This is a genomic window from Nonomuraea maheshkhaliensis (genome assembly GCF_039529435.1).
GTDB lineage: Bacteria > Actinomycetota > Actinomycetes > Streptosporangiales > Streptosporangiaceae > Nonomuraea > Nonomuraea maheshkhaliensis.
Window position 1 is genome coordinate 1 of the sequence record NZ_BAAAMU010000008.1, and the last position, 111,557, is coordinate 111,557.

Annotated in this window: 112 protein-coding genes, 3 tRNA genes and 1 pseudogene (1 of these 116 running past the window's edge); 75 read left to right on the forward strand and 41 right to left on the reverse strand. The window is 70.8% G+C overall.

Features of this window, described 5'->3' with window-relative positions:
• Positions 1–833: pseudogene (locus ABFX54_RS07630) on the forward strand (serine/threonine protein kinase); the annotation flags it as partial.
• Between the two features lie 217 nt (positions 834–1,050).
• Here ABFX54_RS07630 and ABFX54_RS07635 read toward each other — a convergent pair.
• Positions 1,051–2,082 carry a M48 family metallopeptidase gene (locus ABFX54_RS07635; RefSeq protein WP_428834507.1) on the reverse strand — a complete coding sequence of 344 codons (1,032 nt, stop codon included), beginning with the start codon at positions 2,080–2,082 and terminating at the stop codon, positions 1,051–1,053.
• 87 nt (positions 2,083–2,169) lie between these two features.
• On the opposite strand from ABFX54_RS07635, the gene nadD reads away from it, so the two are divergent.
• The 4 genes from nadD to ABFX54_RS07655 all read left to right on the forward strand — a co-directional run bounded on the left by nadD (position 2,170) and on the right by ABFX54_RS07655 (position 4,204).
• Entirely contained in the window at positions 2,170–2,784 is a 615-nt protein-coding gene (gene nadD, locus ABFX54_RS07640; protein ID WP_346102639.1) for a nicotinate-nucleotide adenylyltransferase, read from the forward strand.
• Positions 2,785–2,878: 94 nt separating this feature from the next.
• A complete protein-coding gene (rsfS, locus tag ABFX54_RS07645; RefSeq protein WP_106250478.1) occupies positions 2,879–3,274 on the forward strand; it encodes a ribosome silencing factor in 396 nt (131 codons plus the stop codon).
• Between the two features lie 70 nt (positions 3,275–3,344).
• Positions 3,345–3,974, forward strand: coding sequence for a histidine phosphatase family protein (locus ABFX54_RS07650; RefSeq protein ID WP_346102641.1), 630 nt, complete (start codon positions 3,345–3,347; stop codon positions 3,972–3,974).
• Positions 3,975–4,131: 157 nt separating this feature from the next.
• Positions 4,132–4,204: transfer RNA gene (locus ABFX54_RS07655), tRNA-Ala, on the forward strand.
• 1,399 nt (positions 4,205–5,603) lie between these two features.
• Here the strand turns inward: ABFX54_RS07655 and ABFX54_RS07660 are convergent.
• Positions 5,604–5,936, reverse strand: coding sequence for a hypothetical protein (locus tag ABFX54_RS07660; RefSeq protein ID WP_346102643.1), 333 nt, complete (start codon positions 5,934–5,936; stop codon positions 5,604–5,606).
• Between the two features lie 355 nt (positions 5,937–6,291).
• Between ABFX54_RS07660 and ABFX54_RS56860 the strand changes: the two genes are divergently transcribed.
• Positions 6,292–6,657, forward strand: a complete 366-nt coding sequence (locus tag ABFX54_RS56860) for a transposase (protein WP_428834508.1) — start codon at positions 6,292–6,294, stop codon at positions 6,655–6,657.
• 195 nt (positions 6,658–6,852) lie between these two features.
• Positions 6,853–8,133 carry a flavin-dependent oxidoreductase gene (locus tag ABFX54_RS07670; RefSeq protein ID WP_346102645.1) on the forward strand — a complete coding sequence of 427 codons (1,281 nt, stop codon included), beginning with the start codon at positions 6,853–6,855 and terminating at the stop codon, positions 8,131–8,133.
• A 370-nt stretch (positions 8,134–8,503) separates the two neighbouring features.
• Here ABFX54_RS07670 and ABFX54_RS07675 read toward each other — a convergent pair whose 3' ends face one another.
• From ABFX54_RS07675 to ABFX54_RS07680, 3 genes are all read right to left on the reverse strand, one after another.
• Positions 8,504–8,872 (reverse strand): hypothetical protein, encoded by a 369-nt coding sequence (locus tag ABFX54_RS07675; protein ID WP_346102646.1) that lies wholly within the window; start codon positions 8,870–8,872, stop codon positions 8,504–8,506.
• Positions 8,873–8,890: 18 nt separating this feature from the next.
• Positions 8,891–9,340, reverse strand: a complete 450-nt coding sequence (locus ABFX54_RS56865; RefSeq protein WP_428834510.1) for a glycosyltransferase — start codon at positions 9,338–9,340, stop codon at positions 8,891–8,893.
• Positions 9,341–9,467: 127 nt separating this feature from the next.
• The gene (locus tag ABFX54_RS07680) at positions 9,468–9,821 is read right to left on the reverse strand and encodes an SPW repeat domain-containing protein (protein ID WP_346102648.1); all 354 of its coding nucleotides are present in this window, start codon (positions 9,819–9,821) and stop codon (positions 9,468–9,470) included.
• 449 nt (positions 9,822–10,270) lie between these two features.
• Here ABFX54_RS07680 and ABFX54_RS07685 point away from each other — a divergent pair, with 449 nt between their 5' ends.
• Genes ABFX54_RS07685 through ABFX54_RS07715 form a run of 7 tightly spaced genes read left to right on the forward strand, consistent with a single transcriptional unit; the run spans position 10,271 to position 17,299 of the window.
• Entirely contained in the window at positions 10,271–11,206 is a 936-nt protein-coding gene (locus ABFX54_RS07685) for a GNAT family N-acetyltransferase (protein ID WP_346102650.1), read from the forward strand.
• Positions 11,203–11,913 carry a PIG-L deacetylase family protein gene (locus tag ABFX54_RS07690; RefSeq protein ID WP_346102652.1) on the forward strand — a complete coding sequence of 237 codons (711 nt, stop codon included), beginning with the start codon at positions 11,203–11,205 and terminating at the stop codon, positions 11,911–11,913. Before ABFX54_RS07685 ends, ABFX54_RS07690 begins: the two co-directional genes overlap by 4 nt.
• Entirely contained in the window at positions 11,910–13,529 is a 1,620-nt protein-coding gene (locus tag ABFX54_RS07695; protein WP_346102654.1) for an ABC transporter substrate-binding protein, read from the forward strand. Before ABFX54_RS07690 ends, ABFX54_RS07695 begins: the two co-directional genes overlap by 4 nt.
• On the forward strand, positions 13,526–14,506 hold the full coding sequence (locus ABFX54_RS07700; RefSeq protein ID WP_346102656.1) for an ABC transporter permease: 981 nt from the start codon (positions 13,526–13,528) through the stop codon (positions 14,504–14,506). The genes ABFX54_RS07695 and ABFX54_RS07700 overlap by 4 nt, the downstream gene beginning before the upstream one ends.
• The gene (locus ABFX54_RS07705; RefSeq protein WP_346102658.1) at positions 14,503–15,333 is read left to right on the forward strand and encodes an ABC transporter permease; all 831 of its coding nucleotides are present in this window, start codon (positions 14,503–14,505) and stop codon (positions 15,331–15,333) included. The genes ABFX54_RS07700 and ABFX54_RS07705 overlap by 4 nt, the downstream gene beginning before the upstream one ends.
• A complete protein-coding gene (locus tag ABFX54_RS07710) occupies positions 15,330–16,313 on the forward strand; it encodes an ABC transporter ATP-binding protein (RefSeq protein ID WP_346102660.1) in 984 nt (327 codons plus the stop codon). Before ABFX54_RS07705 ends, ABFX54_RS07710 begins: the two co-directional genes overlap by 4 nt.
• Entirely contained in the window at positions 16,310–17,299 is a 990-nt protein-coding gene (locus ABFX54_RS07715) for an ABC transporter ATP-binding protein (protein WP_346102662.1), read from the forward strand. The genes ABFX54_RS07710 and ABFX54_RS07715 overlap by 4 nt, the downstream gene beginning before the upstream one ends.
• Before the next feature lie 56 nt (positions 17,300–17,355).
• On the opposite strand, the gene ABFX54_RS07720 is transcribed toward ABFX54_RS07715, so the two are convergent.
• Entirely contained in the window at positions 17,356–18,333 is a 978-nt protein-coding gene (locus ABFX54_RS07720) for a helix-turn-helix transcriptional regulator (RefSeq protein WP_346102663.1), read from the reverse strand.
• 45 nt (positions 18,334–18,378) lie between these two features.
• On the opposite strand from ABFX54_RS07720, the gene ABFX54_RS07725 reads away from it, so the two are divergent.
• A complete protein-coding gene (locus ABFX54_RS07725; protein ID WP_346102665.1) occupies positions 18,379–18,834 on the forward strand; it encodes a hypothetical protein in 456 nt (151 codons plus the stop codon).
• Here ABFX54_RS07725 and ABFX54_RS07730 read toward each other — a convergent pair.
• From ABFX54_RS07730 to ABFX54_RS07770, 9 genes are all read right to left on the reverse strand, one after another.
• Complete coding sequence (locus ABFX54_RS07730; protein ID WP_346102667.1) at positions 18,821–19,135, reverse strand: hypothetical protein; 315 nt, start codon at positions 19,133–19,135, stop codon at positions 18,821–18,823. The two genes, ABFX54_RS07725 and ABFX54_RS07730, sit on opposite strands and share 14 nt — an antisense overlap.
• Positions 19,136–19,223: 88 nt before the next feature.
• Positions 19,224–19,745, reverse strand: a complete 522-nt coding sequence (locus ABFX54_RS07735; protein ID WP_346102669.1) for a hypothetical protein — start codon at positions 19,743–19,745, stop codon at positions 19,224–19,226.
• 49 nt (positions 19,746–19,794) lie between these two features.
• Positions 19,795–21,591: a Na+/H+ antiporter NhaA gene (gene nhaA / locus ABFX54_RS07740; protein WP_346102671.1), complete on the reverse strand. Its 1,797-nt coding sequence runs from the start codon at positions 21,589–21,591 to the stop codon at positions 19,795–19,797.
• Positions 21,573–22,655, reverse strand: a complete 1,083-nt coding sequence (locus ABFX54_RS07745; protein ID WP_346102672.1) for a hypothetical protein — start codon at positions 22,653–22,655, stop codon at positions 21,573–21,575. The genes nhaA and ABFX54_RS07745 overlap by 19 nt, the downstream gene beginning before the upstream one ends.
• A 23-nt stretch (positions 22,656–22,678) precedes the next feature.
• Positions 22,679–23,362: a GAP family protein gene (locus ABFX54_RS07750; RefSeq protein WP_346102674.1), complete on the reverse strand. Its 684-nt coding sequence runs from the start codon at positions 23,360–23,362 to the stop codon at positions 22,679–22,681.
• A 116-nt stretch (positions 23,363–23,478) separates the two neighbouring features.
• A complete protein-coding gene (locus tag ABFX54_RS07755) occupies positions 23,479–24,849 on the reverse strand; it encodes a Dyp-type peroxidase (protein WP_346102676.1) in 1,371 nt (456 codons plus the stop codon).
• Between the two features lie 150 nt (positions 24,850–24,999).
• Positions 25,000–26,025, reverse strand: a complete 1,026-nt coding sequence (locus ABFX54_RS07760; protein ID WP_346102678.1) for a lytic polysaccharide monooxygenase auxiliary activity family 9 protein — start codon at positions 26,023–26,025, stop codon at positions 25,000–25,002.
• A 41-nt stretch (positions 26,026–26,066) separates the two neighbouring features.
• Positions 26,067–27,350 (reverse strand): sensor histidine kinase, encoded by a 1,284-nt coding sequence (locus ABFX54_RS07765; RefSeq protein ID WP_346102679.1) that lies wholly within the window; start codon positions 27,348–27,350, stop codon positions 26,067–26,069.
• 19 nt (positions 27,351–27,369) lie between these two features.
• Positions 27,370–28,047, reverse strand: coding sequence for a response regulator transcription factor (locus ABFX54_RS07770; protein ID WP_346102680.1), 678 nt, complete (start codon positions 28,045–28,047; stop codon positions 27,370–27,372).
• Between the two features lie 113 nt (positions 28,048–28,160).
• Between ABFX54_RS07770 and ABFX54_RS07775 the strand changes: the two genes are divergently transcribed.
• The 3 genes from ABFX54_RS07775 to ABFX54_RS07785 are packed head-to-tail and all read left to right on the forward strand — an operon-like array spanning position 28,161 to position 29,666.
• Positions 28,161–28,649 (forward strand): hypothetical protein, encoded by a 489-nt coding sequence (locus tag ABFX54_RS07775; RefSeq protein WP_346102682.1) that lies wholly within the window; start codon positions 28,161–28,163, stop codon positions 28,647–28,649.
• Positions 28,649–29,245, forward strand: a complete 597-nt coding sequence (locus tag ABFX54_RS07780) for a TetR/AcrR family transcriptional regulator (RefSeq protein WP_346102683.1) — start codon at positions 28,649–28,651, stop codon at positions 29,243–29,245. Before ABFX54_RS07775 ends, ABFX54_RS07780 begins: the two co-directional genes overlap by 1 nt.
• Before the next feature lie 40 nt (positions 29,246–29,285).
• Complete coding sequence (locus tag ABFX54_RS07785; RefSeq protein ID WP_346102685.1) at positions 29,286–29,666, forward strand: hypothetical protein; 381 nt, start codon at positions 29,286–29,288, stop codon at positions 29,664–29,666.
• On the opposite strand, the gene ABFX54_RS07790 is transcribed toward ABFX54_RS07785, so the two are convergent.
• Together ABFX54_RS07790 and ABFX54_RS07795 are read right to left on the reverse strand one after the other, a co-directional pair.
• Positions 29,642–30,136: a 2-thiouracil desulfurase family protein gene (locus tag ABFX54_RS07790; protein WP_346102687.1), complete on the reverse strand. Its 495-nt coding sequence runs from the start codon at positions 30,134–30,136 to the stop codon at positions 29,642–29,644. The genes ABFX54_RS07785 and ABFX54_RS07790 overlap by 25 nt on opposite strands.
• Positions 30,106–31,464, reverse strand: a complete 1,359-nt coding sequence (locus tag ABFX54_RS07795; protein ID WP_346102688.1) for a DHA2 family efflux MFS transporter permease subunit — start codon at positions 31,462–31,464, stop codon at positions 30,106–30,108. The genes ABFX54_RS07790 and ABFX54_RS07795 overlap by 31 nt, the downstream gene beginning before the upstream one ends.
• A 44-nt stretch (positions 31,465–31,508) precedes the next feature.
• Here ABFX54_RS07795 and ABFX54_RS07800 point away from each other — a divergent pair, with 44 nt between their 5' ends.
• From ABFX54_RS07800 to ABFX54_RS07835, 8 genes are all read left to right on the forward strand, one after another.
• Positions 31,509–32,210 carry a TetR/AcrR family transcriptional regulator C-terminal domain-containing protein gene (locus tag ABFX54_RS07800; RefSeq protein WP_346102690.1) on the forward strand — a complete coding sequence of 234 codons (702 nt, stop codon included), beginning with the start codon at positions 31,509–31,511 and terminating at the stop codon, positions 32,208–32,210.
• Between the two features lie 110 nt (positions 32,211–32,320).
• Positions 32,321–32,683, forward strand: a complete 363-nt coding sequence (locus tag ABFX54_RS07805; protein WP_346102692.1) for a hypothetical protein — start codon at positions 32,321–32,323, stop codon at positions 32,681–32,683.
• Positions 32,680–33,057 (forward strand): hypothetical protein, encoded by a 378-nt coding sequence (locus ABFX54_RS07810; RefSeq protein ID WP_346102694.1) that lies wholly within the window; start codon positions 32,680–32,682, stop codon positions 33,055–33,057. Before ABFX54_RS07805 ends, ABFX54_RS07810 begins: the two co-directional genes overlap by 4 nt.
• Positions 33,058–33,088: 31 nt before the next feature.
• Positions 33,089–33,727 carry an SRPBCC family protein gene (locus ABFX54_RS07815; RefSeq protein ID WP_346102695.1) on the forward strand — a complete coding sequence of 213 codons (639 nt, stop codon included), beginning with the start codon at positions 33,089–33,091 and terminating at the stop codon, positions 33,725–33,727.
• A 337-nt stretch (positions 33,728–34,064) separates the two neighbouring features.
• Complete coding sequence (locus ABFX54_RS07820) at positions 34,065–35,249, forward strand: CynX/NimT family MFS transporter (protein ID WP_346102697.1); 1,185 nt, start codon at positions 34,065–34,067, stop codon at positions 35,247–35,249.
• Positions 35,246–36,088, forward strand: a complete 843-nt coding sequence (locus ABFX54_RS07825) for an alanyl-tRNA editing protein (RefSeq protein WP_346102698.1) — start codon at positions 35,246–35,248, stop codon at positions 36,086–36,088. Before ABFX54_RS07820 ends, ABFX54_RS07825 begins: the two co-directional genes overlap by 4 nt.
• Before the next feature lie 85 nt (positions 36,089–36,173).
• The gene (locus ABFX54_RS07830) at positions 36,174–36,389 is read left to right on the forward strand and encodes a helix-turn-helix domain-containing protein (RefSeq protein ID WP_346102700.1); all 216 of its coding nucleotides are present in this window, start codon (positions 36,174–36,176) and stop codon (positions 36,387–36,389) included.
• A gap of 4 nt (positions 36,390–36,393) precedes the next feature.
• On the forward strand, positions 36,394–36,924 hold the full coding sequence (locus ABFX54_RS07835; protein ID WP_346102702.1) for a Clp protease N-terminal domain-containing protein: 531 nt from the start codon (positions 36,394–36,396) through the stop codon (positions 36,922–36,924).
• Between the two features lie 64 nt (positions 36,925–36,988).
• Here ABFX54_RS07835 and ABFX54_RS07840 read toward each other — a convergent pair whose 3' ends face one another.
• A complete protein-coding gene (locus ABFX54_RS07840; RefSeq protein WP_346102704.1) occupies positions 36,989–37,918 on the reverse strand; it encodes an RNA polymerase sigma-70 factor in 930 nt (309 codons plus the stop codon).
• Positions 37,919–37,993: 75 nt separating this feature from the next.
• Here ABFX54_RS07840 and ABFX54_RS07845 point away from each other — a divergent pair.
• Positions 37,994–38,066: transfer RNA gene (locus ABFX54_RS07845), tRNA-Ala, on the forward strand.
• A gap of 64 nt (positions 38,067–38,130) precedes the next feature.
• On the opposite strand, the gene ABFX54_RS07850 is transcribed toward ABFX54_RS07845, so the two are convergent.
• The gene (locus ABFX54_RS07850; RefSeq protein ID WP_346102705.1) at positions 38,131–38,526 is read right to left on the reverse strand and encodes a VOC family protein; all 396 of its coding nucleotides are present in this window, start codon (positions 38,524–38,526) and stop codon (positions 38,131–38,133) included.
• Positions 38,527–38,669: 143 nt separating this feature from the next.
• On the opposite strand from ABFX54_RS07850, the gene ABFX54_RS07855 reads away from it, so the two are divergent.
• Positions 38,670–39,758 carry a helix-turn-helix transcriptional regulator gene (locus ABFX54_RS07855; RefSeq protein ID WP_346102707.1) on the forward strand — a complete coding sequence of 363 codons (1,089 nt, stop codon included), beginning with the start codon at positions 38,670–38,672 and terminating at the stop codon, positions 39,756–39,758.
• Between the two features lie 50 nt (positions 39,759–39,808).
• Here ABFX54_RS07855 and ABFX54_RS07860 read toward each other — a convergent pair whose 3' ends face one another.
• Both ABFX54_RS07860 and ABFX54_RS07865 read right to left on the reverse strand, forming a co-directional pair.
• Positions 39,809–39,994 carry a DUF4236 domain-containing protein gene (locus ABFX54_RS07860; RefSeq protein WP_106250418.1) on the reverse strand — a complete coding sequence of 62 codons (186 nt, stop codon included), beginning with the start codon at positions 39,992–39,994 and terminating at the stop codon, positions 39,809–39,811.
• A gap of 70 nt (positions 39,995–40,064) precedes the next feature.
• A complete protein-coding gene (locus ABFX54_RS07865; protein WP_106250416.1) occupies positions 40,065–40,268 on the reverse strand; it encodes a DUF4236 domain-containing protein in 204 nt (67 codons plus the stop codon).
• A gap of 167 nt (positions 40,269–40,435) precedes the next feature.
• On the opposite strand from ABFX54_RS07865, the gene ABFX54_RS07870 reads away from it, so the two are divergent.
• Positions 40,436–41,182 (forward strand): metallophosphoesterase, encoded by a 747-nt coding sequence (locus tag ABFX54_RS07870; protein ID WP_346102710.1) that lies wholly within the window; start codon positions 40,436–40,438, stop codon positions 41,180–41,182.
• A gap of 105 nt (positions 41,183–41,287) precedes the next feature.
• Here ABFX54_RS07870 and ABFX54_RS07875 read toward each other — a convergent pair whose 3' ends face one another.
• Positions 41,288–43,237, reverse strand: a complete 1,950-nt coding sequence (locus ABFX54_RS07875) for an alpha-L-arabinofuranosidase C-terminal domain-containing protein (RefSeq protein WP_346102712.1) — start codon at positions 43,235–43,237, stop codon at positions 41,288–41,290.
• 228 nt (positions 43,238–43,465) lie between these two features.
• Here ABFX54_RS07875 and ABFX54_RS07880 point away from each other — a divergent pair, with 228 nt between their 5' ends.
• The 16 genes from ABFX54_RS07880 (at position 43,466) to ABFX54_RS07955 (ending at position 62,196) form a co-directional block, all read left to right on the forward strand.
• Positions 43,466–44,446: a LacI family DNA-binding transcriptional regulator gene (locus ABFX54_RS07880; protein ID WP_346102892.1), complete on the forward strand. Its 981-nt coding sequence runs from the start codon at positions 43,466–43,468 to the stop codon at positions 44,444–44,446.
• A gap of 77 nt (positions 44,447–44,523) precedes the next feature.
• Positions 44,524–45,507 (forward strand): ABC transporter substrate-binding protein, encoded by a 984-nt coding sequence (locus tag ABFX54_RS07885; protein ID WP_346102713.1) that lies wholly within the window; start codon positions 44,524–44,526, stop codon positions 45,505–45,507.
• Between the two features lie 79 nt (positions 45,508–45,586).
• Entirely contained in the window at positions 45,587–47,056 is a 1,470-nt protein-coding gene (locus ABFX54_RS07890; RefSeq protein ID WP_346102715.1) for a sugar ABC transporter ATP-binding protein, read from the forward strand.
• Positions 47,053–48,093 carry an ABC transporter permease gene (locus ABFX54_RS07895; RefSeq protein ID WP_346102717.1) on the forward strand — a complete coding sequence of 347 codons (1,041 nt, stop codon included), beginning with the start codon at positions 47,053–47,055 and terminating at the stop codon, positions 48,091–48,093. Before ABFX54_RS07890 ends, ABFX54_RS07895 begins: the two co-directional genes overlap by 4 nt.
• Positions 48,090–49,073 carry a galactofuranose ABC transporter, permease protein YjfF gene (gene yjfF / locus ABFX54_RS07900; RefSeq protein WP_346102719.1) on the forward strand — a complete coding sequence of 328 codons (984 nt, stop codon included), beginning with the start codon at positions 48,090–48,092 and terminating at the stop codon, positions 49,071–49,073. Before ABFX54_RS07895 ends, yjfF begins: the two co-directional genes overlap by 4 nt.
• Positions 49,074–49,268: 195 nt before the next feature.
• Entirely contained in the window at positions 49,269–50,378 is a 1,110-nt protein-coding gene (gene chvE / locus ABFX54_RS07905) for a multiple monosaccharide ABC transporter substrate-binding protein (protein ID WP_346102721.1), read from the forward strand.
• 57 nt (positions 50,379–50,435) lie between these two features.
• On the forward strand, positions 50,436–51,965 hold the full coding sequence (gene mmsA / locus ABFX54_RS07910; protein WP_346102723.1) for a multiple monosaccharide ABC transporter ATP-binding protein: 1,530 nt from the start codon (positions 50,436–50,438) through the stop codon (positions 51,963–51,965).
• 5 nt (positions 51,966–51,970) lie between these two features.
• The gene (gene mmsB / locus ABFX54_RS07915; protein ID WP_346102725.1) at positions 51,971–53,230 is read left to right on the forward strand and encodes a multiple monosaccharide ABC transporter permease; all 1,260 of its coding nucleotides are present in this window, start codon (positions 51,971–51,973) and stop codon (positions 53,228–53,230) included.
• A 51-nt stretch (positions 53,231–53,281) separates the two neighbouring features.
• Positions 53,282–54,298 (forward strand): LacI family DNA-binding transcriptional regulator, encoded by a 1,017-nt coding sequence (locus ABFX54_RS07920; RefSeq protein ID WP_428834509.1) that lies wholly within the window; start codon positions 53,282–53,284, stop codon positions 54,296–54,298.
• 51 nt (positions 54,299–54,349) lie between these two features.
• Complete coding sequence (gene araB, locus ABFX54_RS07925; RefSeq protein WP_346102896.1) at positions 54,350–55,969, forward strand: ribulokinase; 1,620 nt, start codon at positions 54,350–54,352, stop codon at positions 55,967–55,969.
• A gap of 2 nt (positions 55,970–55,971) precedes the next feature.
• Entirely contained in the window at positions 55,972–56,619 is a 648-nt protein-coding gene (locus tag ABFX54_RS07930) for an L-ribulose-5-phosphate 4-epimerase (RefSeq protein WP_346102898.1), read from the forward strand.
• Complete coding sequence (gene araA / locus ABFX54_RS07935; protein ID WP_346102727.1) at positions 56,616–58,082, forward strand: L-arabinose isomerase; 1,467 nt, start codon at positions 56,616–56,618, stop codon at positions 58,080–58,082. Before ABFX54_RS07930 ends, araA begins: the two co-directional genes overlap by 4 nt.
• Positions 58,083–58,142: 60 nt before the next feature.
• A complete protein-coding gene (locus tag ABFX54_RS07940) occupies positions 58,143–59,351 on the forward strand; it encodes an FAD-binding protein (protein WP_346102728.1) in 1,209 nt (402 codons plus the stop codon).
• Positions 59,352–59,442: 91 nt separating this feature from the next.
• On the forward strand, positions 59,443–60,225 hold the full coding sequence (locus ABFX54_RS07945) for an LLM class flavin-dependent oxidoreductase (protein ID WP_346102730.1): 783 nt from the start codon (positions 59,443–59,445) through the stop codon (positions 60,223–60,225).
• Positions 60,226–60,260: 35 nt separating this feature from the next.
• The gene (locus ABFX54_RS07950) at positions 60,261–60,653 is read left to right on the forward strand and encodes a DUF3224 domain-containing protein (protein ID WP_346102731.1); all 393 of its coding nucleotides are present in this window, start codon (positions 60,261–60,263) and stop codon (positions 60,651–60,653) included.
• Positions 60,654–60,684: 31 nt separating this feature from the next.
• Positions 60,685–62,196, forward strand: a complete 1,512-nt coding sequence (locus tag ABFX54_RS07955) for an FAD-binding oxidoreductase (protein WP_346102733.1) — start codon at positions 60,685–60,687, stop codon at positions 62,194–62,196.
• Here the strand turns inward: ABFX54_RS07955 and ABFX54_RS07960 are convergent.
• Both ABFX54_RS07960 and ABFX54_RS07965 read right to left on the reverse strand, forming a co-directional pair.
• Positions 62,163–62,945 (reverse strand): DUF2071 domain-containing protein, encoded by a 783-nt coding sequence (locus tag ABFX54_RS07960; RefSeq protein WP_346102735.1) that lies wholly within the window; start codon positions 62,943–62,945, stop codon positions 62,163–62,165. The genes ABFX54_RS07955 and ABFX54_RS07960 overlap by 34 nt on opposite strands.
• 5 nt (positions 62,946–62,950) lie before the next feature.
• On the reverse strand, positions 62,951–64,318 hold the full coding sequence (locus ABFX54_RS07965) for an MFS transporter (RefSeq protein ID WP_346102737.1): 1,368 nt from the start codon (positions 64,316–64,318) through the stop codon (positions 62,951–62,953).
• Between the two features lie 22 nt (positions 64,319–64,340).
• Between ABFX54_RS07965 and ABFX54_RS07970 the strand changes: the two genes are divergently transcribed.
• From ABFX54_RS07970 to ABFX54_RS07985, 4 genes are all read left to right on the forward strand, one after another.
• Positions 64,341–64,979 carry a TetR/AcrR family transcriptional regulator gene (locus ABFX54_RS07970; protein ID WP_346102739.1) on the forward strand — a complete coding sequence of 213 codons (639 nt, stop codon included), beginning with the start codon at positions 64,341–64,343 and terminating at the stop codon, positions 64,977–64,979.
• Between the two features lie 26 nt (positions 64,980–65,005).
• Complete coding sequence (locus ABFX54_RS07975; RefSeq protein WP_346102741.1) at positions 65,006–66,112, forward strand: 50S ribosomal protein L11 methyltransferase; 1,107 nt, start codon at positions 65,006–65,008, stop codon at positions 66,110–66,112.
• Between the two features lie 113 nt (positions 66,113–66,225).
• The gene (locus tag ABFX54_RS07980) at positions 66,226–67,245 is read left to right on the forward strand and encodes a type III polyketide synthase (protein ID WP_346102743.1); all 1,020 of its coding nucleotides are present in this window, start codon (positions 66,226–66,228) and stop codon (positions 67,243–67,245) included.
• Positions 67,242–67,772 carry an isoprenylcysteine carboxyl methyltransferase family protein gene (locus ABFX54_RS07985; protein WP_346102744.1) on the forward strand — a complete coding sequence of 177 codons (531 nt, stop codon included), beginning with the start codon at positions 67,242–67,244 and terminating at the stop codon, positions 67,770–67,772. Before ABFX54_RS07980 ends, ABFX54_RS07985 begins: the two co-directional genes overlap by 4 nt.
• Here the strand turns inward: ABFX54_RS07985 and ABFX54_RS07990 are convergent.
• The gene (locus tag ABFX54_RS07990; RefSeq protein WP_346102746.1) at positions 67,741–69,411 is read right to left on the reverse strand and encodes an asparagine synthase-related protein; all 1,671 of its coding nucleotides are present in this window, start codon (positions 69,409–69,411) and stop codon (positions 67,741–67,743) included. The two genes, ABFX54_RS07985 and ABFX54_RS07990, sit on opposite strands and share 32 nt — an antisense overlap.
• Before the next feature lie 223 nt (positions 69,412–69,634).
• On the opposite strand from ABFX54_RS07990, the gene ABFX54_RS07995 reads away from it, so the two are divergent.
• The 4 genes from ABFX54_RS07995 to ABFX54_RS08010 all read left to right on the forward strand — a co-directional run bounded on the left by ABFX54_RS07995 (position 69,635) and on the right by ABFX54_RS08010 (position 72,645).
• Positions 69,635–71,128 carry a vWA domain-containing protein gene (locus tag ABFX54_RS07995; RefSeq protein WP_346102748.1) on the forward strand — a complete coding sequence of 498 codons (1,494 nt, stop codon included), beginning with the start codon at positions 69,635–69,637 and terminating at the stop codon, positions 71,126–71,128.
• A 152-nt stretch (positions 71,129–71,280) separates the two neighbouring features.
• Positions 71,281–71,353: transfer RNA gene (locus tag ABFX54_RS08000), tRNA-Ala, on the forward strand.
• 112 nt (positions 71,354–71,465) lie between these two features.
• Positions 71,466–71,714 (forward strand): hypothetical protein, encoded by a 249-nt coding sequence (locus tag ABFX54_RS08005; RefSeq protein ID WP_346102750.1) that lies wholly within the window; start codon positions 71,466–71,468, stop codon positions 71,712–71,714.
• Positions 71,715–71,742: 28 nt separating this feature from the next.
• A complete protein-coding gene (locus tag ABFX54_RS08010; RefSeq protein ID WP_346102752.1) occupies positions 71,743–72,645 on the forward strand; it encodes a GNAT family N-acetyltransferase in 903 nt (300 codons plus the stop codon).
• A gap of 46 nt (positions 72,646–72,691) precedes the next feature.
• On the opposite strand, the gene ABFX54_RS08015 is transcribed toward ABFX54_RS08010, so the two are convergent.
• The 5 genes from ABFX54_RS08015 to ABFX54_RS08035 form a co-directional block, all read right to left on the reverse strand.
• Positions 72,692–73,549, reverse strand: coding sequence for a pyridoxamine 5'-phosphate oxidase family protein (locus ABFX54_RS08015; RefSeq protein WP_346102754.1), 858 nt, complete (start codon positions 73,547–73,549; stop codon positions 72,692–72,694).
• Complete coding sequence (locus ABFX54_RS08020; protein WP_346102756.1) at positions 73,549–73,992, reverse strand: VOC family protein; 444 nt, start codon at positions 73,990–73,992, stop codon at positions 73,549–73,551. The genes ABFX54_RS08015 and ABFX54_RS08020 overlap by 1 nt, the downstream gene beginning before the upstream one ends.
• Before the next feature lie 48 nt (positions 73,993–74,040).
• Positions 74,041–74,652 carry a CGNR zinc finger domain-containing protein gene (locus ABFX54_RS08025; RefSeq protein WP_346102758.1) on the reverse strand — a complete coding sequence of 204 codons (612 nt, stop codon included), beginning with the start codon at positions 74,650–74,652 and terminating at the stop codon, positions 74,041–74,043.
• Positions 74,653–74,723: 71 nt separating this feature from the next.
• Complete coding sequence (locus ABFX54_RS08030) at positions 74,724–75,545, reverse strand: SAM-dependent methyltransferase (RefSeq protein ID WP_346102759.1); 822 nt, start codon at positions 75,543–75,545, stop codon at positions 74,724–74,726.
• An 84-nt stretch (positions 75,546–75,629) separates the two neighbouring features.
• The gene (locus ABFX54_RS08035; RefSeq protein WP_346102761.1) at positions 75,630–76,580 is read right to left on the reverse strand and encodes a GlxA family transcriptional regulator; all 951 of its coding nucleotides are present in this window, start codon (positions 76,578–76,580) and stop codon (positions 75,630–75,632) included.
• A 71-nt stretch (positions 76,581–76,651) separates the two neighbouring features.
• On the opposite strand from ABFX54_RS08035, the gene ABFX54_RS08040 reads away from it, so the two are divergent.
• Together ABFX54_RS08040 and ABFX54_RS08045 are read left to right on the forward strand one after the other, a co-directional pair.
• Positions 76,652–77,914 (forward strand): MFS transporter, encoded by a 1,263-nt coding sequence (locus ABFX54_RS08040; protein WP_346102763.1) that lies wholly within the window; start codon positions 76,652–76,654, stop codon positions 77,912–77,914.
• Positions 77,911–78,630 (forward strand): peptidyl-tRNA hydrolase, encoded by a 720-nt coding sequence (locus ABFX54_RS08045; RefSeq protein WP_346102764.1) that lies wholly within the window; start codon positions 77,911–77,913, stop codon positions 78,628–78,630. Before ABFX54_RS08040 ends, ABFX54_RS08045 begins: the two co-directional genes overlap by 4 nt.
• Before the next feature lie 52 nt (positions 78,631–78,682).
• On the opposite strand, the gene ABFX54_RS08050 is transcribed toward ABFX54_RS08045, so the two are convergent.
• On the reverse strand, positions 78,683–79,669 hold the full coding sequence (locus ABFX54_RS08050) for a DUF3616 domain-containing protein (protein ID WP_346102766.1): 987 nt from the start codon (positions 79,667–79,669) through the stop codon (positions 78,683–78,685).
• Between the two features lie 167 nt (positions 79,670–79,836).
• On the opposite strand from ABFX54_RS08050, the gene ABFX54_RS08055 reads away from it, so the two are divergent.
• The 6 genes from ABFX54_RS08055 (at position 79,837) to ABFX54_RS08080 (ending at position 87,323) form a co-directional block, all read left to right on the forward strand.
• Positions 79,837–80,679, forward strand: coding sequence for a hypothetical protein (locus tag ABFX54_RS08055; protein WP_346102768.1), 843 nt, complete (start codon positions 79,837–79,839; stop codon positions 80,677–80,679).
• Between the two features lie 36 nt (positions 80,680–80,715).
• Positions 80,716–82,836: an ATP-dependent zinc metalloprotease FtsH gene (gene ftsH / locus ABFX54_RS08060; RefSeq protein ID WP_346102770.1), complete on the forward strand. Its 2,121-nt coding sequence runs from the start codon at positions 80,716–80,718 to the stop codon at positions 82,834–82,836.
• Between the two features lie 198 nt (positions 82,837–83,034).
• On the forward strand, positions 83,035–83,772 hold the full coding sequence (locus ABFX54_RS08065; RefSeq protein ID WP_346102772.1) for a DUF937 domain-containing protein: 738 nt from the start codon (positions 83,035–83,037) through the stop codon (positions 83,770–83,772).
• Positions 83,773–83,788: 16 nt separating this feature from the next.
• On the forward strand, positions 83,789–84,370 hold the full coding sequence (locus ABFX54_RS08070) for a Maf family protein (protein WP_346102774.1): 582 nt from the start codon (positions 83,789–83,791) through the stop codon (positions 84,368–84,370).
• A 10-nt stretch (positions 84,371–84,380) separates the two neighbouring features.
• Positions 84,381–85,127, forward strand: a complete 747-nt coding sequence (locus tag ABFX54_RS08075) for an EI24 domain-containing protein (protein ID WP_346102775.1) — start codon at positions 84,381–84,383, stop codon at positions 85,125–85,127.
• Between the two features lie 981 nt (positions 85,128–86,108).
• Entirely contained in the window at positions 86,109–87,323 is a 1,215-nt protein-coding gene (locus tag ABFX54_RS08080) for a DUF4192 domain-containing protein (RefSeq protein ID WP_346102777.1), read from the forward strand.
• Between the two features lie 135 nt (positions 87,324–87,458).
• On the opposite strand, the gene ABFX54_RS08085 is transcribed toward ABFX54_RS08080, so the two are convergent.
• Positions 87,459–87,803 carry a hypothetical protein gene (locus tag ABFX54_RS08085; protein WP_346102779.1) on the reverse strand — a complete coding sequence of 115 codons (345 nt, stop codon included), beginning with the start codon at positions 87,801–87,803 and terminating at the stop codon, positions 87,459–87,461.
• 133 nt (positions 87,804–87,936) lie between these two features.
• Between ABFX54_RS08085 and ABFX54_RS08090 the strand changes: the two genes are divergently transcribed.
• Together ABFX54_RS08090 and ABFX54_RS08095 are read left to right on the forward strand one after the other, a co-directional pair.
• On the forward strand, positions 87,937–88,530 hold the full coding sequence (locus ABFX54_RS08090) for a DUF1707 and DUF4870 domain-containing protein (RefSeq protein WP_346102780.1): 594 nt from the start codon (positions 87,937–87,939) through the stop codon (positions 88,528–88,530).
• Positions 88,531–89,094: 564 nt separating this feature from the next.
• The gene (locus ABFX54_RS08095; protein WP_346102782.1) at positions 89,095–90,039 is read left to right on the forward strand and encodes a C45 family autoproteolytic acyltransferase/hydrolase; all 945 of its coding nucleotides are present in this window, start codon (positions 89,095–89,097) and stop codon (positions 90,037–90,039) included.
• 95 nt (positions 90,040–90,134) lie between these two features.
• Here the strand turns inward: ABFX54_RS08095 and ABFX54_RS08100 are convergent, their stop codons facing one another.
• The 3 genes from ABFX54_RS08100 to ABFX54_RS08110 all read right to left on the reverse strand — a co-directional run bounded on the left by ABFX54_RS08100 (position 90,135) and on the right by ABFX54_RS08110 (position 91,094).
• Positions 90,135–90,368 (reverse strand): hypothetical protein, encoded by a 234-nt coding sequence (locus tag ABFX54_RS08100; protein WP_346102783.1) that lies wholly within the window; start codon positions 90,366–90,368, stop codon positions 90,135–90,137.
• 208 nt (positions 90,369–90,576) lie between these two features.
• Positions 90,577–90,825 carry a hypothetical protein gene (locus ABFX54_RS08105; RefSeq protein ID WP_346102785.1) on the reverse strand — a complete coding sequence of 83 codons (249 nt, stop codon included), beginning with the start codon at positions 90,823–90,825 and terminating at the stop codon, positions 90,577–90,579.
• 17 nt (positions 90,826–90,842) lie between these two features.
• Positions 90,843–91,094, reverse strand: a complete 252-nt coding sequence (locus tag ABFX54_RS08110; RefSeq protein WP_346102787.1) for a helix-turn-helix domain-containing protein — start codon at positions 91,092–91,094, stop codon at positions 90,843–90,845.
• Positions 91,095–91,972: 878 nt separating this feature from the next.
• Between ABFX54_RS08110 and ABFX54_RS08115 the strand changes: the two genes are divergently transcribed.
• The 4 genes from ABFX54_RS08115 (at position 91,973) to ABFX54_RS08130 (ending at position 96,386) form a co-directional block, all read left to right on the forward strand.
• Positions 91,973–92,818: an NAD(P)H-binding protein gene (locus ABFX54_RS08115; RefSeq protein WP_346102789.1), complete on the forward strand. Its 846-nt coding sequence runs from the start codon at positions 91,973–91,975 to the stop codon at positions 92,816–92,818.
• 398 nt (positions 92,819–93,216) lie between these two features.
• Positions 93,217–94,530: an MFS transporter gene (locus tag ABFX54_RS08120; protein WP_346102790.1), complete on the forward strand. Its 1,314-nt coding sequence runs from the start codon at positions 93,217–93,219 to the stop codon at positions 94,528–94,530.
• A gap of 94 nt (positions 94,531–94,624) precedes the next feature.
• A complete protein-coding gene (locus ABFX54_RS08125) occupies positions 94,625–95,215 on the forward strand; it encodes a TetR/AcrR family transcriptional regulator (RefSeq protein WP_346102792.1) in 591 nt (196 codons plus the stop codon).
• Between the two features lie 130 nt (positions 95,216–95,345).
• Positions 95,346–96,386, forward strand: coding sequence for an alpha/beta fold hydrolase (locus ABFX54_RS08130; protein ID WP_346102794.1), 1,041 nt, complete (start codon positions 95,346–95,348; stop codon positions 96,384–96,386).
• A gap of 109 nt (positions 96,387–96,495) precedes the next feature.
• On the opposite strand, the gene ABFX54_RS08135 is transcribed toward ABFX54_RS08130, so the two are convergent.
• The 3 genes from ABFX54_RS08135 to ABFX54_RS08145 form a co-directional block, all read right to left on the reverse strand.
• A complete protein-coding gene (locus ABFX54_RS08135) occupies positions 96,496–97,200 on the reverse strand; it encodes a septal ring lytic transglycosylase RlpA family protein (protein WP_346102795.1) in 705 nt (234 codons plus the stop codon).
• A gap of 319 nt (positions 97,201–97,519) precedes the next feature.
• Positions 97,520–99,046 carry an ATP-dependent DNA ligase gene (locus ABFX54_RS08140; RefSeq protein ID WP_346102797.1) on the reverse strand — a complete coding sequence of 509 codons (1,527 nt, stop codon included), beginning with the start codon at positions 99,044–99,046 and terminating at the stop codon, positions 97,520–97,522.
• Positions 99,047–99,303: 257 nt separating this feature from the next.
• Positions 99,304–99,678 (reverse strand): FKBP-type peptidyl-prolyl cis-trans isomerase, encoded by a 375-nt coding sequence (locus ABFX54_RS08145; protein WP_346102799.1) that lies wholly within the window; start codon positions 99,676–99,678, stop codon positions 99,304–99,306.
• 77 nt (positions 99,679–99,755) lie between these two features.
• Here ABFX54_RS08145 and ABFX54_RS08150 point away from each other — a divergent pair, with 77 nt between their 5' ends.
• Complete coding sequence (locus ABFX54_RS08150) at positions 99,756–100,511, forward strand: SDR family NAD(P)-dependent oxidoreductase (RefSeq protein WP_346102801.1); 756 nt, start codon at positions 99,756–99,758, stop codon at positions 100,509–100,511.
• Positions 100,512–100,571: 60 nt separating this feature from the next.
• On the opposite strand, the gene ABFX54_RS08155 is transcribed toward ABFX54_RS08150, so the two are convergent.
• Complete coding sequence (locus ABFX54_RS08155) at positions 100,572–102,011, reverse strand: GuaB1 family IMP dehydrogenase-related protein (RefSeq protein ID WP_346102803.1); 1,440 nt, start codon at positions 102,009–102,011, stop codon at positions 100,572–100,574.
• 98 nt (positions 102,012–102,109) lie between these two features.
• Between ABFX54_RS08155 and ABFX54_RS08160 the strand changes: the two genes are divergently transcribed.
• On the forward strand, positions 102,110–102,562 hold the full coding sequence (locus tag ABFX54_RS08160; RefSeq protein ID WP_346102805.1) for a GyrI-like domain-containing protein: 453 nt from the start codon (positions 102,110–102,112) through the stop codon (positions 102,560–102,562).
• A gap of 67 nt (positions 102,563–102,629) precedes the next feature.
• Here the strand turns inward: ABFX54_RS08160 and ABFX54_RS08165 are convergent, their stop codons facing one another.
• Positions 102,630–103,154, reverse strand: a complete 525-nt coding sequence (locus ABFX54_RS08165) for a TetR/AcrR family transcriptional regulator (protein WP_346102807.1) — start codon at positions 103,152–103,154, stop codon at positions 102,630–102,632.
• Between the two features lie 79 nt (positions 103,155–103,233).
• Between ABFX54_RS08165 and ABFX54_RS08170 the strand changes: the two genes are divergently transcribed.
• Positions 103,234–104,475, forward strand: a complete 1,242-nt coding sequence (locus ABFX54_RS08170) for an FAD-dependent monooxygenase (RefSeq protein ID WP_346102809.1) — start codon at positions 103,234–103,236, stop codon at positions 104,473–104,475.
• Here ABFX54_RS08170 and ABFX54_RS08175 read toward each other — a convergent pair.
• Positions 104,449–105,570 carry a CaiB/BaiF CoA transferase family protein gene (locus ABFX54_RS08175; RefSeq protein WP_346102811.1) on the reverse strand — a complete coding sequence of 374 codons (1,122 nt, stop codon included), beginning with the start codon at positions 105,568–105,570 and terminating at the stop codon, positions 104,449–104,451. The genes ABFX54_RS08170 and ABFX54_RS08175 overlap by 27 nt on opposite strands.
• A gap of 187 nt (positions 105,571–105,757) precedes the next feature.
• On the opposite strand from ABFX54_RS08175, the gene ABFX54_RS08180 reads away from it, so the two are divergent.
• From ABFX54_RS08180 to ABFX54_RS08200, 5 genes are all read left to right on the forward strand, one after another.
• The gene (locus tag ABFX54_RS08180; RefSeq protein WP_346102813.1) at positions 105,758–107,299 is read left to right on the forward strand and encodes a serine/threonine-protein kinase; all 1,542 of its coding nucleotides are present in this window, start codon (positions 105,758–105,760) and stop codon (positions 107,297–107,299) included.
• Positions 107,296–108,279: an NAD(P)-dependent oxidoreductase gene (locus ABFX54_RS08185; RefSeq protein WP_346102815.1), complete on the forward strand. Its 984-nt coding sequence runs from the start codon at positions 107,296–107,298 to the stop codon at positions 108,277–108,279. Before ABFX54_RS08180 ends, ABFX54_RS08185 begins: the two co-directional genes overlap by 4 nt.
• Positions 108,280–108,409: 130 nt before the next feature.
• Positions 108,410–109,759, forward strand: coding sequence for an FAD-binding oxidoreductase (locus tag ABFX54_RS08190; RefSeq protein WP_346102900.1), 1,350 nt, complete (start codon positions 108,410–108,412; stop codon positions 109,757–109,759).
• Positions 109,760–109,763: 4 nt separating this feature from the next.
• Positions 109,764–111,023, forward strand: a complete 1,260-nt coding sequence (locus tag ABFX54_RS08195; protein WP_346102817.1) for a class I SAM-dependent methyltransferase — start codon at positions 109,764–109,766, stop codon at positions 111,021–111,023.
• A 407-nt stretch (positions 111,024–111,430) separates the two neighbouring features.
• Positions 111,431–111,557 carry the beginning of a 3-keto-alpha-glucoside-1,2-lyase-like domain-containing protein gene (locus tag ABFX54_RS08200; protein ID WP_346102819.1) on the forward strand. The gene runs 3,227 nt beyond the window's last position, so 127 of the gene's 3,354 nt are visible here — the first part of the coding sequence; the start codon lies at positions 111,431–111,433; its stop codon lies beyond the right edge, outside the window.

Genomic DNA, 111,557 nt, shown 5'->3' on the forward strand with positions numbered 1-111,557 from the left:
CGGGCCGGGCCGGCGGCAGGGCCGCTCAGGAAGGCAGTGGGCGGACCGGTGGCCGGGCCGCGCCCGAAGGCACGGGGCGCGGCACCGGGAGCAGGAGCGCGTCCGACGGCAAGAGCTCGGTGCCGGCGCGCAGCCGGACCGAGGGCAAGGTGCCCGTGCCGCGTGGACGGGCGGGCGGTGAGGCGAAGAACACCGGCCCGAGGGCCAAGATGGTCGCCTCGCGCCAGCGCACGGCCGCGGCCGTCAGGAGCCGGGCGGCCGCCGTCAAGCCGCAGGACAGGCGCGGCACCGGGCTGCGCGCGCCGTCGGCGACGACCCTGCCCGCGGGCAACGGCGCGCTGCTGCTGCTCGCGGTGCTGGCCGTGCCGTGCGTGGTGGCCTCGGTCATCTGGCCGATCGCCTCCATCGCGATCACGACCGTGTTCGTGGTGCTGACCAGGACGTTGTGGATGGGGCACTGGATGGTCAGGAAGCGCGGCTCGCGGCGTACGCGGGTGACGCTGCGCGTGCTGTCCTTCCCCGTCGCGCTGACCGGGGCGGCGGCGACCGCCGTCGTGTGGCCGGGCGTGCCCGTCGCGGTGGCGGCGGGTGGAGCGCTCTGGGCCACCGGCGGCGGGCAGATCGACGCCGACTGGTGGCAGCAGGCCGCGCCCGTGACGGTGGCGGGTGTGGTGTTCGGGATGTTGTGCGGGGGTATCACCGGGCGCGAGATCGAACGGATCGGGCAGCGGCTGCCTGATCTGCGCAGGGAAGGGTTGCGGGCGCTGGCCGTGCTGGGTGGGTTCGTCGCCTTGTGCGCGGCAGCCGTACGCGCCATCGCGCTGCTGCTCTGACCTGTCGCACGCGCCGGTCGCGTCTTCGCTCTGACCTGCCGTCCGCGCTGGTCGTGCCTTGGCTCTGACCTGCCGTCCGCGCTGCGGTTCTGCGGAGGTTGCGGCGACGGGTTATCGCGCCCGCCGCTTCGGGCGGTGCAGGTTTTCCGCGGCCCGCCGCTGCGTGCGGCGGCCCGGCGCGGCGATCAAGCGGATCGGCCGCGCGGTGGCGATCCGGCTAGCCCTGGCCGCCGTCGCGGCGGGAGAAGCGGTTGAAGATGCGCTCGCCCGCGTTGACCGCGCCCTCGGCCACGTCGCGCAGGACGCCGATGAACGGATCCTGCGACTGGGACCAGGACGCGCGGTAGGACTCGGCCGCCGCCTTGATCTCGTCGGTGACCCGCGCGTTGGGGTCGTCCTCCCTGCGCGGGTAGTCGCCGCCGATGATCCGGTCGTACTCGCCGCTGCGCTGCCACTTGTCCAGCTCCGCCACGCGGACGACCGCGAACGGGTGGGTGGTGCCGAGCAGGTTGAGCACCTTGAGGAAGCCGTCGCGAAGGTCGCCCGCGGTGTCGTATTCCTGGTACTGCTCCAGGAACGCCTCGATGTTCATCTCGTGGGTGTAGTCGCCGCCGGCGAGCTTCATCAGCGCGCGCTTGGCCGCCTCGGGGTTCTGCCCCGTGAGCAGGCCACCGCGGTCGGAGGACAGCTCGGACTTGCGGTACCACTCCTCCAGGCCCGCGACGATCGCGCGCAGGCCGATGTAGCCGAGCGGGATCCAGGCGACGCGGGCGGCGAGGCGGGTGAGGATGTCGAGCATCGTCCGGTAGACCGCGTGCCCCGACAGGATGTGCGAGGTCTCGTGGCCGATGACGAAGCGCTGCTCCTCCTCGTTCATGAGGTTGAGCAGACCGGTGGTCACGACGATGAACGGGTCGTCGAAGCCGATGGCCTTGGCCTGGACCTGCGAGTCCTGCTGGACGTAGATCTCGGGGATCCGGTGCAGGTCGAGCGTGTAGGCGGCGTCGCGCCCCATGTCGTAGAGGGAGCGGAACTGGGTCTCGCTGACGCGCACCGCCGAGGCCAGGTACATCAGGCGCAGGCGGCGCTCGCTGACGAGACCGGACATCTGCTTGAGAACCGTATCGAACCCGCTCAACTTACGCAGAGCGACCAGGGCGGACCGGTCTGCGGGGTGTTCGTAGGCTCGGGACGAGATGCCGGGCAGTTGGACGCGGTTGCGGTCCGGGGTGGTCGTCATGCCCGGCATGCTACGTCCGCAACTGAAGTGATGCGCGGTCATCACGAAGGGGGGTCCCATCATGTTGTGATACAGCCCCCGCGTAAGGTCCGTTTCATGATGAACGCGCCTGGTGTGCAGGGGAAGCGGCGAGTAGGTGTGATGGGTGGGACTTTCGACCCCATCCACCACGGGCACCTCGTCGCCGCCAGCGAGGTGGCTCACCACTTTCAGCTCGACGAGGTCGTCTTCGTACCGACCGGACGGCCGTACCAGAAGTCCGGGCGTGAGGTGTCCGCCCCGGAGGACCGCTATCTGATGACGGTCATCGCGACCGCGTCGAACCCCCGCTTCTCCGTCAGCAGGGTGGACGTGGATCGGCCGGGACCGACGTTCACGATAGACACATTGCGCGACATCGCGGAAATCTACGGCCCCCAGGTCGACCTGTACTTCATCACCGGCGCCGACGCGCTCGGCGCGATCCTCGGCTGGCAGGAGGCCGACGAGCTCTTCGAGCTCGCCCATTTCGTCGGCTGCACGCGTCCCGGGCACACCCTGCACGACCCCGGCCTGCCGGAAGGCCGCGTGACGTTGCTGGAAATCCCCGCGCTGGCCATTTCCTCGTCAGAGTGTCGTCAGCGTGTCGCAAAGGGCGAGCCCATTTGGTATCTGGTGCCCGACGGAATCGTCCAGTACATCAACAAGCGCGGCCTCTATCAGGGGGCCTGAACAAGCCTGCCGTGGCGTAGGTGAGGGGTTTCGGGCTGGAAGGGTACCCTCAACATATGGGCATGCTGCCGACACAGGAGGACAGACCCGCATCGTGACCGCATCTGACAGATCCGTCCAGCTCGTGCGCATCGCCGCGGAAGCCGCGGCCGACAAGCTGGCCGATGACATCCTCGCGTACGACGTGAGCGAACAGCTCGTCATCACCGACGCCTTCCTGCTCTGCTCCGCCACCAACGACCGCCAGGTCCGCGCCATCGTCGACGAGATCGAGGAGCGGCTGCGCACCGAGGCCGACGCCAAGCCCGTCCGCCGTGAGGGCGAGCGCGAAGGGCGCTGGGTGCTGCTCGACTACATCGACATCGTCGTGCACGTCCAGCACGAGGAAGACCGTACCTTCTACGCGCTTGAGCGCCTGTGGAAGGACTGCCCGGCCATCGCGCTGCCGGAGAGCGTCCTTCAGGCCAACCTCCAGCGGGCGCGCGCGTGATCGAACCGACCATCACCGGACCCGGCAGTGACACTCATCCCGATTTCGAGCGTCCCGGCGAGGAATCTGCATGAGCAAGAGGATCGTGTGTCTGCGTCACGGGCAGACACTGTGGAACGTCGAGCAGCGATTCCAGGGTCACTCCGACATCCCCCTCGACGAAACCGGCGTCGCGCAGGCCGCGAGGGCGGCCTCGCTGCTCGCCTCGCTACGGCCCACCCTGATCGTCTCCTCCGACCTGCAGCGGGCCAACGACACCGCGCTGGCGCTGGGGCGCATCGCCGGGCTGGAGGTGGCCGTCGACAAGGACTTCCGCGAGCGCGGCGGAGGTCAGTGGGAGGGGCTCACGCGCGAGGAGATCGCCGCGCGCTGGCCCCACGAGTACGCGGCGTGGGAGGCGCCGGACGGCGAACCCGTCACCGACGTGGCCGGGAGGGTGGCCGGCGCGATGCGTCGCTGGGCTTCCCGGCTCGACGACGACGGGCTTCTGGTCGTGGCCTCACACGGGGCCGCGCTGCGGCTCGGGATCTGCGAACTGCTCGGGCTGCCCGAGGAGCTGTGGCCGGCGCTGGGCGGGCTCGGCAACTGCTCCTGGTCTGTGCTGCAGGAAGGGCGCAGAGGGTGGCGGTTGCTGGAGCACAACGCCGGCACCCTGCCGGAGCCGGTGCACAGCGACGACAAGCCCGAGGCCGAGGTGTGAGCGCGGTTCGTACGGCTCGGGGGCCGTACGGGCTTCCGCGCCGCTACGACCCTCGCTGTTGTGCCTCTGTGGCCTGAGGATGGGCGATTAGGTGAATCGGGGCGGATGGCTATATGCTCTCGGAGCGCCGCAACGGGTGGACTCGAAGCGGTGACCAGGGGCTATGGCGCAGTTGGTAGCGCGCCTCCATGGCATGGAGGAGGTCTGGGGTTCGAATCCCCATAGCTCCACCCGATCCAACCGCCTCTGCCTGGTGACGGGCAGAGGCGGTTTTGCGTTGTTCCTGGACGTGCGGGGCCTTGGGTGCGACCTGAGTCCTGGTCGTTGTCCACGTTCGGCGGAGCGCCTCGATCACGGCCTCGATCACGGCCCCGATCACGGCCTCGATCACGGCGCGGTGGCGGGTCGCTGTCGCTGAGCGTAAGGGCGGGGCGGTCAAGGTGACCGCTCGGCCGGTGCGAGGTGCCAGCGCCGCATTTCGCGCCTCCCGGGAGGGTGCCGTGCCTCGCGCTCGCCTGGACGGTGCCGTACTCCGTGCCCACCTGGACGGTGCCGTGCCTCGTGTCTGCATGGCCGCGATGCTTCGACACCGCGACCTGTGGCTGTTCGGCCTGGCTCACCGCCTGCAACCACCCCGGTCTCAATCCCTGTATCCATAAAACGCAACGGATCAGACATTCTCCGGATATTGGCGCCGGCAGCCCCACCACTAACCTCCCTCAGGGTGGGGCGGAGACGGGCGCAGAAAGCACGATGGCCTCGGCGCGGACGGTGCCGATTCATTGCCCTGCGCTTTTCTCCGTTGATTGGTTCCTGGTCGGTCGCGCCTGCTGAGAAATGTGGTGACGCAGGACCGGACTCGGTGCCGTGGGCTCAAGTCGCGCAGTTGCCGCAACGCGACGGGCGTTCTCACCCCATGGCAGGAAGTGTGCGCGGTTGAAACAAGAACGGGGTGTGCCATGACTATCAGGATTTGCAGGGTGAGGCCGGTGAAGGCGACCAGCCAGCCGACGGACGGCTGACCTCGGAGTGATTTCGGTGGGGCCGTCCGTCCTCCACCGGAAACACTCCGACCGTCGGGTCGAACTGAGCTTGCTGAACAAAGCTCGCGAACCTGGGCCGGCCGTAGGAGAACTCTCCTGTAAGAGAGCGTGCGGGAACGCGCCTCCGACAATCTTGTCGTCGTTTGCGATCCGAGCAGGCAGCGCGTGGTTTCGCGTACCGATCTTTGTTCGGCGAACGGCGTGCGTGGTGCTGGACGACTGCACCCGCTGCTCGGACTGTTGTCCCGCGACGACTGTCGGTGATATTCAGCGGCTGTCTCATGGCGTGGGGGCCACATGTTGCTGCTTGTGGATGGTTCCTTTCGGGGGTTGGCGGCGGGAGTGGTGGCGCATGGCTGGTGTTCGACGGGTCGTGGGGTTTCCGGTGGGTTTCGAAGGTGATGCGGGGAGTTGGCTGGCGGAGGGCTGACGGGCTTCTTGCCACCGTCACTTGCCGGTCAGAGGGTGAGGTGCCCGGGTCGGCAGGCTCGGCCCTTTCTGCGGCTGCGGGTGCTCGGGCGCGTCGTGGTTTCGGGTTTGGTGTGGGCGGGCTCAGGTGCCCGCCCTTTCGTTCTCCTGGTGGTGGTCAGGAGAAGACGACCGACCTGAGGAAGAGCCTGTCCGAGCCCCTGCCGCCGGGGCGGAGTGAGTAGTAGGGGCCGGAGCAGTCGGGGCCCATGAAGAGTGTGGCGGTGGAGTCGGTGTCGTTGCGGGGGGTGTGTGCGCTTTCGTCGGAGTAGCGGATTTCAGGGATGTCGATGCACGCGCCGCTCCTCGGGTGGTGCAGGTGGCCGGCGCCTGTGCCGTACGAGGCGGGGAAGCTGTAGGCGAACGTGCCTGTGGCCGCGACGGCCGGGAAGGACGGCGCCAGCGTCAGGGTCAGGACGGAGAGAGCGATGGTGGCGGTGCGAGCGATCATGTGGCTCGTCCCTTCCGTGGTGTGGAGGCTTTGGACGAGGCCACATCCTATGGCTACTGAGGGTAGTCGCAGCGCTACTGAGACTCGTGGTCAGCGGCCCTTTTCGTAGACGAGGAGGCCTCGTGACACGTGCAGGGGACCAGGATCAGTGACCGAACAATCTTGGTGTCAACATCGTGCTGAGCTGGGAGTGCACGTCGAGGGCATGAGTTTGACGTGAGTGGGAAAAATGTCGGTGCTGCGCGGCATGAGCCCGCGGTTGTCTGCCTACACGCCTGCGGCCGTGGACGCCGGCGGTTGCGCCGCACCGGGACATGTCGAGACCGGAAACCGGCATACCCGTCGGATCTGACCGATGCCGAATGGTCGGTACTGGAGCCGAAGGGCGAGCGGTGATGGCCGAGCTGGTCGCGCCGCGGCCTGCACGAGCGGCTGGCCGGGCGACCGCGCGGCTTGCTGCGACTCCTGGCCGGACGGGAGGAATGGCCGACGGCCAGGTGCATCGGCTCCCAGATGGTCCGGGCGTGCCGAGACCGTCGGCGCGGCGGCCTGCGGGTACGACGCGGGCAAGAAGCTCAAGGGACGGAAGCGGCATGTCGTGGTCGACACGCTCGGGCTGTCGTTGTGCGTGATGGTAACGCCGCGACGGTGCAAGACCGTGATGGCGCGCATCCGGTGCCGGCACTGCCGCGGGAACAGCCTCATGCCCACCAGCACTTGAGGCCTTGCGGCAGGCTCGTTGAGGGTGCCTTCGAACCTCGATCGGTCGATCTCAATCGGCAGCCCATGGACCTGGGCAAGGCGTGCCACATGGGGCGGGGCCTCCGCAAGCGGAGGTCGGTTCCATCAAGGGGTAGGTGAGGAATAGGGCAAGTGCTGTATGGTTCCCGGTTCTTCGGGGCAGATCGCGGATGTGATGGTGATGATTATCGGTGCGGGGATCGGCGGGCTCACCGCGGCGTTGAGCTTGCACGCCGCCGGCATCGACTGCACGGTGATAGAAGCGGTTGCCGAGCTGAAGCCGCTCGGGGTGGGGATCAACCTACAGCCGCATGCCGTACGCGAACTGGTGGAGCTCGGCCTGGGCGAGGAACTCGCGCAGACCGGGATCGCCACCAGCGCGCTGCGGTATGCCACCTGCCGAGGCGACATCGTCTTGACCGTGCCGCGCGGGCGTGCAGCGGGTTACCTCTGGCCGCAGGTGTCCATCCACCGCGGCCAGTTGCAGATGCTCCTGCTTGATGCGGTCGTCGACCGGCTGGGGCCGGACGCCGTGCGTACCGGCCTGTCCTTCGACGGTTTCGCGCCGGGCGCTTTGGAGCCAGGTGGCACGGGCCCGGTGGGCGTGCGGCTGCGCGAGAGCGCCACGGGCCGGCTGGTCAAGGACGGCGCAGACGTCGTGGTCGGTGCGGACGGGCTGCATTCGGCTGTTCGGGCCCTGCTGCATCCGCGCGAGGACGAGTTGCGCTGGAGCGGGATCACCATGTGGCGGGGCATCAGTGAAGGCGATCCCTTCTTCGACGGCGCCACGATGGTGGTTGCGGGCACGCAGCTCGGTGCCAAGATCGTTGCGTATCCGATCTGCCCGAACGCCAGGGCCCGCGGCAAGGCGCTGGTGAACTGGGTGGCCGAGGTGCGTACCGCCCCGGCGGGCACCCCGGCGACAGAGGCGGACTGGTGGCGTTCGGGACGCCTGGCCGACGTGCAGTCGCACTACACCGGCTGGGTACTGCCCTACCTGGACGTGCCGGAACTCATCGGCAAGACGGATCGGATCCTGGAGTACCCGATGGTGGACAAGGCGCCCCTGCAACGCTGGGGCACCGGCCACGTCACGCTGCTGGGCGACGCTGCGCACCCGATGTACCCGGTCGGCTCCAACGGCGGCTCCCAGGCGGTGCTGGACGCCCGATACCTCGCCCTGGCCCTGGCCACCGAACCGGAGCCGGCGGCAGCGCTGGCCAGGTACGAGCACGAGCGGCGCCGGCAGACCGACAGCCTCGTCACCTCTGGTCACCGCTTCGAAGTCGACGACCTGGTCCGGCTCGCCGAGCAACGTGCTCCTGGCGGCTTCACCGACATCACCGCGGTGCTCACAGCTCAGGAGCTGTCGCGCGCGGCCGACGCCCACCGGCGGGTTGCCGACATGGACGTTCAGGCGCTCAATGAACGTCCCTCCTGGACCGTCTCCCGCTGACGCCGACCACGCGCCTACCATGCTCGCCATGACCGAGACGGCCAGTGGCGTCAGAAGGGTCAGCCCTCAGCACGCGTGCCGGCCGCTCAGCCTTGGCAGGCCTGGAAGTGAACTGGCCGCCATCCTCGATGTTGAGAACGTCAACAGCTTCCGCGTCCAGCTGTCCCATGGCCCCACCAGGGCTACACAAACAAGATCGGACCGGCCCTCTACAGCCTCATGCCCACAGCACTTGAGCCTTTGTCGGCAGGCTCTTGGGCAGGTGAAGCTCGGCCACCTGACCGTCCAGGCTGATCTTGAGAGCTCTCATGGTTCTCCCGCTGTCGGCGTACTGGTCGGTGTGCAGAGGCAGGTACGACTCACTGCCCGCTTAGGAGCCGAGGCGTTCGAGCAGCTGAGCTTCGAGTTCGGCGAGTGACCGCCACTGATCGGCCTTGCGGCGCCAGTGGAGTAGGTCCGCGCTGAACAGGACGAACTTGTCGCAGTTGTGACAGTCGAGCTTCCAGGGGCAGGCGCCACCGTTGACGACCACCTGGTGGGTGCAGATGCCGCCCTCGACCGGGGTGCTGCGCTTGCACAGGTCGATCGCGTGGTGTCGCCACGGGGGTTCTGTACTCGCTCGGGAACAAGGCCAACGTCTTGCGTTCCTCGATGGCCGGAGCCAGTTCTCGGGCTTCTTGCGCGCCAGCGCGGCGCCCTCTGGGTCGATCTCTGCCGATGCCTGGATCACAGTACACATCAGGTGTGTGCTCCTTGATCAGGAGTTACACCCGTGACCGCACTGGGTGAGGGTCGTGCGTCTTAACGCCGAGCAGCAGCCCGAGCAGACCCTCGGGCTGCCCGCGAGTTGCTGGATCGGTCGGTGCCAGTGGAAGCCGAAGAGGTCTTCGGTGGGTCTGCCCCGCTCCCACGGGGTGCGGGCGAACCTCGTCCGCACATTGCCCGCCGCCACGTTGACGGACGGGTCGGTGAAGGCGGGCTTGATGCGCTCGATGCGGGCGGGGGCCAGGACGGTGTCGGCGTCGACGGCCAGGACCAGGTCCGTGTGGCAGTGGGGGAGCGCGTGGTGCTGCCGTGCGGATATGAGGATGCACTTCGGCAGCGGGGTGGGATGGGGCCGAATCGGGTTCTGTGGGTGATCGTGAAGGAATGACGACTGCGGGGCACCGCTGCGGGTGCGGTGAACGGAGGTCGGGGCGATTGGCAGCGTTGAGGAGCGACGGCTGTGGGGACGTGGCCGACGTCGGTGCGGGGGTGCGCGGTGGGAGGGTCGCTGCTTGCGTGGGGAAGGGTGAGGGCCGGGCCGTGAGTGTGGCCCGGCCCTCGAAGTGGGGTCAGTGTTGGACGGCCTGGCGGTGGGCTGCTCTGCTGGCGGGGAGGGCGGTCAGGCTGAGTACGACCGTGAGGACCCCGATGACCCAGGACGTCCACGACGCCCCCTGGCCCTGTGTGTACGTGATGGCCCACGGCGCGATGAACAGCAGCACGCCCCACAGGGCGTTGAGCCATTCCGTCGCCACGACGCCCGGGTTGGCCAGGGCGACGACGGACGTGAGCACGATGAGGGCACCCAGCACGATCAGTGAGAGGGCGGCGCCCGACGCGCCGGCGACCCAGATCGGGGAGAGTGCCGCGTAGAGGCCGGCGACCAGGGTGGCCCAGTCCTGCCAGCGTGACCATGCCTTCATGAGAACCTCCGCTTGGTGCAGGTGCGAGAGGCTGGCCTTTTGGTCAGTCGATGACGTGAAACTTCATGGGACGTGCGGTGATTCCCGGGCCTGCGGGGGTTCGGGCGACATGTTGATGTGAGATTCGTCACGCCATCGGCGTCGCGCCTCGGGCATCCGCCATGCACCGTTGGTGTCGCGCCTCCGGGGGTCGGTTACGCCATCGGCGTCGCGCCTCGGGCCTCCGTCGCGCGGTTGGTGTCGCGCTTCGGGCATCCGCCCCACACCGTTGGCGCCGCAGGGTTGCGTCGCGCGCCGGCAGGGGCAACTCTCCATAGATACCGCAGACGAAAACAATTTTCTAGATGTCCGACTTATCAGAAAATTTCTTCCGAAATCTTCTTGACCTGGGCGGTTGACAGTGGGAAAGCTGTGGCGGGAGTGCCGAAGGTGAAAGGACCACTCCCCTCATGGTCACCGTCCGCCCCTTCCAGTCCGGCGATGAGACCTCGCTGGTCGACGCCTGGAACCGCAGCATGCCCGCCGACCCCACGACGTCCGGCTGGTTCAGGGACTGCGTGTTGCTCGACCCCAACTTCGACCCCGAGGGCCTGCGCGTGGCCGTGGACGGGGACGACGTGGTGGGTTGCGCGTACGCCGTCCGCCGCCTGATCCCCTTAGCGCCGGGCACCGACCTGGAGCCCGACACCGGCTGGATCCCGTTCTTCTTCGTCGTCCCCGAGCGCCGCAGCGGCGGGCTGGGGCGGCGGCTGGTGGGTGAGGCGGTGGGGTTCCTGGAGCGCCTCGGCCGGACGAAGGTGGACTTCTCGTCGTACACCCCCAACTACGTGCTGCCGGGCGCGGACGCCGAGCTCTATCCGGACGGTCACCGGCTGCTGGAAGAGCTCGGGTTCAGGACGCTCTACTCGCCGGTCGCCATGGACCGCGCGCTCGTCGGCTACCGGACTCCGCCCGAGGTGCACGAGCTGCGGCGCGAGCGTGAGCGCGAGGGGTACGTCTTCCGCAGCCCCGCCGCCGGCGAGTTGCCCGAGCTGATCCGGTACGCGGCCGGCGTCTTCAACCCCGACTGGGGCGAGGCCATCCGGCAGCACCGCGATCCCGAACGCATCGTCATCGCGAAAAAAGATCACATAGTGGGCTTCGCCTTGTACGCGGCCTACCGCGGCATCCCCGAGCGCTTCGGCCCCTTCGGCGTCGACCCGGGCCAGCGCGGCACCGGCCTCGGCAAGATTCTGCTCCATCTCACCATGACCCGGATGCGCGCCGAAGGGCTGCATTCGTCCTGGTTCCTATGGACCGGCGCCACCAGCCCGGCCGGCCACCTCTACACCAAGGCGGGCTACGAGATCACCAGAAAGTTCCACGTGATGAGGCGATCCGCATGACACACGTTCTCGCCATCGGGGCCCACGCGGGCGACCTCGACCTGACGGCGGGCGCCGTGCTGGCCCAGCACGTCCTGCGCGGCGACCGGGCGACGCTGCTGCACCTGACGCTCGGCGAGCGCGGCCATCCGCGCATGAGCGTCGCCGACTACGCCAAGCAGAAGCGCGAGGAGGCCGAGACGTTCGCCGAGCGGATCGGCGCCGGCGTCAGGTTCCTCGACTACGAGGACGGCCTGCTGCCCGAGGACGACGAGACCAAGATGCGCGTCGGCGACCTCGTCAGGGAGCTGCGCCCCGACGTGATCCTGACGCACTGGAGCGCCTCCATCCACAAGGACCACGCCCGCACGCACCGGATCGTCGAGGACGCCCGCTTCTTCGGCGGGCTGAAGACCCTGGAGCGCGAGCATCCGGCCTACTGGGCGAGCGAGCTCTACTACGCCGACAACTGGGAGGACGCCGAGGGCTACGCGCCCGACGTGTTCGTCGATCTGAGCGAGGAGGCGTACGAGCTGTGGTCGCAGGCGATCACCGGCTACGCCTACGCCAGGGGCGAGACCTACGGCTTCCCGTACGTCGACTACTACCGCGCGCTGACGATCGTGCGCGGCGCGCCGGCCGGGTTCGGCCGCGCCCAGGCTTTCGCCGCCCCGAAGGGGTCGCGGCAAGTGCGGACGAAGTACTTCGGAAAGGGGGCCTCCGCATGAGACGCCACAAGGCGGGGCAGGTCGCGGCGGTGCTGGCCGCGCTCGTGCTGGCCGGATGTTCGAGCGGCGGTGGCGCGGCGAAGCCGCAGGCGGACGCGCCGCCGCTGGTGATCCACGCCGTGGACGCGGGCACGTTCCAGGAGGACTTCAACCCGTACCACCTCGAAGGCGTGAACTTCGGCACCAGCGGGATGATCCACGAGACCCTCATGTACTTCAACAAGCTGAAGCCGGGGGAGATCACGCCCTGGCTGGCGCTGGACCACAAGTGGTCGGACAAGGGCAAGTCGGTGACGTTCACGCTGCGGCAGAACGTGAAGTGGTCCGACGGGCAGCCGTTCACCGCCGACGACGTGGCCTTCACGTTCCAGATGCTGAAGAAGTATCCGCAGCTCAACAGGAACGCGCTGGAGATCGAGGACGCCGAGGCGCTGGCGCCCGACAAGGTGCGGGTGGACTTCGCCAACACCTCGTACGCCAAGCTGTTCAACATCGCCGGCAACTCGCCCATCGTGCCCAAGCACGTGTGGGAGAAGGAGAAGGACCCGTCCACCTTCACCAACCCCAAGCCGGTCGGCACGGGGCCGTACACGCTGTCGAAGTTCTCGGCCCAGCTGTACGAGCTGGTCAAGAACCCGTCCTACTGGCAGCCGGGCAAGCCGGAGGTGCCGGTGCTGCGCTTCCCCGCGTACACGGCCAACGCCCTTCAGACGGCGCTGCAGCAGGGTGAGGTGGACTGGGCGGGCGCGTTCGTGCCGGACATCCAGAAGATCTACGTGCAGGGCAAGCCGGAGCAGAACAAGTTCTTCTTCCCGCCCGAGGGCGTGGTGACGCTGCTGCCGAACCTGACCGACCCCGTGCTGGCCAAGCCCGAGGTGCGGGCCGCCATGAGCCTGGCCATCGACCGGGACAAGATCGTCCGGGTGGCCGAGCGGGGTTACACCAAGGTCGCGCACCCGACCGGCGTGCCGATGCCGGGCGGGGAAGCGTACATCCCACCCGAATACCGCGCGCTCTCCTACAAGGTGGACGTCGAGAAGGCCAAGGAGCTGCTCAAGGGCGTCGACCCGGCACAGCTGAAGTTCACCCTGCTGGTGCCCTCGCCGTTCACCGACTGGGTGAACGCCGCCCAGCTCATCCGCGAGGACCTGGCCAAGATCGGCATCACCGTCGAGACCAGGGGCGTGGCGTTCCAGGACTGGGTGTCCAAGGTCGGCAAGGGCAACTACGACCTGTCGATCAGGGCCACCGCGTCCGGGCCGACGCCGTACTTCCAGATGCGCTCGATGCTCTTCGGCGGGCTGGCCGAGCCCGTGGGTGAGGCCGCCACCGGCAACTACGAGCGGTGGAAGGACGCCGAGACCGACAAGCTGATCGACGCCTACGCCGCCACCGAGGACGAGGCCGAGCAGCAGAAGGCCACCCAGGGCCTGGGCAAGATCATGGTCGAGAAGATGCCCACGCTGCCGCTGTTCTACAGCCCGTCGTGGGCGCAGTACCGGACGAACAAGTACGTGGGCTGGCCGTCGGAGCAGGACCCGTACGCGATGCCGTCCCCCTACACCTCGCCCGACGCGGCAGTGGTGCTGCTGCACCTGAAGCCGGCCGGAAAGTGAGGTTCCTGGCCAGGCGGCTCGGGTTCTACCTCCTGACGGCCTGGGCCGCCATCACGCTCAACTTCCTGATCCCCCGGCTCATGCCGGGGGATCCGGTGGAGCTGCTGGTGGCCCGGATGAAGGGGAACGTCGACCCCGCCGCCATCGACGCGATGCGCAGGGCGTTCGGCATCAGCGACGCGAGCCTGTGGCAGCAGTACCTGGACTATCTGGGCAATCTCGCCCACGGCGAGCTGGGCCGCTCGATCACGTTCTTCCCTGCCGAGGTCTCCACGGTGATCGCCGACAGCCTGCCGTGGACGGTCGGGCTCGTCGGCGTGGCCACGCTGATCAGCTACCTGATCGGCACCGCCCTCGGTGTGATCATGGCGTGGAAGCGCGGCACCTGGCTGGACGGCGTGCTGCCGGCGGCCACGTTCATGCACGCGGTGCCGTACTTCTGGGTGGCGCTGGCGCTGGTGTTCGTCTTCGGGGTGACGTTGCAGTGGTTCCCGGTCAGCCGGGCGTACGGGCTGGACGTAATGCCGGGGCTGACCGGTGAGTTCGCGCAGAGCGTGCTCTACCACGCGGCACTGCCGGCGATCACGATCGTGGTGGCCTCGATGGCCGACCGGATCCTCGGCATGCGCAACGTCATGGTGACCACGCTCGGCGAGGACTACGTGGTGATGGCCGAGGCCAAGGGGCTGACCTCGCGCCGGGTCATGTGGGCCTACGCCGCCCGCAACGCGATCCTGCCGAACATCACCAGCTTCGCGCTCTCGCTCGGCTTCGTGGTGGGCGGCTCGGTGCTGACGGAGATCGTCTTCTCCTACCCGGGCATCGGGTCGATGCTGCTCAAGGGCGTGGAGAACGAGGACTTCCCGCTCATGCAGGGCATCTTCCTCGTCATCTCGCTGGCCGTGCTCGTCGCCAACTTCCTGGCCGACCTGGCGTACGTGGTGCTCGACCCCCGGACCAGGCAGGAGTCGGAATGAAGATCAAGCTCGGGGCCGGGATCCTCGTCTTCTTCGCGCTGATGGCCGTCTTCGGGCCGCTGCTCATCGGCGCCGATCCCGCCGCCACCAGCGAGGACGGGCTGCAGGGCCCGTCGGCGCAGCACTGGCTCGGCACCACGCAGACCGGCCAGGACATCCTCGTCCAGATCGTGTACGGCGCCCGCGTCTCGCTCGGCGTCGGCGTGCTGTCGGCGCTCATCGCCACCGTGCTGGCCGTCGCGGTCGGCCTGGTCGGCGGCTACGTCGGCGGCGCCGTGGACGAGGCGCTGTCGGTGCTGACCAACATCTTCCTCGTGCTGCCCGCCCTGCCGCTGATCATCGTGCTGGCCGGCTATCTGCCGCAGCGCGGCGTGGCCTCGGTCGCGGTGGTGATCGCGGTGACCGGCTGGGCCTGGGGCGCCCGGGTGCTGCGCGCCCAGACCCTCTCGGTACGGCGGCGCGACTTCGTCCAGGCCGCCAGGGCCAGCGGCGAGGGGCCGCTGCGGATCGTCTTCTACGAGATCCTTCCGGTCCTGCTGCCCGTCATCGCCACCAGCTTCCTGGCCACCGTGGTCGCGGCGATCCTGGCCGAGGCCGGGCTCTCGTTCCTCGGCCTGGCGGACCTGTCCACCGTGAGCTGGGGCAGCATGCTGTACTTCGCGCAGAACGGGCAGGCGCTGCTCATCGGGGCCTGGTGGTGGTTCATCCCGCCCGGCCTGTGCATCGCGCTCATCGGCACCGGCCTGGCCCTGGTGAACTTCGGCATCGACGAGATCGCCAACCCGCGGCTGCGGACGATCAAGGCCCCCAGGAAGGCACGCGCATGAACGTCCTGGAGATCCGCGACCTCGGCGTGGACTACCTGTCCGGCACCGGAGCCGTGCACGCGGTGTCGGGCGTCTCGCTCGACCTGCGGCGCGGCGAGATCCTGGGCCTGGCCGGCGAGAGCGGCAGCGGCAAGTCCACGCTGGCCAATGCGGTGGCCCGGCTGCTGCGCCCGCCCGCCTCGATCACGTCCGGGTCGGTCGTCTACCACCGCCAGGACGGCTCGGCCGTGGACGTGCTCGCCCTCGGCAAGAACGAGCTGCGCGCCTTCCGCTGGAAGGAGCTGGCGGTCGTCTTCCAGAGCGCCATGAACTCCCTCAACCCGGTCATCACCGTCGGCGCCCAGATCGACGACGTGCTGCGCATCCACGCGCCCCGCATGTCCCGCGCCGAACGCACAGAACGCTCGGTGGAGCTGCTGCAGCGCGTCGGCATCAGCGCCGACCGGCGCCGCTCCTACCCGCACGAGCTGTCCGGCGGAATGCGCCAGCGCGCCGCCATCGCCATCGCGCTCGCGCTCAACCCCGAGATCATCATCATGGACGAGCCGACGACCGCGCTCGACGTGGTGGTGCAGCGTGACATCCTCGCCGAGATCAAGGCATTGCGGGAGGAGTACGGGTTCGCGGTCGTCTTCATCACCCACGACCTGTCGCTGCTCATGGAGATCTCCGACCGGATCGCCATCATGTACGCGGGCCGGGTCGTGGAGACCGGGACGGCCAAGGCGCTGCACCGGGCGCCGCGGCATCCGTACACGCTGGGGTTGCTGCGCTCGTTCCCGCGCCTGCACGGGCCGCGCGAAGAGCTGCTGGGCATCCCCGGCACGCCACCCGACCTGCGCTCGCCACCACCCGGCTGCGCCTTCCACCCCAGGTGCGCGATGGCGGTGGCGGAGTGCTCCGAGCGCCTGCCCGTGCTCACCGCGGCGGGCGACGGCGAGGTCGCGTGCCTGCTCAACGACGGGAGGGGAGTGTCATGAACATCCTGGAGGGGCGCGAGCTCACCAAGCACTTCACCGCCGCCCGCGGCCCTCGGGGCCGCTTCGGCCGGCGGCCGCCGGTGCGGGCGGTGGACGGCGTCTCGATCGCGCTGCGGGCCGGCGCGGTGACGGCGCTGGTCGGTGAGAGCGGCTGCGGCAAGAGCACGGTCGCGCGGCTGCTGGCCCAGGTCTATCCGGCCACGTCCGGGGAGGTGCTGCTGCGCGGCGAGCCGGTACGCGCCCATCGCGGCGCCGCCTTCAGGGAGTACCGGCGGCAGGTCCAGCTCATCTTCCAGGACCCCTTCGCCTCACTGAACCCCTTCCACCGGGTCCGCTACCACCTGGCCAGGCCGCTGCGCCTGCACGGGCACGCCCGCTCCGACGCCGAGGAACGCGAGCAGGTCGCCGAGCTGCTCGAACGCGTCAGCCTCACCCCGGTCGAGCAGTTCATGGACAAGATGCCGCACGAGCTGTCCGGCGGGCAGCGGCAGCGGGTGGCCATCGCGCGGGCGCTGGCGGTGCGGCCGGTCGCGCTGATCGCCGACGAGCCCGTGTCGATGCTGGACGTGTCGATCAGGCTCGGCGTGCTGCGGCTGCTGGAAGGGCTGGCCAGGGACAGCGGGCTGGCGCTGCTCTACATCACGCACGACATCGCCAGCGCCCGCTACTTCGCCGAGGACATCACGGTCATGTACGCGGGGCGGCTGATCGAGAGCGGGCCGAGCGAGGAGCTGACGCAGTCGCCTCGGCATCCGTACACACGGCTGCTGCTGGACTCGGCGCCGGATCCCGATCGGGTGGCGGCTCCCGGGGGGCGGCGGCACGGCGAGCCGCCCAGCCTGATCGACCCGCCGGGCGGCTGCCGCTTCCATCCGCGCTGCCCGGTGGCGTTGCCGGTGTGCTCGACCGAGGTGCCGGGGCGCACGGAGCTGGGCGAAGGGCACTGGACGCACTGCTGGCAGGCCGAGACGGCGCTCACCCGGTAGGCCGGTGCAGGACGGACGCGCGGTGGCGTCGGCGCAGTTCGCCGCAGCAGGCCGGTTCAGGAGGCGCGGTAGCGTTCGGAGAGTTCGGCGGTCGTGGCGGCCATCCGGTGGCGCAGTTCGAGGGGCGAGAGCACCTCGGCGTCCGTGCCCAGCCGCAGGAACTCGCCCGTCGCGTGCTCGATCGACTCGATCGGCACCGTGACCAGCGTCCAGCCCCGCTCGTCCGGGCCCCGCGCGCTCTCCCGCGCCGCCTCCACCACACCCGGCGTCATGAGGTCGGCCAGGCGCTGCATGCCGTGCGGCGACAGCCGCACCTCGGCCTGGCCCCAGCGCAGCCTGCTCTCGAACTCGGCCAGGTAGTCGCGCCAGTACGCGGCCAGGTCGAACCCCTCGGGCCGGGTGAACCGTTCCGGCAGCGGATGCAGGTCGAGGATCTGCGAGACGCGGTAGGTGCGTACCTGCTCGCCCGAGCGCGCCACCAGATACCACCGCCCGGCCTTGACCACGAGCCCGTACGGCTCCAGCCGCCGCTCCACCTCCTGCGGCGCCTTCCACCGCCGGTAGCGGACCTGCACCCGCCGCTCGTTCCAGACGGCGTCGGCCACGGCGGGCAGGTAGGTGACCGGCTCCCGGTCGCGATACCAGGTGGGCGCGTCGAGGTGGAAGCGCTCCTGGATGCGGCCGGCCCGGTCGCGCAGCTCGACCGGGAGCGCGGCCATCAGCTTGAGTTGCGCGGCGGTCACCACCGCGCCCAGCCCCAGCTCGGCCGCGGGACCGGGCAGGCCGGCCAGGAACAGCGACTCGGCCTCGTCGGCGGTCAGGCCGGTGAGCCTGGTGCGGTAGCCGTCGAGGAGCTGGTATCCGCCCTTCGGGCCGGCGTCGCCGTAGAGCGGGATGCCGGCGGAGTGGAGGGATTCGACGTCGCGGTAGATGGTGCGGACGGAGACCTCCAGCCGGTCGGCCAGCTCCTGCGCGGTCATCCGACCGCGCGTCTGCAGGAGCAGCAGGATCGAGACCAGGCGCGAAGCTCGCATATCACTGACACTACCTGTCAGTGACCCGGTCGTATGGTCTCACCCATGAACGACTTCGACTTTTTCGCCGGCCGCTGGAACGTCGTCAACCGCCGGCTGGTCAAGCCCTTGTCCGGCAGCGACGAATGGGACGAGTTCCCCGGCGTCTCCACGGCCAGCCGGCACTTCGGCGGCGGGGCCAGCTTCGACGAGATCGAGTTCCCCACCAAGGGGCGCAGCGGGATGACCGTGCGCCTGCGTGACGTGGACAGCGGGCTGTGGTCCATCTACTGGGCCAGCAGCGCGACCGGCGTGCTCGACACCCGGCCCATGGTGGGCTCGTTCGAGGGGGACCGGGGCGAGTTCTACGGCGAGGAGACCGTGGAAGGCAGGCCGGTGCGCTGCCGGTTCATCTGGACGGTGTTCAGGGATACCGATGCCGCCCGCTGGGAGCAGGCGTTCTCCGAGGACGACGGGCAGACCTGGGAGACGAACTGGACGATGGACTTCACCCGCGCGTGACGTCCGCGATCCCGTACGGCAGCGCCACGGCGTCGGCGTTGCCGCGCACCCAGAGGATCACGCCCACGGCGGCGGCCGCGACCAGCAGCAGGACGAGGCCGGCCACGATCACCCACCGCCACCCCGACCGCGCCGGCTTGGCCTCGTAGAGGGGCACGTCGGGCAGCATGTCGGGGGTGTACGGCAGCCGCTGCGTGTAGGGCGCCTCGGGCGGGCCCTGTTCGGACGGCTGTCCTGGATGGGGGTAGCGGTGCCGGATCGTCTGGTCGGGATCCGGCCGGCGGGGCTGCTCTGGCGTCATGACTCCCTCAGGCACGCTGCGGATGTCCGATACGCCAACATTGTCACACTCGTCGGCGCGGTGTCGCCTGCCCGGCACGACTTCCGCGTCAGCCGTGGGCGGGCGGCTGCCCCTCACCGTAAGGCGGCTGCGGCTGCGGGTGCTGTGGCTGGTGCGGGTGCTGCGGCTGCCAGCCGGGTTGCTGCTGCGGCTGCGGCGGCCCCTGCTGCTGGTAGCCCTGCTGCTGGTAGCCCTGCTGCCAGTCGGGCTGCTGCTGCCAGGCATGGGGAGCCTGCTGGGCGTGCTGGGCGGCCTGCTGCGGCGGGTTTCTGCGGGCGATCACCCCGAAGATCAGCAACCCGGTGCCGCTCACCTGGATGAGCAGGGACAGCAGGTTCATCACCAGCGCGATCGGCCCGTACTGGTCGAAGCCGAGGGAACGGATCAGATTGGGGGCCATGAGGATGAACACGCCGTTGATCACCACCCCGATGAGCAGTACGACGCACCCGATCATGCCGAGCACGCTCCCCCGTCCGTGCTCCGCCCGGCGGGTCGCCATCAGAATGGCGCCACCGAGCAGCAACAGGACCATCACGATCATCGTGATGATGTTGATGATGTAGGACATATTGGACATCAAGGGGAGCTCCAGCGGTTAGACGGGCAACGCGAAGACGCTACGCGGATTCGCGTTGTTGTTCCACCGCGCGGGTGATCGAGGCGAGGTCGTGGCCGCCCTCGTAACGCACGCCGTTGATGAACAGGGTCGGCGTGCCGCGCACGCCGCTCGCGCGGCCCGACTCCTCGTCCACCCCGATCCTGGCCACCCGCTCGGGGATCTCCGACCACGGCTCCACGTCCAGTTGGGCGGCGTAGCGTTCGAGGTCGGCGTCGGTGAGGAAGCGCTGGTTGTCGTAGAGGAGGTCGTGCATCTCCCAGAACTTGCCGCGGCCGGCGGCGGCCTCGGCCACGATGGCGGCGGAGGCGGCGTGCGGATGCAGGGTGCGCAGCGGGAAGTGCCGGAACACCAGCCGCACGTCCGGGTTCTTGCGCAGGATCTCCGCCAGGATCGGGTGCAGCCGGCCGCAGTAGGGGCACTCGAAGTCGCCGTACTCGACGATCGTCACCCGGGCCTTGGCGGGCCCGCGTACGTGGTCGCCGGGGCCGACCGGCACGGTCAGCGTGGTCGGCAGCTCCTCGGCGGGCTCGGCGTCGGGCGGCGCGCACACCCCGCCGCGGTCCCATGCCATCCGGAAGATCACCCAGCCCAGTACGGCGGCCAGCAGCGACCCGGCCAGGATCCCGATCTTCGCCTGGTCGTGCAGGGCCGGGTCCTTGAAGGCCAGATCCACGATGAACAGCGCCACCGTGAACCCGATGCCCGACACGGCCGCCCCGCCGAACAACTGCCCCCACACCAGGTTCCCCGGCAGGACGCCCCATCCGAGGCGCAACGGCAGCCAGGTGCCGAGCCAGATCCCCACGAACTTGCCCACCAGCAGCCCCAGCGCCACGCCGATGGCGACGGGCGAGGTGGCGGCGGCGCGCAGGGTGTCACCGTCGAGGCTCACGCCGGCGTTGGCCAGTGCGAAGACGGGCACGATCACGTAGCTGCTCCACGGGTGCAGCCGCAGTTGCAGGCGTTCGTTCACGGAGACGGCCCGTTGCACGCGCCGGGCGGCCTCCCTGGCGGCCTGCGCGCTGGGCTCGCTGGTGAAGCCCTGGACGGCCTCCCCGGCCAGCAGCAGCTTGTGGTCGGTGGGCGCGTACACGAAGACGAGGATGCCGAGCGCGATGCCGACCAGCGTCGGGTGGATCCCGCTCTCCAGCGTGGCCACCCACAACGCGAACCCCAGCACGATGTACGCCGGCGCCCGCCAGATCTTCAGCCACCGCAACGTCAGGATGGCCGCGAGCAGCACCGCCGCCGTAAGCAGGGCGGGCACGGACAGGCTGGCGGTGTAGAAGATCGCGATGATCATGATGGCGAGCACGTCGTCCACGATCGCCAGCGTCAGCAGGAACGCCCGCAGCGGATCGGGGCAGCGCGCCCCCACCACCGCCAGCACGCCCAGGACGAACGCGGTGTCGGTGGCGATCGGCACGCCCCACCCGCCGGCCCCTGGCCCGCCGAAGTTCAGCAGCAGGTAGACGCCGGCCGGCACGAGCATGCCGCCGAACGCCGCCACGGCCGGCACCGCGATCAGCCGCCGGTCCCTGAGCTGGCCGAGCCGCACCTCGTAGGAGACCTCCAGCCCGATGAGGAAGAAGAACACCGACATGAGGCCGTCGTTGACCCAGTGCCGCAGGTCCAGCGAGAACGCCGCGTCGCCGAAGGAGATCCCCATGGGGGTGTGCCAGAACGCCTCGTAGGTCTCGCTCCACGGCGAGTTGGCCCACAGCAGGGCCAGCACGGTGGCCACGAGCAGCACGCTCGTGCTGCCGGCCTCGGTCCTCAGGAACGCCCGCAACATGACAGATCTCCCCCTAAGGTGTCGATATTACGGCTGGTCGGGCACTCGTTCGTCGGGGCGTGCCGCTGATCGCCCGCGCGCTGGACCATCCAGATCGCCAACGCTGTCACGGACGCGGTCGCCGGAGCGGAGGCGGTGGGGACGGCGGGGGCGAGCGTCACGGGGCCGGTGAAGGACTGCGGCCGGTCCCCGAGCGTCGCCTTCCAGGTGTAGTCGGGGAAGTCGCCGAGCACCCGGGGGTCCTCGGGGCTGAGGATGGGGCTGGACACGTGGAGCCGCGCGCCGCCCGGCGTGGCGCGGTCGGCCTCCGACAGGGCCGGCACCTCGATCCGGTACGCCAGCCGCTGACCGTAGGTGAGCGGCACCCGGAAGTACGTCTCCTCGCCGGGCGCCATCGTGCCGGTGTAACGGCCGTCGGCCAGCACGGGCCCGTCACCGTACGATCCGCTGCCGGCGACGCTGCCCGGCGCGCCCTCCTCCACCCGCGGCTCGACGGGCCGCACGCCGTCGGCCGGCCCGGGCAGCGCGCCGGCGTTCGCGACCGGCGGCTCGATGACAAGGCTCAGCTCCAGCTGCGCGGGGGAGCGGCGGAACTGGTCGCCCTTGTTGGTCACCTCGATCACGAAGCGGCCGGCCGCCGCGCACGGGCCTCCGCCCTCGGTGATCGGGGTCTGCCCCACCACGAACGCGCTGCCCGCGGTGGGCAGGTCGCTGATGAGGTCGTGGCTGTCGCAGGGGGAGGAGCCGGCCGGCGGCCAGAGCACCAGGCTCGCGCCGATGACAGCCCTGGCCCCGGTCGGGGCCGTCGCGCCGATCCGCATCCCGGCGTACGCGGTGGCGCCCGCGGGCAGGTCGAAGGCGTAGTGCCGCTTGCCGTCCGGCCCCGGCGGCATCGCGTCCAGGTGGGCGCCCTGCTTGAGCACCGGGGCGGACTCCCGGTCGGCGGTGCCGGTCACGGGGATGCCGACGGGCGTCGTGTGGGCGGGCGTCGTGTGGGCGGGCGTCGTGGGGGCGAAAGCCAGGGGCGTCAGGCCGAGCAGGGCGACCAGGAGCGGCCGGGGCATGAACCCAAGTATTGATCAATCCATCAGTGGGAAAACAGATGGACGGCCGCGTCTCTCGCCAGCAGGAACCCCACGATCGCCACTCCCCAGCTCACCATCGAGGCCGAGTGCTTGGTGAGCCAGGCCCGCAGGCGCTCCAGTTTCGGCTCCAGCCGGCCGCCGGCCATCCCGCGCAGCGCCATGAGCACCAGCGTCGGCACGATCATGACCAGCACGTACGCCGCCAGCACCGGCACCCACTGGGCCGTCGTCAGCCCGGAGGTCGTCATCAGGCCGATCGCCGCCAGGTACGGCACCATCGTGGCCACCTCCAGCGCCCCGGCGGTCAGCCCGAGCAGCACCATCGTCCGCGGCCCGCCGACGCGGGGCTCGAACGTCCGCTGGGGCTTGCCCCGCTTGGCCCGCCACTTCGGATCGAACCGGTAGCTCAGCGCGAACAGTCCCACACCGGCGACGAGTTCCACCACACGCACCGGCCGGCTGTCCAGCAGACCGCCGAAGGCGTCCATGGCCGCGGCCAGCCCCAGCATGAGCGCCACGCCCACGAGGAAGTAGAAGACCGCCACGGTGGCGAGGTAGGTCAGCAACCGGGATCCCCGCGACCTGTCCGAGGCCAGCAGCAGATAGACGGGGATGCCGAGGGTGCCGAAGCTGGTGCTGTCGACCACCGCCAGCGCCGCGAGGGTGAGCAGCAGTGCGATCGTCATGGGGAAATCATGCTGAACGCGGGCCCGGGCCCGCCTCCTCCGGCGGGCTGAACCGGGCGTACATCCTTCTGCTCACCCTCGCTGCTGATGACTTGCGGGTGACTTTCGGGGCGGTGCTACAGATTGCGCAGGTAGGCCAGCGACGGCGCGAAGAAGTATTCTCCGCCCTTCATCGTGACCGTCTGGGGCACCTGAGCGTGCGGGGGCGACATTTCCGGCTTGCCCCACACCTTGGGGAAGGTGACCTTCAGGTCGCGCGCGCCCTGCCCGATGATCGGATCGTGGCCGGTCCCCGGGACCTCGAAGTCGGGGGTGTCGGCCCAGAACTCCTGGGTGAACTCGAACTGGCTGAGCAGGCTGCTGTTGAACGCCATGAACAGCAGGCCCACCTCGCCGCTCGGCCGCACCTCGGGCGGCGAGTCGTCCGACGGGTCGTCGGTGCGGTCGCCGTACGTCTGCCCGCGCCTGGCCATGATCACCTCACGCCCGAACGAGCGCGGGTTGGTCTTCCTGACGTGACCGCTGAACGGGCACTTGGAGCCGTCGTCGGCGTCGAAGTTGAAGTCGTTGACCACCGGCCCGCCGCCGCCCTCGGGCTTGAGCGTCAGCGGAGTGCCGTCCTTGAACCGGCCGACGAGCATGGCGCCCGCCCGGTCGCGGTCGGCGCCCTTCAGCCCGAGGCTGTCGGCCAGGTCCCGCTCGATCTCCTTGAACGCCCGCACGTTCTGCTCCAGCTTCCTGAAGACCAGGTAGCTGCCGTGGTGGCGGGACGGGTCCGGCGCGAACGGGTCGGGCACCAGGACGTTGCTCAGCGGGAAGGCCGGATCCCAGTGCTGCTTCGGCTCCCTGTCGACCTCGTCCTTCAGGAACAGCGGCTGGCTGCGGCCGTCCACGTAGCCGAAGTGCTCGATGCCGTCGCCGGCTCGGTTGCGCATGCCGTGGCCGCTCTCCTCACCGAGCAGCCTGGCGCTTTCCGGCAGCTCGTCCAGGATCTCCTCGCGCAGCCTGGCCACCGGCCCGGGCTCGGCGTCGCCGATCAGGATGACGGCGTGGATCTCCCGCTGGTAGGGGCGCTCCCACTCCTCCACCGGCGGGTCGCCGGCCCGCGCGATCCGCCGCTTCATGCCGTCGCGGAAGACCTCGTCGCCGAACTTGCGCACGTCCTCGACCGTGTGGCCGAGGTCGCGGTAACCGGCCTTGCTGATGCCGATCCCCACGTACGGGGTGCCGCGGCCGCGGCCGGCGGCGAAGTCGCGCACCTCTTCCAGATGCCGGCGCGCCGACTTCATCCTCGTGGTCGCGATGCCGCGCAGAAAGGCCCTGCCCTCGGCCACGTCGTTGAACCGGACGAACAGCAGGCTCATGTGCTCGCGCACATGCGCGCGCAGGATGTTCGGCTGCAGATTGTCGAGCATGGCCTTGGTGTCCGCGTCGAGCGTGGCCGAATCCCAGGCCAGGGGTCGTTCATTGTTCAGGTCGACAGGCACTGCCGTGTCCTTTCCCCGTTTCCCGTCAGAAATCGGGCCCCCTTACGCGTCACGGAGAAAACGCATTTCCGATGATTCGACGCGCCCAGTCAGTACGACTCCCCGGGGGTCGGGAAAGTTTCCCGGCATCCGGTCAGCTTGATTTCCTGTTCAGCGGACGGTGAGCGAGGTACGTGCCACCCCGCCGTTCGCGCAGCGTACGGTCACGCCGTGGGTGCCGGGACGGGTCGCCCGCACGTTCGCCGACCAGGAGGTGGTGCCTGCGGCGGGCCGGTAGCCGGCCGTGGCGAAGGCGGTCGAGGTCACGTTCCGCACCTGGGAGCCGCCGCACACCGCCGTCACCCGCACCCGCGCGCCCGCTCTGGCCGAGACGGGGGAGACGCCGACGCCGGCGTTGATCGCGACGGGAGCGGTGCCGTTGCCGTTGCCGGGAGCGGGCTCGGTGGGTCGGGTGGTGGGCCGGGTGGTCGGGGCGCTCGTGGGCGTCGGCTTGGGGGTCGCCGTCGGGGTGCCGGACGGCGTGGGCGCGGGGGCGGGGTTGCTCTGCCCGAAGACCACGTCCGAGCAGGAGTAGAACGCCTCGGGGCTGTCGCTGCGCTGCCAGATCGCGTAGATCAGGTGGTGCCCCTGCCGGGAGGGGAGCTTGGCCGTCATGGTGTAGAAGCCGTCGACGACCGTGGGGTTCGCGACGTGGAACGGCTTGGCCTCCAGGTCCGACCACTTCAGCGGGCTGGACGGGTCGTAGCCGTCCCTGGTCATGTAGAGCTCGAAGGAGCCCTTGTGCGGGGCGGTGGCGCGATACCTGAAGGTGTGCGTGGCGCCGGCGGTCATGCTCGTCGCCGGCCAGTCGGCCCGCGCCTGGTCGAAGCCGCGGTACTTGTCGCGGCCCGCGCTGCACAGCTTGCCGTCCGGGATGATCTGGCGGTGCCGTCCTGCCGCGTCGGCGATGTTGACCTCGTTCCAGTCGTAGAGGGGCTGCGTGCCGCCGATCGCCACGGCCTGCTTGCAGGCGGCCGACTTCGGGTTCTCCGGGCCCTCGCTGTAGCAGACCATGGTGCGGCTGGGCGGGTTGCTCATGGTGCCGTGGGCGGAGGCCGTGCCGGGGGCGACGGCGAGCACGAGGAGCGTGGGGGCGGCCAGGGTGGCGGCGGCGAGCGCCTTGCGGTTGATCTGCATGCAGATCACCTTGCGGCACGAAAAACCCCGAAATATCGGGGTTAAGCCTCCTTTAAGGCTGACTTAGAGAGCTTTTCAGTGTGAGCGGTGGTACGCAGCCACACCCCTATCTGGGCCCCGCCCATCGACGAACGGTCCAGCCGCAGCACCCCGCCGGTCGACTCCGCCAGCCGCCGCGCGATGTCCAGGCCGAGGCCGGTGGACCCGCTCCCGCTGGCGCCCCGCTCCAGCGCCGTATCCGGGTCCGCGATGCCGGGCCCCGCGTCGGCGACCAGGATGCCGACCGTGTCGCGGCCCTCGTGCAGCGTGACGCCGAACGCCGTCCCCTCCGGCGTGTGCCGGAACACGTTCCCGAGCAGCGCGTCCACCGCCGCCGTCAGCTCCCCCGCCGGTACGGGCGCCCGCACCGGCAACGTGGCCCCGACGAGCTGCCACGGCCGCTCCTGGTCCTCGGCCAGCGCCGCGCTGAACGCCAGCACCTCGCGCAGCAGGACGGCGGCGGTGCACGCCGCCGAGATGATTGTGGTGACCTCGCCCTCCAGCCGGGCCAGCGCCTGCCTGCTCTGCTCCGCCTGCGGCCCGAGCTGGTCCAGGCTGAGCTTGAGCGCGGTCAGCGGCGTGCGCAGCCGGTGCGACAGGTCGGCGGCCAGCTCCCGCTCGGCCGCGAGCAGATGGGTGACCCGGTTGGCCATGGCGTTGAACGCGGTGGCCGCCGCCTTGAGCTCGGGCGGGCCGTCGGGGTAGATGCGCTCGCTCAGGTCGCCGTCGCCGAGCGAGGTGGCGGCCGTGCCCAGGCGGCGCGCGGCGCGTACGACCCTGGCCCCGAGCCGGTCTCCGACCAGCACCGAGCCGAGCACCAGCACCACGGCCACCCCGGTCAGCACCGCCCACGAGGGGTAGACGCCCCGGTCGAGGTCGTCGGCGGGCACGAACACCTCGATCACCGCGCCCCGGTCGTCGTCCAGCACCACGGGGCGCAGCAGCACGTAACCGCCGGCCAGCTCCGCCGTGCTCGCCCTGGTCCCCGCGGCGGCCCCGGCCACCTGCGCGGCCGGCGCTCTGGTCGTGCCCACCGTGGCGCCGCCTCCGACGTGGATGGCCAGCAGGCCGCGCCGCCCCGCCTCGGTACGCGCCATCGCGTGCGCGAGGTCGTCCGTGCTGGTCGTCAGCGCCAGCACCGGCACCAGCGCGGACGCCTGCCGCTCGGCGGCGGCCACGGCCCTGCTCTGCGCCGTCTCCCTGACGATCAGGGCCAGCGGCACCAGGAAGGCCAGCGCGACCATCGAGGTGACGGCCACCATGAGCACCGCCAGCGTCCGCCTCATCGAGCCCCCCGCAGGCGCTTCACCGGGGCGCCGACAGCATGAAGCCGACCCCGCGCACGGTGTGCAGGTAGCGGGGCCGCGCGGCGCTCTCGCCCAGCTTGCGCCGCAGCCACGACAGGTGCACGTCGATCGTCTGGTCGTCGCCGTAGGACAGTCGCCAGACCTCGGCCAGCAGCTCCTTGCGGGTGACCACCCGGTCGGCGCGGGCGGCCAGGTAGGCGAGCAGGTCGAACTCGCGCCTGGTCAGCGCGAGCGGGCAGCCGTCGAGCGCGGCGGCCCGCCGGTCCACGTCCACCACCAGGCCGCCGACCTGGAGCGTGCGCGGCTCGGGCGCGGACCTGGCCCGGCGCAGCACGGCGTCCAGCCGGGCGCTGAGGTGGTCGCCGGAGAACGGCTTGACGAGGTAGTCGTCGGCGCCCGCGCGCAGCAGCCGGACGATCTCGCTCTCGTCGTCGCGGGCGGTGGCCACGATGACCGGGACGTCGGAGATGCCGCGCACCATGCGCAGCGCCTCGGAGCCGTCGAGGTCGGGCAGGCCCAGGTCCAGGATGACGGCGTCAGGCGGAGCCTGCGAGATCTCCCTGAGCGCGTCGAGTGCGCATCCCGCGCTGCGGACGACGTGCTGCCGCCGGCCGAGCTCGTGAATCATCGCCGATCTGACGAATTCATCGTCTTCGACTACGAGAACCGTCGCCATGCGCACCAACCGTACTGGGGCCGTACATAATGCGTCTCATGCGTCGAGCAATGAGATATGCCGCTATCTGGTGCGGCGCCACCGCGGTCGCGGTGTCGGTCTCGTGGTTCGGCGTGCGTGGCGTGCTGCGTAATGAGTTCGTGGACGATGTGAACGTCGAGCCGTTTCTCGCGCAAACGCTCGCGGCGGACGAGGGAGATTCACCGGCCACGCCGACTGCCCGTCGTACGACGAAGAAACCGGCTCCGGCGAAAACGCCCGCGCCGGCTCCCACGGAAAGCCGCACGCCGCCTTCACCCTCCGGCACGCCTTCCCCCGCGAAGCGCATGACGACGACGCCGAAACCGGCGAGCACCCCCGCGCCCAGCCTCACGCCGACCGCCGCCGAGAACCTTGAGGTGGTGAAGGTGAAGGGCGGCGAGGTGGCGTTCACGCTCGGTCCCGAGGGCTGCCGGCTGATCTCGGCCACCCCCGTCAGCGGCTACACCGCCAAGGTGTCCCGCGCCGAGGGCTGGATCCGGGTGGACCTGGCCAAGGGCGAGCACGGCACCGGCGTGTTCTGCATCAGCCACGAACAGCGCACCGACACCTGGGAGTACTGATGCGCAGCCGACGCTGGAGCCGGTCGAGCGGCACCCAGGACACGCTCCTGCGCGCGGCCAGGGACGTCTTCCTGGCCAAGGGGTACGCCGACGCCACGGTGGCCGACATCGTGGCGGCCTCCGGCTCCAGCGTCGGCAGCCTCTACCACCACTTCGGCGGCAAACCGGGACTGTTCCTGGCGTTGTGGGAGCAGTTCATGCGCGGCCAGGAGGAACGCACCTCCCGGGCGGCCAAGGCGGCGGGGGAGGCCGGAGAGCGCTTCCTGGCGGGCGCCAGGGCCTATCTGGAGGGCTCGTGGGAGCAGCGCGAGCTGGCCAGGCTGTTCCTGGAGAGCGACGGGCCGGCCGAGTTCACCGTCCTGCGCAGGCAGCGCGGCTGGAACTGGATCGGCGGCAACAAGCGCCTGCTCGGCCTGGCGGACACGCGGGAGAGCCACGTGCTCGTCGTCCTGCTGACCACCATGATGGGCGAGGCGGGCCGCGAGGTGGCCGCGTGCGAGTCGGAACGCGACGCCGAGGTCACCATCGACGAGGTGATCAGGCTGGTGAGACGGCTGCTGCCTACCTCTCCCGATGTAGGCGGGGCGTCTCCCTGAGGCCGATTCCCCGGCCCGCGCGGGATGCGACCGTGGGGGCATGGACGCACTCCGCAGGGCGCTGGGCGGGCTCTCGCTGCTGTACGCGCTGACCTTCGCCACGTTCGCGCTGCTGCACGCCGGGATCGGGCTCGGCCCCCTGCGCGAGCCGGTGATCGTGCCGGCCGCGATCGTCGAGACCCTCTGCGCCGGAGCCATGCTCGCCGGTGCGTACGGCGCGCTGGCCGGCCGGCCGGCGGCGTGGGACCGGCTGATCTACGCCCACGCGGCGGCCCTGGGCGGCGTGCTGCTGGGCATGCTGGCCCTGGCGTTCGGCCCGGGCGGCGGGACGACGCTGCTCACCTGGTATCACAGCACGATGGCGCTCGCGCTGACCGCCGGTCTGGCGGTCGCGTTCTACGTCTCCAGGGTGCGCAGGTAGGCGGCGGCCTCGTCGAGCTGCTCCTCGGTGAAGACGCGGATGCCGTGCTGCTCCAGCAGGGCCGTCGTGACGCCCTGGCCCGGCGCGCGCCGGCCCTGGAAGCTGCCGTCGTAGATCGACAGCACGCCGCACGAGGGGCTGCCCTCCTTCAGCACCGCCAGCCGCACGCCGTGGGAGCGGGCGGCCGCGAGCGCTCCGCGCGCGCCCGACACGAACGCGGCCGTCACGTCGGACCCGTCGCTCGCCAGCACCCGGGCGGCGCCGGCCAAGACGGCCGCCCCGCCCGCCCCACCCTCGATCTCGGCGGCCGGCCGGGGGATCGGCAGCCCGCCCTCCACCTCCGGGCAGTACGGCACCAGTCGCCCCTCCTCCCGCCAGCCGGCGAGCCAGGCGTCGGAACTGGTCTTGGCGCGGCCGTCGAAACGTACCTTGCGACCCATCAGACAGGCGCTGACGAGGATCCTCTCCACGCCTTCGATCTTATGAGCGCGATCGGCACCAGCGAGACGGCGGTCAGCGCCGCCACCGCCCAGAACGCATACGTGAACGGCCGGGCCACCCCCGCCGTGGTCAGCAGGTGCAGCAGCCCGGCCAGCATCGCCACCCCGAAGGGGGAGGCCAGGCGGACCGCGATCGTGCTCAGCGTGGTGGCGGCCGGGATCGTGTCACGTTCGAGCGTTCTGAACGCCGCCGTCATCACCGACGTGGACACCAGCCCGTGCCCGAGCCCGAGCACGAACATCGGCGCCGGCCCCGCGCCGAGCAGCACGAAGGCCACGATGCCCGCCACCGCCGCCACCACGCCGGCCGCGCCGACGCCACGCGGCCCCCTGCTGTCGCTCAGCTTGCCCGCCAGCGGCATCGTGATCGCCGCGCCGATCCCCATCGGCGCCAGCAGCAGGCCGGCGTCCAGCGCGTCGCCGCCCTCGGCGAGCTGGGCGTAGAGCGGCACGAGCACGGTGAAGCCGAACAACGCGGCCGAGTAGCACACGAGCGCGCCGACCGCCGCCGCGAACGTACGGTCGCCGAACAGCCGCAGGTCCAGCAGTGTCCCCCGGCCGCGCAGCGCCCGCACCGCGAACACCACCATGAGCGCCGCCCCGATCCACAGCGCCGGATGCAGGACCGAGGCCCCGTCGCCCACCGCGGACAGCCCGTAGACCAGGGCGGCCAGGCCGGGGGAGAGCAGGGCCAGGCCGAGCACGTCGAGCCCCCGCGCGCTCGCGCCCGGTTCGCGGGGCAGCAGCACGAGGGCGGCCACGAGCGCCACCGCGCAGACCGGCACGTTGACCAGGAACAACCACCGCCAGCCGAGCCCCTCCACGATGAGCCCGCCGAGCGGCGGCCCCAGCACGGGCACCAGCATCGCCGGCATGGAGATCGTCGCCATCGCGCGGCCCATCCGCTCCTTGCCCGCCGCCTGGGCCAGCATCGCCTGGCCGACCGGCAGCAGCAGACCCCCGCCCAGCCCCTGCACGGCACGGAACGCGACCAGGCTCCAGACCGACCACGCCGCGGCGGCGAGCGCGGAACCGGCGACGAACAGCACGAGCGAGACCAGCCAGACCCGCCTCGTGCCGAACCTGCCCATGGCCCAGCCGGTGACCGGGACCGTCATCGACAGCGCCAGCAGGTAACCGGTGACCGCCCACTGCATGGTGGCGAACGTGGTGCCGAACTCGCGGGCCAGGGTGCTCAGGGCGACGTTGACGATCGTGGTGTCGAGCATCGTCATCACGACGCCCAGGAGGACGACGAGGCTCGTGGCCCAGAGTGGCGTTCGTACGGCGTCTCGCATGTCGTACACCGTATCACTTTCGTACGCTGTCTAGACTCGGAGTCGTGAGCTCCATCTGGTCGCGGCCCTCGCCGCCCCGCCGCCCGGTCCTGACCAGGGAGGCGATCGTGGCCGCCGCCGTCGCGCTCGCCGACGCCGAAGGGCTGGACGCGGTCTCCATCCGGCGCGTGGCGGCCGAGCTCGGCGCGCGGGCGATGACGCTGTACTCCTACATCGAGCGCAAGGAGGACCTGCTGGCCCTGATGCTCGACGAGATCAGCGCCGAGGTGCTGGTCGCGGAGCCGCTGCCGGCGGACTGGCGGGAGGCGCTGCTGCTGCTCGCCCGGCGGGAGCGCGAGCTGGTCCGGCGGCATCCCTGGCGGGTGGACCTGGTCCACCAGCGGGTGCCCGTGGGGCCCAACGGGCTGCGGCACGTGGAGGAGAAGCTGGCGGCCTTCGACGGGCTGGAGATCGACCGGCTGACGGCCTGGCGGTTCCTGGCGGTCTTCAACGACTACATGACGGGGTTCGTGATCAGGGAGGCGGTGGAGCGGGCGGCGCCCCGGGAGGAGGGGATCGACGCCGCCGAGCGGGCCGCGGTGGCGGAGCCGTACATCAGGGAGCTGGTCGACAAGGGCGAGCTGTCGCGGCTGGCGCCGATGATCGAGCAGGGCGTGCGGGGGGCGGACGACAACTTCGAGCGCGGGCTGGGCTGGGTGCTGGACGGGATCGAGGGCCACCTGCGCGGGGGCGATCGTGTGGGGTGACGGCCTTTCGCGCAGGTGGACACGTTCGGCAGCGGTCTTTCGCGCCGGTGGCCGCGTTCGGCGGCGGCCCTTCCAGGAAGCGTCGGGGGCGGGCGATAGCCTTACCCCCGATGAACACCACCGTCTCCACGATCGTCATCGCCGGCGCGCTGCTGCTGATGCTGGCGAGCCTGATCGTCGCGATCCGCAACCGGCCGATGGGCATGGTGCTGCTGGTCGGTTTCGCCCTGCTTGAGGTGGCCGTCCTGGTGCAGGCGGGCTTCGTGATCGCGGCCGTGGCGGGCGGCGCGGGGCCGGACGACAAGGCCACGCTGTTCGGGTACGTGGGCGGCCAGGTGCTGATCCCGCCCGCCGGGGTGTTCCTGGCCCTGGCCGAGCGGAGCAGGTGGGGGCCCGCGATCCTGACCGTGGCCGGGTTCGCCATCGCCGTGATGACGGCCCGGCTGCTGCAGATCTGGCAGGGGACGGGGTGACGAGCTCGATCGGCACCGGGCCCGGGCGGGCACTGATCGCGGTCTACGGGCTGTTCGCCCTGGCGGCGGGGGCGCGGGCGGCCGTGCAGATCGCGACCAGGTTCGGCGAGGCGCCGCTGGCGTACTCGCTGTCGGCGTTCGCGGCGATCGTCTACATCCTGCTCACGGTCGCGCTCTGGCGCGGGGCGCGCCGGCTCGCGCTGATGTCGCTCGGCATCGAACTGGGCGGCGTGCTGCTCATCGGGACCGCCAGCCTGGTCGATCCGGCGGCCTTTCCCGACGAAACCGTGTGGTCGGCGTACGGCAAGGGTTACCTGTTCATCCCCCTTGTCCTGCCTCTGGTGGGCCTGTACTGGCTGTGGCGCCGGCGTTAACGCCTCATCCGCATGGGCAGTGACTGGACCCATGAGCACGATCGAACACTCCGAAGACGTCAATGTCCCCGTTCGCGCGGCCTACAACCAGTGGACGCAGTTCGAGGGCTTCCCCGAGTTCATGGAGGGAGTGGAGTCGGTCAAACAGATCGGTGACACCCGTACGGCATGGGTGGCCGAGATCGCGGGAGTGCGCCGCGAGTTCGAGGCCGAGATCACCGAGCAGCACCCCGACGAGCGGGTCGCCTGGCGCAGCACCGACAAGCCGCACCACGCGGGCGTGGTGACCTTCCACCGCCTCGACGACAGCACGACCAGGGTCACGCTCCAGATGGAGTACGACCCGGACGGCTTCATCGAGACGGCGGGCGACTGGCTGCAGCTCGTCCGCATGCGTGTCGTCGGTGACGTCAAGCGGTTCAAGACGTTCATCGAGTCGCGGGGCGGCGAGAGCGGCGGCTGGCGCGGCGACGTGCCCAGCCCGCACCAGCGGGGCTCCGGCCTAGGCGAGAGCGACCGGCCGGTGCCGCCCGGCACCGTGGGTGGCGGCGACCCCCGACCCGGCGGGACGCTTCCGCCTCCTGGGCCCGCGGTTCCCGGCGCTCCCGGCCCGGCGGCCCCCGGCGCTCCCGGCGACTGGCCGCCGGAGGGCCCCCGCCCGGTCATGTAGGTCCGCCACCCACGTGGGCCCGCCCGTCCTGTAAGCCCGTCATCCGTGCCGGCCCGCCACTCGGCGGACGCCATGCGGGGCCGGCGTGCGGGGCCGGCGTGCAGGGCCGCAGGCCAAGGGTCTCGCGGCGTCCGTGCCGGGCGCCGGCGGCCCTTGGAAGACCCCCGGAACGCGATCCGGGGGTCTTCTCATGTCATGACCGGGAATAAACGGATATTTCGGTCCTGTTAGGGTGAGGTGATTCATCCCATGACTTGATGAATCCCTGACTTGATGAGTGGAGGACCTTCCCCGCATGACCGTGCTCGCACAAGAGTCCCGAGGCAGAACCGCCCCTTTGGCCTGGCTGCTCGTGCTGGGAATCGTGCTCGCCGCGCTCAACCTGCGCACCGCAGTCACCAGTGTGGGCCCGCTGCTCGATCAGCTCGCCGGCGCGCTCGGCATGTCGAGCGTCGGCACGGGGTTGCTCACCACACTACCTGTGCTCGCCTTCGCCAGTGTCGGGGCGATCACCCCGACCCTGGCCAGGCGGGTCGGCGAGCACCGCCTGCTGCTGCTCGCCCTCGTCACGCTGGGCGTGGGCCTGCTGGTCAGGTCGATGGTCGACTCGGCCCCGGTGTTCCTGCTGAGCAGCGCGGTCGCGCTGTCCGGCGGGGCCGTCGGCAACGTGCTCATTCCGACGCTCATCAAGCGCCACTTCCCGGCCCGTACCGGGATCATGACCACCGTCTACACCACGGCCCTGGCGGCGGGCACCATGCTGGCCGCCGCCGCGACCGTGCCGATCGAGCGCGCGTCGGGGGACTGGCACATCGCGCTCGGCGTGTGGGCGGCGCTGGCCGCCGTCGCCGTCATTCCGTGGCTTGCGCTGCTGCGCAGTGAGCCGGAGCGGGACAGAGGCGGCCGGAACGTGGGCATGCGCCGGATGGTCGGCAGCAGGCTCGCCTGGATGGTGGCGATCTACTTCGGCACGCAGTCGATGATCGCGTACATCATGTTCGGCTGGCTCGCCACGATCCTCACCGACAACGGCTACAGCACCTCGCAGGCCGGGCTGATCCTCGGCGTCTTCACCGCGCTGAACATCCCCGTTTCGATCCTCGTGCCGCTGATCGCCTCGCGGTTCCGCGACCAGCGGCCGATCGTGGTGGGGCTCGTCGTGTTCTACGCGACCGGCTTCGCCGGGCTGTGGTTCGCCCCGGCCTCCACGGCGATGGTCTGGGTGGTGTTCGTGGCCGTCGGGATGGGCTCGTTCCCGCTGGCGCTGATGATGCTGGCGCTGCGCACCCGTACGCCGGAGTCCACGGCGGCGCTGTCGGCCTTCGGCCAGAGCGCCGGATACCTCATCTCGGGCGCGGGGCCGCTGCTGGTCGGCGTGCTGCGGGAGACCACCGGGGGTTGGGCGCTGCCGTACACGATGATCTTCGTGGTGCTGGTCGCGCAGCTCGTCACCGGCCTGTACGCGGGGCGCGACCGCTACCTGGAGGACGAACGGAGACCGGCTGGAACAATGACCGGGTGAAATCCACCGTCGTCACCTTCCCCAGCGGCCTGACCAGCGGCCGCTCCACGATCGCCGGGATCGTGCCGGTGGGGGACCGGCACGGTCTCGTCGTCGCCGAGACGCCGTTCCATCCCCTCGACCACACCTGGCCCGACCAGCCCGCAGACCGGGGCACGATCGGGGGCCTGCCGGTCGTCGACTGTGTAACAGGGGCCCAGTCGAACACCGGTGAGGTCTTCCTCGGCGCCGACATCCCCGTACGGAGGGGCGCCGAGGGCTGGGAGTGGCTGGTCGTCCACGTGAGCGAGGAACCACTGCCCGAAGGGGCGGAGGTGGAGCTGTCCGTGGACCCGGCCTACCGGGCGGCGCTCTCGGCGGGCCACACCGCCTGCCATCTGGCCGCGCTCGCGCTCAACGCCGCGCTGGCCGGCCGCTGGCGCAAGGAGGTGCGGCCCGACTCGCTCGGCCGTCCCGACTTCGACCAGGCGGCGATCACCTCCTCACGGATCGTGCCCGGCGGCAGCGTCGACGTCTACCGTCTGGGCAAGTCGTTGCGCAAGAAGGGCTTCTCGGCCGAAGATCTCGATCCCGCCGAGGTCGCCGGCCAGGTGAACGACCGGCTGGAGGCGTGGGTGGCGGCCGGCGCGCCGGTCCGGCTGGAGGTGCCGGGGCCCGAGCTCACGGCACGCAGGACCTGGCACTGCGCGCTGCCGGAGGGCGAGGCGTCCATTCCGTGCGGCGGCACGCACGTGAGCCGGACATCGGAGCTGGGCGGGGTCGAGGTCTCCCTCGCGTTCGCGCCGGAGGAGGCGACCCTCACCATGCGAACCACCGTACGGACCGCCGTCCGGCCGTGATGCGGACCGCTGCGCGAGCCGCTGAGTGCTGATCATCTGTCAGCATCTGTTGACAAGCGGGTGCTTGTCAGCACATGCTGACACCATGGAAGTCACGGAGCTGGCCGAGGCGGCGGCGGGAAACGATCCCGCCACGGGCCTGGCGGCGGTGGCCGCGCTCAGGGCCCTGCTGGAGGAGCTGGAGGCGGTGCACGTGTCGAGCGCCCGCGCCCAGGGCTGGTCGTGGGAGCAGATCGCCGACGCGCTCGGGGTGCGACGCCAGTCGGCGCACCGCAAGCACGCCCGGCGGACGGGGAGGTAGGAGCATGTTCGCCAGGTTCACCCAGGATGCCCGCCGGGCCGTGGTCAGGGCCGGGATCCACGCCCTCGACGCCGGGCGGCCCGCGCTCGACGCCGGCCTGATGCTGCTGGGGGTGGCCGAGACCCGGCCGTTCTCGCTGCGGTCCTTCACCGCCACGGCGGACGGCGTACGCGAACGCGTCGGTGTCGGCGACGCCCGCGCCCTGCTCGCCACGCTGGGCATCGACCTCGACGAGGTGCACCGCCGCACCAGGAGCGGCGCGGACGACCCGGAGCGGTGGACTCTGCGCCGCTCGGCCCTGCGCCCTCTCCGCGTCACCCTGTACGGGCCGCTGGGGGAGATCCCGCTGGCCATGCACGCCAGGAAGGTGATCGAGGTGGCGCAGTGTCGGCCGGGGCCGGTCACGGGGGAGCGGCTGCTGTGGGGCCTGCTGGCCGACCACCGCAACGGCGCCGCCCGTATCCTCCACGAGACCGGCGTGGACCTGCGCGAACTGGCCCGCGAAGCACACATCCCCACCCACCGCGCCGCCTGACCGGCCCCAGGGCTCTCCCGGGGGCCGGGCCGTCTGACCGCCGGGGATCTCGTCTGGCGGGTCGTCAGGCGGCCGGGCCGTCGTCGCCGGGGTTGTCGCCGGTGGGGACCGGCTGCAGGTGGGCCGTCTTCTCCGGGTTGGCGATCAGGTAGATCGTCTCGATCCTGCCGTCCACCACCAGCAGCGTCATGACGGTGACCACGCGCCCGCCCGCCGAGACGGTCAGGGAGGGCGCGTTGTTCAGCATCGCCACCCCGAACGACAGGTCGTGGACGTCCGACATGCCGATCGAAGTCATGAAACGGGCGATGTTCGCCGGGGAGCTGATCGACATCAGGTAGCGGCTGACGTTGTCGGAGCCGGTGATGACCCGCAGCGCCGCCTTGGCCTTGCCGCCGCCGTCGGAGATGATGTTCACCTGGTCGGACAGCAGCGCGATCAGCCCCTCCACGTCGCCGTCGGTGGCCGCCCTGATGAACCGCTCGGTGATCCGCCGCCGCTCCTCCTGGTCCACCTCGAAGCGGGGCTGCTTGTCGCGCACGTGATCGCGGGCCCGCCGCGCCAGTTGCCTGGTGGCCGGCTCGGCCCGCCCGATGATCTCCGCGATCTCGGCGAACGGCAGGTCGAACGCCTCACGCAGCACGAACACCGCCCGTTCGAGCGGAGACAACGTCTCCAGCACCACCATCAGCGCCATCTCGACGGAGTCGGCCAGCTCGGCGTGCTCGGCGGCGTCGGGGGTGGTGCCGATGGGCTCGGGCAGCCACGGCCCCACGTACGACTCCCGCCGTGACCTCGCCCAGCGCAGCCGGTCGATGGCCAGCCGCGAGGTCACCCTGATCAAGTACGCCTTGGGATCGTCGACGACCGCCTCGTCCACTTTCGACCAACGCAGCCAGGCATCCTGTACCACGTCCTCGGCGTCGGCGACGCTGCCCAGGATGCGGTAGGCGACTCCGGTGAGCAGGCTTCGATGATCTTCAAAGGTCGTCATGACTCTTAAGACGTATCATGCGGCTTCCGGCGTGACACGAGCGGTGCCGATCTCCGTTACACTTGTTGATCGCAAGGGGCTATGGCGCAGTTGGTAGCGCGCCTCCATGGCATGGAGGAGGTCTGGGGTTCGAATCCCCATAGCTCCACTCACTTGAGCATGACGGCGGTGCCCGGACCGGGCGCCGCCGTTTCGCATTTCCCCCTGGCGGGTCACTCGCCGAGGACGGCCAGGTAGTGCGGGTTGCGCATGATCCCGAGCACGTTCCCGAACGGGTCCACCACCGACGCCGTGACGAACCCCTCACCGTCGCCCTGGTGCGTGATCGGCTGATACTCCTTCGCGCCCATGTTCAGCAGCCGCTCGAAGGTGGCGTCGAGGTCGTCGACGTGCCAGTGCATGACCGCGCCCGCGGGCCGGTCCGTGGCGCCGGGCGGGGCGTACCGGCTGTCGATCAGGCCGAACTCGTGCTGGTAGTCGCCCAGGCGGAACTCGGCGTAGCCGGGCTTGCGGTAATAGGGCTCGACGCCGAGGAACTCGGTGTACCAGGCCGTGGCGGCCTCCAGGTCGGCGGCCCAGAAGGTCAGGGTGGCGAATCCGCGGAGCATCTCGGTTCCTCTCGTCCGGTGGTCGTCCGGTGGTCGTCCGGTGGTTGTGCGGTGGTCGTCCGGTGGTCGTCCGGTGGGTCAGAACGATGATGCGCCCGGAAAGTGCTCATCGAATGACTACTTTTCCGGAGAGAATGGCGGGCATGCGAGCCGATCGACTGGTGGCCGCCCTGCTGCTCATGCAGGCGCGCGGCCGGGTGACCGCGGCGGAGCTGGCCGAGGAGCTGGAGGTGTCCGTCGCGACCGCGCGCCGCGACCTCGAAGCGCTGTCCACGGCCGGCATTCCCGTCTACCCGCAGGCGGGCAGGGGCGGCGGATGGTCGCTGCTGGGCGGCGCGCGGACCGACCTCAGCGGGCTCACCGCGCACGAGGCGCAGGCGCTGTTCCTGCTCGCGGGCCCGGCCGCGCCCGCCGCTCCCGAGGTCAGGTCCGCGCTGCGCAAGCTGCTGCGGGCGCTGCCCCAGACCTTCAGGGCGGACGCCGAGGCCGCCGCGGGGGCGGTGGTCGTCGATCCCACGCGCTGGGGCGAGCCGGAGAAGGAACGGCCCGCGGTGGTGCGGGTCCTCCAGGACGCCGTCGTACGGCGGCGCAAGGTTCGGCTCGCGTACGAGGGCCGGTCCGGGGGAGGGCCACGGGCCGGGAGCGGGGGCGCGTCCGAGAGGCGATCCGGGGGCGGGGGCGCGTCCGAGAGGCGATCCGGGAGCGGGGCCGGAAGTGAGTCCGGGGGCGGGGCCGCGAGCCAGAGGCGGGAACGGAGCGAGCGGCTGGTCGAGCCGTGGGGGCTCGTGGCCAAGGACGACGTCTGGTATCTGCTGGCCGGGACCGAGCGGGGCCGGCGTACCTTCCGGGTGGACCGGATCGCCGGGGCCGAGGTGACGGAGCTGGAGTTCGAGCGGCCGGACGACTTCGCGCTTGCGCGGGAGTGGGAGGAGGTCGTCGCGGAGATGGAGCGGCGGCGTTCGACGGTCTCGGCGACCGTGCTCATCTCCGCCAGGTTCCTGCCCGTTCTGCGTCACCATTTCGGGCGCCACTCCGAGGTCGCCGGGGACGAGCCGGACGGCCGGGTCAGGGTCCGGGTGGCCGCTCCCATGCCGCTGACGATCGCCGAGCAGCTGGCCGGGTGGGGCGCGCGGGTCGAGGTCGTGGAGCCGGAGGAGGTCAGGGCCGAGCTGGCCAGGATCGGCGCCGAACTGGTCGAGCGCAACCGCCCCCGAGACGGCTCGGGCGGGTGAAAGGGGACGGGCCGGAGGGTTTCCCCTCCGGCCCGTTCTATCTCAAGCGGTCAGCGACCGCCGAGTGTCCTGCGCCAGTGGAAGCCGCCGGGCAGGTTGACCGTCAAGGTCCGCCGGCCGTCCGCCGCCCGCGTCACCCGGAACAGCCGGTTGCCCCAGCTGTGTCCGACACCGCGGCGCGACAGGTTCAGCCGTAACGGACCGACCTTGATCGACTTGCGATAGCTCCAACCCATCGCTTTCCTCCAGAGATCGCGAGGAGGTCCCGCTACCCCGGAGACGGCGCGTCTATCGTTTTCTCGCTACTTAGTAAGGTCCGTGATACCGGCGGGAGCCGAAGGTCTTACCCACGTGGAAGCCGCCCGGCAGCCGCACGGTCACGTGGCGGCGGCCGTCGGGGGTGGCCGAGACGTGGAAACGCCGGTTGCCGAAGCTGGAGCCGACACCGTGCCGCGACAGATTGATCCGAAACGGCCCGACCTTGATTGACTTGCGGTAGTGCCAGCCCATGTCGCTCCTCCGCCACTCGTACGCTCACCGGGAAGAACGTCCGGGACGACGGCCGGGTTCCCGGCCCCGGGTGACACGCCGTCAGAGTCCGGCGGCCCCTGATCTCACGTGCGGTTGGGGCTCCCGGCGTACGGTGGTGGGCAGCCTGGACAGGAGGGACCCACCTGATGATCGTGATCGCGCATCTGAGCGACGTCCACATCGGCGCCACACCCGAGAGCGCCGGCCGGTGCGACGCCGTCATGCGTTACCTCGACGCGCTGCCCGGCGACCTGGACGCGGTCCTCGTCACCGGCGACATCGCCGACCACGCGCTGCCCGCCGAGTACGAGGCCGCCGCCAAGCTGCTCACCTCGCGCCATCCGATCCTGATCGGCCCCGGCAACCACGACCGCAGGCCGGAGTTCCGCCGATTCCTGCTCGGCCAGGAGCCCGCTGAGGGACCGGTCAACCAGGTGCTGCGCACCGGCCGGGCGGTCTACGCGATGTGCGACTCGTCCATCCCCGGCCGGGACGACGGCCACCTCGACGACGAGACCCTCGACTGGCTGGAGGGTGTGCTGGACGGCGCGGACCTGCCGGTGTTCGTGGCCTTCCACCATCCGCCGGTGACGCTGCAGAGCCCGCCGATCGACGCCATCAGGCTGCACGAGACCGGGCGGCTGGAGCGACTGCTGGCCGGTCGCGCCGGTGTGCCCGCCGTGCTGGTGGGCCACTCCCACATGGCCGCCGCCACCACGTTCGCCGGCCGGCCGCTGCTGGTGGGCGGGGGTGTGGTGTCCACGCTGAAGCTGCCGTGGGAGGGCGCCGTCAGCTTCGACACCGGCATCTCCTACGACCAGCCGCCGATGATCGCCTTCCACGTGCTCGACGACGAGGGCCGGCTGACCACCCACTACCGCGTCGTCCAGTAGCCGGACCGGCGTCGGGGCGGGCCGCGCGTGAAGAGCCGGACGGTCGGGGCGGGCCCGATGAAGAGCCCGGTGAAGAGCCCGGTGAAGGGCCAGCCCCGACCGTCGTCACCGCTCCGTGAGCTCGATGAACGTCACCGAGTACGCCGGGAAGTCGTAGGTGAAGGCCGCGGAGAAGCCGTCCACCTGCTGCCGCCGCGGCGCCACCCGCTCCGGCTCGGAGATCGAGTTCATGTCCGACGGCGAGCCGGTCAGCGAGGTCACCGTGGCGTTCGGCCGCAACCGCGCGGAGCCGAGGTCCACCCGGGTGCGCACCGCCGTGTCCTGCGCGTTGACGACCTTGACCGTCACCTTCCTCCCGTCCCTGGACACCACCTGGTACAGCGGCTCCACCCGCGAGCTGTCCACGAACTCGTCGACCTTCTCCCCGTCCAGCCAGGTCGTGATCGTGCGCCCGCTGACCTGGACCTTCAGGCGGTAGTCGCGGCCCGTCTCGACGGTGTGGGAGGAGGTGGCGATCTGGGCCTTGCCGCCGTTGACCTCCTTCTCGACGGCGGACTGCGTGTTGCCCCAGCCGCCGACGTTCCACCAGTAGAAGTCGCCGGTGCCGCGTACCCCGAACATGACCAGGAAGCCCTCCGCGCCGGCCGTCTTGCGGGCGGTCACCTCCATCGTGTAGTCCGACCAGCCGGCCGAGCCCGCCGTCGCCCTGGCGTCCTCGACCTGGGCGCTCTGCTCGTAGCCGCCGTCCCGCACCGCCCAGGTGCCGGGGCCCGGCGTCCAGCCGGCGGCTCCGGCGGAGAAGTCCTCGGACAGCAGCACGGTCCCGTCCGCCGCGGTCACCTTCACGTCGTCGTAGCGGACCGCGGTGTTCCACGCGCCCAGCCCGACGCCGCCGGTGATGTCCTCGACCGGCCTGACCTCGCCCTCGAACGTGCTCGGCACCACCCGCTCGCCGGCGTTCGTGGCGAACAGGCGCTGGACGTGGTAGCTCGGCGACCCGTACGCCTGGTCGTTGTCGAACCAGATCAGGTCCGGCGTCCAGTCCACGTAGTCGACGTTGGCCAGCAGCGGCGCGTAGGACGCCAGCCGCACGACGTCGGAGTTGCGCTCCAGCCCCGTCATGTACGCGGCCTCGGACAGCGCGTTGAAGAACGTGTTGCCCCTGGAGGCGTACTCGCCCACGAACACCTTCGGCCCTTCGCGGTCGTAGAAGTCGTAGCGGCGCGTGTTGGACAGGAACCAGTCGGTGTTGTTGTAGTAGTGCTCGTCGACCAGGTCGGCCTTCTGGTCGCGGGCGAACTGCCACATCCGGTCGAACCACGCGCCCTGCGACGTCTGCCCCGCGTTACTGATGATCTTGATATTCGGGTATCTGGCCCTGATCGCGTCGGCGAACTTGGGATAGTTCGCGAAGAACTCCGGATAGATCTCCTCGTTCCCGAGCCCGAGGTACTCCAGCCCGAACGGCTTCGGATGCCCGAGCTCCGCCCGCTTCCTCCCCCAGGTGGAGCTGACCGGCCCGTTGGCGAACTCGATCAGGTCCAGCGTGTCGCGCACCCATCGGGCCAGCCCGGCCTCGAAGGCCGAGGTGAAGGCCGCGCCGACCTCGGTGGCCGTCTCGATCACCGGCCCGCCGGCGAACCCGACGTGGGCCAGGCCCGCCCGTACGTAGTTGTCCCAGTCCTGCCAGGCCAGCAGCCCTGCGCTCTGGAAGTCGAGCGCGACCGGCGCGCTGAGCTTGGTGACGATCTCGAAGTCACCGTCGGGCACGTCCACGAGGAAGAGGTTCCTGGCGTTGTCGGTGCCCTGGTGGGTGTCGCCGGTCAGCGTGTCCAGTCGCAGCGCGCCGTCCGACAGACGGTAGCGGGAGTCGTCCGGTGAGAGCACCGTCCAGTCCGGGCCGAGCGTGGTGCCGTCGAACTGGTCGACGACGGCGCCTTCCGGGATCGGCTCCGCGAGCGCGGACGCCGCCGAGGAAGGGGAAGGGACAGGGGAAGGCGGCGGTGCCCCCAAAGAACCCGCGACGAGCAGGGCGGATAACGCGATGCGCAACATGGGTGGGGGCTCCTCAACTGTTGTTAGCGTTAACATAGAAGTGAGCGTTAACAACGGCGATTCGCGACAAGTTAAGGACTCCTCAGGGGCTCCGTCAAGGGCCTTCCGTGTAACCCGACCGTAATCCGGCGGACCCTTGACGGGATGGGTTGTTAGCGTTCACAGTCGGGGCCAAGCCAGGAAGGGAGCACGGCCGTGGGATCCACCGTGGGGCGCCGCCTGCCGGTCATGGCCGACGTGGCCAAGGAGGCCGGCGTGTCCCATCAGACGGTCTCACGCGTGCTCAACGATCATCCGAACGTGCGCAGCGAGACCCGCACCCGGGTGCTCCAGGCGATCGACAAGCTCGGCTACCGCCGTAACCTCGTCGCCCGCGCCCTGGTCACCAAGCACTCCAGGACGCTCGGCGTGGTCAGCTTCGACACCACGCTGTACGGTCCCGCCAGCACCGTCTACGGCATCGAGCAGGCGGCCAGGGCGGCCGGCTACTTCGTCAGCATCGTCAGCCTCAAGTCCATCGACAGGGCGGGCGTGCGCGACGCCCTCGACTACCTCGCCGACCAGGGCGTGGACGGCATCGTGGTGGTCGCGCCGCAGCGCTCGGCCGCCCGCGCCCTGGACGACCTGCCGCTCGGCGTCCCCACGGTGGCCGTCGAGGGCGGCGAGGCGGGCGAGGTGTCGGTGGTCAGCGTGGACCAGGTCGAGGGAGGCAGGCTCGCCACCGAGCACCTGCTCTCGCTCGGTCACGAGACGGTCTGGCACGTCAGCGGCCCCTCCGACTGGCTGGAGGCCGAAGGTCGCGTGGCCGGGTGGCGGGCCGCGCTGGAGCAGGCGGGCCGCGAGGCCCCGCGCCCGCTCGCCGGGGACTGGAGCCCTCGTTCCGGATACGAGGCGGGGCGCAGCCTGGCGAGCATGAGGAACGTCACCGCGGTCTTCGTCGCCAACGACCAGATGGCGCTCGGCGTGCTGCGGGCGTTCACCGAGCAGGGGGTGAGAGTGCCCGAGCGGGTGAGCGTGGTCGGCTTCGACGACATCCCCGAGTCGGAGTTCTTCTCGCCGCCGCTCACGACCATCAGGCAGGACTTCGGCGCGGTGGGCAGACACAGCATCGAGGTCCTCGTACGGCAGCTCGAAGGCGGTCCGCAGGAGCGGGAGCGGCTCGTGGTGCCGCCGGTGTTCGTCGCCAGGGCCAGCACGGCCCGGGCCTGACGCCGTAACGGAAGGCAGGAGGCGCTGGCATCCGACCAGGGTTGTTAGCGTTCACATCCAAGGAAGGGACCCCCCACGTGTTAAAGAGGATCTCGGCGTTGGTGCTGGCCGGGCTCACTGCCATGGCGGTGACGTCCTGTGGCAGCGGCGGTACCACAAGTGCGAGCAGCGGTGGTGGCGACAGCACGGTCACGATGGGCTTCTCCCAGGTCGGCGCGGAGAGCGGCTGGCGGACCGCGAACACCAAGTCCGTGCAGGAGTCGGCCAAGAGCGCGGGCATCACGCTCAAGTTCTCCGACGCCCAGCAGAAGCAGGAGAACCAGATCAAGGCCATCCGCTCCTTCATCCAGCAGCGGGTGGACGTCATCGCCTTCTCGCCGGTGGTGGAGTCGGGCTGGGACCCGGTGCTCAAGGAGGCCCAGAACGCGAAGATCCCGGTCATCCTGACCGACCGCGCCGTGGACTCCACGGACACGAGCCTCTACAAGACCTTCCTCGGCTCTGACTTCGTCGAGGAGGGCAAGAAGGCCGGTCAGTGGCTGGTCGAGGAGTACAAGGACTCGACGGACAAGGTGAACATCGTCGAACTCCAGGGCACCACGGGCTCGGCTCCGGCCAACGACCGCAAGGCCGGCTTCCAGGAGGTCATCGGGGCGGACGCGAAGTTCCAGATCGTCGCCACGCAGACCGGTGACTTCACCCGGGCCAAGGGCAAGGAGGTCATGGAGGCGTTCCTGAAGTCGACCCCGGACATCGACGTGCTCTACGCGCACAACGACGACATGGGCCTGGGCGCGATCGAGGCCATCGAGGGCGCGGGCAAGGTGCCCGGCAAGGACATCAAGATCATCACGGTGGACGCGGTCAAGGACGGCATGCAGGCGCTCGCCGACGGGAAGATCAACTTCATCGTCGAGTGCTCCCCGCTGCTCGGCCCGCAGCTCATGGACCTGGCCAAGAAGGTCGTCAACGGTGAGCAGGTGCCGGCCCGCGTGGTGACCGAGGAGACCACCTTCACCCAGGAGCAGGCCAAGCAGGCCCTCCCCAGCCGTCAGTACTGATCAACATAGACAGGGACCTTGAAGGGATTTGCCTGTGCCGGTCTTGACGATGCGGGGGATCGGGAAACAGTTTCCGGGGGTGAAGGCCCTGGACGGCGTGGACCTGCGGCTGCTGCCCGGCGAGGTGCACGCGCTCATGGGAGAGAACGGCGCGGGCAAGTCCACCCTGATCAAGGTGCTCACCGGCGTGCACCCCGCCGACGCGGGCACGATCGAGCTGGGCGGCGCGCCGGTCGCGTTCGGCAGCCCGCTGGAGGCGCAGCAGGCCGGGATCAGCACCGTCTACCAGGAGGTCAACCTCTGCACGAACCTCTCGGTGGCGGAGAACATCCTGCTCGGCCGCGAGCCGCGCCACTGGGGCCGGATCGACTGGAAGCGGATGCGGGCCAGGGCGAGCGAACTGCTGGCCCGGCTGGAGCTGAGCCTGGACGTGTCGGCGCCGCTGTCGTCGTACTCGCTGGCCATCCAGCAGATGGTGGCCATCGCGCGCGCGATCGACGTGGACGCGAGAGTGCTGATCCTGGACGAGCCGACCTCCAGCCTGGACGCCGACGAGGTGCTGCAGCTGTTCAGGGTGATGCGGCGGCTGAAGGAGGAGGGCATCGCGATCCTGTTCGTCTCGCACTTCCTCGACCAGGTGTACGAGATCTCCGACCGGATGACCATCCTGCGCAACGGGCGGCTCGTGGGCGAGTTCATGACCGAGGGGCTGCCGCAGGTCGAGCTGGTGGCCAAGATGATCGGCCAGGAGCTGGCGGCGCTGGAGCGGCTGCACGGCGAGGCCAAGGTGTTCGACCGGCCGCTGATCGAGGCGCGCGGTCTGGGCCGGGCCGGGGCGATCGAGCCGTTCAGCCTGACCGTGCACGAGGGCGAGGTGGTGGGCCTGGCGGGGCTGCTGGGCTCGGGCCGTACGGAGATCGCGCGGCTGCTGTTCGGCGCCGACCACGCCGGCACGGGCGAGGTCGCGGTGAGCGGGTCGCCGGCGTCGTTACGCACGCCGCGCGCGGCCATGACCCACAAGATCGCGTTCTGCTCGGAGAACCGCAAGGAGGACGGGCTCATCCCCGACCTGACCGTGCGCGAGAACATCATCCTGGCCCTCCAGGCCACCAGGGGCTGGACCAGGCCCGTTCCGCGTGAGCAGCAGGACGACCTGGTCGGCGGCTACATCAAGGCGCTGAAGATCAGCCCGCCCAACCCCGAGCACCTGGTACGCAACCTGAGCGGCGGCAACCAGCAGAAGGTGGTGCTGGCCAGGTGGCTGATCCTGGAGCCCAGGCTGCTCATCCTCGACGAGCCCACCCGGGGCATCGACGTCGGGGCGAAGACGGAGATCCAGCGGCTGGTGGCCGAGCTGTCGGACGGCGGCGTGGCGGTGCTGTTCATCTCCGCCGAGCTGGAGGAGGTGCTGCGGCTCAGCCACAAGGTCGAGGTGCTGCGCGACCGGCGGCTCGTCGCCGAACTGCCCAACGACGAGGCGCTGACCACCGACGTGCTGATGGAGACGATCGCGAGCGGAGAGCGAGCGGCATGGGGGAGGAACGAATGACGGCGGGCGGAGGGCGTGCCGGCTTGAGGCGGCTGCTGTGGCCGGTCGTGGTGCTGGCCCTGCTGCTGGTCCTGAACGTGTTCTTCGCGCCCGGCTTCTTCGCGGTCCAGGTGCGCGACGGGCACCTGTACGGCAGCCTGATCGACATCCTGCGCTTCGGCGCCCCGCTGATCCTGGTCTCGCTCGGGATGACGCTGGTCATCGCGACCGGGGGCATCGACCTGTCGGTGGGGTCGGTGGTGGCGATCTCGGGCGCGCTGGCGTGCCTGCAGATCAGCCAGGACGCGAGCCTGTTCACCGCCGTGGCGCTGGCGCTGGGCCTGTGCCTGGTGCTGGGGGCGTGGAACGGGTTCCTGGTCGCCGGCATCGGCATCCAGCCGATCATCGCCACCCTCATCCTCATGGTGGCCGGTCGCGGGCTGGCGCAGCTCATCACCGACGGCCAGATCATCACCGTCAACAGCCCGGCGTACAAGGTGATCGGCGGCGGCTACTGGCTGACCGTGCCGTTCGGCATCCTGATCGTGCTGGTGGTGCTGGCCGTCACCGCGTTCCTGACCAGGCGGCTGGCGCTGGGCATGCTGATCGAGTCGGTCGGCGGCAACGCCGAGGCGAGCCGGCTCGCGGGCATCAGGGCGCGCGGGATCATCATCATGGTGTACGCGTTCGCCGCCCTGTGCGCGGGCGTGGCCGGGCTGATGATCAGCTCGAACGTCTCCAGCGCCGACGGCAACAACGCCGGCCTGTGGATCGAGCTGGACGCGATCCTGGCCGTGGTGATCGGCGGCACGGCGCTGTCCGGCGGGCGGTTCTCGCTCGGCGGGACCGTGCTGGGCGCGCTCATCATCCAGACCCTGACCACGACGATCTACTCGATCGGCGTGCCGCCGGAGACCACGCTGCTGTTCAAGGCGCTGGTGGTCACGGCGGTGTGCCTCATCCAGTCGCCGTCCTTCCGCGCGAAGGCGTTGCGCAGCAGGGGCCGGCCCGCCGTGCCTGGCCCGGCGTCCGAGGAGAAGGTGCGGGTGAGAATGTGAGCGCGCTGACGCTGGGCCGGACGGCGGTGCCGGCCAAGTACCTGCCGGTGCTGGTGACCGGGTGCCTGTTCGTGGCCATGTTCGCGGTGGGCGGGTTCCGCTACGAGGGGTTCGCCAGCGGGCAGGTGATACTCAACGTCTTCATCGACAACGCCTTCCTGCTGGTGGTGGCGGTCGGGCTGACGTTCGTGATCCTGACCGGGGGCATCGACCTGTCGGTGGGGTCGGTGGTGGCGCTGTCCACGATGATCTCGGCCAGCCTGATGGAGGGGCCGGGGTGGCCGCCGTACCTGGTGATCCCGCTGGTGCTGGCCATCGGCTCCGGGCTGGGGCTGGTGATGGGCTACATCGTGCACGCCTTCGACATCCAGCCGTTCATCGTGACGCTGGCGGGGATGTTCCTGGCGCGGGGGCTGTGCTACACGATCGGCACCGACTCGATCCCGATCCGCGACCCGACGTTCACGGCGTTCGCGCAGACCAGGATCGACCTGTTCGCCGATCTGTGGATCTCGCCGAGCGTGGTCATCGCGGTGCTGGTCGTGGGGGTGGCGGCGTACGTGCTGCACTACACCCGCTTCGGCCGCTCGGTCTACGCGGCCGGCGGCAGCGAGCAGTCGGCGCTGCTCATGGGGCTGCCCGTGGGCCGGACCAAGATCACCGTCTACACGGTCAGCGGATTCTGCTCGGCGCTCGGCGGGGTACTGCTGTCGTTCTACATGCTCTCCGGTTACGGGTTGCACGCCGTGGGCATGGAGCTCGACGCGATCGCGGCGGTGGTCATCGGCGGGACCCTGCTGACCGGCGGCAGCGGCTTCCTGCTCGGGACGGTGCTCGGTGTGCTCGTGCTCGGCCTGATCCAGACGATCATCAGTTTCGAAGGGACGCTTCTGTCTTGGTGGACCAAGATCTTCATCGGAATGTTGCTCTTCGTCTTCATCCTGCTGCAGCGCCTGTTCTCGGCCCGTTCACGGCGCTGACCTGCGCCGAAGTTACGTGAAAGTTTCCGTCCGGTTATGGTTGAACGTTGACACAGTCGTTGTTAACGATAACAATCAGGCTGAACCAGGTGTGAACTTTGTTCTGATTCGTCACGTTCTGTGATCGAAAATCCTTCGCTATACCGGCAGGCGCCACGTCCAGCGCCGCCGCGACCCCCATGGAAAGGGATGCACATGAGGTTGGGACGGATCGGGGGCGTGGTGTCCGCCATCGCGCTCGCCGCGACCATGACGGCCTGTGGCTCCAGCACCAAGACCGTGGACGCCGAAGCCTCCAGCTCGGCCGCCGCCGGCAACGCGGGGGCTCTGATCGGCGTCACGATGCCCACCAAGTCCTCCGAGCGCTGGATCCACGACGGCGACAACGTCAAGAAGCAGCTGGAGCAGCTCGGCTACCAGGTCGACCTCCAGTACGCCGAGAACGACATCCCGACGCAGGCCAACCAGATCGAGAACCAGATCACCAAGGGCGCCAAGCTCCTGATCATCGCCTCGATCGACGGCACCGCGATCACCTCCCAGCTCCAGCAGGCCGCCGACGCCAAGATCCCGGTCATCGCCTACGACCGGCTGATCCGCAACAGCCCGAACGTCGACTACTACGCCACCTTCGACAACTTCAAGGTCGGCGTGCAGCAGGCCAGCTCGCTGCTCAAGGGCCTCGGCGTCGAGGACGGCAAGAAGGGCCCGTTCAACGTCGAGCTGTTCGGCGGCTCGCCCGACGACAACAACGCCACCTTCTTCTGGAACGGCGCCATGTCGGTGCTCCAGCCGAAGATCGACGACGGCACCCTGGTGATCAAGAGCGGCCAGACCGACTTCAAGCAGGCCGCCATCCTCCGGTGGGACCCCGCCACCGCGCAGAAGCGCATGGAGGACATCATCACCAAGACCTACACGGGCAGCACCAAGGTCGACGGCGTGCTGTCGCCGTACGACGGCCTGTCCATCGGCATCCTGTCGGCGCTGAAGAGCTCCGGCTACGGCAAGCCGTACCCGATCGTGACCGGCCAGGACGCCGAGCTGCAGTCGGTGAAGTCGATCATCTCCGACGAGCAGTACTCCACCATCTTCAAGGACACCCGCAAGCTCGCCGAGCAGACGGTGAAGATGGCCGACGCCGTGCTCAAGGGCGGCCAGCCCGAGGTGAACAACACCAAGGACTACGAGAACGGCAACAAGGTCGTGCCCTCGTACCTGCTCGACCCGGTGATCGTCGACAAGAGCAACTACAAGGACGTCATCATCGGCGGCAACTACTACACCGAGGACCAGCTCAAGTAAGGGCCCGCCCCGGGGACGCAGACCGCGTTCCCGGGGTTCTCCCTGAGCGAGGGGCATATGACCGAGCACATCTTGCGGATGAGCGGGATCACGAAGACGTTCCCCGGCGTCAAGGCGCTGCAGGACGTCAACCTGTCGGTCCGGCGCGGTGAGATCCACGCCATCTGCGGCGAGAACGGCGCCGGCAAGTCGACGCTGATGAAGGTGCTGTCCGGGGTCTACCCGCACGGCGACTACGAGGGCGAGATCTTCTTCGAGGGCAACCGCTGCGAGTTCGGCGGCATCCGCGACAGCGAGCACGCCGGCATCGTCATCATCCACCAGGAGCTGGCGCTCAGCCCGCAGTTGTCGATCGCGGAGAACATCTTCCTCGGCAACGAGCGCGCCAAGCGCGGTGTCATCGACTGGAACCGCACCAACTACGAGGCCGCCGCGCTGATGAAGCGGGTCGGGCTGCAGGAGAACCCGACCACCACGATCGCCGACATCGGCGTGGGCAAGCAGCAGCTCGTCGAGATCGCCAAGGCGCTGTCGAAGGAGGTGCGGCTGCTCATCCTCGACGAGCCGACGGCCGCGCTCAACGACGACGACTCGGCGCACCTGCTCGACCTGCTGCGCGGGCTGCGTGACGAGGGCATCACCTGCGTGATCATCTCGCACAAGCTCAACGAGGTGATCGCCATCGCCGACTCCGTCACGATCATCCGTGACGGCCGCACGATCGAGACGCTGGACATGACCGGCGACCACGTCACGGAGGACCGCATCATCTCCGGCATGGTCGGCCGGGCACTCGACAACCGCTTCCCGCCGCACGAGCCGACCATCGGCGACGAGGCGCTGCGGATCGAGGACTGGACGGTCTACAGCCCGAGCCAGCCCGGCCGCAAGGTCGTCGACAACGCCTCGCTCACGCTGCGGCGCGGCGAGATCGTCGGACTGGCGGGGCTGATGGGCGCCGGGCGCACCGAGCTGGCCATGAGCGTCTTCGGCCGCACGTGGGGCGTGCACATCTCCGGCAAGCTCTTCAAGGACGGCAAGCCGATCGAGGTCCGCAACGTCCAGGACGCGATCAAACACGGCATCGCCTACGCCACCGAGGACCGCAAGCGCTACGGGCTCAACCTCATCGAGGACATCAAGCGCAACATCAGCGCGGCCGGGCTCACCGGCCTGTCCAAGCGCGGCTGGGTCAACGAGAACGAGGAATACCGGGTCGCCGAGCAGTTCCACAAGAGCATGAACATCAAGGCCCCCGGCGTGGACAGCATCGTGGGCAAGCTGAGCGGCGGCAACCAGCAGAAGGTCGTGCTGTCGAAGTGGATCCTGACCGAGCCGGACGTCCTCATCCTCGACGAGCCCACGCGCGGCATCGACGTCGGGGCCAAGTACGAGATCTACACGATCATCAACCGGCTGGCCGACCAGGGCAAGGCCGTACTGGTGATCTCTTCTGAGCTGCCTGAGCTGCTCGGCCTGTGCGACCGCATCTACACGCTCTCGGAAGGTCGCATCACCGGCGAGGTGCCCCGCCAGGAGGCCACCCAGGAAAGCCTCATGCATCTCATGACCAAGGGACAGGAGTAGCTTCGATGAGCAGCATCAGCCCCGCCGACGTCAAGGTCGGCACCACGGGCGACGGGGGAGGGCCGCGGCAGCCGGGCCGGGTGTCTCTGGGCGGCATCTCGCTCAACCTGCGATCCAGCGGCATCTACATCGCCTTCGCGCTGATCATCGTGCTGTTCTCGGTGCTGACGGACGGCGCGCTGCTCACGCCGCAGAACATCTCGAACATCATCGTCCAGAACTCCTACGTCCTGATCCTCGCGATCGGGATGATCCTGATCATCATCGCCGGGCACATCGACCTGTCGGTCGGCTCGGTGGTGGCGGTCACGGGAGCGCTGGCCGCGGTGCTCATGGTGAACATGGGCTGGCCGTGGCCGCTGGCCCTGCTCGCCACGCTGGTGGCCGGCGCCCTGATCGGGGCCTGGCAGGGCTACTGGATCGCCTACTTCGGCATCCCGGCCTTCATCGTGACGCTGGCCGGCATGCTGCTGTTCCGCGCGCTGACCCTCACCGTCCTGGGCAACCAGGGCATCGGCCCGTTCCCCGACCAGGTCCGTACGCTGGCCAACGGCTTCACCGACGGCTATCTCGGCAACGTCGGCCTCGGCCCGCTCGGCGGCGCCGACCTGTTCAGCCTGCTGATCGGCATCGTCGCCATCGCCGGCATGGTCGCGGCGCAGTGGCGCACCAGGGGCGCCCGCAAGGGCTACGGCCAGACGGTCGAGCCGATGGCGCTGTTCGTGCTGAAGATGGCGGCCGGCGCCGCGCTGATCCTCTTCCTGGTCGTGCAGCTGGCCCGGTTCAAGAACCTGCCGTGGGTGCTGGTGCTGCTGGCGATCCTCGTGCTGGCGTACTCGCTGATGGCCAACCGCACGGTCTTCGGCCGGCAGATCTACGCCATCGGCGGCAACCTCCAGGCGGCGGTCATGTCCGGCGTGAAGGTCAAGTCGGTGGTCTTCTGGATCTTCGTCAACATGGGCGTGCTGTCGGCCATCGCCGGCATCATCTTCGCCGGCCGGCTCAACCAGGCGGGCCCGACGGCGGGCAACGCGTTCGAGCTGGACGCCATCGCGGCGGCCTTCATCGGCGGCGCGGCCGTGCAGGGCGGCGTCGGCAAGGTCGTGGGCGCCATCACCGGTGGTCTGATCATGGCGGTCATCAACAACGGCATGTCCCTGATCGGCTCGCCCAGCGAGCGGGTCATGCTCGTCAAGGGCGCGGTGCTGCTGGCGGCGGTCGCGTTCGACGTGTGGACCAAGCGCAGGGCAGGCGCCGCCCGCTAGGTAAGATCCCGGAAGCCCCGGTGATCGGGAGCTCCAGCGAAAGGAGAGACCGTGACGACCCCCAAGCGCCGCCTGCCGGTCATGGCCGACGTGGCCAAGGAGGCGGGCGTGTCGCATCAGACGGTCTCCCGGGTGCTCAACGACCACCCGAACGTCAGGGCCGACACCCGCGCCAGGGTGGAGGCGGCGATCTCCCGGCTGGGCTACCGGCGCAATCTCGTCGCCCGCGCCCTGGTCACCAAGCGCTCGAGGACGCTCGGCGTGGTCAGCTTCGACACCACGCTGTACGGCCCCGCCAGCACCATCTACGGCATCGAGCAGGCGGCCAGGACCGCGGGCTACTTCGTCAGCATCGTCAGCCTGAAGTCGCTCGACACCGACAACGTGCGCGACGCCATCGACTACCTCGCCGAGCAAGGGGTGGACGGCGTGGTGGTCGTCGCGCCGCAGCGCTCGGCCGGGCGCGCCCTGGAGAACCTGCCCGTGGGCATGCCGGCCGTGGCGGTCGAGGGCACGCACCGGGCCGACGTGTCCGTGGTGTGCATCGACCAGATGGAGGGCGCCAGGCTGGCCACCCGGCACCTGCTCGACCAGGGCCACGAGACGGTCTGGCACGTCAGCGGCCCGGCCGACTGGCTGGAGACCGAGGGCAGGCTGGAGGGCTGGCGCTCGGCGCTGAAGGAGGCGGGCCGGCCGGTGCCCGAGCCGCTGGCCGGCGACTGGAGCCCGCGGGCCGGTTACGAGGCCGGCATGAGCCTGGCCGCGATGGACGGCGTCACGGCCGTCTTCGCGGCCAACGATCAGATGGCGCTGGGCGTGCTGCGCGCCCTGTCGGAGAAGGGCGTGCCCGTTCCCGGCCGGATCAGCGTGGTCGGTTTCGACGATATCCCCGAGTCGGAGTTCTTCTCGCCGCCGCTGACCACGGTCAGGCAGGATTTCGACGTGGTGGGCCGGCACTGCATCGAGGTGCTGCTGCGGCAGATCGACGTGGGGCCCACCGCGTACGAGCGCCTGGTCGTGCGGCCCAGCTTCGTGGTGCGGTCGAGCACCGCTCCGGTCAGTAGATGATGGGCATGCCCCCGGAAAACCCTGGAGTTCAATGTGAACGCTAACACCTACGTGGTCGGAGTGGACTTCGGCACGCTCTCAGGGCGGGCCGTGGTCGTCCGCGTGAGCGACGGCGCCGAGCTGGGCAGCGCCGTGCACGAGTACGCGCACCGCGTCATGGAGCAGACGCTCCCGACCGGCGAGCGGCTCGGCCCCGACTGGGCGCTGCAGTCTCCCCAGGACTGGATCGACGTGCTGCGGACCGCCGTCCCCGAGGCGGTCGCCGCCGCGGGCGTGCGGCCCGAGGAGGTAGTCGGCATCGGCACCGACTTCACCGCCTGCACCGTCATGCCGACCAGGGCCGACGGCACGCCGCTGAGCGACGAGACGCCGGGCGAGCCGCACGCCTGGCCCAAGCTGTGGAAGCACCACGCCGCCCAGCCGCACGCCGACCGGATCAACGAGCTGGCCGCGCGCAGGGGCGAGAGCTGGCTGCCCCGCTACGGCGGCAAGATCTCCTCGGAGTGGGAGTTCGCCAAGGGCCTGCAGCTCCTGGAGGAGGCCCCCGAGGTGTACGCCAGGGCCGAGCGCTGGATCGAGGCCGCCGACTGGATCATCTGGCAGCTCACCGGCGTCGAGAGCCGCAACATCTGCACCGTCGGCTACAAGGGTGTCTTCCAGGACGGGAGCTACCCCTCGGAGGAGTTCCTGGCCGAGCTGAACCCCGGCTTCGCCGGCTTCGTCGGCAAGCTGGCCACCGGCCAGGTCGGCGACGATGCGGGCGGTGTGCGGCTGGCCGCGCTCGGCGGCCTGGCCGGTCGGCTGACCGCGCGGGCGGCCGCCTGGACCGGTCTGCCCGAGGGCGTCGCCGTCGCCGTCGGCAACGTGGACGCGCACGCGCCGGCCGCCGCCGCGGACGCCGTCAGGCCCGGCCAGTTGGTGGCCATCATGGGCACCTCCACCTGCCACATCATGCCCAGCGACCAGCTCGCCGAGGTGCCCGGGATGTGCGGCGTGGTCCGCGACGGCATCGTGCCGGGTCTGTGGGGCTACGAGGCCGGTCAGTCGGCGGTCGGCGACATCTTCGCCTGGTACGTGGACAACTTCGGCACCGACGGCCACGAGCGGCTCACCGAGCTGGCCGAGAAGCAGCCGGTGGGCGGGCACGGCCTGGTCGCGCTCGACTGGTTCGGCGGCAACCGCTCGGTGCTGGTCGACCACAACCTGTCCGGCGTGATCGTCGGCCAGACCCTGCAGACCAGGCCGGAGGACGTCTACCGGGCGCTCATCGAGTCCACCGCGTACGGCGCCCGCATGATCGTGGAGACGTTCGAGAAGTCGGGCGTGCCGGTCGAGGAGTTCGTCGTCGCCGGCGGGCTGCTGAAGAACCCCTTCCTCATGCAGGTCTACGCCGACGTGCTGCGCCGCCCGCTGTCGGTCATCGGCTCCGACCAGGGGCCCGCGCTCGGCTCGGCCATCCACGCCGCCGTGGCCGCCGGGGCCTACGCCTCCATCGAGGAGGCCGCCGCGGCGATGGGCAAGCGCACCGAGAACGCGTACGTGCCGGACGAGGCCCGCGCCGACGCCTACGACCGGCTCTACGCCGAGTACCGCAGGCTCCACGACTTCTTCGGAGACGGAAAGATGCTGCACGCGCTGCGCGCGATCAGGAACGAGGCACACACGTCATGACCATGAGAGAGATCGTCGCCGGCCTGCACGCGGAGCTGGTCCGCTACAACCTGGTGGCCTGGACCGCGGGCAACGTCTCCGGGCGGATCCCCGGCGAGGACCTGTTCGTCATCAAGCCGTCGGGCGTCTCCTACGACGAGCTGACGCCGCGGAACATGGTCGTGTGCGACCTCGACGGCAACCTGGTGGAGGGCGAGCACTCCCCGTCCAGCGACACCGCCGCGCACGCCTACGTCTACCGCAACATGCCGGACGTGGGCGGCGTGGTGCACACCCACTCCACCTACGCCTCGGCCTGGGCCGCCCGCGGTGAGGCCATCCCGTGCGTGCTGACCGCGATGGCCGACGAGTTCGGCGGCGAGATCCCGATCGGGCCCTTCGCCCTCATCGGCGACGACTCGATCGGGCAGGGCATCGTCGAGACGCTCAAAGGCCACCGCTCCAAGGCCGTGCTGATGCGCAACCATGGGGTGTTCAGCATCGGCAAGGACGCCAAGGCCGCGGTCAAGGCCGCCGTGATGTGCGAGGACGTGGCGCGTACGGTGCACGTGGCCCGCCAGCTCGGCGAGCCGCTGCCCATCCCGCAGGACGACATCGACCGCCTGTACGACCGCTATCAGAACGTCTACGGACAGAGGAGCCCGCGTTGAACATCTGGTTTCTGACCGGCAGCCAGGGACTGTACGGCGAGGACACGCTGCGCCAGGTGGCCGAGCAGTCGCGGCGCATCGCCGAGCAGCTGCCCATGCCGGTGGAGTGGAAGCCCGTCCTGACCGACGCCGCGGCCATCCGGCGGATCATGCTCGAAGCCAACGCGGACGACGAGTGCGCCGGCGTGATCGCGTGGATGCACACCTTCTCGCCGGCCAAGATGTGGATCGCCGGGCTCGACGCGCTGCGCAAGCCGCTGCTGCACCTGCACACGCAGGCCAACGTCGAGCTGCCGTGGGCCACCATCGACATGGACTTCATGAACCTGAACCAGGCCGCGCACGGCGACCGCGAGTTCGGGCACATCCAGACCAGGCTCGGCGTGCCGCGCAAGACCGTGGCCGGGCACGTGAGCGATCCGGCCGTGGGCGCGCGCATCCTGACCTGGCTGCGCGCCGCCAAGGGCCTGGCCGAGGTGCGCACGCTCAAGCTGGCCCGCTTCGGCGACAACATGCGCGACGTGGCGGTCACCGAGGGCGACAAGGTGGAGGCGCAGCTGCGCTTCGGTGTCTCGGTCAACACCTACGGCGTCAACGACCTGGTCGAGGTGGTGGACGCGGCCTCCGACGCCGACGTGACGGCGCTGGTCAAGGAGTACGCCGAGCAGTACACCGTGACCCCCGAGCTGCTCGGCGAGCGCAACGACTCGCTGCGTTACGCGGCCAGGATCGAGCTGGGCCTGCGCGCCTTCCTGGAGGAGGGCGGCTTCAAGGCGTTCACCACGAACTTCGAGGACCTCGGCGGCCTGCGCCAGCTGCCCGGCCTGGCGGTGCAGCGGCTCATGGCCGACGGCTACGGCTTCGGCGGCGAGGGCGACTGGAAGACCTCGGTGCTGCTGCGCACCCTCAAGGCCATGCCGGACGCCGGCGCCAGGGGCGGCACCTCGTTCATGGAGGACTACACCTACGACATGACGCCGGGCCAGGAGCTCATCCTCGGCGCCCACATGCTGGAGGTGTGCCCGTCCATCGCGTCAGGAACGCCGTCCTGCGAGATCCACCCCCTCGGCATCGGCGGCAGGGAGGACCCGGTCAGGCTCGTGTTCGACGCCGAGCCAGGCCCCGGCATCGTGGTCGGCCTGGCCGACATGGGCGACCGGTTCCGGCTCGTCGCCAACGAGATCGACGTGGTGACGCCGCCGCAGCCGCTGCCCAAGCTGCCGGTGGCCCGCGCGGTGTGGCGTCCGCGCCCCAACCTGCGCACCTCCACCGAGTCGTGGCTGACCGCCGGGGCCCCGCACCACACGGTGCTGTCCAAGGCCGTCGGCCGGGACGAGCTGACCGACCTGGCCGACATGCTGGGCGTGGAGCTGGTGGTCATCGACTCGGTCACCACGACCGAGCGCTTCGCCAAGGAGCTGCGCTGGAACCAGGCGTACTACCGGCTGGCGCAGGGCTTCTAGAATCGCCCCCGGTCCGCCCCTGGGCGGACCGGGCGGGCGATGGTGTGGGATGGTAAGGCCGTGACGCTGACGAACTGGGCAGGAAACACCACTTTTCAGGCACGAGACGTCCACCATCCGACCTCGCTCGACGAGCTCCAGCGGCTCGTCTCCGGCAGCTCCCGGGTGCGGGCGCTGGGGAGCGGACACTCCTTCAACCACGTCGCCGACACCACCGGCGATCTCGTGGTGCTCGACCGGATGCCGGACCTGGCAGAGATCGACGGCGCGGCGGCCAAGGTGCGGGTCGGGGCGCGCATGACGTACGCGCGGCTCGCGCCGCTGCTGCACGAGGCCGGCTTCGCGCTGGCGAACATGGCCTCGCTGCCGCACATCTCCGTGGCCGGCTCCGTCGCGACCGGCACGCACGGCTCGGGCCCGTCCATCCCCGGCCTGGCCGCCGCCGTGTCCGGGATCGACCTGGTCACCGCCGACGGCTCGACGCTGTCGCTCACCCGCGAGGACGCCGACTTCGCCGGCGCGGTGGTGGCCGTCGGCGCGCTCGGCGTCGTCACGTCGCTCACGCTCGACCTGGTGCCCGCCTTCGACCTGCGCCAGTACGTCCGCGTGGGCCTGCCCGCCGACGCCCTGGGCGAGTTCGAGGCGATCATGTCGAGCGGCTACAGCGTCAGCCTCTTCACCGACTTCCGCGACACCCGCGTCTGGCTGAAGCGCGAGGACGAGCTGACCGACGCCGACTGGTACGGCACCACCCCGGCCGCGGCCCCCCAGCACCCGCTCCCGGACATGCCGGCCGACAGCTGCACCGCGCAGCTCGGCGTGCCGGGCGCCTGGTACGAGCGGCTGCCGCACTTCCGCGCCGACTTCCCGCCCAGCGGCGCCGGCGACGAGCTGCAGTCCGAGCTGCTGCTGCCCAGGGAGCACGCGGTCAAGGCGCTGCGCGAGCTGTGGGCGATCGGCGATCGCATCCGGCCGGTGCTGCAGATCTCCGAGATCCGCACGATCGCCGCCGACGACCTGTGGCTCAGCCCCTTCAGGGGCCGCGACAGCGTGGCCGTGCACTTCACCTGGGTCAAGGACGTCCCCGCCGTGCTGCCGGTGCTGGACCTGGTGGAGCGGACGCTGGCGCCGTTCGACCCGCGGCCGCACTGGGGCAAACTGTTCACCCGCTGGCCCGAGTGCCCCGAGAGCTTCCGCGATCTGGTGCGCCGCCTCGACCCGGCGGGCAAGTTCGGCAGCGAGTTCACCCGGGTACTGCTGGGGGAGTAGGGCGCGGCCTGGGGCTTGCTCCCGCTGACGTACCAGCTCACCGGTCCCCGGGACGATGTGCCGGGCCCGCCCGTCGGCGATCGTGAAGGGCATGACCGATCACCCCTTCAGGTTCGGCGCGGTAGCAGGACAAGCCCCCGACGCCGGCGCGTGGACCGGCCTGGCCCGCCGGGCCGAGAGCCTCGGCTACGCGACCCTGCTGGTGCCCGACACACTGGGCACGCTGTCGCCGTTCACGGCCGCGGCCGTCGCCGCCACGGCCACGACGACCCTGCGCGTCGGCACGTACCTGCTGAGCGCGGCCAACCGCACGCCCGCGGCCGTCGCGTGGGAGTGCGCCACCCTGCACACGCTCACCGGCGGCCGGTTCGAGCTGGGCCTCGGTGCCGGGCGGCCGGACGCCGAGCGCGACGCGGCCACGCTGGGCGTGCGCTTCGGCACCCCGGGGCGGCGCATCGCGCGGGTCGCCGAGACCATCGACGCCGTCAAGGACGTGCCGATCCTGGTGGCCGCGTCCGGCACCAGGCTGCTGCGGCTGGCCGCGCGCAAGGCCGACACGGTCGCGCTCGGCGTGCCGCCGCAGTACACCGAGGAGCAGGTCGCGGCCAAGCTGGACGAGCTGTACGAACTGGCCGGCGACCGCTTCCACGACCTGGAGCTCGGCATGAACCTGGCCTGCGCCGGGGCCGCGCCGCCCGAGTGGGCGCTGCGCCGGTTCGGCCGCACCGGCACCGGGATCCTCACCGGCACCCCCGAGGAGATGGCCGACACGCTGCGCCGCCGCAGGGACCGGCTGGGCGTCTCCTACATCTCGGTGAACGCGCAGTTCATGGAGGAGTTCGCGCCCGTCGTGGAACGGCTCTCCGGTACCTGACACGGCCTGACAGGTATGCCTGCCACGCTGGTCGCATGACCGCAAAGGGAACCTTCGACACCGCCAACTGGACGCCCCAGCCGCCCTTCGACGACCGCGACGGCGTCACCCTCGGGCTCGTGACCCTGGACAAGACCTGGCACGGCGACCTGACCGGCACCAGCGTCGTCACCATGCTGATCGCCACCACCCCGGTGGCGGAGTCGCGCGCCTACGTGGCGATCGAGCGGATCGAAGGGACCCTCGACGGGCGCGCGGGCAGCTTCGTCGTCCAGCACGACGCCACGGCCGACCAGGGGGAGCAGTCGCTGCGGATCCGGGTGGTCGCCGACTCGGCGACGGGAGAGCTGACGGGCATGAAGGGGGAGATGGACATCGTCATCGCTCCCGACGGAGGTCACTCCTACACCTTCGACTACACCCTCTGACGCGCGGCGGCCCAGGGACGACAATCGTCGTATGCCGAAGAGTCACTGGGCATGGGGGCCCGAGCCCGCCGAGCCCGAATTACGGGAGATCGCCCGGCTGTTCACCGAGCACACGGGCCTCGGCGAGCCGGCCGCGTGGGAGCCGCCCGTGCCGTTCTCGCCGGAGCTCGTGCCCGCCTCGCGGGTGCCGGCGCCGCCGTTCTGCACGGCCGACCCGTACGAGCGGGCCGTGCGCACCTACGGTCAGGCCTACCGGGACCTGATCCGCGCCTACCGGGGCGACTTCGCCAACGCCCCCGACCTGGTGGCGCTGCCGCGCGACGAGGACGAGATCGCGCGGGTCCTGGCATGGGCCAGCGACCAGGGCGTGGCGGTCGTGCCCAGGGGCGGCGGCACGAGCGTCGTGGGCGGCGTCGAGGCGCGCTTCGACGGCCCGTCGCTCTGCCTGGACCTCGGCCGGATGAACCGCGTCCTGGAGGTGGACCGCGACTCCCAGGCGGCCCTGGTGGAGGCGGGCGCGACGGGGCCGGAGATCAACGCGGGGCTGCCCGGCGGGCTGCAACTGCGCTTCTTCCCGCAGTCGTACGAGTTCTCCACGCTGGGCGGCTGGATCGCGACCAGGGCCGGCGGCCACTTCGCCACCCTGCACACCCACATCGACGACCTGGTCGAGTCCATCAGGGCCAGCACGCCCGCCGGGGTGTGGGAGTCGCGCCGGCTGCCCGGCTCGGGCGCGGGCCCGTCGCCCGACCGCTGGCTGCTCGGCTCGGAGGGCGCGCTGGGCGTGATCACCCGGGCCTGGGTCCGCGTCCACCGGCGGCCGGTGCACAAGGTCTCGGTGCCGGTGCGCTTCGCCGAGTGGGAGGCGGGGGTGGCGGCCGTGCACGACCTCGCCCAGTCGGGCCTGCACCCCGCCAACTGCCGGCTGCTCGACGCCCGCGAGGCCGCGCTGGCCTCCGGCGGCGACGGGCGGCACGCCCTGCTCATCGTCGGCTTCGAGTCGGCCGTGCATCCCGTGGACGCCTGGATGTCGCGGGCGCTGGAGATCGTCTCGTGGCACGGCGGCGCGGCCGGGGCCGCGCGCCAGGAACAGGGCCAGGACCAGGTGTGGAAGGGGGCCTTCACCCGCATGCCGTACCTGCGCAACGCCTATCCGGGCCTGGGCGTGATCGCCGAGACCGTCGAGACGGCCGTCACCTGGGACCGCTTCCCCGCCCTGCACGAGGCCGTCATGGCGGAGGGCGAGGCCGGGACGACGACCTGCCGGCTGGCCTTCGCCTACCCCGACGGGCCCGCGCCGTACTACACGATCATCGTGCCCGCCGAGAAGGGCGCCGAGCTGGAGCAGTGGGACGACCTCAAGCGGCGCGTCTCGGAGACCGTGCTGCGCATGGGCGGCACGATCACCCACCACCACGCCGTGGGCCGCGACCACCGGCCCTTCTACGACCGGCAGCGGCCCGACCCGTTCGCGCTGGCGCTCAAGGCGGCCAAGACCGCGCTCGACCCTCAGGGGGTGCTGAACCCGGGGGTGCTGATCTGACGGGCGCTGATCTGAGGGCGGAAGCGGCGCGGCGGGGTGTGGATGTCGAACCGCAGGCTGGGCTGGGCCAGCACGGAGTGGGGGTGGCTCGCCTCGGTGATCAGGCCGAGCCGCTCGAAGACGGGGAACCTGGCCTCCGTCGCCGTCAGGTGGCGGGGCCGCATCACCGGGTGCCAGATGCTGTAGGTGCCGACCAGCCCGTCCCTGCGCCGGTACCAGCCCAGGGTGGGGTGGGTGAGCCGTTCGAGCCAGTCCTGCTCGCCGTCGAACCCGTCGAGCGGGACCGGTTCCGGCGATCCGGTCGCCACGCAGCGGGCGTCGCCGGCCCGCAACCGCCACAGAGCGGGCGACGCGTCCCAGTCGGCATCGACGCGGATGCGGTCGCGCCGCCACGGCATGCCCCACAGGTGCTGGGGGATCGCCACCACGGGATGGTCGAGCGCCGTGCCGAAGAACCAGACGCCCGGCCGGCCGTACGCCGTGACGTAGGCCCGGTAGTTGATCTGCCCGCAGTCGATGCCCACCTGGGGCAGGAAGCGGAAATGGAAGTCGCGGTCGGTGAAGGCCACGGCCGAGACCAGGGCGCCGGGGCCGTCCGCGAAGGTCATCTCCATCGGGGCGAACCCGTTGGGCAGGTGCGCGGCCAGGGCGGCGGCGTCGACCCGGTAGCTGACGATGGCGAAGTCGTCGAGGTCGGTGACCGCGTGGTACCAGCGCGGGCGCGGTCGGGGGGTGCCGGCGAAGGTCATGAAGGTCACCGTACGGCCCGCCGGGGCCGCTCGCGCGCCTGTCCGCTCTCGGGGCGCCGGTCGGTCATGCCGAGTCGTCCGTAGCCGGCGGCGAAGAGGGTCGCCAGCAGGGCCGCCGCCGCCGCGACGGCGAAGCTCCAGCCGGTCCCGCCGCTCGACAGGACCACCGCGCCCACGGCGCCCGCCACGCTGCCGCCCACCACTCTGACCAGGGCGTTCACGCCGCCGGCCGCCGCGGTCTTGGCGGGCTCCACGTGCTCGACGGCCATCGTGCCGAGTGCCGCGTAGCCAAGGCCCATGCCTGCGCCGAGTACGGTCGCGGCGCCGTACAGGCCGGGGCTGGAGGGGCCGGACAGCGCCAGCCACAGGGCGGCGGCCGTCACCAGCGCCGAGCCGCCCGCGACGAGGGCGGAGGCGGTGAACCGGCGCATCAGGGGCCCCGCCAGCAGCGAGACCACGAGCATCAGCGCCGTCGTCGGCAGCAGGTAGATCCCGACCTGCAGCACCGAGGCCCCGAGCGCGCCCTGCGCCAGCGCCGAGACCGTGCTGAGCAGCGCGAACAGGGCGAACCCCAGCAGGAACGAGGCCACGGTCGCCCCCACCGTCCCCCGGTGCAGCAGCATGGGGATCTCGATCAGCGGCGCCGCCGTGCGCCGGGCCGTCACCACCCAGACGGCGGCGACCAGCGCGGCCGCGCCGAACAGGCCGAGCGTCAGCGGCGACGTCCAGCCCCAGTCCGTGCCCTTGCTGATCGCGAGCAGCAGGCAGACCAGCCACACCGTGACCAGCGCCGCCCCCGCCAGGTCGGGCCGTCCGGCCCCGCGCGCCGGCTCCTCCCGCACCACGGCCGCGACGAGGGCGAAGCTCAGCAGCCCGAGCCCGGTCAGCAGCCAGAACACCGCCCGGTGGTCGCCGCCGACCAGCCCCGCCAGGATGACGCCACCGCCGCTGCCGACGCCGATGGTCGAGCTGAGCACGCCGATGGCGCCCGGCAGGCGGTGCGCGGGCACGATCTGCCTGACCAGGCCGATGGCCAGGGCGAGCAGGGGTGCGGCGGCGCCCTGGAGCACCCGGCCGGCGATGAGCGGGGGCAGTGTGCCGGCCCCGGCGCTGAGGGCCGACCCCACGACGAGCAGGCCGAGGGCGATCAGCGAGACGGCGCGCCTGCCGTACATGTCGCCGAGCCGCGACAGCAGCGGGATGGACACGGCCCCGGACAGCAGGCCGGCGGTGAGCGCCCATGAGGCGGTGGTGGAGGAGAGCCCCCACCGCCGTTCGAGACCCGGCAGCAGCGGGACGACCACGGTCATCTGAAGGGAGCCCACGGCCACCGCGAACGCGAGGGCCGCCACGGCCCAGGAGTTTTTATACATGTATAGAAAGTAGCATGGCAGGATGCCGACGCGAACGGGACGACCGCCGAAGATCACCAGGGCCGAGATCGTGGCCGCGGCGCTGCGGGTGATCGAGGCGGACGGGGTGGGCGCCCTGACCATGCGCCGGCTGGCCAGAGAGCTCGGCACCACGGCCATGGCGATCTACCACCACGTCCGCGACAAGGACGAGCTGCTCCTGCTGCTGCTCGACGACTACGCCGCCGCCACGCCCCGGCCCGAGCTGCCCGACGACCCGCGCGAGCGCCTGGTGACCGCGGCCACGGCCATGCGCGACGCGCTGGCCCGCCACCCGTGGGCGGTGGACGTGCTGCGGGCCGACGACCTGTTCGCGGTCGGGGCGCTGTGGTATCCGGAGCAGATCATCGACGCGGCGGTACGCGGGGGGCTGACGATCGAGGACGCGGTGGACGCGTACCGGATCGTCTGGCACTACACGATCGGCGAGATCGGCGGGCGGGCGGCCGCGCGCGAGCGGCGCGAGCAGGGCGGGAGCACCTACAGGGAGCGGGTGTTCACCGAGATCGACGCCGGGCGGTTCCCGCGGCTGGGCCAGGTGGGGAGCCGGTGGGAGGAGCTGACCGCCCGCGACACGTACGACAAGGGCGTTCGCGCGCTGGCCGCGGGGCTCCTATCGTAAAAGAGGTGGCCGCGAAGGCGCGGCCCGTGAAACGGTCGGTTGCCATGATCCGGTGGAGCGAGGCGGGGCAGGAGCGGTCGGCGGTCTGGCGTACGGCGTCGGGGGTCGCCCCTCCAGGGCGCGTGATCGTGGCCGACGACCGGATGCCGGCCGCCACCGCGTACCGGCTGGCCTGCGAGGGCACCGCGCTGCTGTGGCGCGGCGACTTCCACAACGCCCGCCGGCTGCTCAGCGCCATGGGCCGGCGCTGCAAGCCGGCCGATCCCGCCGGCGGCTTCCACGCCCACCGCCAGGCCAGGTCCCAGCGCGCCCGCACGCTCGGCATGCTGCTCGTCCCCTACGCCGAGGGCAATGTCGTGCCGCTGCGCAGGGCGCCCGACGTGCGCGCGGCCTGCGCCGAGGTGTACGGCCCCGACGCCCCGCCAGGAGCCGGGCAACTGCGCGAGCTACTCGGGCTGATCGGCGCGCACGAGTGGCGCAGGAAGGGCGTGCTCGTTCCCGCGCTGGGCGCTCGCATCCATCCCCACCACGGGGTCTTCTCCCCGATCAGGGGCGAATACGTCGATCTGGTCGCCCAGGCGCCGCTGCCGGCGGACGATCGGCTGGCCTTCGACGTCGGCACCGGCACCGGCGTGCTGGCGGCCGTGCTGGCCGGGCGCGGCGTCCGCCACGTCGTGGCCACCGATCTCGACCCCCGCGCCGTCGAGTGCGCCGGTGACAACGTCGCCCGCCTGGGGCTCGCCGATCAGGTGGAGGTCGTGCGGGCCGACCTGTTCCCGCCGGGGCGGGCGCCGCTCGTCGTGTGCAACCCGCCCTGGCTGCCCGCCAAGCCCGCCTCGCCTCTCGACCACGCCGTCTACGATCCCGGCGGGCGGATGTTGCGCGGCTTCCTGGGCGGGCTGGCCGAGCACCTGGAGCCGGCGGGGGAGGGCTGGCTGATCCTGTCCGACCTGGCCGAGCACCTCGGGCTGCGCACCAGGGAGGAGCTGCTGGCGGAGTTCGACCGGGCGGGGCTGCGGGTGGCCGCCCGCCTCGACGTGGCCCCGCGCCACAACCGGCCGGCCGACGTGGCCGACCCGCTGCACGCGGCCCGCGCCGCCGAGGTGACCTCGCTCTGGCGGCTCACCCGCTGAGCGGCGGCGCCTTCGGGCCGCTCGGCGCGCCGGCGGTAACGCTGGTCCGACTGGGAGGGGCCGGCAGTGGCGCGCGCAGGTTAGCCGGGCCCTTTCAGCGGCAGGAGAGGTGTATGCACATCTCGGGAGTACAGACCGTTTTGCCTGATCACCGCTATGAGCAGGCGGAGATCACCGAGGCGTTCTCCCGGCTGACCAGCTGTGACGAGGAACTGCTGCGGCGCTTCCACGCGGCCACCGGGGTGGAGGGCCGCAACCTGGTGCTGCCGCTGGCCGACTACGCCAAGCTCGACTCGTTCGGCCGGGCCAACGACACCTACGTGGAGCTGGCCCTGGAACTCGGCGAGCAGGCGATGGCGGGCGCGCTGCGCAAAGCGGATATATCCCCGGAAAAGGTTGATCATCTGCTGTTCTGCTCCACCACCGGCCTGGCCACGCCCTCGCTCGACGCCAGGCTGGCCCAGCGGATGGGGCTGCGGCCCGACGTGAAACGGCTGCCGGTCTTCGGGCTGGGCTGCGCGGCGGGCGCGTCAGGGCTGGCCCGCCTGCACGACTACCTGCGCGGCTGGCCCGACCACGTCGCGGTGCTGGTGTGCGTGGAGCTGTGCTCGCTGACGGTCCAGCGTGACGACACCTCGATCGCCAACCTGGTCGCCAGCGGCCTGTTCGGCGACGGGGCGGCGGCCGTGGTGGCGACGGGGCGCGGGCGCGGCCCCGAGGTCGTGGCCACCCGCAGCCGCCTCTATCCCGGCACCGAGCACCTCATGGGCTGGGAGGTGGGCGACCACGGCTTCCGCATCGTGCTCGACGCGGACCTGACCGACTTCGTGGAGCAGGTGCTGGCCGCCGACATCAAGGCGTTCCTGGCCGACTACGGCCTGACTCCCGAGCAGGTCGCGAGCTGGGTCTGTCACCCCGGCGGCCCGAAGGTCATCGACAAGATCCTCCAGACGCTGAACCTGGAGCCCAAGGCCCTGGACGTCACCTGGCGCTCGCTGCGCGAGCACGGCAACCTGTCCTCGGTCTCGGTGCTCCACGTCCTCCAGGAGACGCGCGGCCGGCCCGGCACGCCCGCCCTGCTCATGGCCCTGGGGCCCGGCTTCTCCGCCGAACTGCTCCTGCTGCACTGGTGACGGCCTACCTGCTGCTGATCGGCGCGGTCGTGCTCGAACGGCTGGCCGAGCTGGTCGTGGCCCGGCGCAACCTGGCCTGGGCCAGGGCGCGCGGCGGCGTCGAGCACGGCGGTGGGCACTACCCCTGGATCGTCGTGGCCCACGTGGCGCTGCTGATCGCCGCCCCGGCCGAGGTGTGGCTGCTCCAGCGCCCCTTCGTGCCCGCGCTCGGCTGGCCCATGCTCGCCGTCGTCGTGCTCGCCCAGGGCCTGCGCTGGTGGTGCGTCGGCACGCTGGGCCGGCGGTGGAACACGCGCGTGGTCGTGGTTCCGGGGCTGCCGCTGGTGCGCCGGGGGCCGTACCGGTGGCTGCGGCATCCCAACTACGTGGCCGTGGTCGCGGAGGGGATCGCGCTGCCGCTGGTGCACTCCGCCTGGCTGACCGCGCTCGCCTTCACGGCGGCGAACGCCGCGCTGCTCACGGTCCGCATCCGCGTCGAGAACGCGGCCCTGGGCCTCAGCGGGCGGGATCCGGCCTGGAGACCGTGATCCGCGGCAGGCCCTCGGGCTGCTTGCCCGGATACAGGCCGGTCAGCAGCGTGCTGACCGTGTAGAGATGCCAGGCCAGGGCGGGTTTGGCCACGACGGGGGCGGCGAACAGCGCGCGCACCTCGTCGGGGTTCACGATCGGCGTGAGCGCGTCGAGGCTGCCGAGCACCTGGTCGCGCAGCAGGTCCGTGAGCGCGGGACCGGGGCTGGTCCGCCAGCTCCACCCGCCCGCGGTCCTGGCGGTGGGCAGGTGCTCGGGCAGGCGTCTCCTGAACAGTGCGGGAGCCTGGTTCGCGGCGAAGCGCCACGGCTTTCCCTCGATCGGCACGTCCCGCAATTTCGGGGCCAGCCGCAATATGAGGGTATAAATCACTTCTTCGGAGAGCCGCCAGCTCTGATCCAGGCTCAGCGCCGCGCGTACCACCCGATTGTCCAGGAACGGCCGCACCGGATCGCCGCGCCGCAGCGAACCCGCCCGCGCGCTGGCCTGCCAGCGGCCGACCTTGTACCAGATGTAAAGGTGATCAAGGGCCTCCAGCCGGTCCGTTCGCGCCAGCCACGGCCGGGCGAGCTCCTGGGCGTGCTCGTTGGCCTCGGCGGTGAAGAGCTTGGCGTCCTTGCCGAAGGTCGTCTCGATGCGCCGCCGCAGCGCCTTGTCGCCGAGGTCGGTCTGCAGCAGGTTCAGGCTGCCGGCCCGCAGCGTCTCGCCGCTCTGCCCCGACATGGTGGGCTTGCCGGAGTAGGGGAGATAGCTGACGATCGTCTCGTACGCCGAGGTCATCCCCTCACACGTGCGCAGTGTCTCCCAGGCCCGGCTCAGCGGATGCTCCACCAGCACCGCGTCCTTCGCGGCGGTCTGCGGCGGCGCGATGACCGTGTGCTCCACGCCCAGCCTGGCCGCGATCACGCGTGCGATGATCACGTCGGGATGCGTGTCGAGGCCGTTGGTCGTCACCCGGAACGGCACCCGCGCCGCGTGCAGCAGCGCCGCCAGCACCCGGGTGTCGCGCCCGCCGGTCAGCGCCAGGTTCACCGGCTCGCCCAGGTCGCGCAGCGGCTCGACGGTGGCCAGCAGCGCGTCGGCCAGCTCGCCGATCGCCGCCCGCTTGCGCCGCGCCGAGGTGGGCATGGGCGCCGCCTGCGGCAGCGGGGTCTCGGTGATGGTGCGGGCGCCGTCCCGTACCAGCAGGCGTGAGCTCGGCCGCAGCGCCGAGACCCCCTTGTACGGCGTCTCGTCCGACAGGAAGAACCCCTGCCTGACCATCGTCTGGAGGGCGAGCACGTCGTGCTCCACCCGGTCGTCGTCCCGGGCCGCCAGGTGCACGAGCAGGGCCCGGCTGCCGGCCACGTGCAGGTCGGGGGTCTCGGCGTGGAAGACGGGGCAGACCCGGTTGATCGCGGTGCTCGCCGACAGCTCGCCGTCGCGGGCGATCCAGGCCGAGAAACAGCCGCCCGCCGAGTCGTCGGGCAGCCGGGTCACGTCGGCGGGGTCGGCCAGGTGGCCGTTCAGCCCGATGATCCGGCCGTCGTGCTCGGTGAGGAGCGGCGGCTGCCGGGAGTCGTCCGGCTCGTTGGTCCAGGCGAACAGGGAGACGCCGCGGCCGTGCCATTCACGCCCGCGGACGACCTCGGGCGGCACCGGAAAAGCGGATTCGATCAGCGAACGGACCCGGTCCAGGGCACGGGCGGGGATTTCCCCCCGTTTCGCAGCCAGGCCGAGATAAACACGCACAAGTAGATATTTATCCCAATTGCCACATTTGTTACAACTGATCACGCATTGATCGCGGTTTGTACTCGCTTATGTCACCGACCCGGCCGCCTCGAACCACATTCCGTCGTACGACTCGGAGGTGGTTGAAATGAGATTTCGCCCATTGATCGTCGGTGCCGGCCTCGTCGCCCTGCTCGGTCTGGCGGCCTGTGGCGGCGGTGAGAGCGGCACCAGCGGAGAGGCCGCTCCCGCGCAAGTGGACGAGAAGCGCCCCCCCGCCGTGTCCAGTGCCTCGCCGAAGCAGCAGGACGAACAGGCCGCGCGCGAGGACGGTGAGCAGGACACGACCGCGGCGCAGATCTCGACGTTCGCCCTCGACGTGGACACCGCCTCGTACGGCTACGCCCGCCGCACCCTCAAGGAGGGACGCTGGCCCGCGCCGGCCGAGATCCGCCCCGAGGAATGGGTCAACGCCTTCAGGCAGGACTACGCGCAGCCGCCGGACGACGGGTTCACCGTGCACGTGGACGGCGCCAGGCTGCCCGGGCGCGACGAGGCCGTCATGCGGGTCGGCCTGCAGACCCGCGCCAGCCAGGCGGCCGAGCGGCGGCCCGCCAACCTCACGTTCGTGGTGGACGTGTCCGGCTCGATGGCCGAGGCCGGCCGGCTCGACCTGGTCAAGTCCGCCCTGCAGAAGCTGCTCGACCAGCTCGCGCCCGGCGACCAGGTCTCGATCGTCTCCTTCAGCGACGAGGCGAGCCTGCTGGCCTCGATGACGCCGCTGACCGCCAGGGACGAGCTGCGCCGGGCGGTGAACGAGCTCACCGTCGCCGGCGGCACCAACCTGGAGGCCGGGCTGGTCACCGGCTACCAGGAGGCGTCCAAGGCGTTCAGGCCCGCCGCCACCAACCGGGTCATCGTGCTGTCCGACGGCCTGGCCAACCAGGGCAGCACCCAGTGGCAGGCCCTCCTCGACCGGGTCAAGGAGCACGCGGGCAAGCAGGTCACGCTGCTGACCGTCGGCGTCGGCAGGGAGTACGGCGACGAGCTCATGGAGCAGCTCGCCGACAACGGCGACGGCATGGCCGTGTACGTCAGCTCCGAGGAGGAGGCCGAGAAGATCTTCACCACCCAGCTGCCCGCCACCATCGAGCTGCGCGCACGCGACGCGAAGGCCCAGGTGGTCTTCAACCAGTCCGTGGTGGAGAGCTACCGGCTCGTCGGCTACGAGAACCGGGCGCTGTCGGCGGAGGAGTTCCGCGACGACAGCCGCGACGGCGGCGAGGTCGGCCCCGGCCACTCCGTCACCGCCCTGTACGCGCTCAAGCTCAAGCCCGGCGCCGACGGCCAGCTCGCCCAGGCCACCGTTCGCTGGCAGGACCCCGACACCAGGGCCGCGTCCGAGACGAGCGAGTCCCTGCGCTCCGGCGATCTGGCCGCCTCCGTCTGGGACAAGGCGCCGGTACGGCTGCAGGTCGACGTGGTGGTGGCCGCGTTCGCCGGCTACCTGCGCGACAAGGAGGCGTTCGGCATGGACCTGGGCTCGCTCGGCGAGCACGCCAACCGGCTGGCCGCCACCTCGGAGGACCCGATGGTGTCGGAGCTGGCCACGCTGATCGACCGGGCGAAGTCGATCCGCTGACGCAGGCGCGGCGGCCCGGCCCCGGGCCCCCGCCCGTCCCCGGCCCGGGCCGCCCTGTGTCTGCCGCGTCTGCCGCGATGCGCCGGCCGCGGGCCCGATCGGCGAGTGTGCGCCGGGAGTCCCGGAGTCGGCTACACTTTTGACAGGCACGAGGGGCTATGGCGCAGTTGGTAGCGCGCCTCCATGGCATGGAGGAGGTCTGGGGTTCGAATCCCCATAGCTCCACTCTCGGCGAAGGCCGCTCCCGCGATCGGGGGCGGCCTTTCGTGCGTCCGGAGCCCGGACGGATCCCCCGAAACCGTGGATGTATCGAACTGTCGTTCGTATAATAGACGACATGGACCCTGTGGAACTGCCTGAGATCTGGAGGCCGCCCGTCGTCGAGCACGCCGCGGCGATCCGCGACGGCGCGGAGCGTTACCTGCTCGCCTGGGGTGACGACGCCCAGGGGGCGCGGTGGGGATACCTGCTGTGGCCGCCGCGGGCCCGGCACGACGCGAGCGCGCGCTGGGTGCACTGGAAGGAGATCCGCCCCGTCGCGGGTGAGGACTACAGCGCGGTCCCCGTCGCGGATCCGCTCCTGTGAACCGGCTGATACTGACTAGAGTCAGATAATGGACGACACGGCGATCGGACGGGTCCGCCGCTTCCAGCGGACCGTGACCCAGCGGATAGGGGCGCTCAACGAGGGATTCCTGGCCAGGGGGCGGGCCCTCGGCCAGGCGCGGGTGTTGTGGGAGATCGGCGCGGAAGGCAGCGAGATCCGCGCGCTGCGGGCCCGGCTGGAGCTCGACTCGGGCTACATGAGCAGGCTGCTGCGCTCGCTGGAGGCCGACGGGCTGGTGGAGGTCGGCGGCGCGGGCCCCGACGGACGCGTTCGCACGGCCCGCCTCACCGCCGCCGGGCTGGCCGAGCGGGCCGAGCTCGACCGCCGCTCCGACGAGGCGGCCGCGTCGATCCTGCGGCCGCTCTCGGGCACCCAGCGCGAGCGCCTGGTGGCCGCGATGTCGGAGGTCGAGCGGCTGCTGGTCGCCTCCATGGTCGAGGTGAAGGTGCTCGACCCCCGCCATCCCCATGCCCGCCACTGCCTGCGGGCCTACTTCGCCGAGCTGGCCCGCCGCTTCGACGACGGGTTCGATCCCGCGCGCGGCATCCCGGCCGGTGACGAGGAGGTGCGGCTGCCCGCCGGGATGTTCCTGGTCGCGATGCTCCACGCCGAGCCGGTGGGCTGCGTCGCGGTGAAGCTGCACCCCGCTTCCAGGGCCGGTTCCGGGTGGGCGGAGATCAAGCGGATGTGGGTGGACCCGACGGCCCGCAGGCTCGGTCTCGGCCGGCGGCTGCTGGCCGAGGCGGAGGCGCGGGCGGCCGGCCACGGCGCGCGTACGCTGCGGCTGGAGACCAACCGCGCGCTCACCGAGGCCGTCGCCCTCTACCGGGCGGCCGGTTACGACGAGGTGGCGGCGTTCAACGACGAGCCGTACGCCCATCACTGGTTCGAGAAACGCTTTTCGCGATGAGCGTGCCTGATCATCGGCCTGATCATCGGCCCGATCAGTGGCGCGATCAGACGGGCGGGTTGAAGCGGTGGTAGCCGGGGGCGGTCCAGCCGGCGGGCAGGGTCCCGGCGCGGTCGACGTACGCGTCCAGCTCGAACCGCACCACCGGCTCCGAGCCCCATTCCACCCGCGCCCGCCCGGTGAGCTGCAGGGTCCCGCCGCGTTCCCAGTCGGGGAACAGCAGCCCGGCCGCCGGATCCAGCTCCAGATTTCCCAGGGTCATGTACATGGTGTTGCCCGGATAGTCGGGAAACTCCAGTGAGCGCGGGCCGGTGACCCGGACGAAGCCGGGGTTGCCGCCCCGGTGCGACACGTCGGCGCCGTAGCCCTCGGCGCGCGTGGCGATGAAGAACGTGTCGGCCGCCGCGATCAGGTCCGACTGCCGAAGGTCCAGGGTGGTGCCGTGGCCGAGGACGGCCGGGGTGCCGGGGGCCGAGGTGGGTTCGCGGGTCTGGATGTACTTGGGGCAGTTGGCGTAGACCTGCTCGGTCCGGACGACGAGCGTGTCCCCGTCCCGTACGGCCCTGCCGTTCACCCGCATCCTGCGCCGCGTGTGCGGCTCGATGGCCAGCAGGCCGAGGTCCCGTTCGGACTCGAACAGCCCGTGCAGCGGATCGCCCGCGCCGGGCAGGGCGCGCAGCACGATCGTGCGCTCGCCCGCGGCCGTGGCGAACCCGGCGGGGCCGGTGAGCACGCTCGCCCACAGCCGCCCGAGCTCGTCGGCGGCGCCGATCACGATCATGCGCTGCGCCCCCAGGAACGCGGCCGCGACCTCGGGGATCTCCGGCCTGGTCCGCGCGCTGCCGCGGTCGTGCGTGACGCCGTTGCGCCGCTGCACCGCGACCTCGCCAGGGTGTGCGCGCATTAGAAGAAACCGCAGGTCGGCGCGCCGGTCGTGGGCGCGGGGCGGTCGCCGGCGCCGTCCGGGGCGGAGATCTCCAGCCGGATGCCGTCGGGGTCCTCGAAGAAGACGCCGCCCGAGGTGGCGCCCTCGCCGTGCGGCACCACGCCTCCGTGGTGCACGACCGCGCCCAGCTCCCTGATCACCCGCTCGGCCCGCCGGACCGCCTCCAGGTCCGCCACCTGGAACGAAAGGTGGTGCAGCCCGGGCCGGGCGGTGGCGAAGCGGCCCTCGCTCTGCTGCCACAGGGTCAGCTTCAGCGTGCCGTTCTCGGCCAGGAACACGTAGCGCCGGCCGTCCTCCTCGGACTCGCGGGCGACCGTGAACCCGAAGACGCGCCGGTAGAACTCCTTGGACGCCTCGACGTCGGTGACGTTGAGCCCGATATGCCCAGTCTGGAAGGACATGCCTCACTCCTCTCATGCATGCGGCGCTGATTTGCCGTTATAGAGGGACTATAACGGCAAATTTGCGTCTATGGCGTTAGAAGCGGGTCGCCTCTTGTGTTCCCGGTAGTGCCGGGCCGCGCGGGCGCGGTTGCCGCAGGCCGTCGAGCACCACTCCTGGCGCGGATGCTCCTTGACGAAATAGAGCACGCAACGCGGCGCCCGGCAGGTGCGCAGCAGGGCCCGGTCCGGGCCGGCGAGGAACTCCACCGCCGCCGTCGCCAGTCGCCCGCACAGCCGGGCCGGCTCGTCCGTCCCCCGTGCGGGGGTGACGACGAGGGACGGCGCTCCGTTCCAGGACAGTTGCGCGGCCGTGGGGGCCGCCAGGGCGGCGGCGTTGACCAGGGCCAGCGACTCCTCGAACCCGGGCAGCTCGGGCGCGTCCGCCCGGCTCGGCGGCTCCGGGGTCACGGCCCTGGCGAACAGGGCGCGTACGGCCTGACGCAGGCGTACGACCTGCTCCCGCAGCTCGCCGGAGGCGGTGAAGCCGGGATCCAGGCCCAGCTCGGCCGCGTGCTCGCGGGCCCAGGTCGTCAGGCCGTCCGCGTCCGACAGGGCGTCGACCAGGCCGGAACGGTCGGCTCTGATCGTGCTGACGAAGTCCAGACTGAGATGCGACACCGTTTCAACCTAACGCGTGTCCGACTTTCTTGCCGTGAGAAAGAAGTCGGGACTGCTGTCTGCTCGGGAGGTCAGGCGCGGGCGACTCCGGCGAGGATGCCCGACCTGACCAGGTCGTACGCCTCCCCGGGCGTCCCGTCGGGCGTCCAGTCGGCCACCGGCACGACGCCGGGACCGACCAGCTCCATCCCTCCGAAATAGGACGCGATGGTGTCGTAGCCGCGCCTGGCCAGGCCACCCGAGTCGGTCGCGGCGTAGACCCGCTGGCCCGCCCGTGCCTCCTCGTCGGTGACGTCGCCCGCGTACAGATGGGAGAGCACCAGGTAGGAGCCCCGCGGCAGCCGCTCGCGCACGCGGGCCACGATCCTGGCCGCCTCGGCGTCGTCGGTGATGAAGTGCAGCACCGCCACCATGAGGACCGCGTACGGCTCGGAGAGGTCGAGATGCCCCGTGACGAGCGGATCGTCGAGGATCGCGTCGGGGTCTCTCAGGTCGCCCTCCAGCGCGATGACGTCCGGCTGCCTGGCCAGCAGCGCGCGGGCGTGGGCGAGCACGATCGTGTCGTTGTCCACGTAGACGACGCGGGAGCCGGAGACGTGCCGCGCGGCCACCTGGTGCACGTTGTCCTGGGTCGGCAGCCCGGCGCCGATGTCGACGAACCGGCGCACGCCCGCCTCGGCGATCGAGCGCACCGCGCGGCCGAGGAAGGCGCGGTTGGCCAGGGCGATCCGCCGGGTGTCGTTGCCCATCCTGCGGCCGAGCCTGATCATCTCCTCGGCGGCCCTGCGGTCGGCGGCGAAGTTGTCGCGCCCGCCGAGGTAGTAGTCGTACATGCGGGCGACGCTGGGCACGGTGGGGTCGATCCCGGCTGGTGCGCGGTCCGCCTCGGTCATCTCCCGCCCTCCCGGTGGCTTCGCTGCCGCGAAGTCTACGAGCCAGGCCGGAGCGTTCCGGGGGGTCATGCGGCGAGCGGCCGATCAGGTGCGCCGGAAGGTATGGCGGTAGGCGAGCGGCGACACCCCGACCGCCGCGTGCAGGTGCTGGCGCAGCGAGACCGCCGAACGGAAGCCCGCCCGCCTGGACACCTCCTCCACGCCGAGATCCGTCGTCTCCAGCAGTCGCCTGGCGTGCTGCACCCGCTGCCCGGTCAGCCACCTGGCCGGGCTCATGCCGGTCTCCTCGCGAAAGCGCCTGGTGAACGTGCGCACGCTCATCCTGGCGTGCCCGGCCAGCGCGGTGAGGTCGAGCGGGGCGTCGAGGTGGGCGAGCATCCAGTCGCGGGTGGCCGCCGTGCCGCCGCCGTCGCCGTACGGGAGCGGCCGGTCGATGTACTGAGCCTGGCCGCCCTCCCGCCACGGCGGCATCACGCAGCGCCGCGCCGCCCTGTTGGCCACCTCGCTGCCGTGGTCGCGCCTGATCACGTGCAGGCACAGGTCCATGCCGGAGGCGACGCCCGCCGAGGTCAGCACGTCGCCGTCGTCCACGAACAACACGTCGGGATCCAGCTTGACCTGGGGGAACAGGCGGGCGAAGCGGGCCGCCTCACGCCAGTGCGTGGTGGCCGGGCGGCCGTCGAGCAGGCCCGCCGCCGCCAGCACGTACGAGCCGGTGCAGATCGACATGGTCCGAGGCCGCCCCCGCAACGCCCGCCGCAGCGTGTCCGAGATCGTGCCGTCGCGCAGCGCCCGGCCCGCGTGGATGCCGGGCACCAGGACCGTGTCCGCCGTGTCGAGCACGTCGAGGTCGTGGTCGGGCAGCACGCTGTAGCCCGCGTTGCACCGCACCGGCATGCGGCCCTCCGAGCACGTCACCACCTCGTACAGCTTCTCGCCCGACGGCCTCTCCGCCGCCCAGAACACCTGGCCGGGCACGCCGAGGTCGAGCGGGGCGAAATGGTTGAGCACGACGACCGCGACACGATGCACCATGGCCGGATTCTTACACATATTGGCTTTCCGGCCACTCGTGGCCATGTGGCGGGATATCCCAGGATGGGCGCATGACCTTGAGCACCACCCCCACGCGCCGACTCCACCGGGCCTGGTACGTGGCGGCCGTCGCCTTCGTGGCCATCCTGGGCTCCGCCGGGTTCCGGGCCACGCCGGGCGTGCTGATCACGCCGCTGCAGGAGGAGTTCGGCTGGTCGGCGGGTACGATCTCGCTGGCCGTCTCGATCAACCTGGTGCTCTACGGCCTGACCGCCCCCTTCGCCGCCGCGCTCATGGACCGCTTCGGCATGCGCCGCGTGGTCGCCGTCGCCCTGCTGCTGATCGCCGCGGGCAGCGGGCTGACGGTGCTGATGACGGCCAGCTGGCAGCTGCTGCTGTTCTGGGGCGTGCTGGTGGGGCTCGGCACGGGGTCGATGGCGCTGGTGTTCGCCGCGACCGTGGTGGACCGCTGGTTCGTCCGGCACCGCGGCCTGGTCACCGGCGTGCTCACCGCGGCCGGCGCCACCGGGCAGCTCGTCTTCCTGCCCGTGCTGGCCCAGCTCGCGCAGGGGCCCGGCTGGCGCTTCGCCTCGCTGACCGTGGCCGTCGCGGCGCTGGCCGTGGTGCCGTTCGTGTGGTGGCTGCTGCGCGACCGGCCCGAGGACGTCGGCACGACGGCGCTCGGGGCCGATCCTGAGGCGGCGCCCGCCGCGCCGGCCGCGAAGGTCAACGCGGCCGTGCGGGCCGTCTCGGTGCTCGCCTCGGCCGCGCGGACGCGCCCGTTCTGGCTGCTGGCGGGCGGTTTCGCGATCTGCGGAGCCAGTACGAACGGCCTCGTCGGCACCCACTTCATCCCCGCCGCCCACGACCACGGCATGGCCCAGCCCGTCGCCGCGGGGCTGCTGGCCGTGATCGGCATCTTCGACATCGCGGGCACGATCGCGTCCGGCTGGCTGAGCGACAGGATCGACCCCAAGGTGCTCCTCGGCGTCTACTACGGGCTGCGCGGCCTGTCGCTGATGGTCCTGCCCGGCCTGTTCGCGGCCACCGCCGAGCCCAGCATGCTGATCTTCATCATCTTCTACGGCCTGGACTGGGTGGCGACCGTGCCGCCCACGGTGGCGCTGTGCCGGCGGATCTACGGGGCCGACGGGGCCGTGGTGTTCGGCTGGGTGTTCGGCTCGCACCAGGTCGGGGCCGCCTTCGCCGCCGTCGGCGCCGGGCTCACCCGCGACCAGCTGGGCGCGTACGACCTGGCCTGGTACGCCTCCGGCGCCCTCTGCCTCCTCGCCGCCGGCATGTCCCTGGCCATCGGGCATGCTAGGAGACGATGAACAGCGAGCTTTACGTGCTGCCCCTCGTCGTCAGGATCGAGCGCGCCGCACCCCAGACCTCACCCGGCCCCGGCCCCGGCCCTGCGAAGGGACCTCGTCAGGGGCCTCCTGAGCGCACCGACGCGCTGGAGGCCGCCGCCATGGCCGTGCTGAGCCTCCTCGACGAGCCGGGGGAGTGGACCGGCGAGCTGCACGCCTGGCAGTCCACCGGAAAGATCCGCAAGGTCGTGCGCCGGGCCAGGGGCGCCGAGTGGCGCAGGGCGCTCGCGCTGCCCGGCCGCACGATCGAGCACCGCACGGCCGAGGTGCGCGTGCACCCGCCCGTGCCGCTCGACGACTGGCCGCGCGACCTGGCCAGGCTGCAGGTCTCCGGCACCGAGCTGACCGACACCACCCCGCCGGTGCCCGCCGGGCCGCCGATCCTGTGGGCCAACCCGGCGCTGGAGATGTCCGCGGGCAAGGCCATGGCCCAGGCCGGGCACGCCGCCCAGCTCGCCTGGTGGGCCAGCGACGCGGACGAGCGGGCCACGTGGCGTGAGCGGGGGCTGGCGGTGTCCGTACGCATGGCCGGCACCCAGGAGGAGTTCGACTCCATGGTGGCGGCGGGGCTGCCCGTGGTGCGCGACGCCGGGTTCACGGAGATCGAGCCGGGTTCGTGCACGTTCGTCGCGGACGCGCCCTGGCTCTACGGCCGCGTCCCCACCAGCGGGGCCTGAACGCGCGTCCCCGTGCCACGGGTTTACGGGCGCGGGGTGAACGCCACGGGCTTCAGGGGCGCAGGGTGAAGACGTCCGCCAGCACGCCGCCCGCCGGGGTGATGCGCGCGGGCGACGGGCTGTCGTACACGACCATGAGCCGCCCGTCCGCCAGCCGCACCAGCCCCTCGGGGTGGTCGCAGCCGACGCCGTAGGGCAGGTCGGCGACGACCTCCAGCTCGCCCTCCGGCACGACGCCGGGCCGCCTGCCGTTCTGCCGGTCCGGCTGCCACCGTACGACGCGTACCGGCCCGTCGAGGTCCATGGTGGGCCCGGCGAGCAGCAGCAGCGCGTCCCCGTCAGGGCACATGTCCCGCACGCCCAGCCCGCCCAGGTCCAGGAAGTGCTTGCGGTACGGCTCGCGCAGCCGCAGCCGTCCCTTGCCCGCGTCCTCGATCCGCAGCTCCAGCACCACCGCCCAGCCCCGCAGCACAGGACCCCGCAGCCCGAGATGCACGCGGTCCCCCGTGACGGCGATGCCCTCGACGTCGAGGCCGTTGTCCTTGCCCGGCAGCGGCAGGAAGGGCGCGAGGTGCCGATCGTCCTTGAGCGCCTCGGCGAGGTTGTCCCGGCCGGAGAGGATCGCGCCGGGCAGGGGCGTCCCGGTGGCCTCGTCCAGCGGCAGGCGGACGAGGATGAAGCGGTTCTCCTCCCTGACCACGGTGGCGAGCCGGTCGGCGGCCTTGGCCGGGTCCTTGGACTTGACCCGCTTGCGCTTGAGACTGTGCGAGCCGGCCAGCCAGAGGTGGCCGTCCGTCCTGGCCAGACCCTCGATGTCGGCCTCGTCGTCCGGACCGGCGGGCAGGCTGACGTAGTCGGCCAGGCGGAAGGTGCGCTGGGCGCCGTAGTGGTCGCCGGTCCACGTGAGGTGTTCGAAGGTCGCCGTCTCGTCGCCGGCGACCCAGAGCCCGGTGGAGCTCTGGCGGATCGCTGAGAGATTTGTGTGCGTTTGCGCCGCTTGCGAAGCATGGTCGAATCGCAACTCCACCTGTTCCACCACGCCATGATTGCACTTCGGTCGCTTCCCGGACGCGATGGCGGGATATGTCGTACGCTCCCGTCGTGCTCCATGGGGAAGATGAGATCAAGGGTTCCCGAGTGACAACGGCCGCACGGCATGGGATCCCTGCCTCTCCGCCCAAACGCTCCCGCATCGGCGATCTGCGGATGCGGGACGTGTACCGGGGGCTGGCCATGGCCACCGCCGTCGCGGCGGTAGTCGCTGCGCTGGTCATGGTGCTCCCGTCGGAGCCGGACGAGGTCGCGGCGGGGCCGGTCACCGCGCCGCCGGCCGCACCGCCCTCGTCCGGCTCCGCCCCGTCGTCCCCCCTGTCGTCCCCCCTGTCGTCCGAGCCGTCGGCGGAGCCGTCCGCGGGGCCCTCGCAGGAGCCTTCGTCCGGGCCTTCGGATCCGCCTGCCAGCGCCGCTCCCGCGCAGCAGCCGACGCCGTCACCCAGTGGGTCTCTGGCGCCCGGCTACACGGCCATGGAGGCCCTGTACGCCGACCCGCGCGTCCCCAAGCTCTCCCGGGGCGTCAAGCGCATCCCCCTGCGCTCCCCGGGCAAGCGCTTCGTCAAGGACGCCCGCACCGGGCTCGCGGTGCCGCGCCTGTCCGGCCCGTGGAAGCCGCACGGGGCGGCGCCGTTCACCACCAAGCAGGTCCTGCCCAGGACGCGCGGCGCGGACGTGCGCGGCATGCTCGTCACCTGCCCGCTGCCGATCCTGGAGCAGAAGTCCCCGCGCGACACCGCCCTGCTGGCCGCCCGCTGGACGCTCAACCACCACCCCGACGACGCCAGGATCACCTGGCTCGCCTCGCAGCCGGTCAAGCGCGGCTGGATGCTCGTCTACCGCGTCACGTACGGGAAGCACACCTCGCGCGCCGCCGTCGTGATCATGGACGGGGGAATGAGCAAGCCGGGACTTGCGTTCGTCACAGTGCCGGATTCGCAGCGAAAGCAGTGGCGCGACATCGGCCGCGTGGCCTCAGGGGTGCGTGTTCTAGGCTAGAAGATCATGTGTGCGGCGATGTGGGGGAGTGACGCCGTGGAACGCTCTGGACCGCCGCAAGCTCCGGAGAAGGACAAGGGCAAAGGCAAGCCGCCCTGGCGCTCCGAAGGGCTGCCGGGCACGCCCGGCGGCCGGCCGAAGATCAACTGGTGGCGCTTCGTCGTCACGCTGCTCGTGGTGTACGCGGGCTTCTTCGTCGTGTCGTCGTTCGTCGACAGCGGATCCGTCGAGACGATCTCGTACACCGAGTTCACCAACCAGGTGAACGCCAAGAACGTCAAGGACATCTACGCCGAGGGCCTGTCGGTCGAGGGCGACCTGCGTTCGGCGGTGAAGAACCCCGACGGCGGTGCCTCCTACACGCGCTTCGCCACCGAGATCCCCGCCTTCGCCAACACCGACCAGCTCGACCAGCAGCTGTCCACCGGCCAGGTCGTGATCACCAGCAAGCCGATCACCCGGGGCTTCTTCTCCAACCTGCTGCTGTCGCTGCTGCCCGTGCTGCTGCTGGCCGGCCTGTGGATCTGGATCATGCGCCGTGGCGCCAGCATGATGGGCGGCGGCCTGGGCGGGCTCGGCAAGTCCAAGGCGGCCAAGCCGGTCGAGGCCGGGCAGGTGCGGGTCACGTTCGAGGACGTCGCCGGCATCGACGAGGTCGAGAACGAGCTCGTCGAGATCGTCGACTACCTCAAGGACCCCGGCAAATACCGCAGGCTCGGCGCCAAGCTGCCCAAGGGCGTGCTGCTCGCCGGCCCTCCTGGCACCGGCAAGACGCTGCTGGCCAGGGCGGTCGCCGGTGAGGCCAAGGTGCCCTACTTCTCGGCCAGCGCCTCCGAGTTCATCGAGATGATCGTCGGCGTCGGCGCCTCGCGGGTGCGTGACCTGTTCGAGGAGGCGCGCAAGGTGGCGCCGTCGATCGTCTTCATCGACGAGATCGACGCCATCGGCCGGGCCCGCGGCGGCGCGGGCGGCATCGGCGGCCACGACGAGCGCGAGCAGACGCTCAACCAGATCCTCACCGAGATGGACGGCTTCTCCGGCGCCGAGGGCGTGATCGTCATCGGGGCCACCAACCGGCCCGAGATCCTCGACCCCGCGCTGCTGCGTCCCGGCCGCTTCGACCGCACGGTCCAGGTGGGCCTGCCCGACGCGGCCGGCCGTACCGCGATCCTGGCCGTCCACACGCGCGGCGTGCCCATGGACGCCAAGGTCAGCCTCGACCAGCTCGCCAAGACCACGCCCGGCATGACCGGCGCCGACCTGGCCAACCTGGTCAACGAGGCCGCCCTGCTCGCCGCCAAGCGCGGCAAGGAGAAGGTCACGATGGCCGACTTCGCCGACGCGCTGGAGAAGCTGCAGCTCGGCGCGGCCCGCAGCATCGTCATGCCGGAGGAGGAGCGCACGCGCACCGCCTTCCACGAGGCCGGCCACGCGCTGCTCGGCATGCTCCAGCCCGGGGCCGACCCGGTCAGGAAGATCTCCATCATCCCGCGCGGGCGGGCACTCGGCGTCACCCTCTCCACCCCCGACACCGACCGCTACGCCTACGACGAGCAGTACCTGCGCGGCCGCATCACCGGCGCGCTCGGCGGCATGGCGGCCGAGCAGGTCGTCTTCGGCGTCATCACCACCGGCGCCGAGAACGACCTCGAACAGGTCACCATGATCGCCCGCGGCATGGTGGGCCGGTGGGGCATGTCGGAGAAGGTCGGCCCGCTGACCATCCTGCCCAACGACGGCCAGCGGCCGCAGGCATCGCCGGCCACGCTCGCCACGGTCGACGAGGAGGCGCGGCGGATCGTGGACGAGTGCTACGAGCGCGCGCTCCAGGTCCTCGGCGACAACCGCGACAAGCTGGACGCGATCGTGGCGGCGCTGCTGGAGCACGAGACGCTGGACGAGGCGGGGGCGTACGCGGCGGCCGGCCTCTCCACGCCGAACGGGTCCGGCGGCTCCGCCGATCGGCGGCCCGCGGCCGTCGAGGCGCGGCCGACGGCCTTCACCCAGGCCCATCCGGTGGCTCCCGCCGAAGGCGTCCCGGCCACGACGCCGGAGTCCGAGCCGGTCACCGCTGACACGGAGGCGGGCCAGGGGGCGCCGGTCGGCGAGTCCGGCCAGCACCCCTCCACCGACCCTCAGCCCCAGCACCAACGCTGACCCTCCGGTCGGGCACGAACACCGACCACCTGATACCTGGACAGGCGGATTCATTTCGAACCCCGGCCCTGGCCTCCGGACACCGACCGCGTTTCCGGAGGCCAGGGCCGCGGCTTTTCCGAGAATTAGGACAATCCGGACGTTGGTCCTGGTTCTCCAGGGCAGGTCATCCGAGACGACTGTGATCGGGGGACCGTCGTGACACTGTATGACGAGCTTCTCGCCGGACTCGGAGACTCAGGACTGGAACAGATCGCCGGCATGCTCGGCTCCGACACGCTCACGGCCCGCAAGGTCATCGAGGCCGTGTCGGGCACGATCGTCGGCGGCCTGGCCCGCAACGCCGAGCACCCGGACGGCGCCGACGCCCTGCTCGGGGCGCTGGACGACCACAGGGACGCCGACCCCTTCAACGGTGACGTGGCCTCGCTGACGAGAGACGGGCACAGCATCCTCGGTCACGTCCTGGGCGGTCAGGGGACCGAGCTGGCCGCGTCCCAGCTCTCGCGGCTGGCCGGGGTCGACTCGGGGACCATCATGAAGCTCATGCCCCTCATCGCCCCCATGATCTTGTCCCTGCTGGCCGGTCGCGCCGCCAGCCGCGACATGGACCCCGCCGCCCTGGCCGACGACCTCGAACGCGAACGCGCCTCGGTGCCCGGCGGGCTGGGGGAGCTGCTGGACGGGATCCTGGGCGACATCTTCGGCGGGGCCGTGCCGCGGCAGATGGGGCCGTACGAGCCGCGCATCGACCCGTACCGGACCGAACATGAGATACCCCCCTCCAGCGGCACCTCAGGAAGGGGCCACGGCGCGACACCGGCCACGGGCGGGGCCGAACGCGGGCTGACGCCGGGTACGGCGCGGGGCGAGCGCGGGATGACCTCCAGGGGCGAGCGTGGGGCGGCACCGGGCACGGCGGACCCCGACTGGTGACCGGTAGGCTGTGCCGGTGATCGTTCTGGCCTCAGCTTCCTCCGCCCGCCTGGCCCTCCTCCGCAGCGCCGGTCTCGACCCGAAGGTGATCGTCAGCGGGGTCGACGAGGACTCCTTCTCCGCCCACTCTCCAGCCGCGCTCAGCCTGGTGCTGGCCAAGGCCAAGGCGGAGGCGGTCGCGAGCGAGCTCGAAGAGGGGCTGGTCATCGGCTGCGACTCGATCCTGGAGCTCGACGGGCGCCCGTACGGCAAGCCCGGCACCCGCGAGGAGGCCGTGGAGCGCTGGCGGCTGATGCGCGGCCGCACGGGCCGCCTCGTCACCGGCCACTGCGTGATCGACGTGCCGGCCGGCCGGCAGGCGGCCGAGGTGGCCACCACGGTCGTGCACTTCGGCCAGCCGTCCGAGGACGAGATCGCCACCTACGTCGCCAGCGACGAGCCGCTCAACCTGGCCGGGGCGTTCAGCATCGAAGGGCGGGGCGGCTGGTTCGTCGAGGGCATCGAGGGCGACCACGGAAACGTGCTCGGCATCTCGCTCCCCCTGCTGCGCGACCTCTTCGCCGAACTCGGCTACGCGGTGACGTCGTTCTGGCGCTAGCCTGCCGGTCATGCGATCAGTGCGTGACTTCACGGCCGGCATCGGCTTCTTCCTCCAAGGGGTCGGATGGGTCGCCAAGAACACCCGATGGTGGTTGTTCGGCCTGATTCCGGCGTTGATCGCGTTCGCCGTCTACGTGGTGGCGCTGATCTTCCTCGGCACCAACGCGTCCGAACTGGCCGAGTTCCTGACGCCGTTCGCGGACACATGGGGTTGGCGGGACCTGTTCCGCACGCTGATGGGCATCCTGCTCTTCCTCGGCGGGCTGGCGCTGGCGGTGATCACGTTCGCGGCGCTCACGCTGGCGATCGGGGAGCCGTTCTACGAGAAGCTCTCGGCCGCGGTGGACCCGCTGGAGACGGAGGACGAGCAGCCGTGGTGGCGTACGCTGCCGCGCTCGATCCGGGACAGCCTGGTGACGCTCCTCTATGTACTGATGTTCACCATTCCGCTGTTCCTGCTGGGATTCGTCCCGGTGGTGGGGCAGACGGTGGTGCCGGTGCTCGGGGCCGCCGTGTCCGGCTTCTTCCTGACGGTCGAGCTCACGACACTGGCCATGGAACGCCGCGGCCTGGCCCGCAAGCAGCGCTTCGCGCTCCTGCGCGGGAACAAGGCGAGTGCGCTGGGGTTCGGGGTGGCGGTGTTCCTGCTGTTCCTGGTGCCGTTCGTGGCCGTGGTGGCGATGCCGGCCGCTGTGGCGGGCGCCGCCCTCCTCGTACGCACCCACCTGACCCCCGCCCCCGGCCCTACCCCCTGAACCCACTCCTCCCGGCTGGAAGCCTCACCCTGACCCCACCGCCTCGGCCCGAGCCTCACTCGACCTTTCCCTGAACGCGCCCGCCCACGCCGACCCACCGGCCTCGTCTGCGTCGCTCGGGTCCACCTGCGCGCGCCCGCCTGGGCTGAACGCCGTTCGTCCGGGGTCGCCCTGCCCCTGCCTACCCCGCCCCCGGCCCGCCTGCTCGGCCTGAGTCTCGCTCGGCTGGGTCCGGCAGCCGACAGCAGTCCGCCTGGCTCAGCCGCGTTGTCGGAGCGAAGGACGCCGGCCACGGCGGTGGACGATGGTGTGCCGGGCGCGGTCAGCCTGCCGAATCGGATGCCCCGCCCGCCTCCTGGCCCGGCCACTTTGTCCGACGGCAATCCGCCTCAGCGGACGCCATTCGATGCCCTCCATCGGTCGAGTCCTACTAGTTGGTCCTATGTCGGCTGTGGACAGCCCTCCGTCATCCACAGAACCGCGTTCGGCCCATCGCCGTCCAACTCGTCCACGGCATCCTCTCGGCCCATGACGACCAACCACCCAGCCCCCACCCCGATCCACGCCCCCACCCCAACCCACGCCCGCACCCCAACCCACGCCCGCACCCCAACCCACGCCCGCACCCCTGACCCCGTTCCGGCCCCGACAGGCCCTGGCTCCAGAACCAGCCCCGTCCATGGCAGCCCCTTCCAGGGCGGCTCTGTCTCCACGATCGGCTCAACCGCCCAGGGCGGCCCAACCACCGACCCCGGCTCCGTTGCCAACCCCAACCCCGTCACCAACGGCGGCCCTGCTGGTGACTCCAGCCCTACGAACGGCAGCCCTGCTGGTGGCGCCAGTCACGTCGCCCACGGCGGAACTGTCGACCACCACACCGACTCTGTCGCTCAGGGCGCTACCGGCGGCGACCTCGGTCCCGTGACTCAGGCGCAAGGCAGCACTGCCGGTGGCCCCCGTCCGCACGGGAGCGGCAGCCGCGTGCCCAGCCCGGAAGGGGACCCCAACCGCGAGCCTGTCATCGACCATCACCGCCCTCACAGTCAGCGTGGCCGGCACCGCAAAGACCCGCTCCCCTTCACCCCTGACACAACCCCCGCCCCCGATCTCCCACAGGACTTCTCGACCTTCGACACCGATGCCTGCCTCACCCTGAGAAGCCCGACCGACGTCCTGGCCGCCGTCCCCTACCTGGTCGGCTTCCACCCCACCAGCAGCCTCGTAGTCGTGGGCCTCGCACGCGGTCAGGCCAAGATGGTGGCCAGGTGGGGCCTGCCGTTCCCGCCGGGCACCCTCGACGCCCTCGCACCCCTCTTCGAACGCGAAGGCGTCACGGAGATCGTCGTGATCGGCTACGGCCCGGGGGAGCTGGTCACCCCGGCAGCCGACGAGGCCAGGCGGCTCGCGGCCAAGTCAGGGGTGCGGGTGGGCGAGGCGCTGCGAGCCCACGAGGGCCGTTATTGGTCGTACGTCTGCGACCTGGCGACGTGCTGCCCGGCGGAAGGCACCCCGTACGACCCCTCCACCAGCCAGATAGCGGCTGAAGCCACCGTCCGCGGCCTGGTGGCCCTCCCGGACCGCGAGTCCCTGGAGCGCACGCTGGCCCCCATCACGGGGCCGGTACGGATGGCGATGCGCCGGGCCACGGCCGAAGCGATCGCCGACTTCCGCACCCGGCTGATGGCCGCCACCGACCTCGACGCCTTCGCCGCGCGGTTCGTCTCCGACGGCCTGGAACGGGTCCGGGCCGCGCTGAAGACCCACTCCGAGGGCGGCCGGCTGGACGATCTGGAGGCGGCGAAACTCGGCCTGGACCTGGTCATCATGAGGGTGCGCGATGAGGGCTGGACCCTCATGGAAGACTCTCACGCCCCGCTCTGGAAAGACCTGACCCGCAGGCTGGAGCCCCGCTTCGTGCCACCGGCCGCGTCGCTGCTGGCCATAGCGGCCTGGCGGGAGGGCAACAACGTTCAGGCCACCATCGCCCTCGAACGCGCCCTCGCCGCCGACCCGACCTACTCGATGGCCAACCTGCTCATGCACGCCCTGCAGAACCTGCTCTCGCCGGCCATCCTCCGAGGCCGCCTCCCGACCCCCGCGGAACTCGACGCCACCATGGGCCCCGCCACCGCCGTCTGGCTGCTCCCCCTGGTCAACCTCCTCGACGACGAGGACCCACCCCCCGCCCTCCAATAATCTCCGCATCACGGAAGCGAAGAGCAGAGCCGAAGGAGAAAGAGAACGAAGGAAGCACAGGGGCGGGAAACCCCTGTGCTGTCGACCTCACCCGGGCCGGCTCATGCGTACCGAAGAAAGGGGAAAGGAGCCGCCTCAGAGACTGCCTTCTTCCTTCTTACGGCGTTCGTTGTAGGCGCGCATGCGTGGCGGGTAACCCGTGAGCTGCACGTCGTACACCGGAAGGGCAAGGTCGCGGGCGACCTTGCGGATCACCGCGGGCGAACCCACCCTGCGCCGGGTCCACTCGCCGTCGTCGGCCACCGCCACAGCGGTCGTGTCGGTGGCAAAGGTTTCTGGCTCGACATAAAACTCGACACCACGCCGCGAACGGGCGAAGGCGATAAGAGCCTCGATGTCGGCGTCTGTCGCCTCGCGGTCGAACTTCGCGATCTTGCGGCCGCGCAGTCGACGAATGCCGTAGCGGTCTCGCCATCTCATGAATCCTTTTTATACCGTCTGGAGCCCTCGCGTCGGGGATGATCTAGGGGACAGATCGGGGATTCTCCCGATGGCATCGAAGGTTCGGCGGACGCAGTATGTGAGGAGACAGCTCGATTCTCAAAGGAGAGGCATGGCGATTATGGCTGGGGTACCCAAGACCCCCGGGCCGGGACAGGTGCCGCCAGCTCATCTGCGCGTCACCCACCAGGACCGTGAACACGTGGTCGAGCACGTCAAGACCGCCTACGCGGAGGGTCGCCTCGACGAGCTCGAGTTCGACGACCGGTTGGAGCGCGCCATGACCGCGCGCACCCACGGCGACCTGATGCCCATCATGAAGGAGCTGTACGGCACCGCGCCCGTTCCCCGGGCCGCTCCGGCGCCGACCCCGGCTCGTCCTCAGGGTACGACGGAGAGCAACGAGCGTCTCGGCGCCGCCCTGGCGCACATGCTGCCCATCGTCGGTTTCCCGATTCTCGGGCCGCTGCTCCTGATGCTCACCGGCGGCAAGACCTCGCCGTACATCCGCTCGCAGGCCGTCGAAGCGCTCAACTTCCAGATCACGGTCGTCGGCGCCTCGATCCTGCTGCCGTTGACCATCATCGGAACCCTGCTCGTTCCCGTTATTTGGGTCGTGGCCGTCGTCCTTTCGGTCGTCGCCGGTGTCTCGGCCCTCTCGGGCGGCGATTACCGCTATCCGATGACGATCCGTCTTGTGAAGTGACCTGGCGGGGAGGGGCTGTCAGCGGTTTCCGCGGCACAACCCCCTCTCCACGCCGTCGCGAAGGCGCTCGCGTCGTCCGCCAGGTGTTCGGTCGGTCGCGCGACGTCCATTCACGTTCGGGTTGGGAGCGTCGTCCGGGCCGCGAACGGTGCGGGCGGACGGCGATGACGAGATCGGTGTGAGCTGATGGTGGGTCGGGGGTGATGGAGGTTGGTATGGGCTCGCCGCCCCCGTCTCCATGCCTCTCGGCTTCTCCAGTGCGGGGGTGATGGAGGTCGGTACGGGCTCGCCGCCCCCGTCTCCATGCCTCTCGGCTTCTCCAGTGCGGGGGTGATGGAGGTCGGTACGGGCTCGCCGCCTCCGCCTCCATGGCTCCCGGCCTCTCCGGCGCGGGACTCTCACCGCCTGGCTAGATGATCACTCAGACGGACCCGGCCGGGCTCGCGTTCAGCGGTTTCATCGATCCCGGGCCTGGCCGTCGATGATGGCGGTCACCTGGTGAATCTTCCACGCAATTAGCTAGGTTGCCGTCACTTCGTTTGATTCTCACAGGGAGTGGCGGCCGTGCGGCAACAGCACAAGACCTTTCGGGCGATCGAGGTCGGCGACGGCGGCGACGGGCGGTGGGCCGCTCACGCGCGGGCCCTGTGGCAGGGCATGGAGGGCCTGCTGACCGCGGAGGGCCGGACTCCGGAGGGCGCGGACCGCGTCCGGGCGCTGTTCCGTGCGCACATGCCGGAACTGGTTCCGGTTCTGAACCGCCTGACCGGCCAGCTCGACCGGCCCGAGGCGGAAGCCTTCCTCACCCATGCGGCACTGCGGCCGTTCTCTCCGGCCTGCACCCAGATCGGCAGGGACGGCATTCTGCTCCGCAACTATGACTTCCCGCCCGATCAGTGCGAGGGCACCATCGTCTCCTCCTGCTTCCTGCGCCCCGTGATCGGGATGCAGGACCTGCTGTGGGGCCTGCTGGACGGGATGAACGACGCCGGCCTCGCGGTCTCGCTCACCTACGGCGGACGTTCCGTCTACGGACGCGGCTTCGCCATTCTCATCGTGGTGCGCTACCTGCTGGAGACGTGCGACACCGTCGATGAGGCGGTCGGCAGGCTGCGGACCCTGCCGATCGCCGTCCCTCAGAACCTCACCCTGGTCGATCCCGCGAAGGCGGTGACGGTGTTCGTCGGGCCGGACATGTCGCCGACGATGGCGCCGGATGCCTGCGCCGCCAATCACCAGCACCTGCCGGTGACCGACGAGCAGGAGCGGGACATGCGGACGCGGGAGCGGCTGCACGCCATCCGCGCCGCGGGTGCTGACGTGGCGGCGATGCTGAAGCCGCCGCTGTATCGATCCCTCGACGAGCAGGGAACGGTGACGCTCTACACCGCCTGCTACCAGCCCGTTGAGGGCCGTGTGACGTATTACTGGCCCGGTGAGTCCTGGCACCAGTCCTTCGGTGACTTCACCCCCGGATTCCGCACCGTGGGCTGGGGCCGGGTCGGCTGAGAGACCTTCCGGACTCCTGCTCACCCCTGCGCGAGATCGGGCCGGCCATGCGTCCGGTGCCGATCTATCGAGCGTCTTGCCGGGGAGGCCGGCAGTCACAGGTGAAGCGGGCCGAGGTTCCGTACGGTCTGGGCGAGTGCGCGGATGGCGGCGTTCTCGGCGCGCCACACCAGACCGTAGGCCAGAGGTTCGGAGTCGGCGAAGGGCGGCCAGGCGATGTCCGGGCGGTTCCGGTAGCGGGCGGAGTGGGCGGGCAGGGCGTTGACGACCTCGCCGAAGCTGGCCAGGGAGAGCAGTTCCTCCATGTGGGTGACGAGCGGGCCGCGCACGATCCGGTTGCCGCGCGCGGTGTGTGAGGGGAGGAACCGTCCGCCCAGTAGCCGGGGACCTGTGGCGTGTCGCTGTGCTGGAAGTCGGCGGCATCTCGATCGAGGCGGCTGGGCGGGTGGCCAGTTCGTGATCCACGGAGACGGCCGGCATCCGGGGGCCGGTGAACAGGACCGGTCCAACGGTGAGGTCTGGCTCCTCGACGGGCAGTCAGGTGACCAGGACATCCACCGTGCCGTCGCGGAGAACCGCGAGGGGGTCGATGAAGGGGGCATGGCCGATGCGCAGCTCCCACTGCGGGTACTGGGTCCGGAACGCCTGCCAGTGGCCGCGCAGGTCGTGGGCGTTGCTGGGGATCATGCCGACGCGGAGCACATCGGCCTTGCCCTTGGCGGCGAGACCGGCCCGCCGCATGCTCTCGTGCGGTTCCTGGTAGAGCGGCCGGAGGTCGTCTCGCAACTGCTCGCCGATCGGCGTCAGCCGTACGCTGCGGTGGTCCGGTAGAAGAGGTCGGCGCCGATCGTCCGTTCCTGCTTCTTGATCACCTGGCTCACTCGCGCGTGAGTGATGTGCAGCCGCTCAGCGGTCCGGCCGAAGTGCAGTTCTTCGGCGAGCGTCAGGAAGATCTCGACGTCGCGAAGTTCCACGTCCGCCTTCCGCCGGTAAGTCGCGCTTACCGCAGCATAGCGAAATGCCTCGTTGATCCTGATTGGCGGCAAATCCACCATGTGGAGAGTTGTTGAAACGGGCGAGGAGAAAGGCCATGACGTACCGAGCGCGGGTCGTGATCGCCGGGGGTGGGCGGTTCGCCGGTGGCGTCGATCGACGAGCTCACGGACGGGGCCAACGGGCCGAACTCGCGGGTGGCAGGGGTCGGTCGAGTACGGGTCATCGCCGAGATGGTGGGAAGGCCACTGGGGTTCGGGGAACTGGCTCGCGGGCGGTTTCGCAGGCAACTGCGCCGGCACGGCGTGCCCGCTTAACCACGGCGTGCCCGCTCCAGCACGGCGTGCCCGCTCCACGAGGGCGTGTCCGCTCCCGCGAGCGACGCCATGGGCAACACGGGCTCGCCGCCCGAGACGGCAAGACCGTACCGGTCCTGCCGGCGATCGGCGGGAACGGCGGGTGGCCGGTCTGTATCTACGGGTGTGGGGTCGTTAGCTGGGTTCGAGGCGGTATGGCTGTGCCGGCCCTGTCGGCGGCTGGTGGGGTCGTTACACGGCCACTCTCGTGCCTGCGGATGTGGGACCGACTTCCGCGTCTGAGACGGTATTGCCATGCCGGTCCTGCGAGTGCTCGGTGAGATCGTCGGGTGGCCGACCTGTATCTGCAGGTATGGGTCGTCTTCCGGTGTCCGGGGCGGCCGAGACCGTTCAGGCCCTGCCGGCGATCGGCGCGATCGTTGGGTGGCTGGCCTGTGCCCGCGGGGGTGGGGATGTCTTCCGGGTCTGGGACGGCATGGCCTCGCCGGTCCCACTGGTGTTCGGCGGGACCGCCGGATGGCCGCGCTGTGTCTGCAGGTGGGGCGTCTTCTTCTACGTCCAGGACTTCGGCTCTGTGCCGGCCTGGTGCTCCGTTCATCTATCGACTGAAAGTGAGAATCGCCATGATTTTGATCACCGGGGCCAACGGCGTCGTGGGACGTCAAGTGATGAGGCAACTGCTCCACGACGGCATCCCCGTTGCCGGGGTCACTCGCGGTCCCGCCGAGTCCCCGTTCCCTGAGGGCGTGAAAGCCGTCAGCGGAGATCTGTTCCGTCCTCAGTGGATCGAGGCGGCGCTGGAAGGGGTGGAAGGCATCCAGATCAGCCCGCGCGCCACCGGGCCCGGACTCGGCGAGCTGCTGAAGCTGGCCGCCGGGCAGGGCGTGCGGCGCGTGGTGCTGCTGTCGGCCACCACCGTGGAGCATCCGGCCGGGGAAGCTCGCTTCGCCGCTCAGTTCAAGCTCGCCGAGGACCTCGTCACCGGCTCCGGCCTGGACTGGACGGTGCTGCGCCTGGCCGACTTCGCCGCCAACGCCCTGGCCTGGGCGCCTCAGCTCAGGGCTGGTGACGTGGTGCGCGGCGCGTACGGCAAGGCGGCGACCTCCCCGATTCACGAAACCGACATCGCGGCAGTCGCCGTACAAGCACTCCGTAGCCGCGACCACGCGGGCAAGACGTACACGCTGACCGGGCCGGAGTCGCTCGACCAGTACGAGAAGGTGCGACTCATCGGCGCCGCCACCGGCCGGACGCTGGCCTTCCAGGAGCTCCCGCCCGAGCAGGTACGGCAAGGCATGCTCGCTCAGGGGCTGCCCGAGGAGGTTCCGGCCCGCCTGCTCGGCTCTCTGGCCGACTACGCCACCCGTTCCGGTCCCACCACCGCAACCGTGCAAGACCTCCTGGGCCGCCCCGCGCTCACCTTCGCCGACTGGGCCCGCGACAACGCATCCGCCTTCAGCGGCGGCTGACCGGCACCCGATCAAACGGCCCCCGGTGCGCTCACCGAGGGGTCCTGGCCAAGCGATGGCTGCTGTCGCCCGGCGTACTGCCTGACGTGCCGAGATCTGCGGCGCGCGCTCGAACGACTCGGGATCTGCGGCGCGCGTCCGAACGGCTACTCGGCGCGGCGGTGTGGTGGTGCGGGCCGCGAAGCACTGCCAGCCACAGGGAGATTCCGGCCGCCACTGCCCGCAGCGACCGAGGCGTCCTCACCCGGCGCCAGCTCGTCGCGACGCCCGTCCACGATCGGTCGTTCTCCGCGTGCGCAAGGTCGCAGCGGGTGGTTTCACCTCCCGTGTAAGCATATTGAACAGACAGGTCTGTATAGTGAGGGGCGTTTGTTGCATACCAAGAGATAAGTGACCCCATGAGCTGCACATCCGCCACCTCTCCTCGCCTCGCCCCGACCAAGCAGCCCCCCACCGACGCGGCCCCACGCCGCGAGCTAGGCCCCAGAGCGTCCATCGCCGTACTGGCCTCCATGTTGGTGTCGTTCCTGGGATCGTCCAGCGCGCCGACCCCCCTCTACGCCGTCTACCAGCAGCATTGGGGCTTCTCGCCCATCACCACCACCATCGTCTTCGGCGTGTACGCGCTAGCCGTCCTGTCCTCACTCCTGATCTCCGGCAGGGTCTCCGACCAGGTCGGCCGGCGCCCGGTCCTCCTGACGGCCCTGATCGTGCAGGTGGTGGCCATGGTCGTGTTCATCGCCGCTGACAGCGTGGGCGCATTGCTGGCCGGCCGGGTCCTCCAGGGGCTGAGCGCGGGCGTGGCGGTCGGTGCGATCGGCGCCGGGATGCTCGACATCGACGCGCGCAAGGGCGGCTTCCTCAACTCCTTCGCACCGCTGATGGGCACCGTGGCCGGCGTCCTGGCCTCCGGGCTGATCGTGCGGTACCTGCCGGCGCCCACCCGTCTCGTCTACGCGATCCTGCTCGGGATCTTCGTGCTGCAGGCGCTGGCCGTGCTGGCGCTGAAGGAGACGGTCAGCCGGCGGCCGGGCGCGCTGGCCGGCATGGTCCCCGAGTTCAAGCTGCCCAGGTCGGCGCGCCCGGCGATCGCGATCGCCGCACCGCTGATGTTCGCGGTGTGGGCGCTCAGCGGCCTGTACGGCGCGTTCGGCCCGGCCATCATGCGGACCCTGCTGCACTCCACCTCCGTGCTGTGGGGCGGTCTGCCCCTGTTCGTCCTCGCGGCTGCCGCCGGTCTGGCCGTCGTGCTGCTGCGCGGGGCCAGGAAGCAGGTCATGCTGCGGACCAGCATCAGCACACTGGTCGTCGGCGTACTGATCACCCTGCTGTCCATCGCCTCGGGCGACGGCGGCACACTGTCCGCGATCGGGTTCTTCGTCGGCGCCGCGATCTCCGGCGTCGGTTTCGGCGCCGGGTTCCAGGGCGGCATCAGGCTGGTCGTCCCGCAGGCGCGGTCGCACGAACGAGCCGGCGTCCTCTCCCTCCTGTACGTCGTCTGCTACGTCGGCCTGGGCGTTCCCGCCGTGATCGCCGGCATGCTGGTCGTGTACGGCGGCGGCCTGGTGCGGACGTCCGAGGAGTACGGCATCGCCGTCATCGTGCTGGCCCTCGTGGCCCTGACGGTGCTTGTGCTCAGCGGCCGTCGCGCCGAACGGAGGCCGGTGAGCCCCGGTTACCAGGAGAGCGCGGTACAGGTCTCAGAGGGCTGATGGATCTTTGCGAGCGCTAGAGTAGACAGGTCTGTCTAACAGGCGACTCTTCAAGGTCAGAGTGAACAGGTCTACCCGAAGGATGGTGGCAGCCATGGCGGCCAGGACCGCGGCCAAGGCGTCCGCACGTGAGCGGCTTCTGGAGGCGGCTGACGAGCTGTTCTACAGCGAAGGCATACAGACCGTCGGCATCGACCGGGTGATCGAGCACGCCGGGGTGGCCAAGGCGTCGCTCTACAACACCTTCAAGAGCAAGGAGGGCCTGGTCTGCGCCTACCTCGAACACCGCTTCGCGCGCAGGAGAGACCGGGTCGCCCGCGCCATGACCCGCTTCCGCACCCCGCGCGAGCAGGTGCTCGGCGTCTTCGACGCGCTGGGTGAGACGTTCACGGACCCTCAGTACAACGGCTGCGCCTTCGCGCGGGCGACCTCGGAGGCGCCGGAGGACAGCGCCATCCGCAAGGTCGCCGAGGATTATCGCGTCTGGATCCGCGACCTCTTCGCCGGGCTGCTCGCCGCGTCCGGATGCGCCGACCCCGACACCCTGGCCCGCCAGTTCCTTCTGCTGTACGACGGCGCGGCGCAGTCCGCGAACCTGGACCATGACCCCTCGGCCGCCACGACCGCCCGCGCAGCCGCATCCGTCCTCCTCGACGCGGCCCCGCTCGAGACGCCCACCCCGTAGGAACGGCGCCCCGGGCAGGGCGTGCTCACCCCGTGGGAGGCCGGCCCCGGTCGGATCACCGAGTGGCCCGGCGCGTCCCCCTCATGCGGGGCAGCGCTGTCGAAGACACGTATGACGCTCGGAGACTCTCATGACCAGCACGAACACCTTCACCGAAGCCCAGAAGGGCCCGGGCGTGACCACCGCCGCGACGACCAGTGCGCACACCCCGGGCGCCTCCGCCACGCGACAGGACCCGGCCACGGAAGGGACCGGGGCCCACGCGTCCTTCGGCTCGCTCAAACGGATCGAGGCGGGCCTGCTGGACGTCGGCTACGCCGAGCTGGGCCCCGCGGACGGCCCGGCGGTCGTCCTGCTGCACGGATGGCCGTACGACATCCACAACTTCGCCGGCGCCGCACCGCACATGGCGGCCGAGGGCTACCGCGTGATCGTGCCCTACCTGCGCGGCTTCGGCACCACCCGGTTCCGTTCCGACGAGACGTTCGGCAACGGTCAGCAGGTGGCGGTCGCTCTCGACATCATCGCGCTGATGGACGCCCTGCGGATCGGCAAGGCCGTGCTCGCCGGCTTCGACTGGGGCGCGCGGACCGCCACCGTCGTCGGAGCCCTGTGGCCCGAACGCCGCACGGTCCTGGTCCCGGTGAGCGGCTACCGCATCACCGACCTGCGCGACAACCTCCGGCCCAAGTCCCCCGAGGCCGAACGCGCATGGTGGTACATGTTCTACTTCGGCACCCCGCGCGGCGAGAACGCCATGGAGGACAGGGCCACGCGCAGCGACCTGACGCGATACCTCCGGAAACGCGTCTCGCCGACCTGGGACTTCGACGACGCCACCTTCGCGCGCACCGCCGCCGCCTTCGACAACCCCGACCACGTCGCCGTCGTGCTGCACTACTACCGCTGGCGGCTCGGCCTCGCCGACGGCGAACGCCGCTACGACCAGTACGAGGAGCGACTCGCCGCGCGTCCGGTCGTCACGGTTCCGACCATCGCCATCGACGGGGGCAGTGACCCGTTCACGGACCCGCCCGTCGACGGCTCCGCGTGGCGCGACAGATTCACCGGAAAGTACGAGCACCGTCTACTGAAGGACGTCGGCCACAACCTGCCCCAGGAGGCTCCGACGGGGTTCGCCCAGGCCGTCATCGACGCCGGCCGCCTCTGATCGGGCCCCGGCCGATGCCGGCCGCTGTGGCTCAGACCTCAGTGGGAGCCCGCCGCTTCTGGGCCGGCGGTCGAGTCGCTTACGTGGCGCGAAGACGACGGTCGTGGCGTCAGTGGGCCAGAACCTCGTACTTCACCCGCATGACCCCGGCGCTGACGTCGCCGATGGCGGCGAAGGCGGCCCTGGACAGGTCGAGGCAGCGGCCGCCGACGTACGGACCCCGGTCATTGATGCGGACGGTCACCGACTCGCCGCTGTGCGGGTTCGTGACGCGTACCTTGCTGCCCAGCGGCAGGGTCTTGTGCGCGGCGGTCATGGCGGCGGGGTTGAAGCGCTCACCGCTGGCCGTCATCTGAGGCTCGCCGTAATACGAGGCGCCGCACCTGCCGGACGACAGCACCCGGAACTCCGGCTTCTTCACCTCGTTCCTGACGGTCCTGGCCGCCGGCTCCGGGGCGCTGGTCTCCCGCTCCGAGGTCTCGGCGGACGCGGAGGCTCCGGTCGCGCGCGGGGTTCCGGTCGGTCGCGGGGAACGGGTGCTCTTCGGCTTGGACGCGCCCTGCGGCTGCTGGGGTGCCGCGCCCTGGTTCGGGGGCTTGGGTACGGAGTCCGTCTTGGTGCTGCCGGGGACGGCGGAGGGCGGGTCCGGGGTCGTCGCCGCGCGCTTGGAGGAGTCGTCGTTGCCGATGGCCGCCCAGGCGGTGGTCGAGGCGGCTGCCACGACGGCCGCACCGATCGCGACGGTGGTCCAGCGGCGCTTGTTCGCGGACGACTTGCGGGCGTCGGGGGACGGCGTGCGGGAGTGCTGGCCCAAGGTAAACCACGGTCCTCAGTAGGGGAAAGGGCGAGGAAAGGCCGGACCGTGGGGGAGCGAGGGCGTCGCGGCGGCCGATCCGTCGGCGGGGGCAGGGGCCCCGCGCGGCGAGCACGAACATATGCGACAAATGCCAGGTAAACACAACTTAATGGGATGTTCAGTGAAATATCTCACTTACGCCACAAGAGTGCCCAGATCGCCAAGCGTAGGCCATGGATCTTCGCGTTTCAGGCGAACGTCGCAACGGGTCAGGTGCGGGATGGGCATGGTGCCCGGGAGGAAGCGGAAGGAGTGAGGGGCGGGCGGGTGGTGCCGCCTACAGCATGAGGGAACGTACCGTGTCGACCGTGTCGGCGTCCTCGACGCGCTTGTCGGGCCGATAACGGAGCACGCGGGCGAAACGCAGCGCCATGCCGCCCGGATAGCGGGGCGAGCGCTGCACCCCGTCGAAGGCGATCTCCACCACGAGCTCAGGCCGCAGGGCGACCGTCCACTCGTCCGTCGGGCCCTCCGCCAGCTCAAGGAAGCGCTCGGTCTGCCAGGCCAGCAGCTCGTCCGTCAGGCCCTTGAAGGTCTTGCCGAGCATCACGAACCCGCCCTCCGGGTCGCGCGCGCCCAAATGAAGGTTGGACAGTTTGCCCTCGCGCCGCCCGTGGCCCCATTCGGCGGCCAGGACCACGAGGTCGAGCGTGTGACGGGGCTTGACCTTGATCCAGCCCGCTCCCCGCCGCCCGGCCGCGTAGGGGGAGGTGAGGGACTTGACGACCAGGCCCTCGTGGCCCGCCCTGACCACGTCGGTGAAGAACTTCTCCGCCTCCGCCACGTCCCCCGTCACCAGCCGCGGCGTCAGCAGACCCGGCGGGACCGCGCCGGCCAGGGCCTCCTGGCGCTGGGAGTAGGGCAGGTCGAGCAGGTCGGCGCCGTCGACGCGCAGGGCGTCGAAGAAGAACACGCTCAGCGGCGTCTGCTCGCGCAACCGCTCGACGTTGGTCTTGCTGGAGACACGGCTCGCGGTCACCTGGAACGGGTGCGGCCGGCCGTCGGGCCGCAGGGCGAGCACCTCGCCGTCGAGGACCAGGTCGTCGGAGGGCATGGCGAGGACCGCCTCGACCAGCTCGGGGACCTGCGCGGTGATGTCGTCGAGCGTACGGGTGAAGACCTTCACGGCCGAAGGGCCGCAGCGGTGGGCCTGCACGCGTACGCCGTCGAGCTTCCACTCCAGCGCCGCCGGCGTGCCGGCCTTCTCCAGGGCGGCGGCCACGTTGGGCGCGCTGCCCGCCAGCATCGGTGAGACCGCACGCCCCACCTCCAGCCGGAACGCGCGCAGCGCCTCGACCCCGCCGCCCAGCGCCGCCGCCCCGACGGCGGGGAGCCAGCCGCGCAGGGTGAGCGCCCGCCGCACGTCGGCGGACGGCGCGCCGGACGCCTTGGCCACGGCCTCGATCATGACGCCGTCGAGCGCGCCCTGCCGCAGCTCGCCGTGCAGCAACCGGCTCATGAACTGCTGCTCCTGGCTCGTGAGGCCCGCGAACAGCTCGGCCACCAGGGCCCTGCGGGCCGCCTGCGAGCCCTGGCCTGACACGGCCTTGATCCGGCTCAGCAGCTCGTCGACCGCCGTCAGCGTGGCGGTGGCGGCCAGCTTGGGCTGCGGGATGTCCTCCAGCGTGCGCCAGCCCACCCCCACCTGCCGCTGCGGCAGCTCACCCGAAAGGTAGGAGATGGCGATCTCCGCCTCGTCAGGGCCGACCCGGCCCAGCAGCTCCGCCAGATGGCCGATCTTGCCGAGCCTGGCGGACGTGCGCGTCACCGCCTCCGAAACCCGCACCACGTCGATCAGAAGCACACGCCTATGGTGCCTCAAGCAGGTGACATTTCCCTACCCGATATCGGCATACCCGCGGAGTGTGTCGGCGCGGCCGACGAATCTGGCGATAAGAGGGCGAAGCGAGTGGGTGAGCGGTGGGCCGTGCCGGCGCCGGATCGTGGAAGCCGACCGGCGCCGGGCACGCCGTACCGCGCGGGGCGACGGAACGAGGCGTCGCGCCGCGTGAAGCGGTGGGACGTCGGGTGGACGTCACACCGCGGATGGCGGACGGGACGTCAGCTCACGCCGAGCAGGTCGACGACGAAGATGAGCGTCTCCTTCGGCTTGATGCGCGGCGGGGCGCCACGGTCGCCGTAGCCGAGGTGCGGCGGGATGACGAGCTTGCGCCGGCCGCCGACCTTCATGCCCGCGACGCCCTGGTCCCAGCCCCCGATGACGCGCCCGGCGCCGAGCGGGAACTCGAACGGCTGGCCGCGGTTCCACGACGCGTCGAACTCCTCCCCGGACGAGAACGAGACGCCCACGTAATGGACGCGGACGGTCTGACCGGGCTTGGCCTCGGGGCCGTCGCCCACGGTCAGGTCCTCGATCTCCAGGTCGGCGGGCGGGTTGCCCCCCGGGAAGTCGATCTCGGGCTTTTCGAGTGCCACGAAGTGCTCCTGTTGACGATTGTTGTCGATGAGAACGGACCCGACGACTCTATGCGGTCGGGATATGGTCGTCGTTCATGGCCGCCCTTTCGCCCGACACGATCCTGCTCACCGGCCGCGTGGCCGTCGTCACCGGAGCGGCCAGAGGCATCGGGCTGGCCACGGCGCGGGCGTTCGCGGCCTTGGGCGCTCACGTCGCGGTCTGCGACCGCGACAAGCCGGAGGCCGAGCTGGCCATGACGCTCGACGTGCGCGACCACGTGGCGGTCGAGGTCTTCGCCCAGGCCGTACGCGAGCGCTGGGGCCGGGTGGACGTGCTGGTCAACAACGCGGGCGGCACCTTCCACGCCGGGTTCGCCGAGACCTCGGCGCGCGGCGAGCAGATCCTGATCGAGGAGAACTTCACCCAGGTCACCGGCATGATCAGGCGGTTGCTGCCGTTGATGCCGCCGGGCGCGTCGATCATCAACGTGACGTCGAGCGAGGCGCACCAGGCGGCGCCGGGGTTCGCGGTGTACGCCGCGATGAAGGCCGGTCTGGAGAGCCTGACGAAGTCGCTGGCGCTGGAGCTGGCCCCCAGAGGCATCAGGGTGAACGCGATCGCGCCCGACGCGATCCAGACGGAGGGGGAGTCGGGCGTGCGGGCGCGCATGCTGGCCGGCTCGCTGCCCTACGAGCCGGTACGCGTGCCGCCGCTGGGCCACCTGGGCGATCCAGGCGACGCCGCGGCGGCGGCCGTGTTCCTGGCCGGCGATCTGGCCAGGTTCGTGACGGGGACGACGCTGCACGTGGACGGCGGCATCAACGCGGCGGGCGGCTGGCGTAGATCCTGACGCCGACGAGCTCCGCACGCGCCGGCCCCGCGTGCCCCTGAGCCCGAGCCGGCGGCCCGGTCACCAGCTCTGGTGCAGGGGCATGCCCTCCGTGTAGCCCGACGAGCTCTGGATCCCCACGACCGCCTGCGCGTGGAACTCCTCCAGGTTCGACGCCCCCGCGTACGTGCACGCGGACCGCAGCCCGGCCACGATGGCGTCGACCTGGTCCTCCACGCTCGGCCGCTTCGGGTCCAGGTACATCCTGGACGTCGAGATGCCCTCCTCGAACAGCGCCTTCCTGGCCCGCTCGAACGCCGAGTCCTCGGCCGTCCGCAGCCGCACCGCCCGCGCCGAGGCCATGCCGAAGTTCTCCTTGTACTTGCGCCCGGAGGCGTCGGTACGGGTGTCTCCGGGCGACTCGTACGTGCCCGCGAACCACGAGCCGATCATCACGTTGGAGGCCCCTGCGGCCAGGGCGAGGGCCACGTCGCGCGGATGGCGCACGCCCCCGTCCGCCCACGCGTGCCGGCCCAGGCGGCGGGCCTCGGCGGCGCACTCCAGCACGGCCGAGAACTGGGGACGCCCGACGCCGGTCATCATCCGGGTGGTGCACATGGCGCCGGGCCCGACGCCGACCTTGAGGATGTCGGCCCCGGCGTCCACCAGGTCGCGCACGCCGGCGGCGGTCACCACGTTGCCGGCCGCGACGGGCACGCCGGGGTCGAGGGCGGTGACGGCGCGCAGGGCGCCGATCATCTTCTCCTGGTGCCCGTGCGCGGTGTCGACGACCAGGCAGTCGACGCCCGCTTCGAGCAGTTCCTTGGCCTTGGCGGCCACGTCGCCGTTCACGCCGACGGCGGCGGCGATGCGCAGCCGGCCCTGAGCGTCCACGGCGGGCTGGTAGAGGGTGGCGCGCAGGGCGCCCGTACGGGTGAGGATGCCGACCAGTCGCCCGTCCTCGTCCACGATGGGCGCCAGCCGGTGCCGGCCCTCGTGCAGGCGGTCGAAGGCCGTGCGCGGTTCGAGCCCGGCGGGCAGGGTGAGCAGCTCGCTCGACATGACCTGCGCGAGCTGGGTGTACATGTCGACGCCCTGGCAGTCGGCCTCGGTCACGACGCCCACGGGCCGGTTCTCCCAGTCGACCACGATGATCGCGTTGTGGGCGCGCTTGGGCAGCAGTTGCAGGGCCTCGCCGACGGTGTCGTGCGGGGTCAGGGTGAGCGGCGTGTCGTGGACGAGGTCGCGCTTCTTGACCCAGTCGACGACGTTCGCCACGACGTCCAGGGGGATGTCCTGAGGGATCACCGTGATGCCGCCGCGGCGCGCCACGGTCTCGGCCATGCGGCGCCCGGCCACGGCGGTCATGTTGGCCACGACGAGGGGGATGGTGGTGCCGGTGCCGTCGTTCGTCGACAGGTCGACTGCGAGCCGGGAACCCACCGCCGAACGTGAAGGAACCATGAACACGTCGCTATAGGTCAGGTCGTATTGCGGCTCGAGGTCGTTGAGAAATCTCACGTTCATCCATCTTATGTGCGGACAGCTTAACTAGGGGTTTCCCCCTTTCTCGGGGGCTTATGATCGGCCGGGACACATTTGGGGGAGGGGGAGGGTCTGTGAACGTCACCGAACGCGCCGAGCTGATCGTGGTCGGCTTCGCCGTCCGCACGAGCAACGCCGACGAGATGGATCCGGCCCGGGCCAGGCTGCCCGGGCTCTGGCAGCGGGCGGGGGTGCCGGGGGCCTTCGCACACGTGCCCGGCCGCGTGGACGAGAATCTCTACGCGGTGCTGACCGACTACGAGAGCGACCACCACGGCGCCTACACGCAGATCGTCGGCACGGGCGTGCGCACGGCGCCGCGGCTGCCCGAGGGCATGGTGGCCGTGCGGGTGCCGGCAGGTCAGGCGCTGAAGCTGGAGGCGCGCGGCCCGATGCCGCAGGCGCTGGTCGAGTCGTGGCAGCAGGTGTGGAAGCACACCGAGTCGGGCGGTACGCCGTCGCGCGCGTTCACGACCGACCTCGAAGTGCACCACCGCGACGGCGTCGACCTCTACATCGCCGTCTGACCGAAACATCCCAAAAGTCGGGATTTAGGAGCCGGGACACAAGGGCCGGGAGGATGAGAGAGCCCGGTCAGATGCCGAGTGCGACGGCCGCCGCTTCGACGGCCGTCGGCTTGACCTCCTCCAGCGCCAGCTCGGCGTACTCCACCACGCAGTCCGACATGCCGCCCAGCGCCACCGTCGCCCGGATGTGCTGCTCCCGCGTCAGGTCGGGCCCGAGCAGCAGGGCGACGATCTGCCGCCGCCATCCGAACATGCGCGTGCCCAGGTCGAGGTGGCTCAGCGTGGACAGGTCGCGCACCATCATGACGATCACGTCGCGGTGCCGCCACATCAGGTCGAAGTAGTCGCCCAGCAACTGCCGGGGATCGCCGCCGGCCGGCTCGCGATCGCGGACGAACCGCTGGAAGTCCTCGATCAGCGGCTGCACGATGCTGCGCACCAGATCGTCGCGTGAGGCGAAGTGGTAATAGAGCGCGGGCTTGGTCAGGCCCAGCCGTTCGGAGATCTGGCGCAGGCTGGTGTTCTGCACGCCCTGCTCGACGAACAGTTCGCGGGCGACCGCCAGGATGCGGCTCTTTGTGTCACCGGACATGCAGCCCACCTTAGTGCTTACCTACCGTTAAGTAAGCATGCGTGCTACCGTCTTACTTAACGGTAGGTAAGGAGGAGCGATGAAGATCCTGATCTCCGGAGCGAGCGTGGCGGGGCCGGTGCTGGCGTACTGGCTCGTCCGCGCGGGCTTCGACGTCACCGTCGTCGAGCGCGCGCCCGCTCCGCGCAAGACGGGCGGGCACGCGGTCGACCTGTTCCGGCCCGCGATGGACATCGTGGAACGCATGGGCGCGCTGGAGCCGGTCATGGCGCACGCGACCGGCACGCACACGCTCACCATGCACGCCGAGAACGGCGCGCGAGCCGTCGAGCTGGAGATGCGCAGGCTCATGGGGGCATTCTCCGACCGGCACGCCGAGATCATGCGCGACGACCTGAGCGAGATCTTCCACGACCTCACCCGCGACGACGTCGGCTACGTCTTCGGCGACTCGATCACATCGATCACGCCGGAGGGCGAGGTGACGTTCGAGCGCGGCGCGCCGGCCGCGTACGACCTGGTGATCGGCGCCGACGGCCTGCACTCCAACGTGCGTCGCCTGGTGTTCGGCCCCGAGGAGGACTTCACCACCTGGATCGGCGCCTACCTGGCCGTCGCGTCGGTGCCCAACCACCTGGGTCTCGACGGCAGGGTCGAGGGCCTCATGGGGGTGGACAGGACGGCCGCGATGTACGGGGCGGCGCACATGGAGGACGCGCGGGCGGTGTTCCTGTTCAGGACGCCGCGCCCGCTCGACTACCACCACAGGGACGTCGCCCGGCAGAAGGAGCTGCTGCGCGAGCACTTCGGCGACGCCGGCTGGGAGGTGCCGAGGCTCCTGGACGAGGCGGACCGCTCGCCCGCCTTCTACTTCGACTCGATCACCCAGCTCCGCCTCGACACCTGGTCACGGGGCCGGGTGACGCTGGTCGGCGACGCGGGATACTGCCCGGGGCCCGCGGTCGGGGGCAGCACGAGCCTGGCGGTGGTGGGGGCGTACGTGCTCGCGGGAGAGCTGGCCGCCTGCGACGGCGACCACACGCGGGCCTTCCCCGCCTACGAGGCCGAGCTCGGCGAGTACGTGCGCCGCAGCCGTACGTTCGCGGTCAACGCCGCGCGCGGTCTCATGCCCGGCGGCCGCTTCGGGCTGTGGGCGCTCAACCGCGGCCTGCGGCTGGTCAACCGCCTGCCGGCCGCCCTGACCAAGGCTGTGGCGCAGGGGACGAGCAAGGGCGTGCGCCTGCACGACTCGATCGTGCTCAAGGACTACGCGGCGAAGGACGGCCGCACGCCCTCACGCGAGCACTCCAAGGGCGCGTAGTTTGCCCGCCTCCTCCGCCGGCAGGCCCCAGTCCGACAGGTCGGTCAGCCGGGTGGCGGGGGAGAGGTCCTGGCGGGGCGTCCCGAGCAGGCGGGGCGCGGGCACCGGATGGGTCACGCCGCCCACCTGGAGGAACGACTCCCTGGCGACGTTGTGCGGATGGGCGGCGGCCTCGGCCATGGACAGCACGGGCGAGACGCAGGCGTCCGAGCCCTCGAAGAGGGCCTCCCACTCGGCCCGCGTGCGCTTCCTGAACTCCTCGGCCAGGCGCGCCCGCAGCGCGGGCCACTGGGCCCGGTCGTGCCTGTCGGGCAGGTCGGTCAGGCCCATGAGGCCGACCATCGTCTCCCAGAACTGCGGCTCCAGCGCGCCCACGGCCATGTGCTCGCCGTCGGCCGTCTCGTAGGTGTCGTACTGCGGGGCGCCGGTGTCGAGCAGGTTGGTGCCGCGCGGGCCCCAGTGGCCGCTCTGCACCGCCTGGTAGAACATGGAGAACAGGATCGCCGCGCCGTCCACCATGGCCGCGTCGATCACCCGTCCGGCGCCGGTGCGCTCCCGTTCGAACAGGGCGAGCAGCACCCCGTACGCGAGCATGAGCCCGCCACCGGCGAAGTCGCCCAGGATGTTCATCGGCGGCGTCGGCCGCTCGCCCTCGTGCCCCAGCATGGACAGCACGCCGGAGACCGCGATGTAGTCGATGTCGTGCCCGGCCGTCGGGGCGAGCGGGCCGTCCTGGCCCCAGCCGGTCATCCGGCCGTAGACGAGCCGTTCGTTGACCGCGTGCAGGTCGGCGGGCCCGATGCCGAGCCGTTCCGCCACGCCCGGCCGGAACACCTCGATCACCACGTCGGCGTGGCGGACCAGCTCCTTGAACGCGGCCACGCCCTCGGGCGACTTCAGATCCAGCCCGATCGTGTGCTTGCCGCGGTCCATGACGTCGGCGCGAGGGCGGTCGGAAACCGCGCCGACCCGGTCGACTCGCAGGACTTCGGCGCCGTGATCGGCTAGCATCATCCCCGCGAACGGCCCAGGAGCGAGCCCGGCGAGCTCCAGCACTCGCACACCGGACAGGGGACCCTGGCGAACCTCAGGCATCGGAATCTCCTCGTTGCTGACCCTGCCTCAGTAGAACAACATTCGGTGATCTGGTGCAAGCGGCCTTTCCGACTTCCCGCGAAGTCCCGGGAGGTATGGGAAACTTGCCCACTGTTCGGGTGGTCTACAGGCGGTCGCGTTCAGCGTCCGTCTGCAGCAGGCGCGTGCGCCGCTACAGGGGTAGGACATGGTTTCGGATGGCAACCGGCTCATCGCAGGGCGCTACCAGTTACTGCGCGAACTGGGTCGCGGGGGGATGGGCGTGGTCTGGGAAGGCCGCGACACACTGCTGAACCGGCAGGTGGCGATCAAGGAGGTGCTGCTGCCCGCCGGGCTGTCGCCGGGCGACCAGGAGCGTCAGCTGCTGCGCACCGCCCGTGAGGCACGCACCGCGGCGAAGCTCAATCACCCTTCGGTCGTCGCGGTCTACGACGTCGTCGAGGAGGGCGGCCGGCCGTGGATCGTGATGGAGCTGGTCAGCCATCCCTCGGTCGAGCAGGTCGTGCTGACGACCGGCGCGCTGCCCGTGCGCGAGGCGGCGAGCGTGGGCCGGCAGGTGCTGTCCGCGCTGCGGGCCGCCCACGCGGCCGGCATCCTGCACCGCGACGTCAAGCCGAGCAACATCCTGCTGTCCGACGACGGCCGGGCCGTGCTCATGGACTTCGGCATCGCCACCGTCGAGGGTGACGCGTCGCTGACGCGGACCGGCATGGTCACGGGCTCGCCGAGCTTCCTGGCGCCGGAACGGGTCCGCGCCGAGAACGCCGGCCCGGAGTCCGACCTGTGGTCGCTGGGCGCCACGCTGTACGCGTGCATGGTCGGCCGCTCCCCGTTCGAGCGCGGCGACGCCATGGCCACGCTCAACGCGCTGCTCACCGAGGAGCCCGACTACCGCAGGATCCCGCCGATCATGCACCCGATCCTGAAGGGCCTGCTCCGCAAGGAGCCCCAGGACCGGGTGGGCGCCGAGGAGGCGGATCAGCTGCTCGCGGCCATCCTCGCCGCCAAGCCCGCCAGCGCCGACCTCGACTCGCCCAGGGAGCGCAAGAAGGGCTCGGCCCCCGGCCGGGCGCTGCTCGCGGCGGCCGCCACGGTCGTGCTGGTCGTCACCGGCGGCACGGTGGCCTACTTCAGGGCCGCCTCACCCGCCGAGGGCACGCCGCGCACCACCACGCAGCCGGCCGCGGCGACCAGCCCGCTCACGCCCAGCGCGGCGGCGACGCCGAGCGCCACGCCCTCCGCGACCCCGTCGCCCAGCGTGACCAGGCTCGCCCCGGCCGTGCGGGCGTGGCGGTCCAAGGACGGCTGGTCGATCATGCGGCCGATCGGCTGGCGCGGAGCCCTCGGCGAGGGCTACACCGAATGGACCCGCAGAGACGGCAACGCCCACGTCGGGGTCGAGTCCTTCTACGCCAACCGCGACGCCAACCAGGTCATGCGCGACTCGGAGGAGCGGCTCAAGGCCGAGGCCCAGACCGTGATCAACCGCGGCCGCAGGATCGTCTCCCACCGGGGCGTCAAGGCCGTGGAGTGGGAGTTCACCTGGATCGCGGGCGAGACGAGCGACGCGCCCTGGGTCCGCCCCGGCACCCGCTACCACGAGGTCCGGCGGGTCGTCTCGACCGGGGACGCCGCCTACCTGCTGTCGTGGACGGTGGCCGAGGGGCAGTGGGTGCGCAGCAGAGCCCTGATGCGCCAGGTGATCGCCAGCTTTACTGTGAGGGCATGAGTCCCTGGAACCTGCTCGCCCTGCCGCCCCTCCCCGAGGAGCTCATCCGCCGTCTCCTGGCCCCGCTCGGCGACGGGGTGACCGTACGCGTCCCGGCCGGCCGCGACCGTGCGGCGCTCCTCGCGGCGCTGCCGGAGGCGGAGATCGTGCTCGGCGACTGGACGGGCGCGCTCGTCCTGGACGCGGAGGCGGTCGCGGCGGCGCCCCGGCTGGCGTTCGTGCAGCAGCCGTCGGTGGGCGTGGACGGCCACGACCTCGCCGCCCTGACCGCCGCGGGCGTGCCCCTGGCCAACACGCCGGGCGTCAGCGCCGTGGCCGTCTCCGAGTGGTGCCTGGCCGCGGCCATGTCGCTGGCGCGCAAGCTGGGCGCCGCCGACGCGGCCGTACGCGCCGGAGAGTGGCCCCAGCAGGGGCTGCAGCCGCGCGAGCTGCACGGGCAGCGGGCCGGGATCGTCGGCTACGGCCCGATCGGCGTCGCCTGCGCCCGGCTGTTCCGCGCGCTCGGCTGCGAGGTCTCCTACTGGACGCGCACCCCGCGCGAGGACCCCGGCCACACCGACCTGGACACGCTCGTCGCCGGCAGCGACGTGCTGGTCGTCGTGATCGCGCTGTCGGACGAGACCAGAGGGCTGATCGACCCCGCGCGCATGAAGCAGGGCGCCCTGCTCGTCAACGCGGCCAGGGGCGGCGTGGTGGACCAGGGCTCGCTCGTCACCGCCCTGCGCGAGGGCCACCTGGGCGGCGCCGCCCTCGACGTGTTCGACGTCGAGCCGCTGCCCGCCGGCGATCCGCTGCGGGAGCTGCCGAACGTCCTGCTCTCCCCGCACGCGGCCGGCGTCACCCCCGAGGCCAGCGGCCGGCTGCTCGCCGCCACCGTGGAGAATCTGGCCGCCGCGGTCGAGGGCAAGGAGGTGAACAGCGTGGTCAACGGCGTAACGCCGGTGATCTTCAGGAAGTTTACGCAATCGCCTGCTACGTAGGGGATTCACCTGGCACGATGAACAGTTTTCGTGTCTTTAACGACCCCGGTCTGGTCCGGATCGGCCATGGGAGATACCGTCTTACGGACGATCTCTACCAGCTCAAGGGGGTGCTCTCGTGACGACGAAGATGTCGACACACCGACGGGCAGTAGAGCAGATCCGGCAGTCGTACGCCGAGATTCCCGGCGACGCCGCGCCCCGCCTGGCCAAGTCCACGTCCAACCTGTTCAGGTTCCGCGACGGCGGCAGGACGGCCAAGCTCTCGGCCAGAGACCTCGCCGAGGTCATCAGCGTCGACCCTGAGACCATGACGGCCGAGGTCCAGGGCATGACCACGTACGAGCACCTGGTGGACGCCACGCTGCCGCACGGGCTCATGCCGTACGTGGTGCCTCAGCTCAAGACGATCACGCTGGGCGGGGCCGTGACCGGGCTCGGCATCGAGTCCACCAGCTTCAGGGACGGGCTGCCGCACGAGTCGGTGGAGGAGCTGGAGATCCTCACCGGCGACGGGCGCGTGGTGGTGGCCCGCGACGACAACGAGCATCGCGAGCTGTTCCGCGCGTTCCCCAACTCCTACGGCACGCTCGGCTACGCGCTGCGGATCAGGATCAAGCTGCGCAAGGTGCGGCCGTACGTGCACCTGACCCACCTGAAGTTCACCGACGCGGGCAAGTGCATGCTGGCCATGCAGGAGATCAGCGAGAGCATGGTCCACGACGGCGAGAGCGTCGACTTCATCGACGGCGTCTTCTTCGAGCCGGGCGAGATGTACATCACGCTCGGCCGCTTCGCCGACCGCGCCCCCTACGTCTCCGACTACACCGGGATGCGGATCTACTACCAGTCGATCAGGCAGCGCAGCCGCGACTGGCTGACCGTGCGCGACTACCTGTGGCGCTGGGACACCGACTGGTTCTGGTGCTCGCGCGCCTTCGGGGTGCAGCAGCCGGTGGTCCGCTCGCTCATGCCGCGCCGCTGGATGCGCTCCGACGTCTACCGGCGCCTGGTGGCGCTCGACCGCAAGCACGGCGTGACCGCCCGCGTCGACAGGTGGCGCGGCCTGCCGGTGAGCGAGTCGGTGATCCAGGACGTCGAGGTCCCGGTCGAGCGCGGGGCGGAGTTCCTGGAGTTCTTTCACGACAAGGTGGGCATGACCCCGGTGTGGATGTGCCCGCTGCGGGCGGCCTCGCGATGGCCGCTCTACCCGCTGGAGCCGGGCAAGCTCTACGTCAACTTCGGATTCTGGGGAATGGTGCCGCTGCCGCGGGGGCAGTTCGACGGGTATTACAACCGGCTGATCGAGCACTCCGTGCACGAACTCGACGGCCACAAGTCGCTCTACTCGACCTCGTTCTACGCCCGTGAGCGGTTCTGGCAGCTGTACAACGGCGACGCCTATTGGCCGGTCAAGCGGGATTACGACCCGAACGGTCGCCTGCTGGACCTGTACGAAAAGTGTGTACGGGGAAGGTGAGCAGATGGCTCTGGCAACCATCTTTGAAAAGATCGTCGGCCGCGAAGCGAACATCGCGTTCACGGCCTACGACGGAAGCAAGGCGGGGCCCGACGGTGCCGACCTCGCGATCGAGGTGAAGTCCCCGATCGCGGTGGCGTACCTGGCCCACGCACCGGGGGAGCTCGGCCTGGCCAGGGCATACGTGTCCGGCCATCTCGACGTCCAGGGCGACCTCTACGCGTTGCTGGACCGCATGTGGAACATCACCACCAACGACCTGACCACCTCCGAGAAGCTGGCCGCAGTCCGCGCGCTGGGCGTCAAGCCCCTGCTCATGCGCGTGCCCCCGCCCCCGCAGGAGATGCGCCAGAGCGCGCTGGCCCGGCTGGGCTCCCGGCACGCCAAGCAGCGCGACGCCGAGGCCATCCACCACCACTACGACGTCTCCAACCGCTTCTACCGCTGGGTGCTCGGCCCGTCGATGGCCTACACCTGCGCCTGCTACCCGGGCGAGGACGCGACGCTGGAAGAGGCCCAGTTCGCCAAGTTCGACCTGGTGGCGCGCAAGCTCGGCCTTGAGCCCGGCATGCGCCTGCTCGACGTGGGCTGCGGCTGGGGCGGCATGGTCATGCACGCGGCCCAGCACTACGGCGTCAAGGCCCTCGGCGTCACGCTGAGCCGCCAGCAGGCGGAGTGGGCGCAGAAGGCCATCGCCGACGCGGGACTCCAGGACCTGGCCGAGGTCCGGTTCATGGACTATCGCGACGTCAAGGAGACGGGCTTCGACGCGGTCAGCTCCATCGGCCTGACCGAGCACATCGGCAAGGACAACGTGCCGTCGTACTTCGAGTTCCTGTACGGCAAGCTCAAGACCGGCGGCCGGCTGCTCAACCACTGCATCACCCGGCCGACGGGCAAGGAGAAGACGTTCAACAAGGGCGGCTTCATCAACCGCTACGTCTTCCCCGACGGGGAGCTGGAGTCGGTGGGCTGGCTGGTCAGGCAGATGGAGGACCTCGGCTTCGAGATCCGCCACGAGGAGAACCTGCGCGAGCACTACGCCAAGACACTGCGTCACTGGTGCGACAACCTCGACGCCAACTGGGACGACGCGGTGCAGGAGGTCGGCCTGGGCACGGCCCGGGTGTGGGCCCTCTACATGGCCGGCTGCATCGTCGGCTTCGAGCGCAACAAGGTCCAGCTGCACCAGGTTCTGGGCGTCAAACTCGACCAGAACGGGCGCTCGGGCGTTCCGCTGCGGCCGTCCATCGACTGGCCCTGACAGATCGTCGGCCCTGACAGATCGTCTGGCACGGCCGGCAACCGAGTAAGGCCGGATCACCGAGCACGGCCTGATCGTCGAACGGCGCGACGGGTCGCGGGGTGAGACCCGCGACCCGTCGCGCCGTTCCGCTGTGTGCGGCCTTTTTATGCGGCGCTGTGTGCGACCTCTGTGTGCGGGCTCTTGTGCCCTGGCACAGCTTCTGCCCCGGTGCATCGTGACTTTCACCGATTTTCGGCGAAAGACTATGGGCAAGTCGGAAATTTCGCCTTATATTACGGCGCAGAGCAGCGTTATCCCCCTTGCTTTCCGACTCACGTGACCCGGCATCCGCCGACGGCCGGCCCGGCGATGCCGCACCCCCACCCGCGCCGCACCAGGGCGCCCGCAACGAGATGGGCCAAGTCATGCGGAGATTACCCCTCTTATCCGCTCTGCTGATCATCGCGCTCTCCTTCCTGACCGTCCCCGCACACGCGACCGTCCCCGCACACGCGGGCGCCGACGTGCCGCCGCAGGTGCCGGGCGTCACCC

Coding starts and splice junctions, on each gene's coding strand:
- ABFX54_RS07855 (WP_346102707.1), top strand. CDS start 38,670: ATGCGAGCCGATCGACTGGTGGCCGCCCTGCTGCTCATGCAGGCGCGC.
- ABFX54_RS07970 (WP_346102739.1), top strand. CDS start 64,341: ATGCCGACGCGAACGGGACGACCGCCGAAGATCACCAGGGCCGAGATC.
- ABFX54_RS07880 (WP_346102892.1), top strand. CDS start 43,466: ATGGCCGACGTGGCCAAGGAGGCCGGCGTGTCCCATCAGACGGTCTCA.
- ABFX54_RS07995 (WP_346102748.1), top strand. CDS start 69,635: ATGAGATTTCGCCCATTGATCGTCGGTGCCGGCCTCGTCGCCCTGCTC.
- ABFX54_RS07690 (WP_346102652.1), top strand. CDS start 11,203: ATGACACACGTTCTCGCCATCGGGGCCCACGCGGGCGACCTCGACCTG.
- ABFX54_RS07980 (WP_346102743.1), top strand. CDS start 66,226: ATGCACATCTCGGGAGTACAGACCGTTTTGCCTGATCACCGCTATGAG.
- ABFX54_RS08030 (WP_346102759.1), bottom strand. CDS start 75,545: ATGACCGAGGCGGACCGCGCACCAGCCGGGATCGACCCCACCGTGCCC.
- ABFX54_RS07955 (WP_346102733.1), top strand. CDS start 60,685: ATGCCGAAGAGTCACTGGGCATGGGGGCCCGAGCCCGCCGAGCCCGAA.
- ABFX54_RS07675 (WP_346102646.1), bottom strand. CDS start 8,872: ATGTGTACTGTGATCCAGGCATCGGCAGAGATCGACCCAGAGGGCGCC.
- ABFX54_RS07685 (WP_346102650.1), top strand. CDS start 10,271: ATGGTCACCGTCCGCCCCTTCCAGTCCGGCGATGAGACCTCGCTGGTC.
- ABFX54_RS07695 (WP_346102654.1), top strand. CDS start 11,910: ATGAGACGCCACAAGGCGGGGCAGGTCGCGGCGGTGCTGGCCGCGCTC.
- ABFX54_RS08040 (WP_346102763.1), top strand. CDS start 76,652: ATGACCTTGAGCACCACCCCCACGCGCCGACTCCACCGGGCCTGGTAC.
- ABFX54_RS07830 (WP_346102700.1), top strand. CDS start 36,174: ATGGAAGTCACGGAGCTGGCCGAGGCGGCGGCGGGAAACGATCCCGCC.
- ABFX54_RS08175 (WP_346102811.1), bottom strand. CDS start 105,570: ATGCCTGAGGTTCGCCAGGGTCCCCTGTCCGGTGTGCGAGTGCTGGAG.
- ABFX54_RS08115 (WP_346102789.1), top strand. CDS start 91,973: ATGATTTTGATCACCGGGGCCAACGGCGTCGTGGGACGTCAAGTGATG.
- ABFX54_RS07720 (WP_346102663.1), bottom strand. CDS start 18,333: ATGCGAGCTTCGCGCCTGGTCTCGATCCTGCTGCTCCTGCAGACGCGC.
- ABFX54_RS07860 (WP_106250418.1), bottom strand. CDS start 39,994: ATGGGTTGGAGCTATCGCAAGTCGATCAAGGTCGGTCCGTTACGGCTG.
- ABFX54_RS07950 (WP_346102731.1), top strand. CDS start 60,261: ATGACCGCAAAGGGAACCTTCGACACCGCCAACTGGACGCCCCAGCCG.
- ABFX54_RS07875 (WP_346102712.1), bottom strand. CDS start 43,237: ATGTTGCGCATCGCGTTATCCGCCCTGCTCGTCGCGGGTTCTTTGGGG.
- ABFX54_RS07705 (WP_346102658.1), top strand. CDS start 14,503: ATGAAGATCAAGCTCGGGGCCGGGATCCTCGTCTTCTTCGCGCTGATG.
- ABFX54_RS07795 (WP_346102688.1), bottom strand. CDS start 31,464: ATGCGAGACGCCGTACGAACGCCACTCTGGGCCACGAGCCTCGTCGTC.
- ABFX54_RS07840 (WP_346102704.1), bottom strand. CDS start 37,918: ATGACGACCTTTGAAGATCATCGAAGCCTGCTCACCGGAGTCGCCTAC.
- ABFX54_RS08165 (WP_346102807.1), bottom strand. CDS start 103,154: ATGTCCGGTGACACAAAGAGCCGCATCCTGGCGGTCGCCCGCGAACTG.
- ABFX54_RS07865 (WP_106250416.1), bottom strand. CDS start 40,268: ATGGGCTGGCACTACCGCAAGTCAATCAAGGTCGGGCCGTTTCGGATC.
- nadD (WP_346102639.1), top strand. CDS start 2,170: ATGATGAACGCGCCTGGTGTGCAGGGGAAGCGGCGAGTAGGTGTGATG.
- ABFX54_RS07835 (WP_346102702.1), top strand. CDS start 36,394: ATGTTCGCCAGGTTCACCCAGGATGCCCGCCGGGCCGTGGTCAGGGCC.
- ABFX54_RS07815 (WP_346102695.1), top strand. CDS start 33,089: ATGAGCACGATCGAACACTCCGAAGACGTCAATGTCCCCGTTCGCGCG.
- ABFX54_RS07930 (WP_346102898.1), top strand. CDS start 55,972: ATGAGAGAGATCGTCGCCGGCCTGCACGCGGAGCTGGTCCGCTACAAC.
- ABFX54_RS07850 (WP_346102705.1), bottom strand. CDS start 38,526: ATGCTCCGCGGATTCGCCACCCTGACCTTCTGGGCCGCCGACCTGGAG.
- ABFX54_RS07960 (WP_346102735.1), bottom strand. CDS start 62,945: ATGACCTTCGCCGGCACCCCCCGACCGCGCCCGCGCTGGTACCACGCG.
- ABFX54_RS07635 (WP_428834507.1), bottom strand. CDS start 2,082: ATGCCGGGCATGACGACCACCCCGGACCGCAACCGCGTCCAACTGCCC.
- ABFX54_RS08110 (WP_346102787.1), bottom strand. CDS start 91,094: ATGGTGGATTTGCCGCCAATCAGGATCAACGAGGCATTTCGCTATGCT.
- ABFX54_RS08035 (WP_346102761.1), bottom strand. CDS start 76,580: ATGGTGCATCGTGTCGCGGTCGTCGTGCTCAACCATTTCGCCCCGCTC.
- ABFX54_RS08195 (WP_346102817.1), top strand. CDS start 109,764: ATGGCTCTGGCAACCATCTTTGAAAAGATCGTCGGCCGCGAAGCGAAC.
- ABFX54_RS07780 (WP_346102683.1), top strand. CDS start 28,649: ATGCGCAGCCGACGCTGGAGCCGGTCGAGCGGCACCCAGGACACGCTC.
- ABFX54_RS08005 (WP_346102750.1), top strand. CDS start 71,466: ATGGACCCTGTGGAACTGCCTGAGATCTGGAGGCCGCCCGTCGTCGAG.
- ABFX54_RS07725 (WP_346102665.1), top strand. CDS start 18,379: ATGAACGACTTCGACTTTTTCGCCGGCCGCTGGAACGTCGTCAACCGC.
- ABFX54_RS07805 (WP_346102692.1), top strand. CDS start 32,321: ATGAACACCACCGTCTCCACGATCGTCATCGCCGGCGCGCTGCTGCTG.
- ABFX54_RS07965 (WP_346102737.1), bottom strand. CDS start 64,318: ATGTATAAAAACTCCTGGGCCGTGGCGGCCCTCGCGTTCGCGGTGGCC.
- ABFX54_RS07670 (WP_346102645.1), top strand. CDS start 6,853: ATGGTGATGATTATCGGTGCGGGGATCGGCGGGCTCACCGCGGCGTTG.
- ABFX54_RS08045 (WP_346102764.1), top strand. CDS start 77,911: ATGAACAGCGAGCTTTACGTGCTGCCCCTCGTCGTCAGGATCGAGCGC.
- mmsB (WP_346102725.1), top strand. CDS start 51,971: ATGAGCAGCATCAGCCCCGCCGACGTCAAGGTCGGCACCACGGGCGAC.
- ABFX54_RS07770 (WP_346102680.1), bottom strand. CDS start 28,047: ATGGCGACGGTTCTCGTAGTCGAAGACGATGAATTCGTCAGATCGGCG.
- ABFX54_RS07945 (WP_346102730.1), top strand. CDS start 59,443: ATGACCGATCACCCCTTCAGGTTCGGCGCGGTAGCAGGACAAGCCCCC.
- ABFX54_RS07650 (WP_346102641.1), top strand. CDS start 3,345: ATGAGCAAGAGGATCGTGTGTCTGCGTCACGGGCAGACACTGTGGAAC.
- ABFX54_RS08090 (WP_346102780.1), top strand. CDS start 87,937: ATGGCGATTATGGCTGGGGTACCCAAGACCCCCGGGCCGGGACAGGTG.
- ABFX54_RS08085 (WP_346102779.1), bottom strand. CDS start 87,803: ATGAGATGGCGAGACCGCTACGGCATTCGTCGACTGCGCGGCCGCAAG.
- ABFX54_RS08125 (WP_346102792.1), top strand. CDS start 94,625: ATGGCGGCCAGGACCGCGGCCAAGGCGTCCGCACGTGAGCGGCTTCTG.
- ABFX54_RS07870 (WP_346102710.1), top strand. CDS start 40,436: ATGATCGTGATCGCGCATCTGAGCGACGTCCACATCGGCGCCACACCC.
- ABFX54_RS07895 (WP_346102717.1), top strand. CDS start 47,053: ATGACGGCGGGCGGAGGGCGTGCCGGCTTGAGGCGGCTGCTGTGGCCG.
- ABFX54_RS07750 (WP_346102674.1), bottom strand. CDS start 23,362: ATGACGATCGCACTGCTGCTCACCCTCGCGGCGCTGGCGGTGGTCGAC.
- ABFX54_RS08150 (WP_346102801.1), top strand. CDS start 99,756: ATGGCCGCCCTTTCGCCCGACACGATCCTGCTCACCGGCCGCGTGGCC.
- ABFX54_RS08190 (WP_346102900.1), top strand. CDS start 108,410: ATGTCGACACACCGACGGGCAGTAGAGCAGATCCGGCAGTCGTACGCC.
- ABFX54_RS07715 (WP_346102662.1), top strand. CDS start 16,310: ATGAACATCCTGGAGGGGCGCGAGCTCACCAAGCACTTCACCGCCGCC.
- chvE (WP_346102721.1), top strand. CDS start 49,269: ATGAGGTTGGGACGGATCGGGGGCGTGGTGTCCGCCATCGCGCTCGCC.
- ABFX54_RS07680 (WP_346102648.1), bottom strand. CDS start 9,821: ATGAAGGCATGGTCACGCTGGCAGGACTGGGCCACCCTGGTCGCCGGC.
- mmsA (WP_346102723.1), top strand. CDS start 50,436: ATGACCGAGCACATCTTGCGGATGAGCGGGATCACGAAGACGTTCCCC.
- ABFX54_RS07710 (WP_346102660.1), top strand. CDS start 15,330: ATGAACGTCCTGGAGATCCGCGACCTCGGCGTGGACTACCTGTCCGGC.
- ABFX54_RS08015 (WP_346102754.1), bottom strand. CDS start 73,549: ATGCGCGCACACCCTGGCGAGGTCGCGGTGCAGCGGCGCAACGGCGTC.
- ABFX54_RS08130 (WP_346102794.1), top strand. CDS start 95,346: ATGACCAGCACGAACACCTTCACCGAAGCCCAGAAGGGCCCGGGCGTG.
- ABFX54_RS08010 (WP_346102752.1), top strand. CDS start 71,743: ATGGACGACACGGCGATCGGACGGGTCCGCCGCTTCCAGCGGACCGTG.
- ABFX54_RS07745 (WP_346102672.1), bottom strand. CDS start 22,655: ATGCCCCGGCCGCTCCTGGTCGCCCTGCTCGGCCTGACGCCCCTGGCT.
- ABFX54_RS08075 (WP_346102775.1), top strand. CDS start 84,381: ATGCGATCAGTGCGTGACTTCACGGCCGGCATCGGCTTCTTCCTCCAA.
- ABFX54_RS07785 (WP_346102685.1), top strand. CDS start 29,286: ATGGACGCACTCCGCAGGGCGCTGGGCGGGCTCTCGCTGCTGTACGCG.
- ABFX54_RS08020 (WP_346102756.1), bottom strand. CDS start 73,992: ATGTCCTTCCAGACTGGGCATATCGGGCTCAACGTCACCGACGTCGAG.
- ABFX54_RS08180 (WP_346102813.1), top strand. CDS start 105,758: ATGGTTTCGGATGGCAACCGGCTCATCGCAGGGCGCTACCAGTTACTG.
- ABFX54_RS08055 (WP_346102768.1), top strand. CDS start 79,837: ATGCGGGACGTGTACCGGGGGCTGGCCATGGCCACCGCCGTCGCGGCG.
- ABFX54_RS08120 (WP_346102790.1), top strand. CDS start 93,217: ATGAGCTGCACATCCGCCACCTCTCCTCGCCTCGCCCCGACCAAGCAG.
- ABFX54_RS07765 (WP_346102679.1), bottom strand. CDS start 27,350: ATGAGGCGGACGCTGGCGGTGCTCATGGTGGCCGTCACCTCGATGGTC.
- ABFX54_RS07730 (WP_346102667.1), bottom strand. CDS start 19,135: ATGACGCCAGAGCAGCCCCGCCGGCCGGATCCCGACCAGACGATCCGG.
- ABFX54_RS56860 (WP_428834508.1), top strand. CDS start 6,292: ATGCCGAATGGTCGGTACTGGAGCCGAAGGGCGAGCGGTGATGGCCGA.
- ABFX54_RS07660 (WP_346102643.1), bottom strand. CDS start 5,936: ATGATCGCTCGCACCGCCACCATCGCTCTCTCCGTCCTGACCCTGACG.
- ABFX54_RS07760 (WP_346102678.1), bottom strand. CDS start 26,025: ATGCAGATCAACCGCAAGGCGCTCGCCGCCGCCACCCTGGCCGCCCCC.
- ABFX54_RS08185 (WP_346102815.1), top strand. CDS start 107,296: ATGAGTCCCTGGAACCTGCTCGCCCTGCCGCCCCTCCCCGAGGAGCTC.
- ABFX54_RS07735 (WP_346102669.1), bottom strand. CDS start 19,745: ATGTCCTACATCATCAACATCATCACGATGATCGTGATGGTCCTGTTG.
- nhaA (WP_346102671.1), bottom strand. CDS start 21,591: ATGTTGCGGGCGTTCCTGAGGACCGAGGCCGGCAGCACGAGCGTGCTG.
- ABFX54_RS08170 (WP_346102809.1), top strand. CDS start 103,234: ATGAAGATCCTGATCTCCGGAGCGAGCGTGGCGGGGCCGGTGCTGGCG.